Source organism: Ralstonia sp. 25C (assembly GCF_051904805.1).
Lineage (GTDB): Bacteria > Pseudomonadota > Gammaproteobacteria > Burkholderiales > Burkholderiaceae > Ralstonia.
The window spans coordinates 285,554-396,615 of sequence record NZ_CP196737.1 but is presented as its reverse complement, the minus strand read 5'-3'; the positions used below and the strand labels follow the sequence as shown (position 1 = coordinate 396,615).

Genomic DNA, 111,062 nt, shown 5'->3' with positions numbered 1-111,062 from the left:
CACGGCACCGGTGCCGGCGATCTGCTTGCGGCGGGCCAGATCGTCCTTCGCCTTGGCGAGGTCGCTCTCACGCATCGCCAGCGTGGCGGTGTACGCGCTGGTGTTCGAATACAGCGTGCGCACCTGACGCACGGTCTGGGCAAGCGCGGCTTCGGCTTGTTCCAATGCGACACGCGCATCGGCGCGGTCCAGTTCGATCACGGGCTGGCCGGAGGTGACGAGCTGCGTGTCGTCAGCGCGGATAGCCACCACAGTGCCCGCCACTTGCGGCGTCACCTGGACAACGTTGCCTTGCACGTACGCGTCGTCGGTCGACTCGAACCAGCGGCCGTAGAGGCCCCAGTAGAGGCCATAGCCGACGCCGGCGACCACCAGTGCGGCAGCCAGCGTGGTCAGCATGCGCTTGCGCTTTCCGTTGCCATTGCCGTTCGGGGCGGCCGCGGGTGTTGCGGCTGTGGGTCCAGCTCCTGGGGCTGCGGACGGGGCGGCTTGGGGCTTGTTGTCACTCATGATGTTGGCTCGAAAGAATGCGTTGGAACGGTCGGTTCAGTTCAATTCAGGTCGGATCAGCTATGCGATGCCGTGGCTTCAGGCTTGGCGCCGGGCAGATCTTCAGCGGTGTAGCCACCGCCGAGCGCCTTGATCAGCGCCATCTGCACATCCAGGCGGCGTGCCTGCAGATCGGTGGCCAGCTTGCGTTGCTGCAGCACGGTCGTCTCGGCATTCAGCACGACGAGTTGCGTGCCGAGGCCGGCACCGTAGCGCGTGCGCGCCAGGCTGTAGGCGCGCTCGGCTTCGCTCAGCGCGGTGCGTTGGATGGTGATCTGCGAATCGATGCTGCGCAGCGCGGTGATCTGGTCCGCGGTGTCGTGCAGGGCTTCGGTGAGTGTCTGGTTGTAGCTGGCGACGGCGGCGTCATAGTTGGCGTACTTGCCGCGCAGGTTGGCGCGCAGCTTGCCGCCCTGGAAGATCGGCAGCTTGAGCGCCGGGCCGATACCGAGCTGACGCGATGCGCCAAGCAGCAGGTTTTCCGGCGCAATGGAAGCCAGCCCCAGGAATGCCGTCAGGCTGATGTCCGGCAGGAACTCTGCCTTGGCGACGTCGATGTCCTTCGACGCGGCTTCGACACGCCAGCGCGCCGCCACGAGGTCGGGGCGACGGCCGATCAGGTCGATGGTCAAGTTGTCCGGCAGCTTGGGCGTGCCTTGTGCCAGCAGCGTCGGGCGCGTGATGGCGAGGCCGCGATCCGGGCCCTTGCCGAGCAGCGCGGCCAGCTGGTTGCGGGTCAGTGCGATTTGCTCCTCGACTTGTTCCAGCTCGGTCTGTGCAGCGGCCACATTGGCGCGCGCCTGCGTCGTTTCCACTTGCGTATCCAGCCCGGCGCGCACGCGCTGGCCGGCCAGCGAGGTCAGGTCCTTGCGTTGCGCGATGCTGCGTTCGTCCACGTCACGCTGCGCATACAGCGCAGCCAGCTTGGCGTAGGTGCGCGCCACCGTGGTCGACAGCATCAGCCGCGAGGCCTGGCTCTCGGCTTCCATGGCCTTGTCGTCGGACAGTGCAGCTTCCAGCGCCGAGCGATTCTTGCCCCAGAAGTCGAGGTCATAGCTCACGCCCAGCTGGATCTTCGATTCGGTAAACCAGTTGCCGGCCAGCGGCGTGCCTTGAAACATGTCGTACTCAGACAGGCGCTGGCGCGTCATGTCGGCGTTGAGTCCAACGCTCGGATACAGGTTGCCGCGCGCTACGTCAGCCATCGCACGTGAGGCACGCACGCGGGCAAAAGCGACTTGCAGATTCGGGTTGTCCTTGACCGCTTCGTCCACCAGCGCACGCAACTGCGGATCATTGAATTGATCCACCCAGTTCTGCGATGGCCACCGGCCGCCCTGCGAGGGCAGCGTCTTGGCGCTGGCCAGTTGCCCGGGTGAGTTGAGCGTTTGCGTGCTGTGCGAATTGCCGAGGTTGGCGCAACCGGCCAGCGCAGCCAGTGCGATGGCAGACAGGGCCACGCCCAAGCGCGCCGGCCATTGCGTCTGCGCGCGGCCCAGGGTCGGCAATGCCTGAGGGACAGAATTCGAGGCGTTCATGTTCTTTGATAGGTGAAGCAATCGGGAGGAACGTTGGGGCGGTTCGGGCGAAAGTGGGGCAATGAGCGGCGTCAGTGGTCGGCAGTGCGCACGCGTTGGCCTTCCGGCCCGATGCCGTTGTCGAGCACGCGTTGCAGCAGCCCGCGCAACGTTTGCACTTCAGCGGGGGAGAAGCCCGCAAAGAAACGGTTCAGCACATGGGTATAGATGGCGGGCATCCGATCCGCCAGTGCACGGCCAGTTGCTGTGACCTCCAGATGCACCACGCGGCGATCGGATTCGCTGCGCACACGCTCAATCAGGCCACGCTTTTCCATGCGGCTGAGCATGCGGGTGAGCGAGCCGATATCGGTGTTCAGTTCGCGGCCGAGGTCGGTAGCGGTCTGGCAGCGGCCGTTGGCGAGCAGCACCAGGCAACTGGCCTGGGAGTGCGTCACGTCCATTGCAGCGACTTCCTGCTCGATCGCCATGGACAGCGCCGTCTTGGCGCGTCCGACGAGGTAGCCCACGCTTTCACACATGCGGTAGTCCTCCACACGGAAGAGCGTTCCGGGAGTGGCAACTTCTGTGGAAGATCTTGTCTGTTCCGGCATCTTATGTATGCACAATCATTGTCCGGACAAATATACGAATCTGCGCATCAAAGGGCAAGGTGCTGAATATGTGGTTCCAGTTTTGGAAACAATGAGTGAACGATAAAGCGCTCGTGCAACGTTCGTTCATGGATCCGTCAAGGAGTGTCATCTGTTGCGCATCGCAGCATGCTAGAATGTCAGGTTATTCCGCGAGCTGTTTTGGGTGCTGTCCCGAGCTCGTGTCACGTCTTTTCGAGTTCACATCCCATGCGCGCGCTTCGCAACATCGCCATCATTGCCCACGTTGACCACGGCAAAACCACCCTGGTCGACCAGCTCCTCCGCCAAGCCGGTACGTTCCGCGAGAACGAGCAGCTCACCGAGCGCGTGATGGATTCGAACGACATCGAAAAAGAGCGCGGCATCACGATCCTGGCCAAGAACTGCGCGGTCGAGTACAACGGCACGCACATCAACATCGTCAACACGCCGGGACACGCCGACTTCGGCGGTGAAGTGGAGCGTGTGCTGTCGATGGTCGATGGCGTGCTGCTGCTGGTAGATGCCCAGGAAGGCCCGATGCCGCAGACGCGCTTTGTGACGCGCAAGGCGCTTGCCCTGGGCCTGAAGCCGATCGTCGTGGTCAACAAGGTGGACCGCCCGGGCGCACGTCCGGACTGGGTGATCAACGAGACCTTCGAGCTGTTCGATAAGCTGGGCGCCACTGACGAGCAGCTCGACTTCCCGATCGTCTACGCCTCGGGCCTGAACGGCTACGCCGGCCTGACCGACGATGTGCGCAGCGGCGACATGAAGCCGCTGTTCGATACCATTCTCGAGAAGGTGCCGCAGCGTGACGATGACCCGAACGGCCCGCTCCAGCTGCAGATCATCTCGCTGGACTACTCGAGCTACGTCGGCAAGATCGGCGTGGGTCGTATCACGCGTGGCCGTGTGCGTCCGCTGCAGGATGTGGTGGTCAAGTTCGGTCCGGAAGGTAACCCGATCAAGGGCCGTGTCAACCAGGTGCTGAAGTTCCGCGGCCTGGAGCGCGAGATCGTGCCGGAAGCCGAAGCCGGCGACATCGTGCTGATCAACGGTATTGAAGAGCTGGGCATCGGCTGCACGGTGTGCGCGCCGGACGCTCAGGACGCGCTGCCGATGCTGAAGGTGGACGAGCCGACGCTGACGATGAACTTCTGCGTCAACACTTCGCCGCTGGCTGGTCGTGAAGGCAAGTTCGTGACGAGCCGCCAGCTGCGCGACCGTCTGGACCGTGAGCTGAAGTCCAACGTGGCGCTGCGCGTGAAGGACACTGGCGACGACACGATCTTCGAAGTGTCGGGCCGTGGCGAATTGCACCTGACGATTCTGGTGGAAAACATGCGCCGCGAAGGCTACGAGCTGGCCGTGTCGCGTCCGCGCGTGGTGTTCAAGGACATCGACGGCGTGAAGCACGAGCCGTTCGAGCGCCTGACCGTGGACGTGGAAGACGGCCACCAGGGCGGCGTGATGGAAGAACTCGGCCGCCGCAAGGGCGAACTGCTCGACATGGCGTCGGACGGCAAGGGCCGCACGCGTCTGGAATACCGCATCCCGGCCCGTGGCCTGATCGGCTTCCAGGGTGAATTCCTGACGCTGACGCGCGGCACCGGCCTGATCAGCCACATCTTCGACGACTACTCCCCGGTCAAGGAAGGCGACCTGGGCGAGCGCCACAACGGCGTGCTGATCTCGCAGGACGACGGCGCTGCCGTGGCCTACGCACTGTGGAAGCTGCAGGATCGCGGCCGCATGTTCGTGTCGCCGGGCGATGCGCTGTACGAAGGCATGATCATCGGCATCCACAGCCGCGACAACGACCTCGTCGTCAACCCGATCAAGGGTAAGCAACTGACCAACGTGCGCGCGTCGGGTACCGACGAAGCCGTGCGCCTGGTGCCGCCGATCCAGATGTCGCTGGAATACGCGGTGGAATTCATCGCCGACGACGAACTGGTGGAAGTCACGCCGAAGAGCATCCGTCTGCGCAAGCGTCACCTGAAGGAGCACGAGCGCAAGCGCGCTTCGCGTGAAGAAGCGGTCTGATCGCCCGTTGATCTGCCAACAAAAACGCCCCGGATTTCGGGGCGTTTTGTTTTTGCGCTGTGCTCAGGATGGAGAGCCGATGTGGCCCGGTTCTGCCGCCAAGGTCGAGCATGGGCTACGCCATTCGGGCGGTTTCCATAGATAACGGAGATCCCGATCGCGGAGCACATCGGCCCACATGTCGCGCCACTCGTGAAAGGTGAGGGTGATCGGGTTGTGCGTGTGGACCTGCCGCGTGATGCCGAAAACCGGCGCTTCCTCCTCGGGGACGAAACTGCCGAACATGCGATCCCAGATAGTCAGCACGCCGGCGTAGTTGCGGTCGATGTACTGCGGATTCTTGGCGTGGTGCACGCGATGCACAGAGGGCGTGTTGACGTACTGCCCAAGCCAGCGCCAGAAGCCCGCATAGCGTGAATCCAGCGCGCCCAGCCGCGTATGCACGAAGAACTGGAAGGCCAGGTTCAGGCCCACGGCCAGGATCACCCAATCCGCTGTAAAGCCAATCCATGCGAGCGGAATCCAGAACAGCCACATCCCAGAGATCGGATAGGTCAGGCTCTGGCGGAACGCGGTCGAAAAATTCATCCCTTCCGACGAGTGGTGCGTCACGTGCGACGCCCACATCCAACGCACGCGGTGGCTGGCGCGGTGGAAGAAGTAGTACAGGAAATCCTGCAGCAGCAGGAGCAGCACGAACGACCACCACGTCTCGGGCACCGCACGCAGGCCGTGGCTGTACGTCCACGCATACACGGTCTTGATCATCAGCCACAGGAAGAACGCGTCCGATGCCTGGTGCATGAGCGCGAGGCAGGCGTTTGAAACAGTGTCCTTGAGGCTGTAGACGGAGGGATCGCGCTTGCGCCAGTACCACGCCTCCGCGCCGATGGTCAGCAGGAAGACCGGTGCAAACGCCAGCAGGATCAAGCCGGGGTCGAAACTCGACGCGGGCGCGTCATGGGTCGGGGCCATTGAATTGTTGTGATGTGTGTTGTCTCCAGCCGGCAGATATACGCCCAACACGTGCCGGGCGAAAGAGGATGGTCTAGAGCCCGCCCTCGCAAATTGGTCTGCTCGTGTACAGTGCGACCCGTTATTCGTACAACAATCCACAACATTCAAGAGACATGGAATCCACCGCTTCAACTACCTCCGTGGCTTCGCAGGCTGATGCTCAGTCCAACGTGATCGCTGAAGTACGCGGCGGTATCGGTTGGCTGACGCTGAACCGGCCGCAGGCGCTTAATGCGCTGTCGCTGGAGATGATCCGGGCGATGTCGCACGCGCTGCTGGCGTGGCAGCACGATCCGGAGGTGCACGCCGTGATCCTGCGCGGCGAGGGCGGCAAGGCCCTGTGCGCCGGCGGCGATATCCGTTTTTTCCACCGCGCTGCGACGGCCGGTGACCCGCAACTCATCACGTTCTTCACCGAGGAATACCGCCTCAATCACCTGATCTTTAGCTACGCCAAGCCCTACATCGCCCTGATGAACGGCGTGGTAATGGGCGGCGGCATGGGGATCTCGCAAGGCGCATCGCTGCGCGTAGTGACCGAGCGCACGAAGATGGCCATGCCTGAAACCAACATTGGCCTGTTCCCGGACGTAGGCGGCGGCTGGTTCCTGGCGCGTGTGCCCGGCAGCGTGGGCGAATACCTCGGGGTGACCGGCCAGATGATCGAAGCGGCGGATGCGCTGTCGGTGGGGCTGGCCGATTGCCATGTCACTACGGAAGCGCTGGCCGCTGTTGTGCAGCGCCTGCGTGACGGCAATTGGAGCAGCGCTGAGCAGATCGCCGCGTGCTTGACGGATGCGGCATCGGAACCGGATGCATCGAAATCCATTGTCGCCGCGCATCGCGACGCGATCGACGCTTGTTTTAGCCAGGACACCGTGCAGGGCATCCTGGCCAACCTGGCGGGCAGCGCCGACACCGCGTGGGCTGCACAAACCGCCGCTCACATGGCCAAGCGCTCGCCGCTGATGATGGCCGTGACGCTGGAGCTGATCCGCCGCGGCCGACACACCACGCTGGCTGACGAGCTGCGCCGCGAACTGGACATGATGACGCACGTGTTTGCTGAAGGTGACGGCGTCGAAGGCATTCGCGCGCTCGCCATCGACAAAGACCACGCGCCCAAATGGAAGCACGCCAACGTTGACGCCGTGCGTGGTGCCGAAGTGGCCGCGTTCTTCGTCTCGCCGTGGCGCCGCGAGCAGCATCCGCTGCTGGGGCTGTCGGACTAGAACCGGTAAACTGCGCGCCTGAATTGAATCGTTGATCCCGCTGTGACCGCTGAACGCCCCACCATAAACCCGCGCCGTCTGTCCGTTGCCCCGATGATGGACTGGACGGATAGACATTGCCGCTACTTCCACCGCCAGATCTCGCGCCACACCTGGCTGTACACGGAAATGGTGACGACCGGCGCGCTGCTGCACGGCGATGTGCCGCGCCACCTCGATTTCGATGCGGTGGAACACCCCGTGGCGCTGCAGCTTGGCGGCAGCGAGCCCGACGATCTGGCCCAGGCCGCCCGGCTCGGGGAAAAGTGGGGCTACAAAGAGATCAATCTCAACTGCGGTTGCCCATCGGAACGCGTGCAGCGCGGCGCGTTCGGCGCCTGCCTAATGGCGGAGCCCAAGCTCGTCGCCGAGGGCGTCAAGGCGATGCGCGATGCGGTGTCGGTTCCCGTTACGGTCAAGCACCGCATCGGCATCGACGCGATCGAAACCTACGATTTCGTGCGCGATTTCGTGGGCACCATCGCCGAGGCCGGCTGCGAGACCTTCATCGTCCACGCGCGCAACGCTATCCTGAAGGGCCTGAGCCCCAAGGAGAACCGCGAGATTCCGCCGCTGCGCTACGAAGTGGTCTACCAGCTCAAGCGGGATTTTCCACACCTGGAGATCTTGCTCAACGGCGGGGTGCAGACGCTGGAGCAGATCGATACGCATCTCGCACACATTGATGGCGTGATGATCGGCCGCGAGGCGTATCACCATCCGTACCTGATGGCGGCGTTCGATGCGCAGTACTACGGTGCTGACGCGGACACGCCAACGCGCGCCGAAATTGAAAGCGCGATGATCGACTACGTCGGCCGTTGGGTGGAGCGGGGCGGTTATGCCGGCGCGGCGGTGCGCCACATGCTGGGGCTGTATCGCGGCGTGGCGGGGGCGCGTGGTTGGCGGCGCGTGCTGTCGGATTCCAAGGCGCTGGGTCGCGTCAAGACGCTGGCCGATGCGCACGCGTTGTTTGATGAGGCACGGGCCTATCTCCGGCGTGGCGAGGAATCCAATGAAGAGGGGGCTGCCGCATAATTTTTGCTGCCCCCTAGCCATGCCGGAAGAATGTTTGTATAATCTCGTTTTTCGTCGGGCAGCAATCAGTTCAGGCTGTTCGTACAACGGTGGCCGTAGCTCAGTTGGTAGAGTCCCAGATTGTGATTCTGGTTGTCGTGGGTTCGAATCCCATCGGTCACCCCAAAAGGTTTCAGTAAAAAAAAAGCCCGCTTTTTGCGGGCTTTTTTGCGTCTATACGTCCGCGACCACCGTCCCCTGGTGGAACGCCACCCTCCAACCATCAGCCGTCCGCCGCCACAACGACGCCCGACGCGTAGTGCGATTCGATTGCGCCAGCGTGTAAGTCAGCAGGTAATTATCTGGCGCGATTTCCTGGCAGCGAAAGTCACGCGTCTGCCAAAACTCTTCGCCGATGTGGCCGCGCCGCGCTTCCAGCACGCCGAGCACGTAGTTGCGGCTGTAACGCTGGCCAGAGGCGCCGACCTCCCAGAAGTCTTCCGTGATCATCCGCTCGAAATCTTCCCGGCGGGTCGCGCGTTCGGGGCGGTGGAAGAGCGGTTCGAGCCGCTTCAGTTCCTCGAGCACCCCAAGCAGGGCAGGGTCGGTATCCAGACGCGGTTCCATATGGCGGGCCTCCCGGGAAAGCTCCAAGCATAACGTGGGCTGGCGCAGCTGCGCGCTTTTTGCGCCGCACAATGCGCGCATCCGGCATCGCCCCTATGATGGCGCCTTCCCTTTTCTGGAACCGCATCGATGCAACGTTCTGTCCGTATTGGCTTGTCCACCCTGACGCTTGCGCTCTCGCTCGCTCTGAGCGGCGGCGCTTTTGCTGCCACGCTTCAGAAGCCGCAGTTGGATGCGTTGATTGCCGCCGAGCAAACCAAGGCGTCGGACAATCTGAACAGTTTTCTGTCGACTGCCGCCAAGGTCGATCCGCAGGTTGCGCGTAGCGTGGCCGCGTATCGCAAAAAAGCGCCGCTGATGGGGGATGACCTCGTCAACATTGGCCGCTTGCTCGGCGTGTACAACCGTCTGCACAACCAACAGGCGGTGATCGAATCCATCGAGAAAATGGTCGCGCTGCCGACGGTGCGCGATGACAAGATTCCGCAGTACGAGAACCCTGCCATCGTGGCGTTCGGCAAGCTGGTCGAGGGCATGGCGCACGACTTCGGCCTGAAATACCGCAACGTCGACAACCGCGTGTTCGAAGTCACGCTGCCCGGCACGGGTTCGGACGAATTCGGCATCCTGACGCACGCCGACGTCGTGCCTGCAAAGGCTGAAGAGTGGGTGCTCGGCGATGGCACCAAGCTCGATCCGTTCAAGGTCACGCGCGTCGGCAACCTGCTGTATGGCCGTGGCGCGATCGACGACAAGGGCTCGATTGCCGCCGCGATGTACGCCATGAAGACCGTCAAGGACAGCGGTGTGCCGCTCGCCCGCACGATCCGTTTGATGATCGAGACCACCGAAGAAACCGGCGGCGACGGCATGAAGTACTACCGCGAGCACACGCAATTGCCCGCGTACAACATCGTGCTCGACAGCAAATACCCTGCCGTCGTGGCGGAGAAGGGCTCGGGCGCATTGAAGGTGTTCTTCCCCGCGCAGACAGGAGATGCTGCCCGCACGGCCATCGTGTCGATGAGCGGCGCGGCGTCCGCTAACGCCGTTCCGCAAACGGCGACGGCCACGCTCAAGGGCGGCGACCTGGGTGTCGCGGCGGCGGCGCTCGAAGCCAAGCGCGATGCGTTCGTCAGCAGCCTGGCCGCGCAAGGCAAGTTCTCGATCGACATCACGCGCACTGCAGACAGCATTGTCGTGAAGGTCACCGGCACGTCGGCCCACGGCTCGCGTCCGGAAGAGGGCGTCAACCCGCTGCCGCGCCTGGCGCTGTTCCTGCGCGCAGCCGATCTCGGCCTGGCTGACAACGCCTACGCCCACGCCGTGCGCTACCTGACCGACCTCTACGGCACGGACTACCTCGGCACCACCATGGGTCTTGCCTACAAGGACGACTTCATGGGCCCGCTCACGATTTCGCCCACGGTGATCGGCGACAAAAACGGCCGCGTCGAGGTGACCGCGAATGTGCGCATGCCGCGCGGCAAGACGCCCGATGCGTTGCGCGGCGAGGTTGCCGACAAGATCAACGCGTGGGCCAACGCCAATCACGTCGCGCTGGAGATCAGCTACGACCAAGGCAACTGGATGGCGCGTGACCCGAAGGGCGCGTGGCTGTCGACGCTGCTCAACATCTACGGCGATACGACCGGCCTGGACGCGAAGCCGGTGCCGACCGCCGGCAGTACCACTGCCAAGCTGATGCCGAATGCCATCAACTTCGGCCCGGCCATGCCCGGCAAGAAGTACACCGCGCACAACGCCAACGAGTACAAGGAAGTGCCGGACCTCGACCTCGATATGCAGATGTTCACCGAGATGCTGGTGCGTATCGGCAACCTGCAGTCGATGCAGTAATCGCCACGCCTTTGCCATGAAGATCATCCGCGCCAAGTCATTCACCGCCGAGCGTGCCTGGGGCGCGCTCGATATCGCCAACATGGGCGGCATCACCACGCGCCTGCATTGGACTGATCAGCCCTACCGCTGGCACGTGAACGACGGCGAGGAGGTCTTCGTGGTGCTCGATGGCACGGTCGACATGCACTACCGCGAAGCCGAAGACGAGAAAGTCGCGACGCTACAGGCGGGCGACATCTTCTTTGCGGGGGTCGGCTGCGAGCATGTGGCCCATCCGCGCGGGGAGGCGCGGATTCTCGTCGAGAAGGCGGGGAGCGTTTAGCACCGGCCGGCTGTAGAAAAAAAGAGCCCGCGATGTGCGGGCTTCCAATTCAGCGATCTCATTGCCCCTGAGGGCATTGGCAATACTACTGTCACGCGCGGCAAACAACATCCGGGTAAACGTCCGTGTTGTTGGGAAGCATTCGCCAATGTGCCGTCGCATCGACACGAGACTGAAAAAACAGCCCGCTCAAATGGCGGGCCGAAAATCAGTTGAAGAAAGCCCTGTCCTCAGGGCTCGGCCAGTGTATGAAATCAGTTGCGGCGACAGCATTGGGGTATGCCCTGATCGCTGTCGTAGCGTGCTTCAAACAGTTCAAAAAACCTCAACACCTGCTGCGCGCGAGGCTGCGGGAATCGCATCCAGCATGCGGCAGATCGCCTCCATGCTGCCAACCATCGTGCGGCGCTGTTCCCCTTGATAGATGCGCACGCCCTGGGTTTGGCGGAAGGGCACCGGATGGACCGGGCGGCGGCGGGAAGACATCGATCCGAGTCGCATGGCAGACCTCGTAGGTTCGGATGAAAAGGCGGGCAGCAGATGTAGATGGCAAACAGCTGCCCTGGCGAGCCAGCGGCTCACCTCCTGGTGGGGCAAAATAGCGGAAGAGTTGGCGCGAGAGACGCGCCGCAGGCTTATGGAGCAGCAGGCCGAATCAGACCGACGGCCAAGCCCTCCAGGTGAAATTCATCGCGATCCAGATTCACGTGGATCGGCTCGAAGTCGGGGTTCTCGGCAATCAGTTCAACGTGACGCCCCTTGCGCTGGAATCGCTTGACCGTCACGTCGTCACCCAGGCGAGCGACAACGATTTTTCCGTTGGCCGCCTCCGTGGCGCGTTGCACTGCCAGCAGGTCACCATCCAGAATGCCCGCATCACGCATGCTCATGCCGCGGACCTTCAGCAGAAAATCGGGCTGCGCGGAAAAGAGGGATGGGTCCACCTGGTATTGGCGGTCGATGTGCTCAGCCGCCAGGATGGGGCTACCGGCAGCGACGCGCCCCACCAGCGGCAGCGTCAGTTGCATCAGCCCCATGGATGGCAGCGAAAACTGGTGCTGTGCTGCATCGCCCATCGTGCGCAACCGGATGCCGCGCGAGGCTCCCGGGGTCAGCTCGATCACGCCTTTGCGCGCCAGCGCTCGCAAATGCTCCTCAGCGGCATTGGGCGAGGAGAATCCGAACTCCGCGGCGATCTCTGCACGCGTGGGCGGGAAGCCGGTGCGTTGGATCGTCTGATGGATCAGGTCGAAAATCTGCTGCTGGCGGGGGGTGAGGGTGGCCATCGGCGTACTGTATATTTGAACAGGTGCTGTGATTTTATACAGTGACGCGGGAAGCGCAAGTGATTTTGTTGTGACTTGTTGCTGGATGCGCGAATCGGTGGTGCGCATGCGGCTGATCCACGTCAAAACCCATGCGGCTGGTTAGAAGCTTATGCGCAATCCATGCAGGCGCGACCGTGGCGAATCGCATAAAATCAAGGCCTTGACCGTATTCCGCACTGCCACATAGGCTCACAGGCCGGCCCGAACATCACCATGTCCGCTTTCAATCAAGAGACCGTTCTGAGCGTCCACCACTGGAACGACTCCCTCTTCAGCTTCAAGACGACGCGCGACCAAGCGCTGCGCTTTCACAACGGCCATTTCGTCATGATTGGCCTCGAAGTCGAAGGCAAGCCGCTCATGCGCGCCTACAGCATCGCCAGCCCGAACTATGAAGAACACCTGGAGTTCTTCAGCATCAAGGTGCAGAACGGCCCGCTGACGTCGCGCCTGCAGCATCTGAAGGTGGGCGACAAGCTGCTGGTGAGCAAGAAGCCGGTCGGCACGCTGGTGCTGGATGACCTGCTGCCCGGCAAGAACCTCTACCTGTTCGGCACGGGCACCGGCCTGGCGCCGTTCATGAGCATCATTCAAGACCCCGAAACCTACGAGCGTTTCGAAAGGGTCGTGCTGTTGCACGGCGTGCGTCAGGTGAGTGAGCTGGCCTATGCTGACTTCATCACTAGCGAGCTGCCGAACAACGAGTTCTTTGGCGACCAAGTCCGCGAAAAGCTGATCTACTACCCGACCGTCACGCGTGAGCCGTTCCGCAACATGGGTCGCCTGACCGATCTGGCCGATAACGGCAAGCTTTCCGCTGACATCGGCCTGCCGCCGCTCGATCCGGCCGTGGACCGCGCCATGATCTGTGGCAGTCCCGCGATGCTGGAAGACACCTGCAAGCTCCTCGACGCGCGTGGTTTCAAGATCTCGCCGCGCATGGGCGAGGCGGGCGATTACGTGATCGAACGCGCTTTCGTCGAGAAATAAGCGACGCCGCATCCCCTGCAAACGCCGGCCCATGTGTCACCTGGGTCGGCGTTTTGCTTTTGTGGCGGGGCGAGGGCAAATCCGCGTCGGCAAAGGCGTGACACGCGGATACAATGCGCGGCTTCCTCATCACGGATCCCTGCAACGATGTCCTTGCCTACCATCGCCATCCTCGCCACCGGCGGCACGATCGCCGGTTCCGCTGACGACGCTGGCTCCGCCGCACGCTACCGCGCCGGCGCCGTTCCCATCGATCAACTGCTCGCGGCGAGCAAGCTCGGTCTTGAGCGCATTGCCAATGTGCGCGCCGAGCAGGTCGCTCAGATCGACAGCAAGGATCTGACCTTCGATGTCTGGGAAAAGCTGGTCGCCCGCGTTCGCCACTGGATTGACGTGGAGGGCGTGGACGGGGTGGTCATCACGCACGGTACGGACACGCTCGAAGAAACCGCCATGCTGCTGCACCTGACGCAGCAAGGCGATACGCCCATCGTGGTCACTGCCGCGATGCGGCCGTCGACGTCGCTGTCGGCCGATGGCCCGCTGAACCTGCTGAACGCGGTGCGGCTGGCGGCGAGCCCGGCGTCGCGCGGGCGTGGGGTGCTTGTGGCGCTGAATCAGCGGGTCCACGCCGCGCGCGATGTGCAGAAAGCCCATACCTACGCGGTGGAGGCGTTTGTCTCGCCGGACGTTGGCCCGGTTGGCTTCGTGCTCGATACCCAGGTGCAGTTTCAACGGGCGGTCCAGCGTCCCGATTCGGCGGACGTGTTGCCGATGCCGCCCGTTGGGCAATGGCCGTGGGTGGAGGTGCTGGCCAGCTATGCGCAGCCGGATGCGCGGCTCGTCGATACGCTGGTCGCTGCCGGCGTGAAGGGATTGGTGGTCGCCGCGACCGGCGCCGGTTCCATTCACGTGAACCTTGAGGCGGCGCTCAATCGCGCCAGCGAACAAGGCGTTTTTGTGCTGCGTTCAACACGTACAGGCGCGGGCATCGTGCCGCCGCAACCTGATGCGCAGCGTTGGGCCTCGACCGGCACGCTCAACCCGTACAAGGGGCGCGTGCTGCTGATGCTGCTCATTGCTGCCGGGCGCGCCCAGGCAGAAACTGCTTCCCTGCAGCAAGTCATTGATCGGTATTGAAAGAATCGGTTGAGTCTGCGTATAATGGCAGGCTAACCAACCTTGCTGCACCGGAGTGTGACGCCCGGGCGGCTTAATCCACAAGGAGCGTCAATGCGTCATTACGAAATCGTGTTCATCGTCCATCCGGACCAGAGCGAGCAAGTGCCCGCGATGATCGAGCGCTACAAGAGCACGGTCACCACGCAAGGCGGCCAAGTGCACCGCGTCGAGGACTGGGGCCGTCGTCAACTGGCCTACATGATCCAGAAGCTGGCCAAGGCTCACTACGTGTGCCTGAACATCGAGTGCGGCAAGGAAACCCTGGCTGAGCTCGAGCACGCGTTCAAGTTCAACGACGCAGTGCTGCGTCACCTCATCGTTCAGACCAAGAAGGCTGAAACGGCTCCGTCGCCGATGATGAAGGAAGTTGCGCGCGAAGAGGCCAAGAAGGCCGCCGCTCAAACCGAACAGGCCGCCTGATGCCGCGCGGTGCGGCGCAAGTTTAACTACGCACCGCGAGCATGGACGAAGCCCAAAGGGATCACGCCATCAACCGTTTGCAGCTCGTCGCCACATTGGTCGAGCGCGAGGTGATGCGATATACCCCAGCCGGTGTGCCCATCGTCAATTGCCTGTTGACCTACAGCGGGCAGGCGATGGAAGCACAGACAGTGCGGCAGATCGAGTTTTCGATGGAAGCACTGGCAGCCGGCAAGATGGCCTCTGTTCTGGACCGCATCGCTCCGGGTACCGTCCTGGATTGCGTCGGGTTTCTAGCTCGCAAGCACCGCAGCAGCAAAGCACTGGTCTTTCACATCTCCGGATGTAACGTATTCGTAAAGGATTGAATCATGGCATTCATGAACAAGAAGCAGCGCGACGCGAAGAACAAGAAGCGCTTCCAGCAGCAAAACCCGCTGTTCAAGCGCAAGAAGTTCTGCCGCTTCACCGTCGCTGGCGTTGAGCAGATCGACTACAAGGATCTGGACACGCTCAAGGACTTCATCGGCGAGAACGGCAAGATCACGCCGGCCCGCCTGACCGGCACGCGCGCGATCTATCAGCGCCAACTGGACACGGCCATCAAGCGTGCACGTTTCCTCGCGCTGATGCCCTACACCGATCAGCACAAGCACTAATCAAGCGGGATAAGGAGAACTCACAATGCAAATTATTCTGCTCGAGAAGGTCGTCAACCTGGGTAACCTGGGCGACGTGGTGCGTGTGAAGGACGGTTACGCTCGTAACTTCCTGATCCCGAACAAGCAAGCCCGCCGTGCTACCGATTCCGCCATCAAGGAATTCGAAGCCCGTCGCGCTGAGCTGGAAAAGCTGGCCGCTGAAAAGCTGGCGGCAGCACAAGCCGAAGGCGAAAAGCTGAATGGCCTGGCGCTGCAACTGTCGCAAAAGGCTGGTGTGGATGGCCGTCTGTTCGGCTCTGTCACCAACCACGACATCGCTGATGCGCTGAACGCACAAGGCTTCAAGGTCGAGAAGGCGCAAGTGCGTCTGCCGAACGGCCCGCTGAAGACCGTGGGCGAGCACGCGGTTGTTGTGTCGCTGCACACGGATGTGGCAGTCGACGTGACCGTGTCGGTGCAAGGCGAGACCGTCTAAGCACGTACGCTTTAACTCGCGGCAGCCGGAAAGCGGCCAACGCGAGTCAAGAAGGCAGGGACGAAAGTCTCTGCCTTTTTTGTTGTCCTTTGTGTCAGGGGTGCAGATTGAAGACCGAGCAGCGCCGTTATAATCCCGCCATGAACGCGCCCTCCGATCCCCAGCTCGATTCCCTCAAGGTGCCTCCGCATTCCATCGAGGCCGAACAATCGGTGCTCGGCGGGTTGCTGCTGGATAACGCCGCCTGGGATCGCATTGCCGATTTCATCAACGAGCACGATTTTTACCGCTACGACCACCGGCTGATCTTCCACAACATCGGCAAGCTGATCTCGCAGGCCAAGCCGGCTGACGTGATCACGGTGTACGAGCAGTTGCAGGCGGCAGGCAAGGCGGAAGAGGTGGGCGGCCTGGCCTATCTGAACGCGCTGGCACAGAACACGCCGAGCGCCGCCAACATCCGTCGCTATGCGGAAATCGTCCGCGACCGCGGCGTATTGCGCCAGTTGGTGACGATTGCCGACGAAATCTCTGCCGGCGCCTTCAACCCGCAAGGGCGCGACGTGCGGCAACTGCTGGACGAGGCCGAATCCAAGGTGTTCGCGATTGCGGAAGAGGGCGCGCGCGGTCAGAAGGGCTTCCTGGAAATTCAGCCGTTGCTGACGCAGGTGGTCGAGCGGATCGATGAGCTGTACCACCGCGATAACCAGAGCGATATCACCGGCGTGCCGACGGGCTTTGTCGACCTCGACCGCATGACCAGCGGCATGCAGGGCGGCGACCTGATCATCGTGGCAGGCCGTCCTTCGATGGGCAAGACTGCGTTCTCGCTGAATATCGGCGAGCACGTTGCGGTGGAGCAGGGTCTGCCGGTGGCCGTGTTCTCGATGGAAATGGCGGGTACGCAGCTCGCTATGCGTATGTTGGGTTCGGTCGGTCGGCTGGATCAGCACCGCCTGCGGACCGGCCGCCTGCTCGACGAAGATTGGCCACGCCTGACGCACGCCATCCAGAAGATGAACGATGCGCAGCTCTTCATTGATGAAACGCCGGCGCTGAACCCGATGGAGCTGCGTGCGCGTTCACGTCGCTTGGCGCGTCAGTGCGGGCAGCTCGGCCTGATCGTCATCGATTACCTGCAGCTGATGTCGGGCTCGGGCGGCGGCGAAAACCGCGCGACCGAAATCTCGGAAATCTCGCGTTCGCTCAAGGGCTTGGCGAAGGAACTCAACTGCCCGGTGATCGCGCTGTCACAGCTGAACCGAAGCCTGGAACAGCGTCCGAACAAACGCCCGGTGATGTCGGACTTGCGCGAATCCGGCGCTATCGAACAGGATGCCGACGTGATCCTGTTCATCTATCGCGACCAGGTGTACAACCCGGATTCGCCGGACAAGGGCACCGCCGAAATCATTATCGGTAAGCAGCGTAACGGCCCCATCGGTACCGTTCGCCTGACCTTCCTCGGTGAATACACGAAGTTCGATAACTTCACCGGTGGCAATGCTTTCTTCGACAACGACACATAATCGTCTTTTCATGTCGGACCGCCACAACGTGCCACGCATGGCACGGGGCCGGTTCCGGTAAAATATTGCGCTTTAATGACAGCGCCGACGGTGATCCCGTTCGGCGCTGTTTTTACGACTCCTGCTTTTCCCGTTCCCAAGGATCAACATGTTCGGTCGCTTTATGCCTACCGAAGGCAAGTTCTTCGAGTATTTCAACCAGCACGCCGAGTGTGCCGTCAAAGCGGCCCATGCGCTCAAAGAGCTGGTCAATGACTTGCCCAATGCTGAAATGCATGCACGCAATGTGCAGAACTTCGAGAAGAAAGCCGATCGCATCACGCATGACACGGTTGAGCTGCTGCACAAGACCTTCATCACGCCGCTGGATCGCGATGAGATCCACAAGCTGATCACGACGATGGACGACATCCTCGATCTGATGGAAGACGTGTCGCTCACCATCTCGCTGTACGACGTTACCAACGTGACGGACGAGGCGCGCCAGCTTGCCACCATCTGCGTGGCATGCTGCGAAGAGGTCCGTAAGGCCGTGGCGTTGCTCGACGACATGAATAACGGCCGCCAGATTCTGACCATTGCGCAGGAAATCGACCGACTGGAGTCCGAAGCCGATCGCGTCATGCGCGCCGCCATGGCCAAGCTGTTCCGCACTGAAAACGACATCAAGCTGCTGATCAAGCTCAAGGCGATTTACGAGCAACTGGAGAGCGTCACCGATTGTTGCGAGGATGTCGCCAACATCATCGAAGGCATCGTGCTCGAAAACGCCTGACGAGACGACGCCTCATGCATACGCTTCAGATCAGTCTCTGGGTGATCGTCCTGCTGGTGGCGCTGGCCATCGTGTTCGACTTCATGAATGGCTTCCACGATGCGGCCAACTCCATTGCTACGGTGGTGTTGACCGGCGTGCTCAAGCCGCAGCAGGCGGTGGCAATGGCCGCAGCCTGCAATGTGATCGCCATTTTCATCTTCCACCTCAAGGTGGCCACGACGGTGGGGCGGGATACGATCGACCCGTCCATCGTGGATCACTACGTCATCTTCGGCGCCTTGGTGGGTGCCATCGCTTGGAACATCATCACGTGGTACTACGGCATTCCGTCGAGCTCGTCGCATGCGCTGATCGGCGGGCTGGTCGGCTCGGCGGTGGCCAAGTCGGGCACGGGCTCGCTGGTGGCGAGCGGTTTGCTGAAGACGGTGGCGTTCATCCTGATTTCGCCGCTGCTGGGCTTCATCTTGGGCTCGCTGCTGATGGTGGCGGTGTCGTGGCTGTTCTTCCGCACGCCGCCGTCGAAGGTGGACCGGTGGTTCCGGCGCTTGCAGTTGCTCTCGGCTTCGCTGTACAGCCTGGGCCACGGCGGTAACGATGCGCAGAAGACCATCGGCATCATCTGGATGCTGCTGATCGCGGGCGGTTATGCGTCCGCAACGGCCGAAACGCCGCCGATTTGGGTCATCGTGTGCTGCTACGTGGCGATCGGCCTGGGCACGCTCCTCGGTGGCTGGCGGATTGTGCGCACGATGGGCCAGAAGATCACCAAGCTCAAGCCGGTGGGCGGTTTCTGCGCTGAAACCGGTGGCGCATTGACGCTGTTCTTCGCTTCGGCGCTGGGCGTGCCGGTGTTGACGACGCACACCATTACCGGCGCCATCGTCGGTGTGGGCGCGGCGCAGAAGGCATCCGCGGTGCGTTGGGGCGTGGCAGGCAATATCGTCTGGGCGTGGGTCCTGACGATTCCCGCGTCGGCCTTCATGGCGGCGATTGCCTGGTGGATCGGCAAGCACGTGCTGTAAGCGGGCTCGCATCACCTAAAACGAAACGCCCACCATTCCGGTGGGCGTTTGCATTGGCGGGTGCGAAGAAGCGTTACTGCGCGTTACTGCGTGGCGAAGCGTGCGATGGGGTCATCGTCGGCCGGCGTGGCGACGACAGCTGTCGCGCTACGCGCGCGCGCCAAGGTACCGAGTGGATCATCGTCGATCGGGCGCGCAGGGCTAGCCGGCGCGGGGATGGGCTGACTCGATGGCCCGGGGGCGTCCGGCAAGTTGCTGACCGCCACCACGCGGCGTGCGCCCATGTAGCGACTCGCCCAATACGACTTGGTCATGTCTTCCAGCCGTACGGTGCCGCCCGTGGCGGGCGCGTGCACGAAGCGGTTTTGGCCGACATAAATGCCGACATGCGAGTTCGCCTGGCCGGTCGTGTTGAAGAACACCAAGTCACCCGAGGCCACGTCGCGGCGTTCGAGCGCCGTACCGCGTCGGCCCATTTCGGCCGCGGTGCGCGGCAAATTCACAGCGGCGGCGCGCTGTACGACGTAGCGCACGAGCCCGCTGCAATCGAAGCCGCTGTCTGGCGTGTTGCCGCCGTAGCGATACGGCGTGCCCACCAGGGCCATGGCTTCGATGGAGATTTCTTCGAGACCGGCGCTTGGGTCATTGATGGGGGCGCCGCGCGTGCGAAGCGCGCCAGGGTCGCGCGAAGCCGTCGAACGCGTTGGCGTGGACGAGCAAGCAGACAGCAGGCACACCAACGCCAGCAGGGCTGCGCCCGCCAGTCGGGTGTCGCTATGAGGAAAGCCGTGCTGCTTCGGCATGCGCCATCAGAAAGGTCCGGATAGGTCGCATGCTATGCGCGCGGCGCGAGAATGCCAAACCAGGCCGCGCGGTGTGTTGGCGGGGCGCAACGCCAAGCGGGGCGCGGGTCTGCGGATTCCGGCCCGATGGCGTCGCGCTTTGCGGGCAGCGTTACCAGCGAAGCTGGACGTTGCGCGTGCTGCCGGTCTGCACGGTGGCGCGTTTGGTGGCGCCCTCGTAGGTGGCGATCACGTTATAGCTCGCGGGCGGTGCTTTGATGAGGCAGCGCGGGCCGTCGGCGCGGAAATTGGCGACCTCCTTGCCGTGTCGCGTGAGTTGAACGTTCACGTCGGAGAGATATTCGCCGCGTGGCCCCTGCGTAAACAGGAGCGACAGGTTGTAGTTGCGCGCCTCCGCGTTCAGCGCCTGCTGCTCGTCCTCTGCAACGCCGCCGCAGACGTAGCTGATCTGGCCGGAGGTCTGCGGGATGAGGTTGTCGGCAAGCGCCACGGAGGCGCCGGCGGACAACATCATCGCCAGCGCCGCCGACATCAAGGTCATGCGCGATCGGGTCTGCAGGTTTCGTTGCGTGGGCATCATTGGGCCTCCATCAGAAAAAGGGAGAGGTGCCCAATACGCAGCAAGAAAAAGGCCGCGCAAATGCGCGGCCCAGATGGCACAACGGTTGGCGGCGGGCGGATTTGCCGCCGCGTGGTACTTACAGCACGTCCGACGCGTGATCCGCCAGTCGCGAGCGCTCGCCGCGCGCCAGCGTGATGTGGCCGCTGTGGCTCCAGCCCTTGAAGCGATCCACCACGTACGTCAGGCCCGACGACCCCTCAGTCAGGTACGGCGTGTCGATCTGCGCGATGTTCCCCAGGCAGACGATCTTGGTGCCCGGGCCCGCACGCGTGACCAAGGTCTTCATCTGCTTGGGCGTCAGGTTTTGTGCCTCGTCGATGATGAGGAACTTGTTGACGAAGGTGCGGCCGCGCATGAAGTTCATGCTCTTGACCTTGATGCGCGAGCGGATCAGCTCCTGCGTGGCGGCACGGCCCCATTCGCCGGCGTTGTCATCGGACTTTTGCAGCACTTCGAGGTTGTCATCGAAGGCGCCCATCCAGGGCTGCATCTTTTCCTCTTCCGTGCCGGGCAGGAAGCCGATGTCTTCACCCACGGGCACGGTGGCACGCGTGATGATGATCTCGTTGTAGAGCTTCTGGTCCAGCACCTGCTCCAGGCCCGCGGCCAGCGCCAGCAGCGTTTTGCCCGTGCCGGCAGAGCCCAGCAGCGTGACGAAATCGACCTCCGGGTGCATCAGCAGGTTCAGCGCAAAGTTCTGCTCGCGGTTGCGCGCCGTGACGCCCCAGACATTGTTCTTCTGGTGCGTGAAGTCCTTGAGCGTCTGCAGCACCGCCGTCTTGCCGTTCAACTCGCGGACCTGCGCGTACAGCGGCAGGCTGCCGTCATTCGGCTCCAGGAAGACAAACTGATTGACCAAGAACGACGGCACCAGCGGCCCCGACAGGCGGTAGAACGTCGTGCCCGTCTTTGGATCCTGCCAGCTCTCGATGTTCTTGCCGTGCTTCTGCCAGAAATCCGCCGGCAGGGCCATCACACCGCTGTAGAGCAGGTCGGTGTCTTCCAGCACGCGGTCGTTGAAGTAGTCCTCCGCCGGCAGGCCGAGGGCGCGCGCCTTGATCCGCATGTTGATGTCTTTCGACACCAGCACGACATGGCGATCCGGCCGCTGTTGCTGCAGCGCCGACACCACGCCCAGGATCTGGTTGTCCGCCTTACCTTGCGGCAAGCCGTCGGGCAGCTTGATGTCGTTCAGGCGCGTCTGGAAGAACAGGTGCCCCTGTGCATCGCGGTTGCCGAGCTTGGCCAGCGGCAGGCCGTCGTCCATCGTGCCTTCGGTACCAGCCACCAGTTGATCCAGCGTGCGGCTCACCGTGCGGGCATTACGCGCGACTTCGCTCATGCCCTTCTTGTGATTGTCCAGCTCCTCCAACGTCATCATCGGCAGATAGACGTCGTGCTCCTCAAAGCGGAACAACGACGACGGATCGTGCATCAGCACGTTGGTATCGAGCACGAACAGCTTGGTCGGGCCTTCGTCGCGGCGGGCACGGCGGCGGGGCGCGGCTTCGGTTGACTTGCCGGTCGCGGGTGTTTTGTTGACAGCCTTGAGAATGCTGGCGGGGCGCTGGCGAGCCTCTTCCTTGGCCACCGGCGACGATTCGCCCGCGCGTGCCTGGGCTGCGCCGCCCGCGCTACGTTTGGGTTGCGCTCGGCCGGTTTCGGACAGCGCCTCGCGTTCAAGGGCGGGCACCGGTTTTCGAGGTTCCTGACCCGCCTTGGGCTTTCCGGCTTTGCCGAAAGGCTTGAATTCAGCCGGGTCGAGCAATTGGGCTGGCTGGGTGGGCATGGTCGGCAGCGGCATGCTTCGATTACCTCTCTGGAGGGAACAACGACGAAACACCGCACTCGTTGATAGCGAGGCGATGCTGATGGAAAACGCTGAGGGAAGTGGCGGCGCGCCGCACGTATGAACGCGTGAGCGACGGCCACAAAAAAGCCGCCATGACCTGCGAGAGGTGGGGCGGCCTAGATGAACGCCACAACAAGCTGCACGATTCGGACGTTCTGCCCAGCCTTGCCGCTGGGGAAAACGCCGATGCGGTATCAGGCCAACTTGGCCGCCGGTACCGTCGTGGGCAATCGGAATGGCATCCGGATTTCGTACTCATCGGTTCCGACTGTATCGGAAGCTTTTGGTATTTGCAATCTGTGACATGTGACGTCTAGTGCCGCGTTGCAGTCCCGCGAAACTGCCCTGGGGGAAGCGCTGGGGTGCCCTGTGCGGCGCTTTCGTGACCCATCGACGACCCGCTGCGGGTTACAACGCACGCACCGCCGCTAGTACGTCGTCCACATGGTTGGGCACCTTCACGCCACGCCACTCTTTGCGCAACACACCCTTGGCATCGATCAGGAAGGTGCTGCGTTCGATGCCGCGCACGTCCTTGCCGTACATCTTCTTCATCTTGATGGTGTCGAAGAGGTTGCAGACGGCTTCATCCGCGTCGGAAATTAGCTCGAACGGCATCTCCAGCTTGGCCTTGAAGTTCTCGTGCGATTTCAGGCTGTCGCGCGAGATGCCGAACACCACGGCGCCGGCAGCTTCAAAGGCGTCGTACTGGTCGCGGAAGTTCATCGCCTCGGTGGTGCAACCGGGCGTGTTGTCCTTCGGATAGAAATACAGTACGACGATCTTGCCGCGCTGCGACGCCGGCGAAAACGTGATGCCGCTCGTGGCTGGCGCGGAGAACTCGGGAAGAGGCTTGTCGAGGGTGACGGGCATGGTGTGTTCCGGAAAACCGCGGGGAAGGGTTGCAAGCGCGTGGACAGCCAACCGTGAAGCCTGCCGCCGTTGGTGACAGCAAATCAGGCCGGCTGAACGATCAAGCTGCCGCTGCGGCCTGCAATTTCGCCCCACGTGACGGGCTGAACGGGGAGGGTGCTGCGATCGAGCGTCGCGTAATAATCGCCCATCGACGCCAGCCGATGGCCCTGCGCGCGCCAGCCTTGCAGCAACTCGCGGAAGATCGGGGCGAGTTTCTGCCCTTCAAGTTCTGCGTGCAAGGTGAAGACCTGGTCGCGGTCAGATTCGGTCATCTTGAGGATGTGCCGGGCGACGTTGTCGAGGGTGATGTCACCCACGCCGATGAGTTCGTCCAGCGTCGGCAGCGTGGTCGGCAATTGCACGTGGTTGAGCGCCTGTCCATCGACGCTCGGAATGTATGGATGCGTGCCGCGGCCGTCGGAGGCGTAGGCCATGCCCCAGGCGTCGATCTGCCGGAAAGCGTGGTCGTTCATCTGCCAGCCAGCGGCACCGTGCGTAACGGGCGGCTGGCCGAAGACCTGCACGAAGCGCGCATGGGCGGCACCCATCTGGCGGGCGGTCCAGTTGCCGTCACGCTGGCGGACGTTGTCCTGCCAGCGGACGTGGTCCCACGTGTGGATGCCGGTCTCGAAACCTGCCTCGGCAATGGCGCGCATCTCGGCGGCAGCCTTGCGGCCGATGTCGGGCCCGGGCAGCAGCACGCCGTACATCAGCGTGCGTAGGCCGTAGTGCTCGACCACGGACGTGCGGGAAACTTTCTTCAGGAAGCCAGGGCGGAATGCCCGGCGCAGCGCCCAGCCGGTGTGATCCGGGCCGAGGCTGAAGAGGAAGGTCGCGCCCGCCTCGTGTTCGCGCAGCATGCGCGAGAGATTAGGCACGCCTTCGCGGGTGCCGCGCAGGGTGTCGACGTCGATCTTGAGGACGATGAGGGCCATGAACCTGCGCGGGTGGTGCTTTGCTGTTGCTTACTTGTTGCCGTTGCCTTCTTCGACAAGGCTGCGGGCGTCTGCCACGTGCGTGCGATACGCTTCGAAGATGTTCGCCAGCGCGTCCTGCATCGTGGTGGTCGGCTTCCAGCCGAGCTCGTCCATGGTGTTGGCGATTTTCGGCACGCGGTTCTGCACGTCCTGGTAGCCGTTGCCGTAGTAAGCGCCGGAGGTCGTTTCCACTAGTTGGACTTGCTTGGCGGTGTCCTTGTACTCGTCGATCTTGGCGGCTTGCTCCAACATCATGTTGGCCAGCTCGCGCACCGAGTAGTTGTTCGACGGGTTACCGATGTTGTAGATCTTGCCCGAGGCCACGCCATCCTTGTTGGCGATGATGCGCACCAGCGCGTCAATGCCGTCATCAATGTACGTGAAGGCGCGCTTCTGGCTGCCGCCATCGACGAGCTTGATGTTCTCGCCGCGCACGATGTGGCCGAGGAACTGCGTCACAACGCGCGACGAACCTTCCTTCGGGGTGTAGATCGAGTCCAGGCCCGGGCCGATCCAGTTGAACGGGCGGAACAGCGTGAAGTTCAGGCCTTCCATGCCGTAACCCCAGATCACGCGGTCCATCAGCTGCTTGGAGCATGCGTAGATCCAACGCGGCTTGTTGATCGGGCCGTAAATCAGCGGCGAGGCTTCCGGATCGAATTCCGAGTCGCTGCACATGCCGTAGACCTCGGAGGTCGACGGGAAGACCAGGTGCTTGCCGTATTTGGCAGCCGAGCGAACGATCGGCAGGTTGGCTTCAAAGTCCAGCTCGAACACGCGCAGCGGGTCTTTGACGTAAGTCGACGGCGTGGCGATGGCCACCAGCGGCAGGATCACGTCGCACTTCTTCACGTGATACTCGACCCACTCCTTGTTGATGGTGATGTCACCCTCGAAGAAGTGCATGCGCGGGTGGTTGACCAGGTCGCCCAGGCGCTCGGTCTGCATGTCCATGCCGTAGACCTCCCAGTCGGTGGTCTCCAGGATGCGCTTGGACAGGTGGTGGCCGATGAAGCCGTTGACGCCGAGGATCAGTACTTTTTTCATGAGGGCAAACCGAAAATCAGAAGAGGGCGAGCTGGCTGGCGAGCTGCTGCGCGGTTACGACAACCGTACCGCCGGCAGCTTGGGGCTCGACGCGCCAGAGCTCGTGAATGGCGATGGCTCCCCCATCGCCGCACACGCCGAACATCGCATTATCCACGACGTGCAAGCCCGGGGGCAAATTCGTGAAGGTTTGATGCGCCAGACGGGCGCGCGCGACGATGTAGCGCGCGTTGGCATCACCTTTGCCGGCATCCGTAAATGCACCAGGATAGGGCGGCGCCACGGCGCGAATCAGGTTATAGACCTGCTGGGCGGGTTTAGACCAATCGATGCGGCCGTCTTCGGGCTTGCGGCCACCGAAGTAGCTGCCGTCGGCGAGCACATTCGGGTGCTGCGGGATTTGCCCGGCAATCATCGTGGGCAGTGCGCGCCACAGCGTCTGTTCGGCGGCTACGGTGGCCTTTTCGAACACGTCATGTGCGGTGTCGTCCGGCAGGATCGGCACGATTGTTTGGTCGACGATGTAACCGGCATCCGGCTTTTCCACCATTTCATGCAGCGTGGCGCCGGTTTCGGTTTCGCCGTGCAGCACGGCCCAGTTGATCGGCACGCGGCCGCGATACTTGGGCAGTAGCGACCCGTGCATGTTGAATGCGCCGAACTTGGCGAGGCTCAACAGCGACATCGGGATCATGTGCCGGTAGTAGAACGAGAAAATGAAGTCCGGTGCGATGGCCGCGATGCGGGCGTGGAGATCTTCCCCGTTGGCGTTGTCCGGCGTGACGAACGGGATACCGAGTTCCTGGGCCGTGGCGCGCACGCTGCCGAACCAGATGTTCTCGGCGGCGTTGTCCTCATGCGTGACAACGAGTTCGACCTGGATGCCGCGCGCCGCGAGCACGCGCAGGCAGCGCACGCCAACGTTGTGGTACGCAAAGACGACCGCGCGGCGCTTGATGTCACCGCTCATGCGACGCCTCGTTGCGAACCCGGCTTCAGATCCGCCGCGCCGGCTTCGTGCAGGTGGGGCGTGTCTTCCAGCACGCCTTGCACCAGATAGCGCGGACGCTCACGCACTTGCTGGTAGATGCGGCCGATGTATTCGCCCAGCAGGCCAATGCCGAACAGCAGCACGCCCATCAGGAAGAACGTAATGGCGAACAGCGTGAACACGCCCTGGACTTCCGCGCCGAGGATAAAGCGGCGCACCACCAGCAGAATGAACAGAATGGCCGAAGCGAACGACAGCAGCATCCCGATCGCCGAGAACCATTGCAGCGGGATCACCGAGAAGCCCGTCACCAGATCGAAATTCAGGCGCACGAGCTTGTACAGCGAATACTTCGATTCGCCCGCAAAGCGCTCTTCGTGATCGACCTCGATTTCGGTCGGGTTCTTGCAGAACGAGTAAGCCAGTGCCGGGATGAAGGTGTTGACTTCGCGGCAGCGGTTGATGGTGTTGACGATGGTCCGGCTGTAGCCACGCAGCATGCAACCCTGGTCCGTCATCTTGATGTGCGTGATGCGCTCGCGCAGGGAGTTCATGGCGCGCGAGGCGGTGCGGCGGAACCAGCTGTCCTGGCGGTTGCGGCGGATGGTGCCGACATAGTCGTAGCCCTCATCGAGCTTTTCGACCAGGCGGCCGATTTCTTCCGGTGGGTTCTGCAGGTCGGCATCCAGCGTGATGACGCGTTCGCCGCGCGCATGCTCGAAGCCGGCCAGGATGGCCATGTGCTGGCCATAGTTGCCGTTGAACAGCACGACGCGCGTGCTGTCCGGCCGTGCGCGGAATTGCTCGGCCAGCATGGCGGCGGAGCGGTCGCGGCTGCCGTCATTGACGAACACGACTTCGTACGAAATGCCGAGCGCGTCGAGCGCGGGATACAGGCGCGCAAACAGCGCAGCGAGCCCGTCTTCTTCGTTGTAGACAGGAATGACGACCGAGAGAGCGGGTGTCTTCATTATTGGCTTATTGGTACTGGGCGCAAAGTTGGCGGACCGCGTTGACCACGCGATCCACGTCGGAATCTTCCATGGCAGCGAACATCGGCAGCGTGACGATGGCCCGGCCGATGCGTTCAGCGACCGGGAGCATGCCCGGTTTCCAGCCGAGTTCGCGATACAGCTTGAACAGGTGGATGGGCGGATAGTGCACGCCTGCGCCAATGCCCAGCGCCTTCAGCCCGGCCATGACGCCGGCGCGATCCACCTTCAGGCGATCCAGCGGCAGCACGATCTGGAACATATGCCAGTTCGTGTGCGTGAAGTTTTCCACCGGCAGCTCGACGCCGAACGATTCGATGTCGGCGGCGCGCATGGCGGCGAAGTAGCGGCGGGCGAGGGCAGCGCGGCGAGCGGTGATGGTCTCCAGTTGCGCAAACTGGCCCAGGCCGATGGCGGCATTGACGTCCGTGAGGTTAAACTTGCCTCCGACTAGGTCGACTTCCATGCCGTCGAAGCCGGTGCGCACGACGCCTTGCAGGCGGTACTTCTCGGCCAGCACGGCTTCCTCGGGCGTGTTCAGCACGAGCGCGCCGCCCTCGATAGTGGTGATGTTCTTGTTGGCCTGGAAGCTGAAGCTGACCAGATCACCAATCTCGCCGATGCGCTTGTCGCCCCAGCGCGAGCCGATGGCCTGCGCGGCGTCTTCGACCACGCGCAGCTTGTGGCGGCGGGCGATGTCGTACAGGCGGTCCATGTTGACCGGCAGGCCGGACAGATAGACCGGGATGATGGCCTTCGTGCGCGGCGTGATGGCCGCCTCGACCTTGCCCAGATCGATGTTGCGCGTGACCGGATCGACATCAACGAAGACCGGCTTGGCGCCGACGGTCAGCACCACATTGGACGTGGCGACCCACGAGATCGGCGTGGTGATGACTTCATCGCCGGGGCCGATGCCCGCAATGCGCAGCGCGACTTCCATCGTCGCTGTGCCGTTGGCGAAGGTCCGCACGATGCGGCCGCCAAAGTACTCCGACAGAGCGGCCTCAAACGCGGCGACCTTGGGGCCCGAGGTGATCCAGCCCGAGCGCAGCACGTCGGCCACGGCGGCGATGGTCGCCTCGTCAATGGTCGGGCGCACGAAGGGCAGGAACGGTTGTTCGGTTGCGGTGGTTTGCGTCATTGGGCAGATGCGGACTTGAATGAGATTGGATGCACAGGCGGCCGGCTTACGAGCGCGCCAGCACAAAGACGCCGATGAGGATGATCCCGATGCCGATCAGGCGCTGCATGGTCAGCACTTCGCCAAACAGATACCACGCCAGGAAGGCGTTGACCACGTAGCCCAGCGAGAGCATCGGGTACGCGATGGTCACGTCTACCCGAGACAGCCCGAGAATCCACACGACCACGGAAATCACGTAGCACGACAGCCCGCCGATGATGGGCCACTGCGTTGCAAGCTTGATGCCGATCGGCACGATGTTTTCAGCCGAAAACGCAAAGCGGCCGATGTTGTTGACGCCCGCCTTGAGCAGCAATTGGGCGCAGGCATTGAGCATGACGCCCGTCAGGATCAACCCGAAAGTGACCAGATTCATGTGTTGTTTTGGTGTTTTACGACAGCAGCGCTTGCCCCGCGACTGCGCTGCAGGGGCGCATGTTACGACAAATCCGCTTGCGCGCTTCTTTCAATGCCGCGGTGGGTGAAACCTAGTTGCGCCGAACGACCACGCGGCGGGCGTCTCGGGCGATGACGACCATCGGTACGCCTTGGGCGGCCAGCCGGTCATACGTGCCCGACCCCATCATGGCGACTGCCTGGCCGCCTTCCTTCCAGCGGGCCACGAAAGCATCCGTGGTTGGAATCCACTTGGCGGGCTCCTGCTGCACGCCAAATGCCAGTTCATCCGGCTCCTGCACCATGGTGGTGGGTGTGCCGAGGTAAAACGGCATTGTATGGTCCAGGCGCTCCACCGCATAGAACGGCACGCCCGGCTTCAACCAAGGCTTGACGGCTGAAACGAGATCGATACCCGACATCGAGCGCCCGAACGCCTCGTGCCCCAGCGTGGCCGCCGTAAATGTGAGGAACCACGCACAGGCAAACGCGACGAGGCTTTCGAAGCGTCGGCTTGCCATGCGCAGCGCGAGCCATGTGGACACCGCACCGGCCGCGAACGCCATCGCCAGAAACGCCGCAAAGCGCGAAAACACCGTATTCGGGTACATGTCCGAAGACATCGTCGCCACGTAGCCGCTGGCCGCCAGGCCAATCACGGCAAGCGCCAAGAACGCCTTGAGCTGCCAGCGCCATGCGCGCTCGCCGGTGCGCTCCAGCACGAGTGCGGCGAGCATCGCCAGCGCTGGGATGATCGGGAAGATATAGCCCGGCAGCTTCGAATCCGAGATGCTGAAGAACGCGAAGATCAGGATGGCCCACAGCCCAAGCATCAGCGTGGGGCGGAAGCCGTTGGGGGCGGTCTCTGCGCGCGCGAAGGTCAGGCGCGCGGCGCCAGGTAACTGTGCCAGCCAAGGCAGGAAACCTGCGAGCAACAGCGGCACGAAGTACCAGAGCGGCGCGTTGCGGTTGTGCACTGTCGAGGTAAAGCGCTGGAAGTGCTCATGCACAAAGAAGAACCAGGCGAATTCTGGGTTGCGGGCCGAAATCAGTACGAACCAGGGCGCGCTCACGGCGAAGAACACGATCAACCCGGTCACCAGGTGAAGGCGCTTCCATAGCGCCCAGTCGCGCGCTACCAGTGTGTAGACCACCAGTACAAAGCCTGGCAGCACCACGCCGATCAGGCCTTTGCTCAGCACCGCCAGCGCCATGGACGCCCAGCAGGTCCACATCCACCAGCGTTGCTGAGTGCGCGTCGCGCTCGGGTGTTGCGCCAGCAGCAGCGCGCCCAAAGCCATCGTCATGCAGCCGGCCACGCCCATGTCGAGCGAGTTGAAATGCGCACCCACATTCCACATCGGCGCGCTTACCAGCACGAGCCCGCTGATGACCGCGGTGCGCCGCCCCCACCAGCGTGCCGCCGCCAGCATGGTGAATACGATGCCGACAATGCCCGAGAGCGCCGTGAACAGCCGCGCCTGCCAATCGCCGATGCCGAACAGCGTATAGGCCAGCGCCGTGCCCCACATCTGCAGGGGAGGTTTTTCGAAGTACTTGAGCGCGTTATAGCGGATGGTCACCCAGTCGCCCGAGGTGAACATCTCGCGGGCGATTTCGGCGTAGCGGCCTTCGTCGGTGGGAATCAGGTGACGGTAGCCCAGCGTGCCAAGCCAGATGGCCAGAAGCGCGGCGGCGAGCAGCCACAGGGAAGCATTGCGCCAGGGCAGGGCGGGCGCGTTGGCGGAGCGGTCGATCGGCATGCGGTGTCAGGCGCGCTCGATCAGCAGTGCGGCAGCCACCTTGCGGCCTTCCAGCATGAGGATGTTGTAGGTGCGTCCGGCGGCCTGGATGTCCATGGCCTCCACGCCGATACGCTTGCCTGTGAGCGGCGCAGTCAGACGCGGATGCGGGAAACGCAGCTTGTTGCCGGTCCCGAAGATCACCACTTCGGCGCCCATCTCCAGCAGGTGGGCGAAATGCTCGGGCGTGAGGTCTTCAAAGCGCGCTACGTCCCACGGTACGACGGCACCTTCGGGCATGACCAGCACCGAGTGCTCGTAGCGCACCTTGTTGATTTCGATATAGCCGTCGCCATACGCGGTGACGGTATTGAGGACGGTGGACGAATCGGATGAATGGAGCTTCAAGGTGGGAATCCCATCGGGCGCGATGGCTGCGGCACATATGGACTCATACGGCGGCAGGGGCGCTAGGTTTCAGACTTGCGCGGTGATCTCGCTGCGTTGCAAAAATGCCCGCCGAAGTCTGTCATAATGGGCTAAATTATATCTTTTTCTCTCCTTTGCCCGCCGCGCCACAAGCGACGCCCGGCAAGGAAGAGCGCAGCGCTTGCCCGCACAAGCAGTGCCACCCCCGCTGCCTTGCTGCAATACAAAATCATCCGCAATCCCAAGCCCGCTCAATCGCCCGTGAAAACGATCCAGAAATCCGCCAAGCTCAACAACGTCTGCTATGACATTCGCGGCCCCGTGCTCGAAAAGGCCAAGCAGATGGAAGAAGACGGCCACAAGATCATCAAGCTGAACATCGGCAACCTGGCCGTGTTCGGTTTTGATGCCCCGGAAGAAATCCAGCTGGACATGATCCGCAACCTGCCGAATTCGGCCGGCTATTCGGATTCCAAGGGCATCTTCGCGGCGCGCAAGGCGGTGATGCACTACACGCAAGAGCAGGGCATCAAGAACGTCACGCTGGATGACATCTACCTGGGCAATGGCGCATCGGAGCTGATCTCCCTGGCGACCAACGCGTTGCTCGACGAGGGCGATGAACTGCTGCTGCCTGCGCCCGACTACCCGCTGTGGACGGCGGTGACCAGCCTCTCGGGCGGCACGCCGGTGCACTACATCTGCGACGAAGCCAACGGCTGGATGCCGGATCTGGACGACATTCGCGCCAAGATCACGCCCAACACCAAGGGCATCGTCGTCATCAACCCGAACAACCCGACCGGCGCGCTGTATTCCGATGATCTGCTGCGCGGCATCATTGCGATTGCGCGCGAGCATGGCCTAGTGATCTTCGCCGACGAGGTGTACGACAAGGTCCTGTTTGACGACAACAAGCATACGGCTCTCGGTTCGCTGTCGGAGGATGTGCTGACCATCACGTTCAACAGCCTGTCGAAGAGCTATCGCTCGTGCGGCTACCGCGCCGGCTGGATGGTGGTCTCCGGTGACAAGCGCCCGGCTAAGGATTACATCGAAGGCCTGAACATGCTGTCGTCGATGCGCCTGTGCGCCAATGTGCCGGGCCAGTGGGCGATCCAGACCGCGCTGGGCGGCTACCAGAGCATTAAGGACCTGGTCGCGCCGGGCGGCCGCATGCGCCGTCAGCGTGACCTGGCGCACGAGCTGATCACTGCGATTCCGGGCGTGACCTGCGTGAAGCCGAAGGCTGCGCTGTACATGTTCCCGCGCCTTGATCCGGCTGTGTATCCGATCGAAGACGATCAGCAATTCATCCGCCAACTGCTGGAAGAAGAGCGCGTGCTGCTGGTGCAGGGCACGGGCTTCAACTGGCACTCGCCGGACCACTTCCGCATCGTCTTCCTGCCGCACGAAGACGATCTTCGCGAAGCGATTGGCCGAATTTCGCGCTTCCTGGAGCGGTACCGTCAGCGTCACGGTACTGGCATCCGGGCCGCATAGACTCGGTCTTCCGCCAGACATGTTGTGAGCGGGGCAGACCGAAGTGTCTGCCCTGTCTGTTTTTTGCCCTTCTGTTTTTACGATACGTCCCATGAATCCCATCAAGATCGGCCTGCTCGGGCTCGGTACCGTCGGTGGCGGTACGCTCAAGGTTCTGCAACGGAACCAGGAAGAAATCCGTCGTCGCGCGGGGCGCGGCATTGAAGTCGCCATGATTGCGGTGCGCAATCTCGACAAGGCGCGCGCCATCGTGCAGGAATCCGGCGCGACCGTGCCTGTGGTGAGCGACCCGTTTGCCGTGGTGGATTCGCCCGAGATCGATATCGTGGTGGAGCTGATCGGCGGCTATGACCTGACGCGCGAGCTGGTGCTGCGCGCCATCGCCAACGGCAAGCACGTCGTCACCGCCAACAAGGCGCTGCTGGCCGTGCACGGCAACGAGATCTTCAAGGCTGCCCAGGACAAGGGCGTGATGGTGGCGTTCGAGGCCGCAGTGGCCGGTGGCATCCCCATCATCAAGGCGCTGCGCGAGGGCCTGACGGCTAACCGCATCGAGTGGATCGCCGGCATCATCAACGGCACCACCAACTTCATCCTGTCCGAGATGCGCGACAAGGGCCTGGACTTCGACACCGTGTTGAAGGAAGCCCAGCGCCTCGGCTATGCCGAAGCCGATCCGACGTTCGACATCGAGGGCTTCGACGCCGCACACAAACTCACGCTCATGAGCGCCATCGCCTTTGGCGTGCCGGTGCAGTTCGAGCGCGCGTATGTCGAGGGCATCACCAAGCTGGAAGCCGTCGACATCCGCTACGCAGAAGAACTCGGCTACCGCATCAAGCTGCTGGGCATCACGCGCCGCGCTGAAGCGGGCATCGAGCTGCGTGTGCACCCGACGCTGGTGCCGGCCAAGCGCCTGATCGCCAACGTGGAAGGCGCGATGAACGCCGTGGTCGTCAACGGTGATGCCGTGGGCCCGACGCTGTACTACGGCAAGGGTGCCGGCGCCGAGCCGACCGCCTCGGCCGTCGTTGCCGACCTAGTGGACGTGACGCGCCTGCACACGGCTGACCCGGAACACCGCGTGCCGCATCTGGCGTTCCAGCCGGACGCGCTGTCCGACACGCCGGTCCTGCCGATCGACGAAGTGCGCTCGAGCTACTACCTGCGCATCCGCGTGGCCGATCAGACTGGCGTGCTGGCCGATATCACGCAGATTCTGGCCAAGACCGGCATCTCGATCGACGCGATGCTGCAGAAGGAATCGCGCGAGGGCGAGCCGCAGCCGCAGACCGACATCATCATGCTGACGCACACGGCCGTCGAGAAACACGTGAACGGTGCCATCGCCGCCATCGAAGCGCTGCCGACCGTGCTGTCGAAGGTCAAGCGCATCCGCATGGAAGAACTCAACTGAGCAAGCGTACGAGATGAGCATGCAATACCGATCGACCCGCGGCCACAGTGAGCCGCAGAGTTTCTCCCGCATCCTGCTGGGCGGCCTGGCGCCGGACGGCGGCCTGTACCTGCCGGAGCAGTATCCGCAGGTCAGCGCTGAAGAACTGACGCGCTGGCGCGACCTGCCGTATGCCGATCTCGCGTTCGAGATCCTGCGCAAGTTCGCCACCGACATCCCCGAGGATGACCTGCGCGCGCTGACCCGCCGTACCTACACGGCTGAGGTCTACAGCAACGCACGCCAGGGCGACAACACCGCCGACATCACGCCGCTGCACAAGCTGGGCGATGAAGGTGGCACGTCGCTCTCGCTGCTGTGCCTGTCCAACGGCCCGACGCTGGCCTTCAAGGACATGGCGATGCAGCTGCTGGGCAACCTGTTTGAATACGCACTCGACCGCGAGCACGCCGAGCTGAACATCCTGGGCGCCACGTCCGGCGACACCGGCAGCGCGGCCGAATACGCCATGCGCGGCAAGCGCGGCGTGCGCGTGTTCATGCTGAGCCCGCACCGCAAGATGAGCGCGTTCCAGACTGCGCAGATGTTCAGCCTGCAAGACGCGAATATCTTCAACATCGCCATCGAAGGCGTGTTCGACGACGCACAGGACATCGTCAAAGCGGTGTCGAACGATCACGAGTACAAGGCCCGCCAGAAGATCGGCACGGTCAACTCGATCAACTGGGCGCGCGTTGTCGCGCAGGTCGTCTACTACTTCAAGGGCTACCTGTTGGCCGCCCCGAAGATTGGCGACAAGGTGTCGTTCTGCGTGCCGTCGGGCAACTTTGGCAACGTCTGCGCGGGCCACATCGCGCGCATGATGGGGCTGCCGATTGACAAGCTGGTGGTTGCCACCAACGAGAACGACGTGCTCGACGAGTTCTTCCGCACCGGCACATACCGCGTGCGCTCCGCCGCGCAGACGTATCACACATCCAGCCCGAGCATGGACATCAGCAAGGCCTCCAACTTCGAACGCTTTGTGTTCGACCTGTTGGATCGCGACCCGGCGCGCCTCGCGCAGCTCTTCCGCGACGTGGACGAAAAGGGCGGCTTCTCGATGACCGGCAAGCCGGAGTTCGACCGCATCGCCGAGTTCGGTTTCGTCTCGGGCCGTAGCACGCACGAAGACCGCGTCAACACGATCCGCGATGTGTTTGCCCGTTACGGCACGATGATCGACACCCACACCGCCGATGGTGTGAAGGTGGCGCGCGAAAACCTCACGCCGGGTGTGCCGATGGTGGTGCTGGAAACGGCGCTGCCGGCCAAGTTTGGCGACACCATCCGTGAAGCGCTGGACCGCGAGCCGGAGCGCCCGGCTGGTTACGCGGATATCGAATCGCTGCCGCAGCGCTTCGAGGTCATGCCGGCCGATGTGGATCGCGTGAAGACCTACATCGCGCAACACACCGGTCTTTAAAACGATGGAAGCAGTGCCGGATGACGTGGCCGGAGCAGCGTTCGAGCGCTGCCTGCACGACATCCGCGCCTGCCGCGAATGCAAAGGGGCGCTGGCGCACGAGCCGCGCCCCGTTGTTTTGGCCGACCGCCGCGCCCGCGTGCTCATCATCGGGCAGGCGCCTGGGCGCATTGTTCACGAAACCGGTATCCCCTGGAATGACCGCTCGGGGGACCGCCTGCGCCAGTGGCTGCAAATTCCCTACGACGATTTCTACGCCGACAAGCGCATCGCCGTGGTGCCGATGGGGTTCTGCTTTCCCGGCACCGGCTCGAATGGCGATCTTCCGCCGCGGCCTGAATGCGCGCCGAAATGGCATCGCCCCTTGCTGACGGCCATGCCTGAAGTGAAGCTCACGCTACTGGTCGGCACCTATGCGCAGCGTCACTACCTTGATGTACCGCACGACTGGTCGCTCACTGACGTGGTCCGCAATGGGCCTGTGCAGGACGGGGAGGGCCGCGTTCTGTTTCCGCTGCCGCACCCGAGTCCGCGCAATCTTGCTTGGTTCAAACACAACCCGTGGTTCGACGAGACCACCGTGCCGGCGTTGCGCTCGGCACTCGCCAACGCATTCGCTTGATACGCCTGCGCTGATGCATGGCGCTGGCGTGGAACCGATACAATCGAAATCTCTTTCCCGATTTCGTTTTCCTGCTCCCGCATGTCCGCCAACGATGCTCCCGCCGTAAAACCGTCCTTGCTGACGCTCGATGCGGCGCTGTCGCAACTGCTCGCCGCCGTGCGCCCGTTGCACGAAACCGAAACCGTGCCGACGCTGCACGCCAATGGCCGCATCCTCGCGCAAGCCGTGCACAGCAGCCTGAACGTGCCGCCGGCCGACAATACGTCGATGGACGGCTACGCAGTGCGTGCGGCTGACATCACGGCGCCGGGCACGCGGCTGAAGGTGGCGCAACGCATTCCTGCCGGCCACGTGGGCCAGCCGCTTAACGCAGGCGAGGCGGCGCGCATCTTCACCGGCGCGATGATCCCGTCGGGAGCCGATGCGGTGGTCATGCAGGAGCAATGCACGGCTGACGCGGACACAGGTACCGTCATCATCGACCACGTGCCGCAATCGGGCGAATGGATCCGCCGTGCCGGCGAGGACATCGCCACCGGCGCTGAAATCCTGTCCCGCGGCACGCGTCTCGGCGCGCAGCAACTTGGGCTGGCCGCATCCGTCGGTTGCGCCAATCTGCACGTCGTGCGCCGCCCGCGCGTGGCCGTGTTCTTTACCGGCGACGAGCTCGCCATGCCCGGCGAGCCGCTCAAGCCCGGCGCCATCTATAACTCCAACCGATTCACATTGCGCGCGCTGCTCGAAAACCTCGGCTGCGACATCACCGATTTCGGCATCGTGCCCGACGCGCTGCAAGCCACGCGCGAGACGCTGCGCGAAGCCGCGGAGGCGCACGATCTGATCATCACCTCTGGTGGCGTGTCGGTGGGCGAGGAAGACCACATCAAGCCCGCCGTGGAAGCCGAAGGGCGCTTGAACCTGTGGCAGATCGCCATCAAGCCGGGCAAGCCGCTGGCTTTTGGTGAGGTGCGTCGGCCGGAAGGGATGGTTGGTGGGCCGACGGCGTTCTTCATTGGCTTGCCGGGTAACCCGGTGTCGAGCTTCGTCACGTTCCTGCTGTTCGTGCGGCCGTTCATCCTCCGTCTGCAGGGTGTAGAAGATGTCGCGCCGAAGCGCATTCCGATGCGTGCGGACTTTGCATTGCCCAAGGGCGATCGCCGCAACGAATTCCTGCGTGCACGCATCAACGCCAACGGCGGGCTGGACCTGTTCCCGAATCAAAGCTCGGGCGTGCTGACTTCCACCGTGTGGGGCGATGGCTTGATCGACAACCCGCCCAACCAGCCGATCGCGCAGGGTGATGTGGTCAGTTTCCTGCCGTTCGCGGGTCTGGTGTAAGGAGCGATGGCCATGCAGATTGAATTGCGTTTCTTTGCCAGCGTGCGCGAGCAATTGGGTGTCTCTCAGGAGACGACAGTCGTGCCCGACACCGTCCGCACCCTGGGCGACGTGCGCGCCTGGCTGGCGCAACGCGGCCCGGTGTGGAGCGAAACGCTCGCTCAAGGTCGTGCGTTGCGCATGGCGCTGGACCACCAGATCCTGCCTGCGGACACCGCCTTGCATGACGGCTGCGAGGTCGCATTCTTCCCGCCCGTCACTGGCGGCTGAGCGGAGGAAAACGGCCATGCCTGTCCGTGTGCAAGAAGCCGACTTTGACCTCGGCGCCGAGATCGCCGCGCTGCGTGCCGGCCGCCCGAACATCGGCGCGGTGGCGAGCTTCATCGGCATCGTGCGCGACATCAACGAGGGCAGCGGCGTCTCGGAGATGGAGCTGGAGCACTATCCCGGCATGACCGAGAAGGCGCTCGCTAACATCGTCAGCGCGGCCATGCAGCGTTGGGAGCTGATCGACGCACTGGTCATCCACCGCGTCGGCAAGCTCAAGCCCGAAGACCATATCGTGCTGGTGGCGGTAGCCTCCAAGCACCGCGGCGAGTCCTTTGCCGCGTGCGAATTCATCATGGATTACCTCAAGAGCGAGGCGCCGTTCTGGAAGAAGGAGCAGACGCCCGAAGGCGCGCGCTGGGTCGATGCGCGTGTGACGGACGACAAGGCGCTCGCCCGCTGGGGCATCACCACGAACAATGCTGCGGGTAGCCAGGGGGCGCCTGCACAGCCGACCGACTACGAATAACAAGGAGCAACCGCATGAGCGGGATGGGGTTTGTGGCAGTGGGCGTGGGCGCTGCACTGGGAGCATGGCTGCGCTGGCTGTTTGCCGTTCTGTTGAATGCGATCAACCCGGCGCTGCCGTATGGCACGTTGCTGGCCAATTTGCTGGGTGGCTACCTGATTGGCGTGGCCGTGGGCTTTTTCGATACCCACACCGGCCTGCCGCCGGAATGGCGCTTGCTGGCAGTGACAGGCTTCCTTGGCGGGCTGACGACGTTCTCGACCTTCTCCAGCGAGGTGGTCGGCAACATCCTTGCCGGCGACTACGTGGTCGGCGTGCTGCACATCGTGGCGCATCTGGGCGGCTCGCTGTTCCTGACGCTGCTGGGCCTCTGGACGGTGCGTACGCTGAGTTGATGGTGAGCCTCTTGGGTACGCGACGCCTCCGCCGCATCGATGCGGTGACTTGATCACATCGAAGTGATGGGAACGGCGGCACGTCCCGTGGGCGTGCCGCCGTTTGTTCTGGCGCAAATCTGCATCAAAACCCGCGTTCTTGCGCTTGAAATGCCACTGAAGCTCCCTATCTTTCGGAGCAGTGAAACATTTTCCGCAAGGGGTTTTTAATGCGTTTGGACAAATTGACCACCCGCTTCCAGGAAGCGCTGGCCGACGCGCAGAGCCTGGCGCTGGGCAACGACAATCCGTACATCGAACCGATCCACCTGCTGCTGGCGATGCTCCGCCAGCCGGATGGGGCTACCAAGAACCTGCTGGCGCGTGCCGGCGTGAATACGGGTGCGCTGGACACCGCGCTGGACCGCGCCATCAAGCACTTGCCGCAAGTGCAAGGTGGCGAGCAGGTGCAGGTCGGCCGAGACCTGGGCAGCCTGCTGCAACAGACCGAGAAAGAGGGCATCAAGCGTGGCGACCAGTTCATCGCCAGCGAGCTGTTCCTGCTGGCCGTGGCCGATGACAAAGGCGAGGCCGGCCGCATCGCACGCGAGCATGGGCTGGCGCGCAAGGCACTGGAGTCCGCCATCGATGCCGTGCGCGGCGGCCAGACCGTCGGCAGCGCCGAGGCCGAAAGCCAGCGTGAAGCGCTCAAGAAGTACACCATCGACCTCACCGAGATGGCCCGCATCGGCAAGCTCGACCCGGTGATTGGCCGCGACGACGAAATCCGCCGTGCCATCCAGATCCTGCAGCGCCGCACCAAGAACAACCCGGTGCTGATCGGCGAGCCTGGTGTGGGCAAGACGGCCATCGTCGAAGGCCTGGCGCAGCGCATCGTCAACGGCGAAGTGCCCGAGAGCCTGAAGAACAAGCGCGTGCTGGTGCTCGACATGGCAGGCCTGCTGGCCGGTGCCAAGTACCGTGGCGAGTTCGAAGAGCGCCTGAAGGCCGTGCTCAACGACATCGCCAAGGAAGAGGGCCAGACCATCCTCTTCATCGACGAGATCCACACCATGGTGGGCGCCGGCAAGGCCGAAGGCGCGATGGACGCCGGCAACATGCTCAAGCCCGCACTGGCACGTGGCGAGCTGCATTGCATCGGCGCGACCACGCTGGACGAATACCGCAAGTACATCGAGAAGGATGCCGCGCTGGAGCGCCGCTTCCAGAAGGTGCTCGTCGACGAGCCGAGCGTGGAGGCGACCATCGCCATCCTGCGCGGCCTGCAAGAGAAATACGAACTGCACCACGGCGTGGAGATCACCGACCCGGCGATCGTGGCCGCGGCTGAACTCAGCCACCGCTATATCACCGACCGCTTCCTGCCGGACAAGGCCATCGACCTGATCGATGAAGCGGCCGCGCGCATCAAGATGGAAATCGACTCGAAGCCCGAGGCGATGGACAAGCTCGACCGCCGCCTGATCCAGCTCAAGATCGAGCGCGAAGCGGTGAAGAAGGAAACCGACGAAGCCTCGCAGAAACGCCTGGAGCTGATCGAGCAGGAAATCGAACGCCTGCAGAAGGAATACGCCGATCTGGATGAAATCTGGAAGGCTGAGAAGGGCGCCGCACAAGGCGCTGCTGCGCTCAAGGAAGAGATCGAGAAGATCAAGCTCGAGATCGCCAAGCTGCAGCGCGAAGGCAAGCTGGACAAGGTGGCGGAGCTGCAATACGGCAAGCTGCCCGAGTTGGAAGGCAAGCTGAAGGCCGCCACCGCTGCCGAAGCGACTGGCCAGAAGCAGCCGAACAAGCTGCTGCGCACGCAAGTGGGCGCCGAAGAGATTGCCGAAGTCGTCAGCCGCGCCACGGGCATCCCCGTGTCGAAGATGATGACCGGCGAGCGCGAAAAGCTGCTCAAGATGGAAGACCGCCTGCACGAGCGCGTGGTCGGCCAGGATGAAGCTGTGCGGCTGGTGTCGGACGCCATCCGCCGCTCGCGCGCGGGCATTGCGGACGAGAACAAGCCCTACGGCTCGTTCCTGTTCCTGGGCCCCACGGGTGTCGGCAAGACCGAGCTGTGCAAGGCGCTGGCTGGCTTCCTGTTCGATTCGGAAGAGCACCTCATCCGCATCGACATGAGCGAGTTCATGGAGAGGCATTCCGTGAGCCGCTTGATCGGCGCGCCGCCGGGCTATGTCGGCTATGAGGAAGGCGGTTACCTGACCGAAGCCGTGCGCCGCAAGCCGTACAGCGTGGTGCTGCTCGATGAAGTCGAGAAGGCGCACCCGGACGTCTTCAACGTGCTGTTGCAGGTGTTGGACGATGGCCGCCTGACCGATGGCCAGGGCCGCACGGTGGACTTCAAGAACACGGTGATCGTGATGACGTCCAACCTGGGCTCACAGCTCATCCAGCAGATGGCGACCGAACCGGCGGATGTGATCAAGGGTGCGGTGTGGCAGGAAGTGAAGACGCATTTCCGGCCCGAGTTCCTGAACCGGATCGATGAGGTGGTGGTGTTCCACGCGCTGGACCAACGCAACATCGAATCGATCGCGCGGATTCAGCTCAAGCGGCTGGCGGCGCGTCTGGCGCATATGGATCTGGCGCTGGAGATCAGCGACGAGGCGGTGGCCAAGCTGGCCTCCGCGGGCTACGACCCGGTGTTTGGGGCGCGACCGTTGAAGCGGGCGATCCAGCAGCAGCTTGAGAATCCGGTGGCACGGATGATTCTGGAGGGCAAGTTTGCGCCCAAGGATGTGGTGCCGGTGGACTATCGGGATGGGCAGTTTACGTTTGAGCGCGTGGTGCACTGAGAGCTGCGCTAAAGGCTGAAATGCCGCTCTGGAGGGATCCAGAGCGGCATTTTTTTTGTGCGTTTGTCGTTGGTGTCTCCTGGCCTTATCCCTTGCTTAAGGGCCGGATAACCGCTCCGGCGGCGCGAGCTTGTCCTCGTCCAGCGTTTGAATTCATGCGTCGCCGAGGGCGTGGTTCGCTTTCATGTTGGCACGACTGGCTTCCCTCAAGGCCTGATTCACCTGTCGGATGAATCGCCAGTGAATGATCCAGAGCGGTAATGCCAGAACTCCCGATATCGCCCCCACGTCATTTGGGAGCAAAGAGAAGATCTGTGCGGTGCACCAGCCCAGGCCGGACACCATGCCGAAACGCTGGAACGGATCCAGCGCACGATTGTGTTGCGCCTCTCTCCGCAAGGAATTTGCCACGTTAGCGATGATGAAAAAGTCCTCAACGAAGTTGTAGGGCAGCAGAAACATGAGCCAAACACTTCGCGGGGTTGCCGTTCGCGCACTTGGACGTACCAAGGAAAGGGATCGAAAAAGATCGCGGCAATACAGAAAAATCAATGTGAGGAAAGCGATCACAAGGACGGCGCCCCAGAACACGCCAAGCAACTCAACTTCCTTGAAAACGCCGCCAGCTGCGGACGCGTTCAAGAATGGGTAGGCCAACGCGTAGGTCACCGGAACGGTGAGGGCGATCTTGATGAGGACGAGGAGGGCGTTTCGGCTCATAGGCTCCAGGGCTGTCGATGCGGGTGAAAGTGCAATGCTATCAACTTGGCGGTGCCTATAGGACGGTCTTCGCCAAGACGCACCCGATCGGCCTGATGGCGCAGGGCGGCCAAGAGGCGGTCACGTTGGGGCTGCACGGCCGCAAGCGGGACGCTGAGGGGCCTGCAGATCGGCGACATGACGGGTGTGCCTCTATATGCAAAAACCGATGAACATTCCCTGAATTCATTCGTTCCCCGTACAAGGCCCGCTCGGTAGTCTTGCTCGTATTCCAGAACCATCAAAGATAAGAAACGGAGTCAGCAAGATGATTCGCAAGTTTGTGTTCAACACCATTGCGGCTGCCATTGTGGCGGGGGGAACCGTCGGTGCGTATGCGGCAACGACGCTGCTGAACGTGTCGTACGACCCGACGCGCGAGCTGTACAAAGAGATCAACACCGAATTCGCCAAGCAGTGGAAGGCCCAGACGGGTGAAGACATCACCCTGCGCGCGTCGCACGGCGGTTCGGGCAAGCAGGCCCGCTCCGTCATCGACGGGCTGGACGCCGATGTGGTGACGCTCGCCCTCGGCTACGACATCGACGCCATTGCTGAGAAGGGCCTGACGGGCAAGGACTGGCAGAAGCGCCTGCCGCACAACGCGTCGCCGTACACGTCGACCATCGTCTTCCTGGTGCGCAAGGGCAACCCGAAGGGCATCAAGGATTGGAACGACCTCGTCAAGCCGGGCATTGCTGTCATCACGCCCAACCCGAAGACCTCGGGCGGCGCGCGCTGGAACTACCTGGCCGCATGGGCGTATGCGCTCAAGCAACCGGGCGGTTCGGACGCCACGGCCAAGGATTTCGTGCAGAAGCTCTACAAGAACGTGCCGGTGCTCGATTCGGGCGCACGCGGTGCGACCACCACCTTTACTGAGCGCGGTATCGGCGATGTGCTGATCGCGTGGGAAGACGAGGCGCTGCTGGCCGCGCGCGTGGAGGGCAAGGACAAGTTTGACGTGGTGGTGCCGTCGATCTCCATCCTGGCCGAGCCGCCGGTGGCGGTGGTCGACAAGGTGGCCGACAAGAAGGGCACCCGCAAGGCGGCAGAGGCGTATCTCAAGTTCCTGTACACGCCGCAAGGGCAGGAGATCGGCGCGAAGAATTTCTATCGCCCGACCGACCCGGCGGTGGCCAAGAAGCACGAAGCCGAGTTCCCGAAGGTGAAGCTCGTGACCATCGACGACACGTTCGGCGGCTGGCAGAAGGCGCAGAAGACGCACTTTGCTGACGGCGGCCAATTTGATCAGCTCTATCAACCGGGCAAGTAAGCCCAAGCAACCCACAGGTGTGTCCGCATCATGAGCATCCTCACCATCTCCGGCAGCCCCTCGGCGCAATCAAGGTCTGCGCGCTTGCTGGGCCACGTGCGTGCGCAGCTCGAGCGCGCCGGTGAGACCGCGGATCACCTGGACTTGCGCAGCCTGCCGGCCGATGCGCTGCTGGGCGCGCAGGTGTCCGACCCGGCCATCGCCGATGCGGTGGCGCGGGTGGAAGCGGCAGGCGTGGTGATTCTCGCCACGCCGGTCTACAAGGCGGCCTACAGCGGCCTGCTCAAAACGTTTCTCGATCTGCTGCCGCAGACGGGGCTGCGCGATAAGGTTGTGTTGCCGATCGCCACCGGCGGCAGCCTCGCCCATACGCTGGCGATCGACTACGCGCTGCGCCCGGTGCTGACGGCGCTGGCGGCCAAGTCGATCCTGCCCGGCATCTTTGCGGTCGATTCGCAGATCGTCGTGGCCGACGATGGCGTGGTGGTCGACCCGTCGCTGCAACAACGCTTGGATGATGGCGTGGAGCGCGTGCACCAGGCCCTGGCGTTGGCACGGCACCCGGCCGTGGCGCAGGTGATCGTCTCCAGCCGCAGCGCGGTGCGCGCCACGTTCCAGGCTCCCGACGCGGACCGAATGCGATGTTTGGCCTGATGCGCTGAGCGCATCCCGGTTCTCCACGTTTCCTGTTGTTGTCATGCCGCGCAGCGTCTGCGCGCGGATCGTGCCGCCCCTATCTCCCGCATCGACTGAATCATGAAAACCCACTCGCCTCTGCGTAGGACCTTCACCCGCGTTTCCGTGACCCTCGCGACGGTGCTCGCCACGGTCGGCGCACCCGCCGTGTTTGCCAACAGCGACGCACCGCCCCCGACCGCCGCCAAACAACTTCGCATCGGCTACCAGAAGTACGGCACGCTGACCGTGCTCAAGGCACGCGGTACGCTGGAAAAGCGTCTCGCCGCGCAAGGCATCGAGGTGAAGTGGACGGAGTTTCCGGCCGGCCCGCAGTTGCTCGAAGGCCTGAACGTGGGCGCCGTCGATTTCGGTACCACGGGTGAAGCGCCGACGATCTTCGCGCTGGCTGCGGGGGCGCATCTCGTCTACGTCGGCAACCAGCCGCCCGCACCGGCTGGTGAGGCGATCATCGTGCCGAAGGGTTCGCCGCTCAAAAGCGTGGCGGACCTGAAGGGCAAGCGCGTTGCCTTCAACAAGGGCTCGAACGTGCACTACCTGCTGGTCAAGCTGCTGGAAAAGGCCAACGTGCCGTACAGCGACATCCAGCCCGTCTACCTGACCCCCGCCGATGCGCGTGCCGCTTTCGAGCGCGGCGCCGTCGATGCATGGGTGATCTGGGATCCGTTCTTCGCCGCAGCAGAGCACCAACTCGGCGCACGCGTGCTGGCCGATGGCACGGGCGTGGTCAACAACTCGCAGTACTTCCTGGCTTCGAAGGGCTATGCAACGGCGCGGCCCGACGTGCTCAACATCGTGCTGGATGAGCTGAAGAAGACCGACACCTGGGCCGCCGCCAACCCGAAGGATGTGACGACGATCCTTGGCCCGCAACTTGGCTTGGAGCCGGCGGTGGTGGCTCGCTCCGTCTCGCGCATCGCTTACGGCATCCAGCCCGTGAGTGCGGAAGCTCTGGCGGATCAGCAGCGCATTGCCGATACGTTCCACGCGCTCAAGCTGATTCCGCGCCCGGTGAAGGTGGCGGATTCGGCGTGGAACCCGAGCGCGCAACCGACCACGCAACAAGCGGCTCGCTGATCGCCATGACCATTGATATTCAACGCCGCCGTTTGCTGACAGCTTCGGCTGCAGGTGCATCGCTGGCGGCGCTTGGCTCCGTCGCCCATGCTGCGAACGCTGCTGGCACCCCGGCCAATCTGCCGAAGATCACGCCGCCCGCGCAATTGCGCATTGGTTTTCAGAAGAGCGCCGTCAACCTCGTCATCGTCAAAGAGAACCGCGCGCTGGAGCAGCGCTTTCCGGGTACGAAGGTGAGCTGGCTGGAGTTTCCGGCCGGGCCGCAGCAACTGGAGGCGCTGTCTGCAGGCAGCCTGGATCTGGCAATTACCGGCGACACGCCGCCCGTGTTTGCGCAGGCTGCGGGCAAGGACTTGCGCTACGTGGGCGTGGAGCCGCCCAAGCCGGACAGCTCGGCCATCCTCGTGCAGCAGGATTCGTCGCTCAAGACGCTGGCCGACTTGAAGGGCAAGCGCGTGGCGCTGCAAAAGGGCTCGAGCGCGCATTTCCTGATCGTGCGCGGCCTGCAGAAGGGCGGCCTGACCTTTGCCGACATCCAGCCCGTGTACCTGACACCCGCCGACGCGCGTGCCGCCTTCGAGCGCGGCGCCGTGGACGCCTGGGGTATCTGGGACCCGTACTACGCCGCCACCGAGTTGGCCATCAAGCCGCGCGTGCTGGCGACGGGCCGCACGCTGTCGTCCAACAACTCGTTCTACTTCGCGCCGACAGCCTTTACCGAGAAGCACGGCGACACCATCGCCGCGATCTTTGCGGAGCTGTCGCGCGCGGATCGGCTCGTGCAGGAGAACCGCAAGGAAGCCGCGCAGCGTATTGCGGAGTTCTCTGGGCTGTCGCTGGCGACGGTGCATCTGTTCCTGTCGCGGCGGCCGCCGTCGCCTGTGCGGCCCGTCACGCCTGAGGCGATTGCCGAGCAGCAGCGCGTGGCGGATGCCTTCCACGGCCTGGGGCTGATTCCGCGCGCGGTCAAGCCGCTGGACATCGTGTGGCATCCGACGCCGGCGCAATTGGCCATCGCCCGCGCTTGAGTTGACCTGAGAACAACACAATCCAAGGAAACCATCATGCAAGTCTTCTGGTTCATCCCCACCCACGGCGACAGTCGCTATCTCGGTACTGCCGAAGGCGCGCGCCAGGTCGATCACGCCTATCTGCAGCAGGTGGCTGTGGCCGCCGACACGCTGGGCTACGAGGGTGTGCTCATTCCCACCGGTCGCTCATGCGAAGACCCGTGGATCGTGGCTGCCAGCCTGATCCCCGCGACGAAGCGCCTGCGCTTTCTGGTGGCAGTGCGTCCGGGCCTGATGGCGCCGACGCTGGCCGCGCGCATGGCCGCCACGTACGACCGCCTGTCGAATGGCCGTCTGCTGGTGAACCTCGTTACCGGTGGCGACCCGGGCGAACTGGCGGGCGATGGCCTGTTCCTCGACCACGCGCAGCGCTATGAACAATCGGAAGAGTTCATCCGCATCTGGCGCGAAACGCTGGCTGCGAGCCATGAAGGCGCGGCGCTGGATTACACCGGCAAGCACCTTAGCGTGAAGGGCGCCAAGGTGCTGTATCCGCCGGTGCAGAAGCCGCATCCGCCGGTGTACTTCGGTGGCTCGTCGGAGGCAGCGCATGAGCTGGCCGCCGAGCAGGTCGAGACGTACCTGACGTGGGGCGAACCGCCTGCCGCTGTGGCCGAGAAGATTGCCGACGTGCGCAAGCGCGCCGCCAAGCATGGGCGCAAGGTGAACTTCGGCATCCGCCTGCATGTGATCGTGCGTGAGACGGAAGAGGAAGCGTGGGCCGCTGCTGACCAGCTCATCAGCAAGCTGGACGATGACACCGTGGCCCGCGCGCAGGAGGCCTTCCGCAAGATGGATTCGGCTGGCCAGCAGCGCATGGCAGCGTTGCATGCGGGCGGCGCCAAGCGTAGCCGTGCCGATCTGGAGATCAGCCCGAACCTGTGGGCAGGCGTGGGCCTCGTGCGCGGTGGTGCCGGCACGGCGCTGGTGGGCGATCCGGAAACCGTGGCCGCGCGCATGAAGGAATACGCCGATCTGGGCATCGATACGTTCATCTTTTCCGGCTATCCGCACCTGGAAGAGGCATACCGCTTTGCCGAACTGGTGTTCCCGCTGCTGCCGCGCTCGGTGCGCGACAAATTGCCGGGCAACGTGCTGAATGGTCCGTTTGGCGAGGTGATTGCCACGGGCATCGTGCCCAAAGTGGCAGCCAGCTAAAGGAGCGCACCATGGCCTCCGAATCGAAATCCGCAGCCAACACCTTTCTGCGCAGCGCACGTCAGCGGTTGACGCCGTGGATTGTGCCGCTGCTGTTGCTGGTGCTCTGGCAGGCATCGGCCCAGTGGGGCTGGCTGTCGAATCGCATCTTGCCGGCGCCGCTGGACGTGGCGAAATCCGCCATCGCCCTGGCGCGCTCGGGCGAGCTGTGGACGCACGTGGCGGTCAGCACATGGCGTGCACTGGTGGGCTTTGCGATTGGCGGCTCGCTGGGGCTGGCGCTGGGGCTGCTGACCGGCACCTTCCGCACGGCAGAAACGCTGCTCGACACGACCTTGCAGATGGTCCGCAACATCCCCGTGCTGGCGCTGATTCCGTTGGTCATCCTGTGGTTTGGGATCGATGAATCGGCCAAGCTGTTTCTGGTATCGCTGGGCGTGTTTTTCCCGATCTACCTGAATACGTATCACGGCATCCGCTCGGTCGATCCGGCGCTGGTGGAGATGGCGCGTAGCTATGGGCTGTCGCGTACGCAGCTGTACCGCGAGGTGATCCTGCCCGGCGCGCTGCCGCAGATTCTCGTAGGCGTGCGGTTCTCGCTGGGGCTGATGTGGGTGACGTTGATCGTCGCTGAGACGGTCTCCGCACAAGCGGGTATCGGCTACATGACGATGAACGCGCGCGAGTTCCTGCAGACCGATGTGGTGCTGCTCGGCATCCTGCTGTACGCGCTGCTGGGCAAGCTGGCCGACTTGCTGTCGCGTACCCTGGAGCGCTTCTGGCTGCGCTGGCACCCCGGCTATCAAGCCGCTGCCTGAGGAGAACATGATGCAAAGCAACGCTACCGAACACGCCGCGCTGGCCGGCACGGCCTTGCACATCGAACGGGTCGTCAAACGCTATGGCGACCGTGAGGTGCTGCACGGCATCGACCTCGACATTACGCCGGGCGAGTTCGTGGTCATCGTCGGGCGCAGCGGCTGCGGCAAGAGCACGCTGCTGCGGCTGATTGCCGGGCTGGAAGGTGTTGACGATGGTCATCTGCGTCGTGATGGTGATACCGAAGACGGCCTGCATGATGACGCCCGCGTGATGTTCCAGGACGCACGCCTGCTGCCGTGGAAGAAGGTGCTCGACAACGTCGCGCTCGGCCTGCCAAAAACGCAGCGTGCACAGGCCGCCGAGGTGCTTGCACAAGTCGGTTTGGCCGAGCGGGCAGGGGAGTGGCCGGCGCGCCTGTCGGGCGGACAGCGCCAGCGTGTTGCACTCGCCCGTGCGCTGGTGCATCGCCCACGCTTGCTGCTGCTCGACGAGCCGCTGGGCGCGCTCGATGCGCTCACCCGCATCGACATGCAGAACCTGATCGAAGGCCTCTGGCAGCGCCTGGGCTTTACCGCCGTGCTGGTCACGCACGACGTGGCCGAGGCGGTGGCGCTGGCCGACCGCGTGGTGCTGATCGAAGACGGCCGCATCGCGCTGGATGAACGCATCGATCTGCCGCGCCCGCGCCACCGGGGTTCGCCTGCGTTTGCGCGACTGGAAGAGGCCATCCTCAACCGGGTGATGCAGCGCAAGGTCGATCCAAACGAAGTGACCGATGTGCGCTCGCACACGGCGTGGGCATCACCCTTGGACGTGCCGGCCACAGCCGTGCGCTGGGCGGTGTAAGACGCAGCAAACCTTTCTCCTGAAAACATTCATTGGCACGTTGTGTTGTTGTCATCTAAGAAGGAACATCATGAGCATCCAAGCGATTAACGTACGCAACCAATTTCGCGGGCAGATCAAAGAGATCATCCGGGGCGATGTGCTCTCGGAGATCGACGTGGAGACCCCGGCCGGCATCGTGACCTCGGTCATCACCACGCGCTCGGTCGATAGCCTGGGCCTGAAGATCGGCAGCGAAGTAGTGGCGCTGGTGAAGGCGACAGAAGTGTCGATCGCCAAACTGTGAGGACGGGGAGGAGACGGCGACCTCGTAGGAACACCCAGGAGCCTCACCCATGAGCCTGATGCATACCACCGCACTCGCACAATTTCTCGGCACGCTGCCGAGCGCACCCACGCCCGATCGTCAACTGTGGCGTGACGCCCGTGGCCGCGTGCAGGGCCAGTTCTTCCATAGCTCGCTCACCAGCCTGTTTGAACCGGTGTGGCAGCTTGCCGCTGACGGCACGCTCGCACCCGCCGGCCACGAAGCGCTAATGCGCACCTGGACGCGCGACGGCGATCTGGGCCTGAACCCGTGGAAGGTGTTTTCGCTGGCGTCAGACGACAGCACGCTGGTGGAACTCGATCGCTTGTGCCGGTTGATGCATACGCTTAACTACTTTGTCCGCACGGACGCCAAGCGGCTGGTCTTGAATGTGCACGGTCGCCTGCTGGCGGCGGTGGCGGCTGACCACGGCAAGGCATTCCAGCGCGCCGTCACGGCGCTGGGGTTGTCGCCTGAGCAGTTCGTCATCCAGGTGCCGTCCACGGCCAATGATGACCTGGGGCTGTTGCTGTTCGTGGTGGACAACTATCGGCGCAATGGGTTTGCCGTGGCAGTGCAGGCATCCGACCCCGCCGAAGCCGGCGCGTTGCTCGTGCATGCCAAGCCGGCGTATCTGAAACTCGATGCGCGGCGTGATTGGGTGACGCGGCACGTGGTGTCGCTGGCCGAATCGGCGCGTGAGCTGGGTGTGACGCTCGCGCTGCGCCGCTGCGAACGGCCGAGCGATCTCGAACTGGCCCGTGCCGCGGGGATTGCCTACGTGCAAGGCAGCATCCTGCCCGGTGCCGAAGCCGAGGCCGATGCGGAAGCCGCGCCCACGCCGCTGGTGGTACCGATGGCGCAGGCACCGGTGGTGCAACAGCAGCAGTGCGCCAGCCTGTTTCTGACGGAGTGAGCACGACGCCATGGCACGCAGCGCACTCGCAACTTCATCGGCGCCGACCGATTGGCACTGGCCGACCGACGTAGCCATCGTCACCGTTCCCGGTTTGTACGGAAGCGGCCCCGGGCACTGGCAGACACGCTGGGAAGCGCGGTTCCCGGACTGGCGCCGCGTTGAACAGAGCGATTGGTCCACGCCCGACCTGCCACGCTGGTCTGCCCGGGTGGGCGAAACCGTGCGCGATGCGCTGGCCGCGCGCCCTCAGGGGCGTCAAAAGCGTCGTGTGATTCTGGTGGCACATAGCTTTGGCTGCCTGGCGTCGTTGCACTGGGCGGCCCAGGCGCGGGAAGCTGTGGCCGGCGTGTTGCTGATTGCTCCAGCAGACCCGGACAAATTCGGCGTGCGCGATGCGCTGCCACAGCGTGCCTTGCCATTCCCCGCCGTGCTGGCCGCCAGCCGCAACGACCCGTGGATGCCCCAGCCCAACGCAATCGAATGGGCCGCCCGCTGGGGCGTGGAATTTGTCGATGCGGGTGAGGCCGGTCACATCAACGCCGATTCCAACCTGGGCGACTGGGACGCCGGCCTAGCACTGCTCGACCGCGTGGTGACCCGCGCAAGTGCACAAGACACCACGCGCGACGGCGCCGACTGGCAAGCCCAGTGGGATGTCTTACCGAGCACCCCTTATATCTAAAACGATGATGCACATGCGCAAATATTCGTTTTCGTCATAAGAACGGTTCGCCACAATAGGTTCATCTGCATATCGGCCGCAGTGCGCAGTTGCTCTGGGGCCTTTTCTTTTCGGTTGCGCTGATGAGCCTGTCCTCTGCGTTGTCCCCCTCCAAGCGGCGTAAGCCCGCCAACGTGCTCCCGGGTTTCGGGCTGGCATTGGGCTTCTCGCTGCTGTACCTCGCGCTGATCGTTCTGATCCCGCTGTCGGCGACCGTGCTCAAGACATTCACCATGACGTGGGATGCGTTCTGGACGACCGTCACTGCGCCCCGCGTGGTCGCGTCGTACAAGCTGACCTTTGGCGCCTCGCTGATTGCGGCAGTGATCAACCTCGTCTTCGGGTTGATCGTCGCTTGGGTGCTGGTGCGCTATCGCTTTCCGGGCAAGCGCCTGATTGATGCGCTGGTGGATCTGCCGTTTGCGCTGCCGACTGCGGTGGCCGGCATCGCGCTCACCGCGCTGTATGCGCCGAATGGCTGGATTGGTTCGCGCCTGGAGCCACTCGGGCTGAAGGTGGCATTCACGCCGCTGGGCATTGTGGTGGCGCTGACGTTTATTGGCTTGCCGTTTGTGGTGCGCACCGTGCAGCCGGTCCTTGAGGATCTGGAAACGGAACTTGAAGAAGCGGCCGCCAGCCTTGGCGCCACGCGCTGGCAGACGTTTATCCGCGTGATCCTGCCGACGTTGCTGCCGGCGCTGCTGACCGGTTTTGCGCTGGCCTTCGCACGCGCCACGGGCGAATACGGCTCGGTCATCTTCATCGCCGGCAACATGCCGATGGTCTCCGAGATCACGCCGCTGATGATCTATTCCAAGCTCGAGCAGTTCGATTATGCAGGCGCCACGGCCATCGCTGTCGTCATGCTGGGCATCTCGTTCACGCTGCTGCTGGTGATCAACCTGCTGCAAGCCTGGACGCGCCGACGTGGCAATCGCAATGACACCATCGAGCGCGCCCCCGAACCTTTGACCGCCAATGCGGCCGCAGGAGCCTGACATGGCCGGTACCGTTTCTCGTCAACTTGGCCAGGCGCCCGCTGCGGGGCCGTCCGCACGAAAGGGTGCGACTGCCGAATCCGCCTGGGTGCGCGCAACGCTGATCCTGATCTCGTTCGTCTTCCTCGCGCTGTTCCTGTTCGTGCCACTGGCGAGCGTGTTCTACGAGGCGTTCAAGAAGGGCGTGGACGTGTATCTCGAAGCGCTGATCGAGCCAGATGCACTCTCCGCGATTTACCTCACGCTGACCGTCGCGGCGATTGCCGTGCCGCTCAACGTGGTGTTTGGCGTGGCAGCGGCGTGGGCGATTGCCAAGTTCGAATTTCGCGGCAAGAACCTGCTGCTTACGTTGATCGATTTGCCGTTCTCGGTGTCGCCGGTGATTGCGGGCCTGATCTACGTGCTGCTGTTTGGTGCGCAGGGGTGGTTCGGGCCCTATCTGTCGGACCACGATTTCAAAGTCATCTTTGCGGTGCCGGGCATCGTGCTGGCCACCGTCTTCGTCACATTCCCGTTCGTCGCGCGCGAATTGATTCCGTTGATGCAGGCGCAGGGCAGCGAAGAGGAAGAGGCCGCCATCGTGCTGGGCGCGTCGGGCTGGCAGACGTTCTTCCGCGTGACGCTGCCCAACATCAAGTGGGGTTTGCTCTACGGCGTGATCCTGTGCAATGCGCGTGCGATGGGCGAGTTTGGCGCGGTGTCGGTGGTGTCGGGCCATATTCGCGGGCTGACCAATACGATGCCGCTACACGTCGAGATCCTCTACAACGAATACAACTTCGCGGCCGCGTTTGCCGTGGCTTCACTGCTGACGCTGCTGGCACTCGTGACACTTGCCCTCAAGACGCTGGTCGAATGGCGCAGCCGCCGCGAGCTGGCCGATGCAGATGCCGGCGTGGGCGAAGGCCCAGGCGCACGCGTTGCACAGCAACCCACATCGATTTCGAACTCGCACATCTCCGTGCAATCTCCGCTCGAAGGGAGCGCAGCATGAGCATCCAGGTTCAACACATCACCAAGCGCTTCGGTAATTTCGTTGCTCTCAACGATGTCTCGCTCGACTTCAAGCAAGGCGAACTGACCGCGCTACTGGGTCCCTCCGGCTGCGGCAAAACCACGCTGCTGCGCATCATCGCGGGGCTGGAGCATGCGGATTCGGGCAGCATCCACCTGAATGGCGAGGATGCATCGGACCAGCACGTGCGCGAGCGCCAGGTCGGCTTCGTGTTCCAGCACTACGCGCTGTTCAAGCACATGACGGTGTTCGAGAACGTGGCCTTCGGCCTGCGCGTGAAGCCGCGTGGGCAGCGGCCGAGCGAAGCGCAGATCCGCGCCAAGGTGAAAGAGCTGCTGGAACTCGTGCAGCTCGACTGGCTGGCCGATCGCTACCCGCCGCAACTGTCGGGTGGTCAGCGCCAGCGTATTGCCTTGGCGCGTGCACTGGCAGTGGAGCCGCGCGTGCTGCTGCTCGACGAGCCGTTCGGCGCGCTCGACGCCAAGGTGCGCAAGGAGCTGCGCCGCTGGCTGCGCCGCCTGCACGACGATCTGCACGTCACCAGTTTGTTCGTCACGCATGATCAGGAAGAGGCACTGGAAGTGGCCGACAACGTGGTGCTGATGAACCGTGGCCAAGTGGAGCAGGTGGGCAGCCCGGATGCGGTCTACAACACGCCGGCCACGCCGTTCGTCTACGGCTTCCTCGGCAACGTGAATCTGTTCCACGGCCGCCTGGAAGAGGGCGAGGGCGGCAGTGTGCTGCATGTGGGTGATTCGTCCATCGCGGTGCCGTCGGGCGGCGTGGATTCGTCGCGTGCCGATCAGGCTGTCGCGTTTGTCCGCCCGCACGAGATTGATCTGGAGCGCTATGCGCCCGGCGCCGAGGGCATTCCCGTGACGCTGCGCCGCGCGCTCACGCTGGGTGCCATCGCGCAGCTTGAGCTGGAGCGCGAAGACACCGACGACATCATCGAAGTCTCCCTGCCCATCGAGCGCTTCCGCGCCGAGGGCTTCCGTGAGGGTGAAACGCTGGTGGTGCGCCCGCGCGCGATCCGTGTGTTTGCCCAGAACGCGCGGCCCGCCGCTGTGCAGGCCACCGCTTAATCTCACCCATCCCGCTGCTCGGACGACAACCAATACGAGAGGACACGAGCCATGAACTTCCAACAACTGCGTTCCATCCGCGAGGCGGTGCGCCGCCAGTTCAACCTGACCGAAGTCGCCAATGCGCTGTACACGTCGCAGCCCGGTGTGTCGCGGCAGATCCGCGAGTTGGAAGATGAACTGGGCGTGGAGATTTTCGAGCGCTACGGCAAGCGCCTGACCGGCTTGACGGAGCCGGGCCGCGAGATCGTCCGCATTGTCGAGCGCCTGCTGCTCGAAGCCGAGAACCTGCGTCAGGCGGGAGAGGAGTTCTCCGGCCGCCAGTCCGGCCGCCTGACCGTGGCGACCACGCACACGCAGGCGCGCTACGCGCTGCCCAAGGTGGTGCAATCGTTCCGCAAGGAATATCCGCACGTCACGCTGGCGCTGCAGGAGGCATCGCCGTCGCACATCGTTGAACTGCTGCTGACGGGGCAGGCCGATATCGGCATCGCCACCGAGGCCGTGGCGAATGAGCCGGGGCTGACGTCGTTCGAGGCCTACCGTTGGCGCCATGTGCTGGTGGTCAGTCCCGATCATCCGCTGACCAAGAACCCGCTGCCCACGCTGGAAGACGTGGCGCAGTATCCGCTCATTACCTACGACGCCGGTTTCACGGGCCGCCGCAATATCGACGCGGCGTTTGCCAGCGCTGGCCTGCACCCCGAGATCGTGCTGACCGCCATGGACGCCGACGTGATCAAGACCTATGTGGCGCTGGATGTGGGCGTGGGCATCATCGCGTCGATGGCGTATGACGGACGCAAGGACGACAACCTCGTGTGCATTGGCGCAGACCACCTGTTCGAGCCGAACACCACGCGCGTGGCGGTGCGCCGCGGTGCGTATCTGCGCGGGTATGCGCACGACTTCATCGGCATGTTTGCGCCGCATCTGTCGCGCGAGACGGTGGCGGAGGCGGTGGCGTCTACGGTGGTGACGCAATCGGTGCGGGAGGCGCTGGCGGCGTAAGCACCACACCTGCCGGGGCGGAATGACGGCTGTTCATCCCGCCAATCCCACCATTCGTCGCACCCCCATGGCGCCCGCCCAGGCGCCATTTCTATACTGCGGACATCCTCGGCTCCACCTGAGCGCACCATGTCCGCCATCCCCTACGCCCCCTCCACCGAATCCGACGATGCGCTCCTGCGCCGCGCACGCCATCGCGCCGGCGCACGCATGGGGTTCCGCATCCATCTGCTGTCCTTCCTGGCCGTGAACGCGGTACTGGCGGCGATTGCGTTGTCGCGCGGGCAATTCTGGTTTGTCTGGCCGCTGCTTGGCTGGGGGATGGGGCTGGCCGCTCATGGTCTGAGCCTGGCGTGGAGCATGGGCAATGGCTATCAACGCTTGGTCGAGCAGGAATTGGCCCGTCTGCGGCAGCAGGCTGGTCGCCAGTAATGCGGGAAACCCCAAGCTTCAACGCCGCAAAGCCCTCCGGTAAGATCGCCCGCATGTTCGCCAATGTGTCGTTCCCTTCGCTTGCCGCTTGCCTGCGCATTGCCGCGCGGGCAGGGAAGACGTTTGCTGTCGTCGTCATCGTCAATACGCTGATCGCGGCGGTGCTGGCCTTCGGTATCCGGCCGGAAGAATCCTTCTGGAAAGATTTCGCCTTCAGCCAAGCGATTGGCCTGTCGATGATCGCGCTGATCGATATCCCTCGACACGTGCTGTGGGGCGACGGGCCGCCCAACAAGAAAGTTTTTCCGTGGATTGTGCTGGGTGCCGTGCTGATCGGCGTGCCGTTCGGGCAATGGGTGGCGCGCACCATCCTGTGCCTGAACAACGTCAACCCTGAACCGTGGCGAGCGGACAGCCTCCGCATGAGCTTCATCATCGCCATGCTGGCGGCGCTGGGCGCGACGTATTACTACTGGTCGCGCGGCAAATTGGCGGCGTTGCAGCGCCAGGCCGCGCTCGACGCGCTTGACCGCGAAGAGGCCGAAAAGCAGGTGGTGCGTGCGCAGTTGATGGCGCTGCAGGCCCAGATCGAGCCGCACTTTCTGTTCAACGTGCTCGCCCACGTTGACGTGCTCATCGCGAAAGACCCGAACGGCGCGCGGCGCTTGCTGCAACATCTGATCGGCTTTCTTCGCACGTCGCTTTCGCATGCCCGGGCAGAGCAATGCACGCTGGCGCAGGAGTTTGCGCTACTGCACGCGTATCTCGATATCCAGGCGCTGCGCTTCGGCAGCCGGCTGCGGTTTTCGCTGGCGCTGGATGACGCCATTGCCAACCTCGTTATCCCGCCGATGTTGATCCAGCCGCTGGTGGAAAACGCCGTCGTGCACGGCATTGAACCCGCGCGTGAAGGTGGAGAGATCGCGCTCTCGGCCCGGCTGAGTTCCCCCAATGAAGGCGAGCGCCTCATCTTGGAAGTGCGCGATACGGGCGTGGGTTTCGGCAATGACGGCGGCAAGGGTTCGGGGCTGGGCCTCACCCATGTGCGCGAACGGCTCTCACGCCTGTTTGACGGCGAGGCGCGGCTGACCATTGGCGAAACCCTGCCGCACGGCGTGACGGTCACCGTAGAGCTGCCGCTGGCGCACGAGGTGGCCGACTCCGCTCACGCTGCCGCCGGTGCGCCCGAGTGGCGCTGCCGCTTTTCTCGCCCTGTTGCCAACCCCGCGCTATCGTCCTGCGCGCCTGCCGGAACCTGATCGATGCCGTCATCCCCCCGCCTGCTGATTGCCGACGACGAGCCAGCGTTGGCCGAGAACCTCGTTGCGGAACTGTCTGCGCTCTGGCCCGAAGCCGCGTTGCTGCCGCCGGTGCATGACGGGCAATCCGCGCTCGATGTGATCGACGACGCAGCGACCGGGCAGGGGCCCGATGTGGTGTTTCTCGACATTCGCATGCCGGGGCTATCGGGCATCGACGTGGCGCGTGAACTGGCGGATCGGGAAGATCGTCCGCTCGTGGTGTTCGTGACCGCCTATGACCAGTTTGCGCTGGATGCCTTCGAGCAGGCCGCGGTGGACTACGTGCTCAAGCCCGTGCAGACGGAGCGCCTGGCCGAGACCGTCAAGCGCCTGAGGGATCGGCTTGGCATCCGCCTGAACGGTCATGGCGCCGACCCCGCCCAGACACTGGCCGAACTCGTCGAGCGTCTTGCTGGTTTGCAGGGCGCCGCGCAAACGCGTGTGACGCCGCAGGGCGGCTATCTACGCTTCATCAAGGCGCTGGTCGGGCAGGAGGTGCGCTTCATCCCCGTGGATGACGTGCTGTATCTGGAAGCCACCGACAAGTACGTCAACGTGGTGGCCAGCGGCGGCGAATCGCTGATCCGCACCAGCTTGCGTGATCTGTTGACGCAACTCGACCCGGAGCATTTCTGGCAGGTGCATCGCGGTACGGTCGTCAACGTGGCGCACGTGTCGAGCGCCGTGCATCTGTCGCTGGGCCGCCTAGGCTTGAAGATGCGCGGGCGTACGGAGACGCTGCCCGTGGCGCGGCAGTACGCGCATCTGTTTCGGCAGATGTAGTTCCAACGGGGGCGTGTGCGCCCGGCGCGCCTTCCGCTATGATCCGTTGTGTCGTCAACGAATCAAGAGCGAGACCAAGCCGCCATGGAGACCGTAGTCGCACGCAACACATCCGCTGAAATGGCGCCGCGCCATGGTGGACAAATCCTCGTCGATGCACTCGTTGCCCATGGCGCGGACATCGCCTTTGGCGTACCGGGCGAGAGCTACCTGTCGGTGCTCGAAGGCTTCTACCAGCGCCGTGACCGCGCGCGCTTCATCGTCTGCCGGCAAGAGGGGGGCGCCGCCACGATGGCCGATGCCTACGGCAAGCTGACCGGCCGCCCCGGCATCGTCTTCTGCACGCGCGGGCCGGGTGCCACCAACGCCAGCATTGGCGTGCATACCGCCTTCCAGGATTCCACGCCGATGATCCTGTTCATCGGCCAGGTCGGCCGCGATTTTGTGGACCGTGAAGCATTCCAGGAAATCGACTACCGCCGGATGTTCGGCCAGATGGCCAAGTGGGTCGCGCAGATCGACAGCGTGGAGCGCATCCCCGAATACATCGCGCGTGCGTTCCAGACTGCCACGGCCGGCCGCCCTGGCCCCGTGGTGCTGGCGCTGCCCGAAGACATGCTGACCGAAGTGGCCACCGTAGCCGATGTGCCGCCCATGCCCCGCGCGATGGCGTGGCCCGGCCCGCATGATTTGGCGCAACTGAAGACGCTGCTGCAGAGCGCCGAACGCCCGATGCTGCTGTTGGGCGGCTCCGGCTGGACGCCGCAGGCTGCCGCCCGCATGCAGGCATTTGCCGAGCGCTGGAACCTGCCGGCCGGTTGCGTGTTCCGCCGGCAGGATCTGTTCGACAACCGCCACCCGAACTACGCCGGCGATGTCGGCATCGCCATCAACCCGAAGCTGGCCGCGCGCGTGAAAGAGGCCGATGTGGTGCTCGCCATCGGCCCGCGCCTGGGTGAGATGACGACTTCCGGCTACACGCTCTTCGACGTGCCACGCCCGAAGCAGACGCTCATCCACGTGCATGCGGGCGCAGAAGAGCTGGGCCGTGTCTACCAAGCCGATCTGATGATTCAGGCGTCGATGCCTGCGATTGCCGAGGCATTGGACAGTGTCTCGCCCGATGCCGCGCCGCGCTGGTCCGCGTGGACGGAAGCCGCGCATGCGGACTACCTCGCCAACATCACGCCGCCGCCGTTCAGTGGCCAGGGCATCGACATGGCCCGCGCGATGCAGTGGCTGCGCGAGCGCCTGCCGCACAACAGCATTCTGACCAACGGCGCGGGCAACTACGCCACGTGGCTGCATCGGTTCTACCAATACGGTGCGTTGGCGTCTGGCTCGCGCACGCAACTGGCGCCGACCAGCGGGGCGATGGGCTATGGCGCGCCGGCTGCGGTGGCTGCCAAGATCGTCTGCCCCGACACGCCCGTCATCTGCATGGCTGGCGATGGCTGCTTTCTGATGAACGGCCAGGAGCTGGCAACGGCCATGCAGTACAACGCGCCGGTGATCTTCATCGTGGTCAACAACGGCATGTACGGCACCATTCGCATGCATCAGGAACGCGAATACCCGGCCCACGTGAGCGGCACCGAGCTGCGCAACCCGGACTTTGCCGCGCTGGCGCGTGCGTATGGCGCCGAGGGGCATACGGTGCGTTCGCTCGAGGGTTTCCAGTCCGCCGTGGAGGCGGCACTGGTGGCGCCGGTGGCCAGCATCATCGAAGTGCAGACCGATCCCAATGTCATCAGCCCGCGCGCGACGATCGATTCGCTGCGCGCCGGCCGCTGACCCCGCTTTCGCCAACGCTAATCTGACCCATTGCCATGACGATGATCCCCGTAACCGACTTGTGCGACATGCACGAAGACAAGCTCGTCTACGGAACCCTGCGTGTGCTCGCGCCGGTGTTCCGCAGCTTTGGCAAGCGCGCCGCGTTTGCCGGCCCGGCGGCGACGATCAAGGTGTTTGAAGACAACGGCCTGGTGCGCGCCGCGCTGGAAGAGCAGGGCGCTGGCCGTGTGCTGGTGATCGATGGGGGAGGCTCACTGCGTTGCGCGCTGGTGGGCGGCAATCTCGGCAAGCTCGCAGAAGAGAACGGCTGGGAAGGCATTCTGCTCAATGGCTGTGTGCGTGACACGCGCGAGCTGGCGGAATGCAACGTCGGCATCCACGCCCTGGCGGTACACCCGCGCAAGAGCATCAAGAAGAATGCCGGCCAACGCGATGTGGGCGTGCAGATGCCTGGCGCCTACATTCAGTCGGGTGAGTGGATCTATGCCGATGAGGACGGTGTGCTGGTTTCACAGGATGCACTCGAATGAACCACGCCAACGCCATCCATGTATTCGTTTACGGCACCCTACGCGCCGGGGAGGCGAACGATTTGCGCGTCGCGGCGGCCAAGCGCGGCATTCCTGAGCCGGAACTGGTCGGTACCGCGATGTTGCACGGCCGCCTGTACGACTTTGGCGCCTACCCCGGCCTCGTGCTGGACCCGACCGGCACCGCCGTACGGGGGGACGTGTACCGCATTGATGCCGCGCTCGTTCCCATCCTGGACGAAATCGAAGAGGTCTACCCCGGCGGCGATGCGCTGTTTCTGCGCGAGAACCATGCCGTGATGCTGGGCAGCGAGCCGGTGGAATGCATCGTCTATCCGGTCAGCGCGCAGCACATCGCCGGGCGGACAGTCATTACGGGCGGGGACTGGGTGGCGCACCGGTTGGCGCGTGGCCCGCGCTGATCAACGTCTTGAGTGGCAGGGTGCCGGGGCTGTGCTCTAGCCGCCAGTCGCCTCGGCTTGCGGCACGCCATACGCCGCCATGAATACCGCCACCGCGCGTTCGATGACTTCGGAGATCCGCGCGGGGCTGATCTCCACAGGCACGCCGAACAGGCATAGCTCGACGCATTCCGCCTCGTACAAGGCGTGCAGATGCGCGGCGGCGATCTCCGGGTTGCTGCGTTTGAGTTTGCCCGCTTCCATGGCGATGCCAAGAAACTCAGTCAACATGCCCCAGCCGATCTTGGGGCCGCGCTCGTAGAAGGTGCGTCCGAGATCGGAGCGTTCCCCCTCGCCAATGGCGAGGCGACGGATCGCCAGCACCGACGGCCGCAGGATGGCATTCAGGTAGTGCTCGCCAAACGCGGTCAGCGTCTCGACCATGGGGGCGGAGCGCTTCAACTGTGCGAAGGCGTCGCGGATCTCATTGGCGGCGGTGCCACTCATGATCTCCGCGAACATCTCTTCCTTTGAGCTGAAGTAGTTGTACAGCGTGGCTTTGGACGCGCCTGAGCGGGCGGCAATGTCCGACATCGAGGCCTGGTCGAACCCGACCTCCACGAACACGCGGAAAGCGGCGTCAATAATGGCTTGCCGCTTTTCTTCTGTCTTCTTGCGCATGCAGGACTTCCTGATCCGGCGCCGCACCAGCGCGGCGAAACGAGAGTGTATGCCATCGAAATACACCGCAATGGCGCAAGCGCCGTTCAATTGATGTGCCAACTGGCAGCAGCGCCGGTTTGCCGGAGACGTGGTTTTACGCAGCGCGCACGTGTGGCCACGTCCTGTTGCGCGGTGTCGTGAACACCGCGTTCGGAAAATACGCGGATGGCGGCCTCACCAATCAGGCGCCAGCGTCTACCGGCGTGTTGGCCGCACCGGTGTTTTCCACCCAGCCGCCACCGAGTGTCTTATAGAAGGTCGCCAGGTTGGTGAAGCGCGACAGGCGCGTACTGATCAGATTCTGCTGCGCCGTGTACAGCGAGCGCTGCGCGTCGAGCACGTTCAGGTAACTGTCCACACCGCGCTTGAAGCGTGCGGTGGCTAGCGTATAGCTGTCGGCCGTGGCATCGACGAGCGATTGCTGCGCTTCGAGCTGACGGCCCAGCGTGTTGCGTTGGGCCAGCGCGTCGGAGACTTCACGGAACGCCGTCTGGATGGCTTTCTCGTACTGCGCCACGGCAATGTCGCGGCTGGTTTTGGCGATGTCCAGATTGGCGCGGTTGGCGCCTCCGTCAAAGATCGGCAAGGAGATCTGCGGCCCGAAGCTCCATACGCCCGAGCCGCCCTTGAACAAGCCGGCCAGGCTGGCGCTCGATGTGCCGGCCGAGGCGGTGAGGCTGATGCTCGGGAAGAACGCTGCCCGTGCCGCGCCGATGTTGGCGTTGGCGGCCTTCAGGTCATGCTCGGCCTGGAGGATGTCGGGCCGCCGCTGGAGCAAGTCCGATGGCAGGCCGGGCGGAATGTTCGCCAGCACGTTGCTGTTTGCCACTGATGTGTCAGGCAGCGATTGGGGCAGCAACTCGGCAGGCAGATCGGCGCCCACCAGCAGCACCAGTGCATTGCGGTCTTGCGCGACCTGCGCGGTATAGCGCTCGACATCCACGCGCGCGCTGTCCACGCTGGTCTGCGACTGGCGCAGCGTCAGCTTCGATGCCGTGCCGAGTTCGTAGCTGCGCTGGTTCAGCCGATAGGTATCGCTCTGGCTGGCGAGTGTGTCCTGCGCGAGCCTGAGCAGGTCCTGGTCTGCGGCGAGGGTGAGGTACGCCGTGGCCACTTCGGCAATCAGGCTGATCTGGCTGCTGCGGCGCGCCTCGGCGGTGGAGAGGTACTGCTCCAGTGCCTGCGCGCTGAGGCTGCGCACCCGGCCGAACAGGTCGAGCTCATAGGCGCTGAAGCCGAGCGTGGCGCTGTAGCTGTGTGCCACCAGCGGTTGCCCGGTGCCGGAGAGGCCTGCGGGCGTGCGGCTGGCGTTTTCATTGCCGCTGGCCTTGATGGACGGGAACAGCGCGGCGTCTTGCACGCGATACTGCGCACGGGCCTTCTCGATGTTCAGCACGGCCACGCGCAAGTCGCGGTTGTTCTCCAGGGCCATGTCGATCACGCGTTGCAATGGCGGATCGGTAAAGACCTCATGCCAGCCGATGTCGGCAACGGGTGTGGCGGGAACCGGTGTGGCCGGCTCAGCGCTGGGTCGAGGCGCTGCGGTGGAGACTTCGGCAAAGGCCGCCGGCACCGGCGCGGCGGGCCGTTCGTAGGCGGGCATCAGCGTGCAGCCGGTCAACATGGCTGTCAGCGGGATCAGAGTCGAAGAAAACGGGAAGCGGATCATCTCGAAAATCCTCACGAAGCGGCGGCGTCTGCCGGTTGCGCGGTGGTTGCCTGCGTGCGCGGCGAGCGCTCGAACAGCCCACGCACCAACACGAAGAACAGCGGCACGAAGAAGATGGCGAGCACCGTGCCGGACACCATGCCGCCAATGACGGCTACGCCCAGCGCGTGCTGCGCGCCGGCACCCGCGCCCGTGCCCGTCACCATCGGCACGACGCCGAGGATGAACGCCAGCGAGGTCATCAGAATGGGGCGCAGGCGCATGCGCACGGCTGCCATGGCGGCCTCGACGAGGCTCTTGCCGTGTTCGTTGAGTTCCTTGGCAAACTCGACGATCAGGATGGCGTTCTTGCACGCCAGGCCAATGGTGGTGAGCAGGCCGACCTGGAAATACACGTCGTTCATCTTCCAGGTCAGGATGGCGCCCAGCAGCGCGCCGAACACGCCCAGCGGCACGACCATGATGACGGAGAAGGGGATCGCCCAACTCTCGTACAGCGCGGCAAGACACAGGAAGACGATGAGGATCGACAGCGTATAGAGCAGGGTGGTCTGACCGCTGGACGCCTTCTCCTGTAGCGACAGGCCCGTCCATGAATAGCCGATGCCGGCCGGCAGCTTGGCGACAGCGTCTTCCACAATGGCCAGCGCTTCGCCGCTGGATGCGCTGCCCGGCTTGGCCATCCCCAGGATTTCCATCGACGGCACGCCGTTGTAGCGCTCAAGGCGTGGCGAGCCGGAACTCCAGTCCACCTTGGCGAACGCGGTGAACGGCACCATGCTGCCGGCGGCATTGCGTACGTACCACGTGTCGATGTCGCCGGGGTTCATGCGGTACGGCGTGTCGGCCTGCAGCATGACTTTCTTGACGCGGCCCCGGTCAATGAAGTCGTTGACATAGCTGCTGCCCCAGGCAGTGGCGAGCGTGTTGTTGATGTCGGAAATGGACACGCCCAGCGTTTCGGCCTTGTGTGCGTCGATCTTCAACTGAAACTCGGGCGTGTCTTCCTGCCCGTTGGGCCGCACGGCCACCAGGCGTGGGTCTTTGGCGAGCATGCCGAGCAACTGGTTACGTGCCTGCATGAGCGCGTCATGGCCGAGGTTGGCGCGGTCCTGCAGCATCAGGTCAAAGCCCGTGGCGTTGCCAAGCTCCGCCACGGCTGGCGGCGCGAAGGCAAACACCCGCGCATCGCGAAGGGTGCCGAAAAAGCCGAAGGCCTTGGCCACCACGCCGGTCACGCTGAGCGCCTCGCCCTTGCGTTCATCCCACGGGCGCAGCTTGACGAAGGCGAAGCCCATGTTCTGGCCGCTGCCTGCAAAGCTGAAGCCCGCCACCGAGAACACGCCCGATACGGCCGCTTTCTGGTCGACCAGGAAGTGATGCTCGACCTGGCGCAACACCGCTTCCGTGCGCGCGTTGGTGGCGCCTGGCGGCAACTGGGCCAGCACGAACAGCGTGCCCTGATCCTCATCGGGCAGAAAACCCACGGGCAGCTTCATGAAGCCCACCACCACCAGCGCAAACAGCAGGCCATAGATGGCCATGTAGCGGCGCCCCTTGCCCAGCATGTGGCGCACGATGCCTTGGTACCGGTGGTTGCCCCGGTCGAAGGTCCGGTTGAACCAGCCGAAGAAGCCGGTAGTGGCCTGCGCATGGCCCTTGTGCACGGGCTTGAGCAAGGTCGCGCACAGCGCGGGTGTGAGCACGAGCGCCACCAGCACCGACAGCGTCATCGCCGAGACAATCGTGATCGAGAACTGCCGGTAGATCACGCCGGTCGAGCCCTTGAAGAACGCCATCGGCACAAACACCGCGGCCAGCACCAGCGCAACGCCCACCAGCGCACCGGTGATCTGCCCCATGGATTTGCGCGTGGCCTCCTTGGGCGAGAGGCCTTCTTCGCTCATCACGCGCTCGACGTTTTCCACCACTACGATGGCGTCATCCACCAGCAGGCCGATCGCCAGCACCATGGCAAACATGGTGAGCGTGTTGATGGTGAAGCCGCACGCGGCCAGCACGCCGAAGGTGCCGAGCAACACCACCGGCACCGCGATGGTGGGAATGAGCGTGGCCCGGAAATTTTGCAAGAACAGATACATCACTAGGAACACCAGCACGATGGCCTCCACCAGGGTGCGCACCACCTCTTCAATGGAGATGCGCACGAACGGCGTGGTGTCGTATGGCTTCTGTACCTTCATGCCGGGCGGGAAGAAGCGTTCCAGCTCGGCCACGCGGGCGTCGATGGCCTTGACGGTGTCGAGCGCATTGGCGCCGGTGGCCAGCTTGATGGCCAGGCCGGCCGCTGGCTTGCCGTTGTAGCGGCCTACGGTGTTGTAGTTCTCGCTGCCGAGCTCGATGCGGGCCACGTCGCGCAGACGCACCTGCGAGCCATCGGTCTGCGTGCGCAGCAGGATGTTGCCGAACTCCTCGGCGGTTTTCAGGCGCGTTTGCGAGGTGATGGTCGCGTTGATCTGCTGCCCAGCGGCGGCCGGCATCGCGCCCAGCTGGCCGGCCGATACCTGTGCGTTCTGCGCCTGGATGGCGGTCTTCACATCCAGTGGCGTCAGGCTGAAGTTGGAGAGCTTGTTCGGGTCCAGCCAGATGCGCATGGCGTACTGCGAGCCGAACAGCGTGGTATCGCCAACACCCTCTACGCGGCTGATGGCATCCTGCACATTGGCCGCCACGTAGTCGGACAGGTCGGAGCCGTTCATGCTGCCGTCTTCCGAGGTGAACGCGAGCACGTTCAAGAAGTTGGTGGCGGACTTGGCAACCTGAACGCCTTGTTGCTGCACCTCTTGTGGCAGCAAAGGCGTGGCCAGCGCGAGCTTGTTCTGCACCTGCACTTGCGCGGTGTCCGGGTCCGTGCCGTTTTCAAACGTCAGCGTAATGGTGACGCTGCCAGAAGACTCGCTGGTGGACGCCATGTAGCTCAGGTGGTCCAGCCCCTTCATCTTCTGTTCGATGATCTGGGTGACGGTGTCTTCCAGCGTCTTGGCCGATGCGCCGGGGTACGTGGCCGTGATGGCGACGGCCGGCGGCGCGATGCTCGGATACTGCGCGATCGGCAGCGTGGCAATGGACAGCGCGCCGGCCAGCATCACGATGATGGCCAGGACCCACGCAAAGATGGGACGGTCGATAAAGAAGCGTGCCATGGTCGGATCCCGGTCAGTTGGCGGCCACGGTCGCCGGTTTGGTGGGCGACGGCGCGGGCGTCTTTGTCGTCCACGGCGTGGTTTTGACCTCGGCGCCCGGCACAGCGCGCGGCAAGCCATCAACGACGAGCTGATCGCCCACGCGCAGGCCGGTGCGCACGAGCCATTGGTCGCCAATAGTGCGATCCGTTTCGAGCGTGCGGCGCTGCAGCTTGTGGTCTGCGCCCACCACGTAGGCGAATGGCTTGCCGGTGCTGTCGCGCGCCACGGCCTGCTGCGGCACGAGCACGGCTTCGTCCTTCACGCCTTCCGCCAGCACGGCACGCACATACATGCCGGGCAGCAGCACGGCATTCGGATTGGGAAACACCGCGCGCAGCGTGACGGAGCCGGTGTTCTGATCCACCGTCACATCCGAGAACTCCAGCTTGCCTTCCAGCGGATAGGCGGTGCCATCTTCCAATTGCAGCCGCACGATGGCGGCATTCGCCCCAGCTTTCTGCAGGTCGCCGCGCGCCATGGCTTGCTTGAGACGGAGCAATGCAGCACTGGGCTGGGTGACGTCCACATAGATCGGATCGAGCTGCTGGATCGTCGCCAGGGCGGTGCTCTGGTTGGCGGTGACCAAGGCGCCCGGCGTCACGCTCGATTTGCCGATGCGGCCAGAGATCGGGGCATCGACGCGGGCATAGGCGAGGTTGATGCGGCTCGTTTCCACGTTGGCGCGGGCGGAGGCCACATCGGCTTCTCCCTGGCCCAGGGCGGCGGCGGCATCGTCATAATCCTGCTGGCTGACTGCCTGGATGGCGACCAGCTCCTTGTAGCGCTCAGCTTTCAGGCGGGTTGTCTTGAGGTTGGCCTGTGCCTTGGCCAAGGCGGCGACGTTGCTGTCGTAGGTGGCCTGGTAGGTGGCGGGGTCAATCTGATAGAGCGGCTCGCCTGCTTTGACGTCACTGCCTTCGCGAAACTTGCGTGCCTTGATGATGCCGTTGACCTGCGGCCGCACATCGGCAATCAGGAACGGAACCGTACGACCGGGCAACTCGGTATCGAGGGCCACGCGCTGCGATTGCACCGTCATGACACCCATCACTGGCGTACCTTCGGCCGGCGGCGGGCCACCTGGCGGCTTGCCGCAGGCAGCAAGCAGGACGGCCGCAGCCAGCGCGGCAAGAAGGGGCGGCACAGCAGGCGAGAGGGAGCGCATGGTAGTTTCCTTGGCAGGGGCGAATTGCAGCAATAAACTGAACTGAACGGTTCAGTATCGTATTTTCACAAATTCGCCGCGTCAAGAAAACTGAACTTGCTGGTTTTGAAATGATGTGTTGTGCCGCCTGGAATGCGGCTTCGGCATGGTCGAGAGGCAGCACTCGATTTTTCATAATGCGGAAGGCCGTCTTGGTCCGCAAAAATTGCCCGCCGCACAGCACCATCACACTCTTTCATGATGGGGAAATAGTTTCCATATTATGGAAAATTGCATGCAAGTATTTGAAAAATAAGAAATAAAAATTTCCGACTTGGGCGAGGTTCCCCCTGTTGCGCCGCATCTGCCATTTCTAAACTCTTATATAAGACATATGACTTGCGTCGCTTGCCGGTCCAAAGCGACGACGGAGTTACCCGGTTTCTATTGAGTGATGCGATCGAGCAGGAGATTGAAATGACACGCGAACAGCAAGTGGCGGCACTGCAGAAGGATTGGGACACGAACCCGCGTTGGAAGGGCATCAAGCGTGGCTACACCGCAGAAGACGTGGTGCGCCTGCGCGGCTCGCTGCAGATCGAGCACACGTTGGCCAAACGTGGTGCCGAGAAGCTGTGGGACCTCATCAACAATGAGCCCTTCGTCAACGCACTCGGCGCGCTGACGGGCAATCAGGCCATGCAGCAGGTCAAGGCGGGTCTGAAGGCGATCTACCTGTCGGGTTGGCAAGTCGCTGGCGATGCCAACAGCAATGGCGAGATGTACCCGGACCAGTCGCTGTACTCGGTGGACTCGGTGCCCAAGGTCGTCAAGAAGATCAACAACACGTTCGCCCGCGCTGACCAGATCCAATGGTCGGAAGGCAAGGACGACATCGACTTCTTCGCCCCGATTGTGGCGGATGCGGAAGCCGGTTTCGGCGGCGTGCTGAATGCGTTTGAACTGATGAAGGCCATGATCGAAGCGGGCGCTGCGGGCGTGCACTTCGAAGACCAGCTGGCGGCCGTGAAGAAGTGCGGGCACATGGGCGGCAAGGTGCTGGTGCCGACGCGCGAAGCCGTGAGCAAGCTGGTGGCCGCACGTCTTGCTGCCGACGTGCTGGGTGTGCCGACCGTGCTGATAGCCCGTACCGACGCGGAAGCCGCTGACCTGTTGACCGCTGATGTGGACGCGAACGACCAGCCGTTCTGCACCGGTGAGCGCACCGTGGAAGGCTTCTACCGCACGAAGCCGGGCCTGGAGCAAGCCATTTCGCGCGGCCTGGCCTACGCCGAGTACGCGGACCTTGTGTGGTGCGAAACCGGCAAGCCGGATCTCGAATACGCCAAGAAGTTTGCCCAAGCCATCCACGCCAAGTTCCCGGGCAAGATGCTCGCGTACAACTGCTCGCCATCGTTCAACTGGAAGAAGAATCTGGACGATGTGACGATCGCCCGGTTCCAGAAGGAACTCGGTGCGATGGGCTACAAGTTCCAGTTCATCACGCTGGCGGGGTTCCATGCGCTGAACTACTCGATGTTCAACCTGGCTTACGGTTATGCCCGCAACCAGATGAGCGCGTTCGTCGAGTTGCAGGAGGCGGAGTTCAAGGCGGCCGAGCGTGGTTTCACGGCGGTGAAGCACCAGCGCGAAGTCGGCACGGGCTACTTCGATGCCGTCACGCAAACCATCGAGCGCGAGGCGTCCACCACCGCGCTCAAGGGCTCGACGGAAGACGAACAGTTCTTCGAAGAAAAGGCGCAAGCCCAAAAGGCGGCTTGAGGTTACCGACGCATCGGGTATCCAAGACCACCTGAGCCGGCGTACTGACCACACGCCGGCCCCTCGAACCGCGTCCCGTGAGTGGCGCGGTTTTTTTATGAACGCGTGATTACTGGATGTTCTGCAAGACCAGTTTGGCCGCGCGGAAGTCGTCGGTCAGTGCGCGGTCCTGGTCGATGAACGGGGCGCGGGCGCGCAACGCGTCGTACAGTGTTTGCGTCGCGGGCGAGAGCGCGAAGCCCGGCGTTTTGCGACGGCGCAAGTCGATGGCTTGCGCAGCCTGCACGGTTTCAATGGCAAGCAACGCGTACGTGTTGTCGATCTGCTTGCGCACGCGTTGCACGGCGGCCGGCGCATTGGTGGCGACGTCTTCGATATTGCCGGCCATGGGCAGATAGTCGAGCGACACGGGCTGCGCGAGTGCCCTGATTTCCATGGCGAGCGCCGTCGCGGGCTTCTCGATTTCGGCGAGGGCTTGCACGGCGGTTTCGGTGCCGAGGAAGCGCGGCAGGCCGGTGAACTTCGTGTCGTTGAGCTTCACCACACGTTGCGCAACCATCAGCCCGTGCTGTGCAAGCGCGATGCCCATCCCTTCAAACGCCAGCACCCAGGGCAGGGGTTCAAAGTTGGCCGACGGCAAAACCGCGCCGCCGTCCAGATACCCCTGCGATTCCTGCGCGCGATTGGATTTCGGCCGCACGCCCAATGCCACACCGGGGTTGTCGTCCGAGCTGTTGAGCTGCACGTCGATCAACGCGCGCGATGTGGCTGCGGCACGGTCAAGCTCGCCGAGCAGGTAGACGGTAGTGCGATAGCTGAGCGGATCCTGCAGCGGCCGCGCTGCGTCATGCGCCCACAAGCTGGAGCCGTCGAGCAGGCGACGCAAGTCCGCGCCGGCACGCACGGTCTGCGGGAAAGGACGCAGCGCCAGCGTATCTTCCAGGAACGGCGACACATTGCCGTTGAGCGCCTGCAAGCTCAGCGCGTAGACCTGCTTGGCCACGCGATTGAGGTGGTCCATCTCGTGCAACGCCAATGCAGCCATGCCGGCGCTGTAGGCGTTCGAACTCAGGATCGACAGGCCGTCCTTGCCGAACGGTTGGATGGGCCGGATGCCGGCGGCTTTGAGCGCCTGCGCAGCCGGCTGCTTGCGACCGCCATAGTAGACATCGCCTTCGCCCATCAGGCCGATGCCGATATGGGCGAGCAGGGTGATATCGGCCTCGCCCACGGAGCCCGCTGCTGGCATGGCGGGGGTAACACCCGCATTGAGCGCGGCAGCGTAGGCCTCGACCACGCTGGGCTGCACGCCCGAGCCGCCCGCCAGCATGCCGTTCAGGCGTGCCGCCATGGCGGCGCGTGTGTCTTCTACCGAGGCATCCAGCCCGGTGCCCATGCCGTGCGAGCGCAACAGGCCAATGTTGAAGCGCCGCGAGGCGTCGATCACGGCGGGCGTGAGTTGGCCGCTGGCGTCAACCATCTCGCGGTCTTTGTTTTCGCCCACGCCGACGGTCAGGCCGTAGATTTGTTGCCCTTGGCGGGCGGCATCCAGCAGCAGCTTGTGCGACTGAGCAACGCGTTCACGTGCAGCCGAGGTGATACGGACCGGCTCGCCGTGCGCGATGCGTGCGATGGCTTCCGGCGTGACGTTGCGGCCGTCGAGTTCCACATCGGCGTTGGCGCTCAGCGGGCAGGATGCGGCAATCGACAGCGCCAGGGCTGTGATCGTGCGGGCTTGCATGGTGTCTCCTCCAGGGTGTGTTGGGGGACACATTGTTGGCAAAGCCGCTTAGGAAATGGGTGCCGTTTTGTGGCACTAGCAGGTGCGCGATTCAGGCGCGCTTGAAGATCGATTCGAGATCCAGCGCCGAGGGTGGCGTTGCACTCAGGTCGAGCGAATGCTCGATGTGCTCCAGGTGTTCGCGCATCAGGCTGTGTGCGCGTGCGGCATCGCCCGTGGCAATGGCTTCGGTGAGCGTGTCGTGCTCGTGCTCCGGGCAGGCCGGCAAACCGGGGCGGTCATAGAGCGTGATGATCAGGCACGTGCGCGAGACGGCCTCGCGCGTGAGACGCTCCAGCATGTGGTTGCCGGCCATCTCGGCGATCAGCACGTGGTATTCGCCGGAGAGGCGGATGGTGGCAGCGCGATCGCCGTGTTCGCGTGCGGCGTGCTCGGCAGCGATGTGTTCGCGCAGGCGTTTTGCCTGGGCGGGCGTACACGCGCGCGCCAGCATGGCGGCCAGTTCGGGTTCGATGATGCGGCGGGTCTGGAAGACGTCGCGCGCCTCTTTCACAGAGGGCTGCGCGACGAAGGCGCCTTTGTTTGGCACCAGCGTCACAAGTTGCTCATGTGCCAATCGCGCCAGCACCTGGCGGATGCGCGGCCGGCCGGCGCCAGTGGCTTCGCACAAACGCTCTTCGACCAGCTTGGTGCCGGCGGGCAAGCGGTGTTCCATGATGGCCGTCAGCAGGCCTTGGTAGATCGGCTCGGCAGCGGGTTGGCTGTCGGCGGGTTCCCGTACGGATGCGGGCATGGCGAATGAGCGTGCAGAAGAAAAGCGGGATGGTGCATGGTAGCAAATGCCGAATGTACGCACCCCGCCTGGCTGCACTACGCCAGCGCAAACGGCGCCAGCATCCCCGTGTAGGGTTTGGGCAGCGGCTTGGCCCAATCGCCGCGCTTGCTGGTCGACAGGCGCATGCCGACCAGCGCCTCGACGAGCTTCACCGCCGCGACCACGCCGTCGATGACGGGCACGCCAAGCTCGGCGCTCAGGTCTTCGCACAGGTCGGCCATGCCGGCGCAGCCGAGCACGATGCAGTCGCTGCGGTCTTGTGCCAGTGCATCGCGGCAGGCTCGCAGGATGATGTTGCGCGCGTCCGAGCCGGGTTTCTCCAGGTCCAGCACGGGCAGGTCGCTGGCGTGCACGTTGCGGCAGGCATGGCGCATGCCGTAGCGCTCGGCCAGGTGCCACGCCATGCCGCAGGTGCGCTCCAGCGTGGTGACGACGCTGAAGCTGTTGCCGATCAGGCTGGCCATATGCATGGCGGCCTCCGCAATGCCGATGACGGGGCCGTGCGCCAGTTCACGTGCGGCGTAGAGGCCTGGGTCGCCAAAGCACGCGATGACGTAGGCGTCGGCACCATCGCGCTCGCCATGGCGGATTTCTTCCAGGATGCCGGGCACAGAGAGCGCCTCGTCATAGTGGCTCTCGATGGAGGCGGGGCCCATGCTCGGGCTGACTGCACGGATGCGTGTGCCCGGTGCGGCCGCAGCCTGGGCGCAGCGGCCGATGAGCGCTGTCATGCTGGCCGTCGTGTTGGGGTTGATGATGCGAATGTCCATGGGTGGATGCGTGGCGTTGGTGCGTGAATTAACGAGGGAAGTCACCCTGCTTACGGCTCAGTACGGTGTAGAGCACCAGCGCGATGCCCACGCCGATGAACCAGCTGTAGTTGGCCAGCACGTGCAGCCGTTCAAAGACCACGCACGCCATTGGGATCAGCGCGGACGGGATCATCGTCCAGACGGCCGCCGGGTTGTAGCCGTTGCGGAACCAGTAGCGGCCCGTGGGGCGCATCGAATAGAGGTCGTCCACATCCACGTGTTTGCGGCGCACGAAGTAGTAGTCCGCAATCAGGATGCCGAACAGCGGGCCGATGAAGGCGCCCAGCACGTCGATCGTGTAATGGATCACCTCCGGGTTGTTGTAGAGGTTCCAGGGCGTGATGAAGATCGACGCCACCGCAGCGATCATGCCGCCCGTGCGCCAGCTGATGTGCTGCGGCGCGACGTTGGAGAAGTCGAACGCCGGCGACACAAAGTTGGCGACGATGTTGATGCCGATGGTGGCGATCATGAACGTCAGCGCGCCGATCACGACGGCCGTGACGTGGTCGATGCGCGCCACGATGGCCACCGGGTCGGAGATCAATTCACCAAACACCGGCAGCGTCGCCGACGTGGTGATGACGGTCAGCAGCGCAAAGCCGAGGAAGTTGACGGGCAAGCCCCAGAAGTTGCCGCGCTTGACTGAGGTGAAATCCTTGCCGTAGCGGGAGAAATCCCCAAAGTTGAGCATCGGGCCGGAGAAGTACGACACCACCAGCGCGATCCCGCCGAGGATCACCGGCACCGCATCCCAGCCTTCGTACTTGAGAAAGGAGAGGGTCAGGTTGATGTTCTGCCAACCCGCCTTGTGCACCAGCCATGCGGCCAGGGCGATCATCACCACATACACCGCCGGGCCGGCCCAGTCGATGAACTTGCGGATCGATTCCATGCCGTGCCAGAACACAAATGCTTGCAGCACCCACAGCAGCATGAACGCCGCCCACCCGAGCGTGGACAGGCCGACAAAGCCGTGTTGCGTGACATCCGCATACGGCGCGAGCTGCGGCATGAACTTCAGCGCCAGCACCAGAAAGGCGCTCGACGCCAGGTACGTCTGGATGCCATACCACGCCACCGCAATCAGCCCGCGGATGATGGCCGGAATATTGGCGCCCAACACCCCGAACGACGCCCGGCAGATCACCGGATATGGGGTGCCGGTAGCCTTACTCGGCCGGGCAACGAGGTTGCAGAAGAACTGCACGATCACGATGCCGACCAGCAGCGCAAACAACACCTGCAGGCTCGAGAGCCCCAGCGAAAACAGGCTCGCGGCGGTCAGATAGCCACCCACGCTGTGCACATCCGACATCCAGAACGCGAAGATGTTGTAGCTGCCCCAGGTTTGCTTGCGTAGCGGGGCGAGGTCTTCATTGGTGAGCCGCGGGTCGTACTGCGGCTTGAGGATGACGTTGGGGTGCGAATCAGGCGGATGTCCCGCCGATGCCGCTGTCGCGGTGGTCGTGGTCATGCTGTCTCCTTTGGTCTTGTGCCGGTTTCAAACCGTGCGGTCATTGTGCGCAAATATGTACACATGAATATTTTGTTTTGTGTACAAAGTTGTATGCATCGACTAGCCAAGAGTCAAGGACAAAAAGAAAGCCGCCTCGAAAGGGCGGCTGTGTAGGTGACGCGGGCGTGGCCAGAGGCGGCCAGAGGGGGACGTGGAGTTAGCGATACACGATTACCGGAATCTCGGTGTGGGTCAGCACCTTCTGCGTTTCGCTGCCGAGCAGCAATCCGGCGAGCCCCCGCCGGCCGTGCGACGCCATGAAGATCACGTCGCAGCCATGGCGCTCGGCCGCGTCGATGATGCCCATGTACGGCACGGCAAAGCAACTCATGTCGGTGTCGCAATCGATGCCGGCGCTGCGGGCGGCCTCTTCAACGTCCTTGAGCACCACGCGCGCCTGCGCCTCCACGCGTTCCTTAAAGGCCTGCGGCGTCTCCACGACGATCTCGGAGAAGGGCGTGTACGGGTACTCCTCCAGACACGTATAGGCCGTCAGGCGGGCGCCGAGCGTCTTGGCAAAGTCGAGCGCGCCTGCCACCGCCTTGCGCGACAGTTCAGAACCATCGGTCGGGATGAGGATGTGCTGGAACATACGGCCTCCAAGGGGTGCGTTGTCTTGATTGTAGGCCGCACGCCATGCCTCACCCACCCGGGGTGATGGCTAATCCATTCCGATGAGGGCATCGGCGCGGCGCCAGTACGCCGGATTGCCGTACGTGTTCTTCAGGAAATCAATGAACAGCCGCACGCGCAACGGCAAGTGCTTGCGCTGTGGAAACACGGCGTGGATGCCGATCGGCGGTGCCTCAAAGGCATCGAGCACCGTCACCAGCTTGCCGGTGGCGATGTCGTGCCCGACCTCCCACCACGAGCGCCATGCCAGGCCATGGCCTTGCAGGCACCACTCGCGCAGCACTGCGCCGTCCGTGCATTCCATCGTGCCCGATACCTTTACGGTGACGGCCTTGCCGCCTTGCTGGAATGCCCAGCCGCGCTGCACGTTGGCGCTGGCGCCGAAGGCCAGGCAGTTGTGGCTGGCGAGATGCTCCACCTGCGTGGGAATGCCGTGGCGTTCCAGATAGCCGGGTGCCGCCACCACTACGCGGCGGTTCTCCCACAGGCGGATCGACACCAGGCTGGAGTCGGGCAGATCCCCCAGGCGGATCGCACAGTCGAACCCTTCGTTGACGAGGTCGACCACGCGATCCCCCAGGTCCAGCGTCATGGACACATCCGGGTGCGTTTCGATAAAGTCCGGCACCATCGGCGCGACATGGCGGCGGCCAAAACCGGCTGGGGCCGTTACGCGCAGGTGGCCGCTGGCCTTCACACCGCCAGCCGAAACGCTGGCCTCAGCGTTGTGCAGGTCATTGAGAATGCGCTGGCAATCTTCCAGGAACGCCGAGCCCTCGAACGTGAGGGTGATGCGCCGCGTGGTGCGAACCAGGAGCTTCACACCCAGGCGCTCTTCCAGCGCATCAATGCGGCGACCGATGATGGCCGGCGCCACGCCTTCTGCGGTGGCGGCGGCAGACAGACTTCCGCGCGTGGCCACGGAGACAAAGGTTTCGAGTTGCTTGAATTGAGCCATGCTGGTGTCAGTGCGACTGGGCGGGAAGCTCCCGCGATATCGGTGTCTTGCGCGATGTCTTGCGCCAGCGCCACCGCGCGAAGCCGATCTCCACCGCAGCCAGGGCGAGCCAGAAGAGGCAATGCAGCCCGACGCCACGATAGAGCGACACAAAAAACACGTGCATCCGCTGGGCTAGCACACGCACGACAAATTCACCGTCTGCCAATGTTGCGAGCGACTGGCTCAGCGCAATACGCGTGGTCTGCGCATCGATGTGGGCCAGTTTTTGTAGCTGGTGCGCCAGCACGTCCTTGACGGTTTCGCGGAAAGCGTGCGCACCCAGCACAACAGCGCCAGCGGCAGCCAGTTCGCGCAACGAGCCGTTGGTCAGCGCGCCCGGCGTTTGCGCTGCGCCGTCGATGGCGGCGTCCACCACACGTTCGATGGAAACGGTCAACAACTGCGGGTGCTGCTCAAACAGTGTCTGCAGTTGAGGCTGCGCGGTGCCCAGTGCTTGCTGCGTAAAAGACCGGATGGCCGGGCGCGCCGCTTGCAGATGGCCCGTTAGCGTGTTTTCCACGCACAGCACCAGCGCGGCCTGCATCGCAAAAAGCGCGAGCACCGCGGGCAGGTAGGCGAAATACAGCCGCGCCGCCCAACGTCCGACGCGCGTTTGACGACGCAGCAGCCCGGCGCGGTGCAACAACCATGCTGCCAAGACGCCGAACGCCAGCCCGGCGACCAAGGCGAGCACGCCATACAGCGCAAGGCGTGCAACCGGGATGAACTGCACGATTGACCAAAATTGTGTCCACAACGACATGGGAGGGAATGTATCGGAAAGCGCGGATAGTGACGAATATAAAGGTTATCACTCGTCATTCATTGGGTAAAAGTTAAAGATCAAGTGACCATTGCCGTCTTTGTGCAGCGCGTCAGCTTTTCTAGAATGAGCCTCGTTGCGAAGGTCGGAGAGGCGTTCTGCTGGGTGGAACACACCGGGCGAGTCGGGCGCACGATCTTCGGGTCCGTGGAGCTGGCTCAATGTCTTCGATTCGCGCGGTGGTCTTCGATGCCTATGGCACGTTGTTCGACGTGTACTCCGTGGCTGCGCGCGCCGAGCAATTGTTTGCGGGCAAGGGTGAGGCACTGTCGGTGCTCTGGCGCGACAAGCAGATCGACTACACGCGCATCCGCTCGCTGGCCGGGCCCTCGGGCGAGCATTACAAGCCGTTCTGGGACATCACCGTTGATGCGCTGCGCTATGCGGCGGCCCGCCTGGGCGTTGAGCTGTCCGCCCACGACGAGGCCACGCTGATGCGCGAATATGCGTGCCTGTCGGCGTTTCCCGAAAACGTGCCGGTGCTGCGTCGCCTGCGCGAGATGGGGTTGCCCCTGGCCATCCTCTCCAACGGCAACCCGCAGATGCTCGACATTGCCGTGAAGAGCGCGGGCATGTCGGGGCTGTTCGACCACGTGCTCTCTGTCGATGCGGTCAAGCTGTACAAGACCGCGCCGCAAGCCTATGCGCTAGCGCCACACGCCTTTGGCGTGCCGGCGGAACAGATTCTGTTTGTGTCGTCCAACGGCTGGGATGCCTGCGGCGCGACGTGGTACGGCTTCACAACGTTCTGGATCAATCGCCTGGGGCATCCGCCCGAGGCGCTCGACGTGGCGCCCACGGCGGTCGGCCACGACATGCGGGACCTGCTTCAGTTTGTACAGGCAAGGCAATTGACTTAATCGGCCCAACCATAGGACCGAAGTCAGAAAAAAACGCGTTCAACCCTCACACATCCTCTGGAGAACACCATGGCGCTCACGCTGCCCCAAGGCATGGAGATCAAGGCCGAGATCCTGCCGGCCTACGAAGACATTCTGACCCCCGAAGCACTGGCACTGGTCGCCAAGCTGCACCGTGCCTTCCAGCCGCGTCGCAAGGAGCTGCTGGCTGCCCGCGTTGAGCGTGCCAAGCGCCTGGACGCCGGCGAGCGCCCGGACTTCCTGGCCGAGACGAAGGCCATCCGCGAAGGTGACTGGAAGGTCGCGCCGATCCCGCCCGCGCTGCACTGCCGCCGCGTGGAAATCACCGGCCCGGTCGATGCCAAGATGGTCATCAACGCGTTCAACTCGGGCGCGGACAGCTACATGACGGACTTCGAAGATTCGAATTCGCCGAGCTGGCACAACCAGATCCAGGGGCAGGTCAACCTGAAGGCCGCCATCCGCCGCACGCTCACGCTCGAGCAGAACGGCAAGACCTACAAGCTGAACGAAAAGATCGCCACGCTGCAGGTGCGTCCGCGCGGTTGGCATCTGGATGAGAAGCACGTGCTGATCGACGGCGAACGTGTGTCGGGCGGCATCTTCGACTTCGCGCTCTTCCTGTTCCACAACGCTAAGGAACAAATCGCGCGCGGCGCCGGCCCGTTCTTCTACCTGCCGAAGATGGAAAGCCATCTGGAAGCGCGCCTGTGGAACGACATCTTCGTGATGGCCCAGAACGAGATTGGCCTGCCGCAAGGCACGATCAAGGCCACCGTGCTGATCGAAACCATCCTCGCCGCGTTCGAGATGGAAGAAATCCTGTACGAACTGCGTGAGCACAGCGCTGGCCTGAACGCCGGCCGCTGGGACTACATCTTCTCGTGCATCAAGAAGTTCAAGGTCGACAAGAACTTCTGCCTGGCCGACCGCGCCAAGGTGACGATGACCTCGCCGTTCATGCGCGCCTATGCGCTGCTGCTGCTCAAGACCTGCCACAAGCGCGGCGCGCCCGCCATCGGCGGCATGAGCGCACTGATTCCGATCAAGAACGATCCGGAGAAGAACGCCATCGCCATGGCCGGCATCATCGGCGACAAGAAGCGCGACGCGACCGACGGCTACGACGGCGGCTGGGTGGCGCACCCGGGTCTGGTCGAACCGGCGATGAAGGAATTCGTGGCCGTGCTGGGCGACAAGCTGAACCAGTTCGAAAAGCAACGCCCGGACGTGGAAGTGACGGCCGCCCAACTGCTGGACTTCCAGCCGGAAACGCCGATCACGGAACACGGCCTGCGCATGAACATCAACGTCGGTATCCACTACCTGGGTGCCTGGCTGGCCGGCAACGGTTGCGTGCCGATCCACAACCTGATGGAAGATGCCGCTACGGCCGAGATTTCGCGCTCGCAAGTGTGGCAGTGGATCCGCTCGCCCAAGGGCAAGCTGGAAGACGGCACGAAGGTCACGGCCGACCTGGTGCGCAAGCTGATCCCGGAAGAATTGGCCAAGGTGAAGGAGACGGGCGCGGTGGGCCACTTTGACCGCGCAGCAGTGATCTTCGAACAGATGTCGACGTCGGAAGACTTTGCGGAATTCCTCACGTTGCCGCTCTACGAAGAGATCTGAAGCTAAGCGACGCCTGAGTCGCAGAGAGAACGCCGGCTGGGGCAACCCGCCGGCGTTTTTCATTTGGCGCAAGGTCGCCCGTGCCGCGCGATAATGGCGGGAAATCTTTGGAGGCCGCTTTGCGCTTTGAACACCTGGTGGAAGTCAATGATCCACTGAACCCCCTGATCGACACGCTGACCCTCAACCAGATCTGGCAAGGTCTGGTGCTGCGCGTGCGTGAACAGACCGAATTTGTCGAAAGCCTGGACGAATGCAATATCACCGCGGAAGGCGACGGCTGGGTCGAACGCGAACTGGTCTTCGGCAAGGCCCGCATCCAAGACCGCGTGACGCTGGAGCCGCACAAGCGCGTCACCTACACCACGGCCGCCACGGGCGAACACGCCGGCGGCTCGCTCACCATGACGATCGAGACGAACGACGCCAACAGCACGTTCATCCGCTTCGTCTACGACACTACGCTGCCCGCTGCCGATGAAACCGGCGACACGCGGTATTCCGAGATCGTGAAATCCGCTTACCGCGAATCCGACATCGACACCGTGCGCCGTATCCGCGAGATTGCCGCCACCGGCCGCCTCGGCTGACGTATTTCGCCCGGTGCTGGAGGAGGCGCCGGCCGGGTTTGTTGTGCCTGCCTTTGGTCGTCTCAAACATCACTACAACGAGACCATGACGACATTCACGCCCACCCTGGAGGCCCTGCGCGCCCGTTACGGCGAGCGCTTCAAGTGGCTCGTGCTGTTCACGCTGATGGTGGGCGCGGTGTCGTCCGTCATCTCGGCCACCATCGTCAATGTGGCGATTCCCGATCTGAGCCGGCATTTCGTGCTCGGGCAGGAGCGGGCGCAGTGGGTGTCGGCCAGCTTCATGGTGGCGATGACGCTGTCGATGTTGCTGACGCCGTGGCTGCTGTTGCGCTTCGGGCTGCGGCGCACGTTCATCGGCGCGTTGCTGCTGCTTGGTGCGGGTGGGTTGGCGGGTGGGCTGTCGCCCAACTACGAGGTGATGATCGCCATGCGGGTGGTGGAGGGCATCGCTGCCGGCATCATGCAGCCGCTGCCGAATATCCTGATCCTGCGCGTGTTTCCTGAAAAGGAGCAGGGCAAGGCCTTCGGCCTGTTCGGCTTTGGCGTCGTGCTGGCGCCGGCCGTGGGCCCGAGCGTGGGCGGCTTCCTGGTGGAGCTGTTCGGCTGGCGCTCAATCTTCTTCGTGGTGATGCCGTTTACGCTGATCGGCTGGGCGATGGCGCGACGCTTCATGGCGATCAATTCGTCGATGGCCGGCGAGCCCAAGCCGCTCGATTGGCGCGGCCTGCTGTTGATCGGTGGGGCGACGGTCACGCTGCTCAACGGGTTGGTCGCGCTGCATAGCGATGCTGCGCATGGCATCGTGCTGATGCTGATCTCGGCCGTGTGTCTGGCGGGCTTCGTGTTCTGGCAGCGGCGCGTGGAATCGCCCTTGCTGAATCTGCGACTCTTCAGCTACCGGCAATTTGCGATGGGGGCGGTGGTCGCCTTCATCTACGGGGCAGGGCTGTACGGCTCGACGTATCTGGTGCCGGTGTATATGCAGGTGGCGCTGGCCTATGCGCCGTCGCGTGCGGGGCTGGTGCTGTTGCCGGCAGGGCTGGTGCTGGCCGTGACGATCGTGCTGGCCGGGCGGCTCACCAATCGTATCGAGCCATTCCGGCTGGTGTCGTTCGGGCTGGCGGCGCTGGCGCTGTCGTTTTTCCTGATGGCAACCAATACGCGTGCGACGAGCTATCTGCTGTTGATCGCCATTGCGATCATCGGCCGGATTGGTCTGGGTTTCGTGCTGCCATCGCTCAGCCTGGGCGCCATGCGCGGTGTCGATTTCACGTTGATTGCGCAGGGCTCCAGCGCCGTCAACTTCCTGCGCCAGCTGGGTGGGGCGATCGGCGTGTCGGCCACGGGGATTTTCCTGCAATGGCGACTGGCGACACGCGGCATCGAGACGGTGCATGGCGCGGCGGTGGACCCCGAGGCACGCATCCTGGCATTCGACGAGACGTTCATCTTTCTCGGCACGTTGTGCGCGCTCGCGGTGGTGGCAGCGTGGCGCATGCGTCGGCGCGAGGTGCCGTCCGCCATTCCAGCCGCGCAGTAAAAAACCGGGCGCGGGGCCCGGTTCTTTCACTGGCGATTCGACGATCAGGTCGTCGCGCCGCTCTTCAGTTCTTCGACGAGGTCGATGTATTTCTGCTTGGCCTCGTCTTGCGAAGTGCCTTTCAGGCCTTCCCACGCTTCAAACTTGTAGCGGCCGACGATGTCGGTAAAGCCCGGTTTTTCGCCGTGCGCATCGCCTTCGGCGCCTTGCTTGTACAGCGCGTACAGACGCAGCAGCGTCATATTGGCAGGGCGTTCGGAGAGGCCCTTGACGTCGATTTGGGCTTGGTCGAAACGGGCTTGCAGGTCGCTCATGATGGTTCCCGGCTGAAAACAAAGGTCCGGCGATGATAGCGCCGGGGTCGCGCGGCCGTGCCGTTTGAATTCGAGGATGGCTTCGGTTTTCCGCTTGGTTTCGGGGTGAGCGGGTGCCGGTTGGGGCGTTCAGCCGCCACACCAGCCGGTACAATGCCGCCATGCCTTGGATTCTCGCTTTCGATACCTCCACCGAGTTCTGTTCCGTCGCCCTTGGTGACGGCACGCGCACGCTCTTCCGCCATGAACATACCGGCCCGCGCTCAAGCAGCCGCGTGCTCCCCACAGCCGCTGAGTTGCTGGCCGAGGCGGGCATTGCCCTGGCCGATTGTGCCGCGATTGCCTTTGGTGCCGGCCCCGGCTCGTTCACCGGCCTACGCACTGCGTGCGGAGTGGCGCAGGGTTTGGCGTTTGGCGCCGACCTGCCGATCGTGCAGGTCAATTCGCTGGTCGCCTGCGCCGAGCAGACGCGTGCAATGCTCCCCATCGGTACAGCGGTGACCGTCGCGCTCGATGCCCGCATGGACGAGTGCTACTGGGCCAGCTTTATCCCCGTCGATGCCGCGCAGGATGCTTCTGGCTGGCACGCGTTGTCCGCCATTCAGGTGAGTGGGCCGCAGAGCGTGGCAGCGCCGCCGCAGCCGTATTGGCTGGCCGGCAACGCTGCTGCGGTGTTCGGTGACCAACTGAGCATTGCGACCGGCGCGGCCGCCGTGCTGCCTGAAATTGCGCCGCACGCCCGCGAGATCGTGACCATCGGTCTACGCCTGCTGGCTGCGGGGCACACGGTGCGCCCGGAAGACGCAGCGCCGCTGTATGTGCGCGACAAGGTGGCGCTCACCATTGAAGAGCGCCAGGCCGTGCAGCAAGCCAAGGCCGCTGCAGGTGCGCAGCCATGAGCCTGATCGACAGCGCGCTCGCCAGCGTCATCATGCAGACACCGCTGCCGGCCGGCTGGCGCGCGGAGCGTATGACCGCACTGGACGTGGCTGGTGTCGCCGCTGTGGAGCAGACGGCCTTTACGTTTCCGTGGTCGCGCGGCAACTTTGAGGATTCGCTCAAGTCGGGCCACCTCGGCATCGTGTTGCGCGATGGCGGGAACGAGGTCGCGGGCTACCTGATCCTGATGCCCGTGGTCGATGAGATGCACCTGCTGAACGTGACCGTCGCGCCCACGTGGCAACGGCAAGGTCTGGGCCGTTGGCTGCTGCGTCTGGCGGTGGCGCTCACGCTGGTGCACGGCTTCGGAAGCTTGCTGCTCGAGGTGCGGCCGTCCAATACCGGCGCGATTGCGCTGTATCGCCGTGTCGGGTTTGCCGAGATCGGCCGGCGCAAACGCTATTACCCGGCCGAGAACAACACACGGGAGGATGCTGTCGTCATGCGCATCGCCTGTGAAGCCAGTGGGGTGGAAGCCGCATGAACCGACGATCCCGCATGCTGGAAGCGCTGGGCGTTTCCACCGAATGGACATTGCGAGGCGCCGAGCCGGCTGCGCTGGAAACCGTTGAGGTTGCCGTGGCCGAACCACCGGTTGCGGTGGAGGTTGAGGCGGCCGCTGCCGTCGTTGCAGCGGAGCCTGTCATTGCGCAAGTCGAAGCGCTCGTGGCAGAGGCTCCGTCTGATACGGCTATCCCCCGTGCCCAGCGCATCGCTGCGTTCGACTGGGCGGAACTCGAAGCTGCCGTTTCCAACTGCACGTCCTGCAAGCTGTGCGAGCGCCGCACGAACACCGTCTTTGGCGTGGGCGATCGGCAGGCGGAGTGGATGCTGATTGGCGAAGCTCCTGGCGAGAACGAGGACAAGCAAGGCGAACCCTTTGTCGGTCAGGCTGGCAAGCTGCTCGACAGCATGCTGCGTGCCGTCGGCCTGTCGCGCGAGAAAGGCGTGTTCATCGCCAACGTGCTCAAGTGCCGGCCACCGGGTAACCGTGACCCAGAGCCGGACGAGGCGGCGATGTGCGACCCATATCTCAAGCGTCAGATTGCGCTGGTCAAGCCGCGCATCATCGTCGTGCTGGGCCGTATTGCTGCGCAAAACCTGCTGCAGACGCAGACGCCCGTGAGCAAATTGCGCGGCAAGGTGCACGAGGTGGAAGGCGTGCCGGTGGTGGTGACGTATCACCCGGCGTATCTGCTGCGGACGCTTACCGACAAGGCCCGCGCGTGGGAAGACCTCTGCCTGGCGCGCAAGGTGTACGCGGAGCGCGGCGGCCAGTAAGCTGCATTCGCCTGAAGGGGCGGCTGCCGCTGCCGCAGTGGATCAGTGGTGCTTGTCTTCGCCGATGAGTGCGGCGGTGTGGAACACGCGTTCGTTCCGGCGATGGCGTTGCATGACCAGCGCCATCGTGATGCACACGAAGATGCCGAACGAGACGATCACCACACCCACCGACACATTCAGCTTGATGAGCAGTGCGTACAGGCACAGCATCAGCAGCACCGAAACGTTCTCATTGAAGTTCTGCACGGCGATGGAGTGACCGGCCGAGAGCAGCACGTGCCCGCGGTGCTGCAGCAGCGCATTCATTGGCACGACGAAGAAGCCCGACATGGCGCCCACCACCATCAGGAACAGGTAGGCGATCAGCATGTACAGCGGCAGTTTCATCTCGCCGATGTGGAAGGTGACTTCAGGAATCGTGTGCTTGGTGTAGAACGCCATCAGCATGACCACCACGCCCATCGCCACGCCCACGGGCAGCACGTCGAGCGAGCGGCGCAGCGGAATCTTCACGGCGGCGGCCATGGCGCCGGCAGCCACGCCGACGGCCACCACGGCCTGCAGGATGGCGCCTTGTGACAGGTTCAGCTCCAGCGATTGCTCGGCCCACTTCAGCACGATGAATTGCAGCGTGGCGCCTGCACCCCAGAACAGCGTCGTCACGGCCAGGGAAATCTGGCCCAGCTTGTCGCGCCACAGGGCGTTGAAGCAGTCGGCAAATTCTGCAATGAGACGTACCGGGTTTTTTTCCTGCTGCGGATACCGCGCACCGGTATCGGGAATGCGCATGTTGAACAGCGACGCGATCAGGTAGATCGCCATGATCACCAGCATGGCTGCTTCGGCTGGCGTGTCGATGCGCTCCAGCCCGGGAATGTCGAATGACAGCAGCCACGTCAACACATGCTTGGAGATCAGTGCACCGCCCAGCACGGTGCCGAGGATGATGGAGCCGACGGTGAGCCCTTCGATCCAGCCATTGGCGGCAACGAGTTTTTCTGGGGGGAGGAGTTCAGTCAGGATGCCGTACTTGGCCGGCGAATACGCCGCGGCGCCAAAGCCGACCACGCCGTACGCCAGCAGCGGGTGCAGGCCAGTCAGCATGACGCCGCAGCCCAGCAGCTTGATGGCATTGGTGATGAGCATCACCTTGCCCTTGGGGCGGGAATCGGCAAACGCACCCACGAAGGCAGCAAGCAAAACATAAGACAGCACGAAGAACAGCTTGAGCAGCGGCGTCATCCACTGCGGGGCGTGCATCTCTGTGAGAAGGGCGATGGCGGCGATCAGCAGCGCATTGTCGGCGAGCGACGAGAAAAACTGCGCCGCCATGATGGTGTAAAAGCCCTTCTTCATACCTTCGAATTCGTCCCCGTAGACCGCGGTGCCATTTCTGTCTTCGCGACGTGTCGGCAGCGAGCCGGCATTCGGAAGCTTCCCCCTGGGGTAGCCGGCCATGCAGCGCATCGGCTGACCGACCGAGCAGCGCACACGTGCGCGGGTGCGGCATCCATGCCGGCGCCCGCGCGGGCTCCCCTTGCTGTGGTTCCCTGGCGCGAGGCCCGATTCATGCTGCAACGCAGGCATTGCCGGACAACCGCGGGAATCTTCACTGACAGGCGTCCGGGACATGCGTTCCGCCCGGTGCAGGTTTTGTTTTCGCCTGGTTGCATGTTCAAACCGGATGTGACGCCGCTTGTAACGTTGTCGCGCAAAGAGAAGTGGTCATTGCCCAACTTTCCTTATGCAGCCAGCGCATCACGTCGGTGTTCCCATGCCTAAATTGAACGGCTTTATATCATGAAACTTGTGCCCTCCCAGTGACGCCGAAACACTTTCTTTTGGGCGACCCCGTCGGGAAAGCGCGAACCACTCGGCGCGCTGTGGTCAAATACAGCGTTCATCGCGAGGGGCCGGGCGCAGCGGTTTGGCCCAATCGCAGGCTTATGCATCGCAACATCGACGTCGCGCCACAAGCGCACTTGTCGCCCCCACGTTCTGCAGGTTTGTCGTCATGCCAAGACCTATCCAAGCCGTCATCCACGGCTCCGCACTTGCCAATAACCTCCAGGTTGCCCGCCGCTACGCACCCAATTCGCGCGTGTGGGCGGTCGTCAAAGCCAATGCCTATGGGCACGGTATCGAACGCGCGTATGAAGGGCTGCGCCAGACCGATGGCTTTGGCCTGCTAGACCTGGACGAGGCCGTTCGCCTGCGTCAACTCGGCTGGCAGGGGCCGGTTCTACTGCTCGAAGGCTTCTTCAAGCCGGAAGATCTGGCGATCGTTGAGCAGTACCGCCTGACCACGACCGTCCACAACGAAGAGCAACTGCGCATGCTGGAACTGGCGCGCCTGAAAGGGCCCATCAGCGTGCAACTCAAGATCAACACGGGCATGAGCCGCCTCGGTTTTGCGCCCGCTGCCTACCGCGCCGCCTGGGAGCGCGCACGCGCCATTTCGGGCATCGGCACCATCGTCCATATGACGCACTTTTCCGATGCGGATGGCCCGCGCGGGATCGACCACCAGATCGCCGCGTTTGAGCAGGCCACGCAAGGGCTGCCCGGTGAAGCGTCGCTTTCCAACTCCGCCGCCACGCTGTGGCATCCCAAGGCGCATCGGGACTGGGTGCGGCCGGGCGTGATCATGTATGGCGCCTCGCCAACGGGTGTGGCCGCCGATATTGAAGGCACCGGCCTGATGCCCGCCATGTCGCTCAAGAGCGAGCTGATCGCCATCCAGGACCTGCAGCCGGGCGCAACGGTGGGCTATGGGTCGCGCTTCAAGGTGGAGCAGCCGATGCGCATCGGCATCGTGGCGTGCGGTTATGCCGACGGCTACCCGCGTCATGCGCCGGGCTGGGACGGCAACCATACGCCGGTGCTGGTCGACGGCGTGCGTACGCACATTGTCGGCCGCGTGTCGATGGACATGATCACCGTAGACCTGACCAGCGTGCCCGAAGCCCGCGTCGGTACGGCTGTCACGCTGTGGGGCGAAGGCTTGCCCATCGACGACGTGGCTCACGCCGCCGGTACCGTGGGTTATGAGTTGATGTGCGCCTTGGCGCCGCGCGTGCCGGTGGTGGTCGAGCCTGTTAGCGCGGCAGACGCGGGCGAGTTGGGCAAGGCCGCTTAAGCGCTACATCGTCAATACAAGATAGAAAATCAAACGGCTGCCGCCTCGCGCGGCGCCGCAAGCAGGGGGTTGTTTGGCCAAGAGCAAGACGGTCTATACGTGCACCGAGTGCGGTGGCACGGCACCGAAATGGGCAGGGCAGTGCCCGAATTGCCAGCAATGGAACACGTTGGTGGAAACCGTGGCCCAGCCGACATCCGGCGCGGGTGCGCGTTTCCAATCGCTGGCATCGAGCGCCACGGTGCGCAAACTGTCGGACATCGACGCGGTGGACGTGCCGCGCTTCTCCAGCGGCATCGACGAGTTTGATCGCGTGCTGGGCGGCGGCCTGGTGGGCGGCGGCGTGGTGCTGATCGGCGGCGATCCGGGCATCGGCAAATCAACGCTGCTGCTGCAGGCGCTGTCCAACCTGTCGGCCACGCGCCGCGTGCTGTATGTGAGCGGCGAAGAATCCGGTGCGCAGATTGCGCTGCGTGCGCATCGACTCGGCATTGAAAGCGACAGCTTGGCGCTGCTGGCCGAGATCCAGCTCGAACGCATCCAGGCGACCATCGAGACGGAAAAGCCCGAAGTGGTCGTCATCGATTCGATCCAGACGCTGTATTCCGAGGCGCTGACCTCGGCGCCGGGCTCGGTGGCCCAGGTGCGCGAATGCGCGGCGCAGCTCACGCGGATTGCCAAGCGGCTCGACGTGACGACCATCCTCGTTGGCCACGTGACCAAGGAAGGCGCGCTGGCGGGCCCGCGCGTGCTCGAGCACATCGTCGATACGGTGCTGTATTTCGAGGGGGATACGCATTCCGCCTATCGGCTGGTGCGTGCGTTCAAGAACCGCTTCGGTGCCGTGAACGAGCTGGGCGTGTTCGCGATGACGGAGCGCGGCTTGCGCGGCGTGGCCAATCCGTCGGCGCTGTTCCTGTCGCAGCACGAGCAGGTGGTGCCGGGCTCGTGCGTGCTGGTGACGCAGGAGGGCACGCGGCCGCTGCTGGTGGAGATTCAGGCCCTGGTGGACACGGCCAACGTGCCGAACCCGCGCCGCCTCGCCGTGGGCCTGGAGCAGAACCGGCTGGCGATGTTGTTGGCGGTGCTGCACCGTCACGCAGGCATTGCGTGCTTTGACCAGGACGTGTTCCTCAACGCCGTGGGCGGGGTGAAGATCACCGAGCCGGCAGCAGACTTGGCGGTGTTGCTGGCAATCCATTCGTCGATGCGCAATAAGCCACTGCCGCGCGGGCTGGTGGTGTTTGGCGAGATCGGCCTGGCCGGAGAGATTCGCCCGACGCCGCGTGGCCAGGAGCGGCTCAAGGAAGCCGCCAAGCTGGGTTTCTCGATCGCCGTCATCCCCAAAGCCAATGCGCCGAAGCAGTCGATTGATGGGCTGGAGGTGATTGCGGTTGAGCGCATTGAGCAGGCGATTGACCGCGTGCGGGCGTTGGAAGCCTGATCGTTCAATCTTTTGCAATGGGTTCGCAAGCGCCATTTGAAAGTGCGTCCGCCGTTGCAATGCGATAATCCGCCAACTTTTCTCCACGACTCATCGGACCTGACGCCGCCATGCAAGCCAACTCGCGCGCCTTTTTTCTGCTGATTGCCGTGATCGCCTTCGGGGTGGTCGGCTATGCGCTGTATCTGCAGCACGTGGAGGGGCTGCAGCCGTGTCCGCTGTGCGTCCTGCAGCGGTTTGCTTTCCTCGGGATTGGCGTGTTCTCGCTGCTGGCGGCGTTGTCGTCGGCCACGCGGCTGCTGTGGCATGGGCTGGGCATGCTGTCCGCGCTGGCGGGCATTTGCGTGGCGGGGTATCACGTGTCGCTGCTGCTGAACCCCAAGGCGACGTGCGGCATCGACCCGATTGAAAACTGGGTCAACGCGCTGCCCACGGCGAAGTGGTTGCCGCAGGTGTTTGAATCCGACGGCCTGTGCACCGCGCCGACGCCGCCGATCTTCGGTTTGTCGATTCCGGCGTGGTCGCTGGTGTGGATGGTGATCCTGGCGCTGACGCTGGTGGTGGCGATGATCCGCCGCGAGCGTCGCTAAGCCGGAGCCGTTGACCGTGCAACGCGTACTGGTGAGCGCCTGCCTGCTGGGCCAGCCGGTACGTTACGACGGCGGCACGGTGGTCACCGAAGGCGGCATTCTGGCGCGCTGGCAGATGGAAGGGCGCATCGTGCCGATGTGCCCCGAGATGGCCGGCGGCCTGCCCGTGCCGCGTCTGCCTGCAGAAATCCATGGCGCAGGTGGCGGTGCGGCCGTATTGCAAGGGATCGCTCGCGTGGTCGAGCATCACGGCCATGATGTGACCGAAGCCTTTCTACAGGGCGCGCAACGTGCCCTGGAGGCTGCGCAAGAAGCCGGCGTGCAAGTCGCCGTATTCACCGAGCGCAGCCCGTCGTGTGGTTCCGCAATTCTCTACGACGGAACGTTTTCCAGCCAGCTGCAACCGGGCGAGGGCGTGACTGCCGCGCTGCTCCGTCAGCACGGCATTCGCGTGTTCAGTCAGCATCAATTGGAAGACGCCGCACGCCTGCTGGACGCGTTGGATCGCGCCGGATCAGTCGTTAAACCGTAGCGGCAGGGCGAGCTGCACCGGCTCGCCGTTCTCCTGAACCACGCTGTTGCGCCCGGTAAAGAGTGGGTGTTGCATCGCCTCTTCCATGCGCAGGACGGGCGTGACACAGCAATCCGCATCGGCAAAACGCGCAACCCATTCGGCCTGGGTGGCGGTGCGGAATAGCGCGGCGAGCTCGTCGCGCATGGCGTGTGTTTCATCGCCGCCGATGCGCTGGCCGAGTGACCAATGCTTGTCTTTCCACTCTGGCCTGCCGATGACGTCACACATCGTCTGCCAGAACTTCAACTCCAACGCGCCGACGGCCATGAAGCGATCGTCCGCCGTGCGGTAGACGCCGTAGCACGGCACCCCGCCGTTGAGTAGGTCGGTGCCCGCGGAGCTTGCCTTGCCACGTGCGCCGACCGCAAAGAACGCCATCAGGTTGTGCGCGAAGACCGAATCCGTCATCGACACGTCGATGTAGCGGCCGCGGCCTGTGGCACGTGCATCGACCAGCGCAGCGAGGATGCCGACCACCGCCGTTAACGCGCCGCCCAGCAGGTCGCCGATCTGCACGTTGGGGACGATGGGCGTGCCGTCTGCGCTGGCCAGTTGGTCCAGCATGCCCGCGTAGCCGACGTAGTTGATGTCGTGGCCGGCGGCCTGTGCGAGCGGGCCGTCCTGGCCGTAGCCGCTGATGGCGCACATCACCAGCGCGGGGTTGGCCGCACGCAGCGTGTCCCAGCCGACGCCAAGGCGCGCCATCACGCCGGGGCGGAAGCTTTCGATCAGCACATCCGCATGGCGGACGAGTTCGATGAGCGCTTCGCGGTCTTCAGCAGCTTTCAGATCGAGCCGCATTTCGGTTTTGCCACTATTGAGCGCGCGGAAGAACAGGCTTGGGCGTTCGGCAGCACGATCGCCGGGCGAGCGCAGCATATCGCGGGCGTAGTCGCCGGGGCTTGGGTCTTCGATCTTGATGACTTCGGCGCCGAGGTCGGCCAGGTGGCGTGTGGCGGCGGGGCCGGGCAGCAGGCGCGTGAGGTCGAGCACGCGCACGCCGGCCAGTGGTTGGTGCGTGGCGCGGGTTGTGTCCGGCGGCGAGGGGGATGTCATTCAAGCGTCTCCTTCTTGGCCGGACACGCCAGCCTTAGCTGATCTGTTCGAGTTGCTCGTGCAGTTCGAGCCAGCGTTCTTCCAGCGCGTCGAGTTCGGTGTTGATCTCGGCCTGGCGGCGCAGGCTGTCTATCATGCGTGTCTTGTTGGCTTCCTCGTACGCGGCGCCATCGGCCAGGAAGGCTTCGAGTTCCGCCTTTTCCTTCTGCAGCGGCGCCATGCGTTTTTCGATGGCGTCGACGTCCTTTTGCAGCGGGCGGCGCAGCGCATTCAGGCGCTGGCGTTCGGCGGCTTCTTCGCGTTTCTGGTCACGGCGATTGACGGCCGGTGCGCCATCCGCATCGGCTGCGGCGGTGGGCGCGCTGGCGGCTGCACGCTTGGCGGCGGCCTGCTTGAGCAGCCAGTCGCGGTAGTCGTCCAGGTCGCCGTCGAACGGGGCGACGGTGCCTTGGCCGACCAGCAGGAACTGGTCGGTCGTGGCGCGCAGCAGGTGCCGGTCGTGCGAGACGAGGATCAGCGTGCCGTCGAACTGGGCGAGCGCCATCGTCAGCGCTTCGCGCGTGTCGAGATCCAGGTGGTTCGTCGGCTCGTCGAGCAGCAGCAGGTTGGGGCGTTGCCAGACGATGAGCGCAAGCGCCAGGCGGGCCTTCTCGCCGCCGGAGAACGGTTCGATCGGCGAGGTCGCCATGTCGCCACGGAAGTTGAAGCTGCCGAGGAAGTCGCGCAGCTCCTGCTCGCGTGCGTCGGGCGCCAGACGCGCCAGATGCAGCAGCGGGGAGGCGTGGTCATCCAGCGTTTCCAACTGGTGCTGCGCGAAGTAGCCGATCTGCAGACCCTTGCCGCGGCGGATCGTGCCCGAGAGCGACGCCAGCGTATCGGCCAGTGTCTTCACCAGCGTCGATTTACCTTGGCCGTTGGCACCCAGCAGACCGATGCGCTGGCCGGTCTGGATGGAGAGCGTCAGGTGCTTCAGGATGGTGATGGGCGCGTCTTCGCTCGGGCCCGGATAGCCGCAATCGACGCCCTCAAACGTGAGCATCGGGTTGGGCGCCGCATCGGCCTCGCGGAATTCAAACGAGAAGCCGGCCGCCGCATGCACGGGCGCAAGGCGCTCCATGCGCTCCAGTGCCTTGACGCGGCTCTGCGCCTGCTTGGCCTTGCTGGCCTTGGCCTTGAAGCGCGTGATGAACGATTCGAGGTGCGCGATCTGCTTCTGCTGGCGCGCGTACGACGCTTCCTGGAGGGCCATCTGCTGCAGGCGCTGCGTTTCGAATTGCGTGTAGTTGCCGCCGTAGCGCTTGAGCTTCTGATGCTCGATGTGCAGCGTGACGTTGCACACGCCGTCGAGGAATTCGCGGTCGTGCGAAATCATCACCAGCGTGCCGGGGTAGCGGGACAGCCAATCTTCCAGCCAGACCACGGCGTCCAAATCCAGGTGGTTGGTCGGCTCATCGAGCAGCAGCAGGTCGGACGGGCACATCAGTGCCTGGGCCAGATTCAGCCGCATGCGCCAGCCACCGGAGAAGCTCGCTACCGGCTGCGTGGTCTGCGCCATGGTGAAACCGAGGCCGAGCAACAGCGCCTGGGCGCGCGCCGGGGCGGTGTAGCCGTCGGCATCGGCAAAGGCGGTGTGGGCTTCGGCTTGGGCGTGGCCGTCGTGGGCGGCCTCAGCGGCGGCGAGGCGGCGTTCGATGGCGCGCAGGCGGGTGTCGCCGTCGAGCGTGTAGTCCAGCGCGCTGCGGTCAACCGCCGGGGTTTCCTGCGCCACGTGGGCGACCTGCCAGGTGGGCGGGATGGCGACTTCGCCGCCGTCGGCATGCAGCTCGCCGCGCAGCATCGAGAACAGCGTGGATTTGCCGCTGCCGTTCACGCCGACAAGGCCGACGCGCTCACCAGGGTTGAGGGTGGCGGTGGCGTGGTCGAACAGCACCTTGGTGCCGCGCTGGAGGACGAGGTCGTCGAATCGGATCACGAAAAACTGCGCTTAGGACAAATCGGAGAAGACCGCGATTGTAGCCTGCTGCACCGCACGGTTCTGGCGCGGTGGCTGGGGTTGGCTTGGTGCATGGCACCACAACGATGCGGCTGGCGCTCGCTGCCTGTGCATGGGCTTTCGACCTAGGGAAAACCATAGGTCGCCATGAAAGTTTTCTTCTTTACATGGGCGGTTCATGAAAATACATTTACATAAAATTTTTATGGTTCGGAAACATGGCGAAGCCCACCAGCAAGCGTACGGATGTGTCGAAGGGCGCATTTGCTGCCGATGCGACCGTCTCGGAGCGCATTGGGGCGGCAGTGGCCACGCTCACGCCGGCGCACCAACGCATGGCCGAATACGTGCTGGCGAACCCGTTTCGCGCTGCCACCATGCGCATCGACGAATTCGCCAGCGCGGTGGACGCGTCCATCGCCACGGCCAACCGGTTTGCGCTGGCGTTGGGTTTCGATGGCTACCCGCAATTTCGCGCCGAACTGCTGCGCGGCTTTGAGGCAACCCTCGCGCCCGTCGAAAAACTCCGCCACGAGCTGGCCCGCCCGGCCACCAGCGCAGAAATCTTTGCCGCCTCGCTCAACGAAGACATTGCCAACCTCGACGCCACGCGCCGCATGCTCGACGCCGCAGCCTGCGAGCGCGCCGTGGACGCCATCCTGGGCGCGCAGCGCATCTACGTGATGGGCTTTGGCGCCAGCGGCTATCTGGCGGGCCTGCTGCGTCATGGGCTGGACCTGTATTGCGGCACGGTGATTTCCGTCTCGCAGGCGGGCGGGGCATCCGACGCGGCGCGCCAGTTGCGCAAGATCGGCGCGAAGGACTTGCTGATCGCCATCGCCTTCCCGCGCTATGCCTCCGACACGATCACCCTGGCCAAGCAAGCCGGCGATCAAGGCTGCCAGGTGCTCGCGCTGACGGATAGCCCGACGTCGCCGCTCGCGCCGCTGGCCGACATTGCGTTGTATGCGCGCCCGGAGCGGCAGTTCTCGGCCACCTCCGACACGGCCGCCGTGGCGCTGTTCGAGGCGCTGTGCGGCGCAGTGGCGCATCGCTCGGCGCATTCGCTGGAATCGGCTGAGCGCCTGACCGCGTTCGTGCTGCCGTGGCTGCATACCAGTCAACAGCCGCGTACGGCGCCTGGCAACGATGCGGCCAATGCCTCCACGACCACCCGACGCGGCCGCAAGCGCACCGCTGAAAACTGATTTTCATTGAGCTACGCATGACCACGCCCATTCTTGCCATCCACGGCGGTGCCGGCACCATTACCCGATCGGCCATGAGCGCCGACGCGGAAGTCGCGTATCAGCAGGCGCTGAACGACATTCTTGCTGCGGGCCAACGCATCCTCGTCGATGGCGGTAGCGCGCTCGATGCAGTGACTGAAGCGGTGCGCCTGCTCGAAGAATGCCCGCTGTTCAACGCCGGCAAGGGTGCGGTGCTCACCAGTGCCGGCACATATGAGCTCGATGCGTCGATCATGGACGGCACCACGCTGGCAGCAGGCGCTGTGACGTGCGTGAAGCGCCTGCGCAATCCCATCCTCGCCGCCCGCGCGGTAATGGAGCGCAGCGAACACGTGCTGTTCACCTCCGAGGGCGCGGAGGCCTTCGCGCAGGCGCAGGGCCTGGAGTTCGTCGAACCCGACTACTACTACACCGAAGCGCGCTACGCCCAATGGCAGCGTGCCCGCCAGCAAGGCGGCATGGCGGGGTTTCTTGATCACGACGCCGCATCGCTGATGGCCAAGGAAGCCGCGCCCATCGACCCGGACAGCAAGTTCGGCACCGTGGGCGCCGTGGCGTGCGATGCGCAAGGCCGGCTGGCAGCGGCCACCTCCACGGGCGGCGTCACCAACAAGAAAGTCGGCCGCGTGGGCGATACGCCCATCGTTGGCGCAGGATGCTTCGCCAACAACGTCGCCGCCGTGTCGTGCACCGGCACGGGCGAGATGTTCATCCGCGCCGTGGCCGCCTACGACGTGGCCGTGCAAATGGAATACGCCGGCAAGTCGCTGGCCGACGCTGCCGACGATGTGGTCATGCGCAAGCTCGTCGCCATCGAAGGCCGCGGCGGGATGATCGCCGTCGATGCCCAAGGCAACGTCGCCTTGCCGTTCAACACCGAAGGGATGTACCGCGGGTTCGCACGTGGCGCCGAGGCGCCTGTCGTGTCGATCTATCGCTGAGCAGGAAAGTAGGAGAGCTACCGTGACAGCAACCAAGCAGCCCACCACGATTGCGATGCCCGATCAGCGCATCGTGCAGGTCCAAGACCTGAGCGTGCGCTTTGCCACGTCCGAGCGCGTGGTCGACGCGGTGCGCAACCTGTCGTTCCATGTGGACCGCGGCGAGACGCTGGCCGTCGTGGGCGAATCGGGCTCGGGCAAGTCCGTCACGTCGCTGGCGCTGATGCGGCTGGTGGAGCACGGCGGCGGCAAGATCATCGGCGGGCACATGCATCTGCGCCGCCGCAATGGCGAAGTGCTGGATCTGGCAAACGCCAGCCAGGCAGCCATGCGCGGCGTGCGCGGTGCCGACATCGCGATGATCTTTCAGGAGCCGATGACCTCGCTCAACCCGGTCTTCACCGTGGGCGAGCAGATTGCCGAGTCGATCCGCCTGCATCAGGGCAAGTCGCCCAGCGAGGCCAAGGCCGAGGCGTTGCGCATGCTGGAACTGGTGCGCATTCCTGAGGCGCGCAACGTGCTGGGGCGCTATCCGCATCAACTGTCAGGCGGTATGCGCCAGCGCGTGATGATTGCGATGGCACTGTCGTGCAAGCCGTCGCTGCTGATTGCGGATGAGCCGACCACCGCGCTGGACGTGACCATCCAGGCCGAAATCCTGCAACTGATCCGCGCGCTGCAGCAGGAGCTGCACATGGCGGTGGTGTTCATCACGCACGACATGGGCGTGGTGGCAGAGGTGGCCGACCGCGTGCTCGTCATGTACAAGGGCGACCGCGTGGAAGAGGGCCCCTCGGCCACGGTGTTTGCGCAGCCGGCGCATCCGTACACGCGTGCGCTGCTCTCGGCCGTGCCGCGTCTGGGTTCGATGCAGGGCACCGATGGCCCGGCGCGTTTCCCGTTGTTGCGCGTGGATGGCACTTCTGCTGCGGTCGATACGACGCCGCAACCGGCAGCCTCGCACGACGTCCAACCCATTCTGCGCGTGCGTGATCTCGTCACGCGCTTTGACGTGCCCACGGGCATCTTCGGCCGCGTCACGCGCCGGGTGCATGCGGTGGAGCAGGTCAGTTTTGATCTCTACCCTGGTGAGACGCTGGCGCTGGTCGGCGAATCGGGCTGCGGCAAGTCGACGACGGGACGGTCGCTCTTGCGTCTGGTGGATAGCCAGAGCGGCAGCATCGAATTTGCCGGCCAGAACATCGGCGAGTTGAAGGGGCCCGCGCTCCAGACGCTTCGCCGAAACATCCAGTTCATCTTCCAGGACCCATTCGCCTCGCTGGACCCACGCGTGCCGGTCGGCTACTCCATCATGGAGCCGCTGCTGGTGCACAAGGTGGCGAGCAGTAAGGAGGCGCAGCAACGTGTGGAATGGCTGCTCGACAAGGTGGGCCTGCAGCCCGCGCATGCGTCGCGCTATCCGCACGAGTTCTCCGGCGGCCAACGCCAGCGCATCTGTATTGCACGCGCGCTGGCGCTGAACCCGAAGGTGGTGATTGCCGATGAGTCGGTCTCCGCGCTCGACGTGTCGATCCAGGCGCAGATCGTCAACCTGATGCTCGATCTGCAGAAGGAATTTGGCGTCGCGTTCCTGTTCATCTCGCACGACATGGCGGTGGTGGAGCGCATCAGCCACCGCGTGGCGGTGATGTACCTCGGCCAGATCGTCGAGATCGGCCCGCGCCGCGCGATCTTCGAGAACCCGCAGCACCCGTACACGAAGAAGCTGATGTCGGCGGTGCCGATTGCGGACCCGGCGCGCCGTCATCTCAAGCGCGAGCTTTCCACGCACGAAATTCCAAGCCCGATCCGCGCCATTGGCGATTTGCCGGTGGTGCAACCCTTGGTGCAAGTGGCGCCAGACCACTTTGTTGCCCGCCATTCGATTGGCGGCGCGTATTAATCGCAAGACAGAACGCAGTAAGACGTCATCTTTGTTGAGGAGGTAGGAAATGTTCAATCGCTTTGCCCATCGTGTCGCATTCAGCCCGCGCGCAGCCATGGTTGCCAGCGGCCTGGCCCTGGCGGCACTCACGATGCCGGCCTTTGCCGCCAAGGACGCCGTGATGGCGGTCTACTCGACCTTCACCACGATGGACCCGTACGACGCCAACGACACGCTGTCGTTCAGCGCCGCCAAGTCGTTCTATCAAGGCCTGTTCGGCTTCGACAAGGACATGAAGCTGGTCAACGTGCTGTGCGACAGCTACGAAGTCAGCAAGGATGGCCTCGTCTACACGTTCAAGCTGAAGAAGGGCGTGAAGTTCCACGACGGCACCACGTTTGACGCCACCGCCGTCAAGGCTAATCTGGACCGCGTGACCGACCCGGCCAACAAGCTCAAGCGCTTCGTGCTGTTCAACCGCGTGGCCAAGACGGAAGTGGTGGACGCCAACACCGCACGCGTGACGCTCAAGGAGCCGTTCTCACCGTTCATCAACGTGCTGGCCCACCCGTCGGCGGCCATGATCTCGCCGACCGCGCTGAAGAAGTACGGCAAGGACATCGCCTTCCACCCGGTCGGCACCGGCCCGTTCGAGTTTGTCGAGTGGAAGCAGACCGACTACCTGAAGGGAAAGAAGTTTGACGGCTACTGGAAGCACGGCCTGCCCAAGATCGACACCATCACCTGGAAGCCGGTGGTGGACAACAACACGCGCGCGACCATCATGCAGACGGGCGAAGCCGACTTCGCGTTCACCATCCCGTTCGAGCAGGCTGCTGTGCTCAAGGGCAGCAACAAGGTGGACCTGATTGCCGCACCGTCGATCATCCAGCGCTATGTCAGCTTCAACACGCGCGTGAAGCCGTTCGACAACCCGAAGGTGCGCCAGGCCATCAACTACGCCATCAACAAGGATGCGCTGACCAAGGTGGCGTTTGCCGGTTACGCCGTGCCGTCCGAAGGCGTGGTGCCCCCGGGCGTGGACTATTCCGTCAAGCTGGGCCCGTGGCCGTACGACCCGGCCAAGGCGAAAGAGCTGCTGAAGGAAGCCGGTTACCCGAACGGTTTCGAGACGCAACTGTGGTCGGCCTATAACCACACGACGGCGCAGAAGATCATCCAGTTCGTGCAGCAGCAGCTGGCGCAGGTCGGCATCAAGGCATCGGTACAGGCACTGGAAGCCGGCCAGCGCGTTGAGCGTGTGGAAAGTGTGCCGAAGCCGGAAGACGCCGGCGTGCGCATGTACTACACGGGCTGGTCGTCGTCGACGGGTGAATCGGACTGGGCGCTGCGTCCGCTGCTGGCTTCCGAAGCCATGCCGCCCAGGTCGTTCAACACCGCGTACTACAAGAACGAGCAGGTTGACGCCGACATCGCCGGCGCGCTGCATACGACCGATCGCGCCATCAAGGCCAAGATGTACACCGATGCGCAGAAGCGCATCTGGGAAGACGCGCCGTGGGCCTTCCTGGTGACGGAGAAGATCGTCTACGCACGTTCGAAGCGTCTGTCGGGTGCCTATGTGGCACCGGATGGTTCGTTCAGCTTTGACGATATCGACATCAAGCAATAAGTCTCATTGCTGTACCGGCCCGTGCGCACTCTGCGCGGGCCATTGCATTTGAATTGCCGCCTGCGGTGGATTTGCCATGCTGAACTACTTCATTAAACGTGTGCTGGGCGTGATTCCGACACTGCTGATCGTGGCAGTGCTGGTGTTCCTGTTCGTGCACCTGTTGCCGGGCGACCCGGCGCGACTGGCTGCCGGCCCCGAAGCCGACCCGGCCACCGTCGAGCTGGTCCGCGCCGACCTGGGCCTGGACAAGCCGATGCACGAGCAGTTCGTGCGGTTCTTCACCCATGCCGTGCGCGGCGAGTTCGGCAACTCGATCCGCACCAAGCGCCCGGTCAGCGAAGAGATTGGCGAGCGCTTCTGGCCCACGCTCAACCTGACGATTGCCAGCATGGTGTGGGCGGTGATCTTCGGCATGGTGATCGGCATTACGTCTGCCGTGTGGCGCAACAAATGGCCGGATCGCCTGGGCATGACGCTCGCGGTCTCGGGCATCTCGTTTCCGGCTTTTGCGCTGGGCATGCTGCTGATGGAAGTGTTCTCGGTGCAGCTCGGCTGGCTGCCGTCCATCGGCGCGGATACCTGGAAGCACTACGTCCTGCCGTCGCTCACGCTGGGCGCTGCGGTGGCCGCCGTGATGGCGCGCTTCACGCGTGCATCGTTTGTGGAAGTGCTGCAGGAAGATTTCGTGCGCACCGCCCGCGCCAAGGGCGTGCGCGAGACGGTGGTGGTCATCAAGCATTGCCTGCGCAACGCGATGATCCCGGTGGTGACCATGATGGGCCTGCAGTTCGGCTTCCTGCTGGGCGGCTCGATCGTGGTGGAGAAGGTGTTCAACTGGCCGGGCCTCGGGCGCCTGCTGGTGGATGCGGTGGAAATGCGCGACTACCCGGTCATCCAGGCCGAGGTGCTGCTGTTCTCGCTGGAGTTCATCCTGATCAACCTAGTGGTGGACATGCTGTACACCGTGATCAACCCGACCATCCGCTACAAGAAGTAAGGAGACGGCCATGACACAAGCAACCAGTCCGGCTGTTGCGCCGCAAGCCACAGCCGAGCCCGTCCGCACCCCGTGGACGGAGTTCTGGCGCAAGTTCCGCAAGCAGCATCTGGCGATGGGCGCCGGTGTGTTCGTGATCGCGCTGGCGGTGATCGCCATCCTCGCGCCGCACATCGTGCCGTTCGATCCAGAAAACTATTTCGACTACGACGCGCTCAACGCAGGCCCGTCGGCGCAGCACTGGTTTGGCGTTGACTCGCTCGGCCGCGACATCTTCAGCCGCATCCTGATGGGCACGCGCATCTCGCTGGAAGCGGGCTTCGTGTCGGTCATCATCGGCGCGATCATCGGCACCGTACTCGGCCTGCTGGCCGGCTACTACGAAGGCTGGTGGGACCGCATCGTCATGCGCATCTCCGACGTGCTGTTCGCGTTTCCCGGCATTTTGCTGGCGATCGGCATCGTGGCCATCCTGGGCAACGGCATGATCAACGTGATCTTTGCCGTGGCGGTGTTCAGCATTCCGGCGTTTGCGCGTCTCGTGCGCGGCAACACGCTCATGCTCAAGCACCTGACGTATGTGGAAGCCGCACGCAGCATCGGCGCATCGGACTGGACGATCATCATGCGGCACATCCTGCCGGGCACGATCTCGTCCATCGTGGTGTATTTCTCGATGCGGATCGGCACGTCGATCATCACGGCGGCCAGCCTCTCGTTCCTGGGCCTCGGCGCGCAACCGCCCACGCCGGAGTGGGGCGCGATGCTCAACGAAGCGCGTGCGGACATGGTGACGGCGCCGCACGTGGCGATCTTCCCGAGCCTGGCCATCTTCCTGACCGTGCTGGCGTTCAACCTGCTCGGCGACGGCCTGCGCGACGCGCTGGACCCGAAGATCGACCGCCGTTGAGATGTTGCGGATGTCCATCAGTCTTCCCACCATCGGCGTACTGCCGGCCGGGCCACGCAACAGCATCACGGATGTGGCGGGCGTAACCGTCGGCCACGCCACGATTGCCGGCGGCGACATCCAGACCGGCGTGACGGTGGTGCGCCCGCATGCCGGCGATCCGTTCCTCGACAAGGTGCCGGCCGCAAGCGTTGTGCTCAACGGCTTTGGCAAGAGCATCGGCCTAGTGCAAGTGGAAGAGCTGGGCGTGCTGGAAACGCCCATCGCGCTGACCAACACGTTTGCCGTGGGCGCCGTGGCGCAGGCGCAGATCCGCCAGGCCGTTGCGGTCAACCCGCAGATCGGCCGCGCGTGGTCCACCGTCAATCCGCTCGTCTTCGAATGCAATGACGGCTTCCTGAACGACCTGCAGGCGTTTGCCGTGCAGGACGTGCATTACGACGCGGCCTGCGCTGCAGCGGCCGAGACTTTCGAGCAGGGCGCAATCGGCGCGGGCAGGGGGATGTCGTCGTTCGGCGTGAAGGGCGGCATCGGTTCTGCCTCGCGCGTGGTGACGCTGGCCGATGGCACGCAACGTACAGTCGGCGCGCTGGTGCTGTCTAACTTCGGCGTGACGGAAAACTTGACGCTGGCCGGGCGCCACGTTGGCGCAGCGCTGGCAAAGGCAATCGCCGCCGGCGCACCCGAGCCTGAGAAGGGCTCAATCATCATGCTGCTCGCCACCGACGCACCGCTCGACGCCCGCCAGTTGCACCGCCTTGCGTTGCGTGCGGGCGCGGGCCTCGCGCGCACCGGTTCCGTCTTCGGCCACGGCAGCGGCGACATTGCGCTGGCGTTCTCCACGGCCTACACCGTGCCGCACGAAGGCACACGCGCCATGCCCGCCGTCGCCATGACACACGAATCGCACCTCGACCCGCTGTTCCAGGCCGCCGCCGACAGCGTCGAACAAGCCATCGTCTACGCGCTGTTTCATGCCGAAGCCGTCACCGGCCGCGACGGCAACACGCGCCGCGCACTGACCGAACTGATCTGACCTACCCCATGCGAATCCTGATCTCCGCCGACATCGAAGGCGTGGCCAATGTGTTCCACCCCGAGCAGACGCGCGCCGGCAACGGCGAATACGAACGCGCCCGCCGCTGGATGACCGCCGAGGCTGATGCCGCTGTGCGCGGCGCCTTCGACGGCGGCGCCACGGACGTGCTCGTCAACGATTCGCACGGCGGCTTCCGCAACCTCATCCCCGATTCGATCGACCGCCGCGCGCGCTTCGTCCTCGGCAAACCACGCTACCTGAGCATGATGGCCGGCGTCGACGGCTGCGATGCCGTCTGCATGATCGGCTACCACGCGCGCGCCGGCAGCCGCGGCGTGCTCGCGCACACCATCAACAGCTTTGCGTTCACGCGCGTCTGGTTCAACGAACAGGAGCTGGGCGAGGCCGGCCTCTACGGTGCGCTTGCCGGCGAACGCGGCGTGCCCGTGGCCGTCGCCAGCGGCGACGACGTCTTCATCAAAGAGACCAAGCCGCTGCTGCCGCACACCACCTTTGTCGAGACCAAGCAGGCAGAAGGGCAAAACGCAGGCACATCGCTCTCGCCCGAGCAGTCATGCGAAGCGATTTATGAGACCGTCAAGGCCACCGTGCAGCGCGGCCACTTCAGCATGCCGCTGCGCATCCAGGCGCCCATCGTGTGCCGTCTGCAAACGCAAACGCCCGCACTGGCTGACCTGTTTTGCCAATGGCCCGCACTGGAACGCGTCGATGGGACGATGCTGCGCTTCGCCGCCGACTCCGTCGAACACGCCGTGCGCATGCTCAACAGCCTCTCCGCCATGTCGGCGATGCTGCGCTGAGAAAGACGCGGCGCAAGCTTTAGCGCCAACCCACGCACCCAGACGGTTTGGCCGTTTATGCCCTTGATGGCGCCTTGAATTTTCGTAAGCGGGCGGAAAAAAGACGGGAAACTGTCTGAGCGCAGCGAGTTTTTCCCGTCTCCGACCGGTTACGGAAATTCAAGGGGAAGTCGCCATCTCGGGCGCGCCTTTCTTTGCTTACTTTCTTTGGCAAGACAAAGAAAGTAAGTCGGCCCCGGCAGGGGACGATACCGGGGATGTACCACCAGCGCCTACCCACGCAGGGGACGAAACAAGGGATGGACCCAAAACCGCGCCCCCAGCGTAAACTTCAGGTTATCGAACCCCGAAGGAGCCCCCCATGACCCGCGCACTCACACTCCCCTCACTGCTGTGTGCGCTAGCAGTCGTAACGGTAACGGCTTGCGACCGCCGCCCATCCAGCCCACCGACACCGCACACCAGCAAAGCCGAACAGGCCGCTGCAGCACTAGCCAAAGCCAGCGCCGACTTCAAATGCCCCGCGCCGTCGGCACGTTTCATGATCGACGACGGCACCAACCGCGGCCCCAAGCAGCCCGTGCGCACCAACTGCACCACGGCGTACGCCACGTGCGATGCCCAGCTGCAAGCCGTCTTCGACCACTGCCCGAGCGGCCAGGTGTTCGACAAGCGTTTTTCGATTTGCGTCGTGAAAGACGCATGCGACGAAGTGCGATCCTGACGCCAGCGCGGCAGCCCCGGCTTCCTCCGCGTGTCGCACTCGGCGCACCGAGTTCCGAACCTCAAACGCCGAGTCCCGAACTCGGAACGTGAGGTTCGGAACAGCAATCACTGCGTCTGGAACGCGAAATGCGAGGTTTCGAACGCAGGCTCCCGAGGTTCAGAACCCTACGCACCAAGTCCGGAACCTCAACCACGCCCTCTAGAACGCAAAACGCCGAGCTTAGCGCCCGGCGTCTGGTGTCCCTGAACCTCAAATGCCGCGTTCCGAACCTAAGGTGTCTAGTCCGGAACGCCGTGCGCTTACAGCGCTTCGCGCGTGACCAGGAAGACTTGGTCTTCCCCCGCGCTGGTCGGCAGCCAGACCAGATCCAGATCCGGGAAGGCCGCCTCGACGTTCTCACGCTCATTACCGATTTCCACCACCAGCACGCCATGCGGCTTCAGATGGCGGGGTGCATCAGCCAGGATGCGACGCACGATGTCCATGCCGTCGTTGCCGCCAGCCAGGGCCATGCGCGGCTCGGCGAGGTACTCCGGCGGCAGCGCCTGCATCGAGGTTTCGTTCACATACGGCGGGTTCGTCAGGATCACGTCGTAGTGCACGCCCGCGGGCAGTGGCGCATACAGATCGCCTTCGTGCAGGCGGATGCGGTCTTCCAACTTGTACTCGTTGACATTGCGATTGGCCACCACCAGCGCATCCGGCGACAGATCCACCGCATCGATCGTCGCATTCGGCCATTGCAGCGCGGCCAGGATCGACAGACAGCCGGAGCCGGTGCACAGCTCCAGCACATCGGTTGGGCCGTCCTCTTGGTCAAGCCACGGCTCCAGGCCTTCTTCCAGCAATTCGCCGATGAAGCTGCGCGGCACGATCACGCGTTCGTCCACGTAGAAACGCATGCCGTGCATGAACGCCTCGTGCGTGATGTAGGCGGCGGGCACGCGGTCGACGGCGCGGCGCTCGATGACCTTCAGCACGGCGGCCACTTCCTCGGGCAGCAGGCGCGCGTCCATGAACGGCTCCAGCGTGTCGATCGGCAGGTGCAGCGTGTGCAGGAGCAGGTAGGCAGCTTCGTCGTAGGCGTTCTCGCTGCCATGGCCGAAGACGAGGCCAGCAGCAGTGAAGCGCGACACGGCGTAGCGCAGCAGATCGCGCACCGTGGTGAACGGGTGGGAGGCGGGGAGAGTGTGGGAGGTCATGTTTGGCTCAGTGTTGTTTGGCAGCCAGCAGGTTGACGTAGGCAACGTCGAGCAAATCGGTTTCGGCAATGCCGAGGGCGTGCATCAGTTGATGGGCGATGGCTACGCCGTCGTCTTCGGATTGGTCATCGCGCAGCACGACTTCGAGTTCGACGAAATCACCGAGGTCTTTGACGGTATCCACATGAATGCGCGTCTGGCCGGCGAGATACAGCTGTCGCACCTTGATGACGCGGCCGGCGGTACCGATGGCAGCGGCCAGCGTGTCACGCAGCGCATCGGGCGCGTTGGTCGGCACGATGTTGTAGCTGGACACGCGCGGGCCGGCGCTATCGGCGCGGAAGTAGTGGATCAGATCACCGCGCTCGGGCGAGAACTGCCGCAGCTTCAGGCGCCCATTCGCGCAGGCGAAGAAGGTGTCGTCTTGATCGATGCGCTCAGGGCCTGAATCGGCGATGGCCGCGGCGCGTTCCAACAGCGCTGCCACGTCGCGTACACGCGCCTTGATCTCGACGTTGCGGGCCATCAGGCGATCAACGTTTCCAACACGCGGCGATACACGTTCTTCAGCGGCTCGATAAAGGCCACTTCGACGTGCTCGTCGATCTTGTGGATGCTCGCATTCGGCGGGCCGAATTCGATTACTTGCGGGCAGATCTTGGCGATGAAGCGGCCGTCCGACGTGCCGCCGGTGGTCGACAGCTCGGTGGTCACGCCGCATTCGGCCTGGATGGCGGAGGCGAGCGCTTCGGACAGGTCGCCGCGCTCGGTGAGGAAGGGCTCGCCGCCCAGCGTCCAGTCGAGCGTGTAGTCGAGGCCGTGCGCATCGAGGATGCCTTGCACGCGCGCCTTCAGGCCGTCCGGCGTGCTCGCAGTCGAGAAGCGGAAGTTGAAGTCGATGGTGACGTGGCCGGGAATGATGTTCGTCGCGCCCGTGCCGCCGTGGATGTTCGACATCTGCCACGTGGTCGGCGGGAAGTACTCGTTGCCGTCGTCCCACTTGGCGGCAGCGAGTTCGGCGAGTGCCGGGGCAGCCAGGTGGATCGGATTCTTGGCCAGATGCGGATAGGCGATGTGGCCTTGCACACCGTTGACCGTGAGCTTGCCCGACAGCGAGCCGCGTCGCCCGTTCTTGACCATGTCACCGAGCGTGGTCACCGAGGTCGGCTCGCCGACCACGCAATAGTCCAGACGCTCGCCGCGCGTGCGTAGCAGGTCGCACACCTTGACAGTGCCGTCGTGTGCCGGGCCTTCTTCGTCGCTGGTGATCAGGAAGCCAATCGAGCCGGCGTGGTCCGGATGCTTGGCGACGAATTCTTCCGATGCCACCACGAAACCGGCGATGGACGTCTTCATGTCCGCCGCGCCGCGCGCGTAGAGCTTGCCGTCGCGGTGCGTGGGTTCGAATGGGTCGGAGTGCCATTGCTCGACGGGGCCGGTGGGCACCACATCGGTGTGACCCGCGAACACAAGCAGCTTGCCTGCGGTGCCTGCGGTACCGCGCTTGACAGCCCACAGGTTGGTCACGCGAAAGTGGTCCGGGCCGCTGACCACGGTTTCGCATTCGAAGCCGGCAGCGGTCAGGCGTTCGATCAGCACGTCCTGGCAGCCCTTGTCGTCGGGCGTGACGGAGCGGCGGCGGATCAGGTCTTCAGTGAGGGCAAGCGTGGGCTGCATGACAGTGACGATGATGTTGTTGTTATCGCGTTAGAACAGGCTGGCGTACTGGTCCGCCGCGAAGCCGACGCTGACGGTCTTGCCATGCACCAGCACCGGCCGCTTGATCAGCGACGGGTTGGCTTGCATCAGCTCGATGGCACCAGCTTCGTCTTCAGCACGGGCCTTGTCGGCATCCGACAGTGCGCGCCACGTGGTGCCCTTGCGGTTGAGGAGCGTGGTGAGCGGCACGTGCTTGAGCCAGCCGGCAAGCATGTCTGCGCTCACGCCCTGTTTCTTGAAATCGTGAAAGGTGTACGCAACGCCGTTCGATTCGAGCCACGTGCGGGCTTTCTTCACGGTGTCGCAGTTGGGGATGCCGTGCAGGGTCGTCATGGTGATATCGATGATCAGTGTCGAGAGGCTTGCAGCGCAAAGACGAGTGCCGCGACAGCCAGCGCAAAACCGATGGACGCCAGCCACGTCATGCGTTTCAGACGGCGTTCGAGCCGCGCGGCTTCATCGCGCAGGGCGTCGATGGTGATGGCGTGCTGCTCGGCCAGCAGCTTGACCGATTCGGCCTGCTGCAGGATCGCCGCTTCCAGCTCGGCGATGCGGGTATTCGGGTCGGGCGCGGCACCGTCTGCGCGCGCAGGTTCGGTGCCAGCCTTCTTGCGGTTCTTGAACTTGTCGATGGTCTTGTTCGCCTGCTCCAGGATGGTGGGCAGCAAAGACAAGACGGTACCGATGGTGTTCGGATCAAGACCCATGATGCGTTGGCGCAGTTTGTCGAATTTTCCGGACATGCTGCGTTCAGGTTGGTTGGCGTGCCGGTGAGACTACACGACACGCCAGCCGTTCCTACTTAGTCACCACGGAGCAGCTCGTTCAGGCCAACCTTGGCGCGCGTCTTGGCGTCGACCTTCTTGACGATCACTGCGCAGTACAGGCTGTGCGTGCCGTCCTTGCTCGGCAGGTTGCCCGCCACCACCACCGAGCCCGCCGGGATGCGGCCGTAGCTGACTTCGCCGGTTTCGCGGTCGTAGATCTTGGTCGACTGGCCCAGGTACACGCCCATCGAGATCACCGAGTTTTCTTCAACGATCACGCCTTCCACCACTTCCGAACGTGCGCCGATGAAGCAGTTGTCTTCGATGATGACCGGGTTGGCCTGCAGCGGCTCCAGCACGCCGCCGATGCCCACGCCGCCCGACAGGTGAACGTTCTTGCCGATCTGCGCGCAGGAACCGACGGTGGCCCACGTGTTGACCATCGTGCCTTCATCCACATAGGCGCCGATGTTCACGTACGACGGCATCAGCACGGCATTCTTGGCGATGAACGAGCCACGGCGCGCCACGGCCGGCGGCACCACGCGGAAGCCGCCATTGGCGAAGTCTTCAGCCGTGTAGTTGGCGAACTTGCTCGGCACCTTGTCGTAGAACTGCGTGAAGCCGCCGGCGGCCATCGGCGCGTTGTCTTCCAGGCGGAACGACAGCAGCACGGCCTTCTTGATCCACTGGTTGACGATCCACTCGCCGTCCTTCTTCTCGGCCACGCGCAGTGCGCCCTTATCGAGCTGGCCGATCACGTTGGCAACAGCTTCGCGGACATCGGCCGGAGCGGCCTTGGGCGACAGGTTGGCGCGGTCTTCCCACGCTTGATCGATCAGGGATTGCAGTTGTTGCGTCATGGCTTGTTGGCTCTAGGAGAGATTCGAAAAAGGGGTAGGGGATCAGCGTTGCTGGCAAAACTCGACAATGCGGCGCGCGCCTTCCAGGCATTCGTCCACGCCGGCCACCAGCGCGATGCGCACGTAGTCCTGGCCGGGGTTCGTGCCGTGCGCCTCGCGGGCGAGGTAGCTGCCCGGCAGCACGGCGACGTTCTTGGCGGCCAGCAACTGGCGCGCGAATTCGGTATCCGACAGGCCCGTGCGTTTGACGTTGGCCCACAGATAGAAGGCCGCGTCGGGCAGGGCCACATCCAGCACTTCAGCCAGCATCGGCGTGACCTGCTGGAACTTCTTGACGTACTGCGCGCGGTTGTCGCGCACATGGGTCTCGTCGTTCCACGCAGCGATGCTAGCGGATTGCACCGACGGGCTCATCGCGCTGCCGTGATACGTGCGATACAGCAGGTAGGCCTTGAGCAGCTTGGCGTCGCCCGCCACGAAGCCCGAACGCATGCCCGGCACGTTGGAACGCTTGGACAAGCTGGAGAACATCACCAGCCGCTCAAAGCCGCGACCGAGTTGATGTGCGGCCTGCAGCGCGCCCAGCGGCGGGTTGGCCTCGTCGAAATAGATTTCGGAATAGCACTCGTCCGACGCGATGATGAAGCCGTATTCGTCCGACAGCGCGAAGAGCTGCTTCCAGTCTTCCAGCGTCAGTACGGCACCGGTCGGGTTGCCCGGGCTGCACACGAAGACGAGCTGGACGTTGCGCCATTCTTCTGGCGTGATCGAATCGAAATCGGGTGCGTAGTTGCGTGCCGGGTCGCTGTTGGCGAACAGTGGTGTTGCGCCGGCCAGCAGCGCCGAGCCTTCGTAGATCTGATAGAACGGGTTCGGACACAGCACGCGTGCGCCGGGCTTGCTGCCGTCGATCACGGTCTGGGCGAACGAGAACAGCGCCTCGCGCGAGCCGTTGACGGGGATGATCTCGGTGGCCGGATCAACCTTCGGCAAGCCGTAACGGCGCTCCAGCCATGCCGCGATGCACTGTCGCAGTGCATCCGAACCGATCGTCGTGGGATAATTCGCCAGCCCGCCGAGCGCGGCGACGAGAGCGTCTTTGATGAGCGCAGGCGTCGGGTGCTTGGGCTCGCCGATGCCGAAGCTGATCGGCGTATGGGCGGCGCTGGGCGTCACGTCCTTGACGAGCGCTTTCAGTTTTTCGAACGGATACGGCTGCAGGGCAGACAGGCGCGGATTCACGGTGCGGGGCGGGTTGGGTGAGCCAGCGTGGCGCTTGGCGGGAAGCCCGAAATTATACGGCCAACGTGTATTGACCGCCCCAAGAAAACCCGCACAACCCCGGACATTGCAGGAAGCGGCGGTTTTCCGCCGTTTTTTATTGAATTCATGACAACGATGACGTCTTCGGCGCCTGTATCGGGCACCCCGGCGAACGCCGCCACCCACCACGAGCCGCAATGGAGCGCCGCGCTGTTCATCCTGCTGGGCGCATCGGTGTGGGGCATTTCCTGGTATCCGTATCGCCTGCTGGCGAGCTGGGGCTTGGGCAGCATGCTGGCCTCGTCGACGACGGGCGCGGTGGCGGCCGTGCTGGCCGCCGTGTTGCTGCGACGCCATTTCCGCACCTTCCAGTGGTCGTGGGTGATTCTGGCATTGGCGCTGGCAGCGGGCGTGACCAACGCTGGCTTTGTTTGGGGCACGGTGCATGGCACGGTGATGCGTGTGCTGCTCCTGTTCTATCTGACCCCAGTCTGGACGGCGCTGCTGGCGCGCCTGTGGCTGCATGAGCGGCTGGGCTGGCGCGGTGGTGCGCTGCTCGTGCTGGCACTGTCGGGCGCTGGGATGATGCTGTGGTCTGGCGAGGCCGGCACGCCGTGGCCGGGCTCGGCGGCGGAGTGGGCTGGACTGATCGCGGGGCTCGCGTTTGCGTGTAACAACGTGCTGTCGCGCCTGGCAGGGCAGCGCCATCCGACCATGCGGCCGGAGATGCGCACTGTGGTGGTGTTTACCGGCTGCGCGGCGGTCGGGTTGCCGGCGGCGATGTTGGTGGATGGCGTGCAGGCGGTGCCCACGACGGCCCTCGCGCAGGCGAATACCTGGGGGCTGCTGCTGGGCATGGCATGCGTGCTCGTCGGCGGCAATGCACTGGTGCAGCGTGGCCTACAACGCCTGCCCGCCAACCGCGCTGCGCTGCTGATGCTGTTTGAGATTGTCGTGGCGGCGGTGTCGTCGGCGCTGCTGACGTCGGAGCGCTTGTCCGCCCAGGAAATGGTGGGTGGCGCGCTGATCATCCTGGCCGGGGCGTTGTCGGGGCTGTCGCGGCGCAAGTAATGCCGTGCAAACCAAGGCCGTGCAAACCAAGTGAGGTGTGCTGATGATGCTGCATTCGTTGCGACGTTCGATTTCCGCTGCGCTGGCGATTGCCCTGTCGATGGCCGCTGTTTCCGCGCATGCCGCGCCGGCAGATGACGGCCCCGTGTATGACCCGCGCCTAGAGGGCTTCGCGTACCCCGCGCCGGTCAAGTTGTTCAAGTTCGAGTCGCAAGGCAATGCCTTGGAAATGGCGTACCTGGATGTCGCCCCGAAACAGCCGAACGGCGAGGTGGCGGTGCTGCTGCATGGCAAGAACTTCTGCGCGGCGACCTGGGAAGGTACGATTGCCGCGCTGACGGGTGCTGGCTACCGCGTGATCGCGCCAGACCAGATTGGCTTTTGCAAATCCAGCAAGCCGCGTTCGTATCAGTACTCGTTCCAGCAATTGGCCAACAACACGCACGCGTTGCTTGCCTCACTGGGTGTCGAGCGCGCGATCGTGATCGGCCATTCGACGGGCGGCATGCTGGCCACGCGCTATGCGCTCATGTATCCGCACGCGGTCTCCAGGCTGGTGATGATCAACCCGATCGGCCTGGAAGACTGGAAGGCCAAGGGCGTGCCGCCGATGACGGTCGACCAGTGGTTTGCGCGCGAAAAGCAGACCACCGCCGAGCGCATCCGCGCCTATGAGCAATCCACGTATTACGCCGGCCAATGGCGCGCGGAATACGAACCCTGGGTGCAGATGCTGGCCGGCATGTATCGCGGCCCGGGGCGGGATCTGGTGGCGTGGAACTCGGCGCTGCTGTACGACATGATCTACACCCAGCCAGTGGTGTATGAGTTCGGTCAAGTGCGCCCGGAAACGCTTCTGTTGATCGGCCAGAAGGACACGACGGCCATTGCCAAAGACACGGCGCCCCCCGAAGTTCGTGCTCGCCTGGGTAACTATCCGGAACTGGGCCGTGCCACCGCCCAGGCCATCCCGCACGCAACGCTGGTGGAGTTTCCCAATGCGGGCCATGCGCCACAGATCCAGGACCCTGATGCGCTGCACAAAGCGCTGCTCGATTGGCTGGCCAGCCCGGAGCGTTCACGCACACGCCGTCCGGACTGACGCAACTTGTCATAAAGGTGAAACTGCTGACAAATTCGCAGTAATTCACCCTCCAGTGCGGCAAATTTCGTCCATTTTTGTAGCGATTTGATTGGCGGGTGCCCAGGGTGCGAATGGTATGATGGCGCCATCCGCGCCCCTGGAGCGTGCCTTGCCAGTTCGCGCCGCCCGGCGTGAATGTGGCGACCAAGGCGCGTTCCTCGGGCGCCCGCTTTATCCCCTTTGCTGAACCCTTCGAGACGAACTCAACGTGCGCCTCTCTTCGATCAAGCTCGCAGGCTTCAAGTCTTTCGTCGATCCGACCAATTTCCACGTTCCGGGCCAGCTCGTCGGCATCGTCGGCCCGAACGGTTGCGGTAAATCCAACATCATCGACGCCGTGCGCTGGGTGCTCGGCGAATCACGCGCCGCCGAACTGCGCGGCGAATCGATGCAGGACGTCATCTTCAACGGCTCCACC

The 111,062-nt window shown here is 63.9% G+C and carries 109 protein-coding genes and 1 tRNA gene (2 of these 110 running past the window's edge); 68 read left to right on the top strand and 42 right to left on the bottom strand.

Annotation, left to right across the window (positions count from 1 at the left end; genetic code table 11):
* From ACS7SF_RS01785 to ACS7SF_RS01775, 3 genes are all read right to left on the bottom strand, one after another.
* On the bottom strand, positions 1-510 hold the 5' portion of the coding sequence (locus ACS7SF_RS01785) for an HlyD family secretion protein (protein ID WP_439891422.1). It extends 777 nt beyond the left edge of the window; 510 of the gene's 1,287 nt are visible here — the first part of the coding sequence; the start codon lies at positions 508-510; its stop codon lies beyond the left edge, outside the window.
* A gap of 56 nt (positions 511-566) precedes the next feature.
* The gene (locus ACS7SF_RS01780) at positions 567-2,087 is read right to left on the bottom strand and encodes an AdeC/AdeK/OprM family multidrug efflux complex outer membrane factor (protein WP_439891421.1); all 1,521 of its coding nucleotides are present in this window, start codon (positions 2,085-2,087) and stop codon (positions 567-569) included.
* Between the two features lie 71 nt (positions 2,088-2,158).
* A complete protein-coding gene (locus tag ACS7SF_RS01775; RefSeq protein WP_439891420.1) occupies positions 2,159-2,680 on the bottom strand; it encodes a MarR family winged helix-turn-helix transcriptional regulator in 522 nt (173 codons plus the stop codon).
* A gap of 249 nt (positions 2,681-2,929) precedes the next feature.
* Here ACS7SF_RS01775 and typA point away from each other — a divergent pair, with 249 nt between their 5' ends.
* Positions 2,930-4,750 (top strand): translational GTPase TypA, encoded by a 1,821-nt coding sequence (typA, locus tag ACS7SF_RS01770; protein WP_439891419.1) that lies wholly within the window; start codon positions 2,930-2,932, stop codon positions 4,748-4,750.
* Between the two features lie 63 nt (positions 4,751-4,813).
* Here the strand turns inward: typA and ACS7SF_RS01765 are convergent, their stop codons facing one another.
* A complete protein-coding gene (locus tag ACS7SF_RS01765; RefSeq protein ID WP_439891418.1) occupies positions 4,814-5,725 on the bottom strand; it encodes a sterol desaturase family protein in 912 nt (303 codons plus the stop codon).
* Between the two features lie 155 nt (positions 5,726-5,880).
* On the opposite strand from ACS7SF_RS01765, the gene ACS7SF_RS01760 reads away from it, so the two are divergent.
* From ACS7SF_RS01760 to ACS7SF_RS01750, 3 genes are all read left to right on the top strand, one after another.
* Complete coding sequence (locus ACS7SF_RS01760; protein ID WP_439891417.1) at positions 5,881-6,999, top strand: enoyl-CoA hydratase/isomerase family protein; 1,119 nt, start codon at positions 5,881-5,883, stop codon at positions 6,997-6,999.
* A 93-nt stretch (positions 7,000-7,092) separates the two neighbouring features.
* Complete coding sequence (gene dusA / locus ACS7SF_RS01755; RefSeq protein ID WP_439892671.1) at positions 7,093-8,076, top strand: tRNA dihydrouridine(20/20a) synthase DusA; 984 nt, start codon at positions 7,093-7,095, stop codon at positions 8,074-8,076.
* A gap of 89 nt (positions 8,077-8,165) precedes the next feature.
* A tRNA-His gene (locus ACS7SF_RS01750) sits at positions 8,166-8,241 on the top strand.
* A gap of 48 nt (positions 8,242-8,289) precedes the next feature.
* On the opposite strand, the gene ACS7SF_RS01745 is transcribed toward ACS7SF_RS01750, so the two are convergent.
* The gene (locus ACS7SF_RS01745; RefSeq protein WP_439891416.1) at positions 8,290-8,682 is read right to left on the bottom strand and encodes a DUF4440 domain-containing protein; all 393 of its coding nucleotides are present in this window, start codon (positions 8,680-8,682) and stop codon (positions 8,290-8,292) included.
* A gap of 129 nt (positions 8,683-8,811) precedes the next feature.
* Between ACS7SF_RS01745 and ACS7SF_RS01740 the strand changes: the two genes are divergently transcribed.
* Together ACS7SF_RS01740 and ACS7SF_RS01735 are read left to right on the top strand one after the other, a co-directional pair.
* Positions 8,812-10,542 (top strand): dipeptidase, encoded by a 1,731-nt coding sequence (locus tag ACS7SF_RS01740; protein WP_439891415.1) that lies wholly within the window; start codon positions 8,812-8,814, stop codon positions 10,540-10,542.
* A 16-nt stretch (positions 10,543-10,558) separates the two neighbouring features.
* A complete protein-coding gene (locus ACS7SF_RS01735) occupies positions 10,559-10,867 on the top strand; it encodes a cupin domain-containing protein (protein ID WP_439891414.1) in 309 nt (102 codons plus the stop codon).
* Between the two features lie 315 nt (positions 10,868-11,182).
* Here ACS7SF_RS01735 and ACS7SF_RS01730 read toward each other — a convergent pair whose 3' ends face one another.
* Positions 11,183-11,368 carry a hypothetical protein gene (locus ACS7SF_RS01730; protein ID WP_426393630.1) on the bottom strand — a complete coding sequence of 62 codons (186 nt, stop codon included), beginning with the start codon at positions 11,366-11,368 and terminating at the stop codon, positions 11,183-11,185.
* A gap of 134 nt (positions 11,369-11,502) precedes the next feature.
* A complete protein-coding gene (gene lexA / locus ACS7SF_RS01725; protein WP_439892670.1) occupies positions 11,503-12,153 on the bottom strand; it encodes a transcriptional repressor LexA in 651 nt (216 codons plus the stop codon).
* A 255-nt stretch (positions 12,154-12,408) separates the two neighbouring features.
* Between lexA and ACS7SF_RS01720 the strand changes: the two genes are divergently transcribed.
* The 9 genes from ACS7SF_RS01720 to ACS7SF_RS01680 all read left to right on the top strand — a co-directional run bounded on the left by ACS7SF_RS01720 (position 12,409) and on the right by ACS7SF_RS01680 (position 19,253).
* Positions 12,409-13,185 carry a ferredoxin--NADP reductase gene (locus ACS7SF_RS01720; protein WP_439891413.1) on the top strand — a complete coding sequence of 259 codons (777 nt, stop codon included), beginning with the start codon at positions 12,409-12,411 and terminating at the stop codon, positions 13,183-13,185.
* 147 nt (positions 13,186-13,332) lie between these two features.
* Positions 13,333-14,325 (top strand): asparaginase, encoded by a 993-nt coding sequence (locus ACS7SF_RS01715; protein WP_439891412.1) that lies wholly within the window; start codon positions 13,333-13,335, stop codon positions 14,323-14,325.
* A 93-nt stretch (positions 14,326-14,418) separates the two neighbouring features.
* Positions 14,419-14,787: a 30S ribosomal protein S6 gene (rpsF, locus tag ACS7SF_RS01710; protein WP_027677553.1), complete on the top strand. Its 369-nt coding sequence runs from the start codon at positions 14,419-14,421 to the stop codon at positions 14,785-14,787.
* Between the two features lie 41 nt (positions 14,788-14,828).
* Entirely contained in the window at positions 14,829-15,155 is a 327-nt protein-coding gene (gene priB, locus ACS7SF_RS01705; RefSeq protein ID WP_439891411.1) for a primosomal replication protein N, read from the top strand.
* Between the two features lie 12 nt (positions 15,156-15,167).
* A complete protein-coding gene (gene rpsR, locus ACS7SF_RS01700) occupies positions 15,168-15,446 on the top strand; it encodes a 30S ribosomal protein S18 (protein ID WP_037022304.1) in 279 nt (92 codons plus the stop codon).
* Positions 15,447-15,471: 25 nt separating this feature from the next.
* The gene (gene rplI, locus ACS7SF_RS01695; RefSeq protein WP_439891410.1) at positions 15,472-15,924 is read left to right on the top strand and encodes a 50S ribosomal protein L9; all 453 of its coding nucleotides are present in this window, start codon (positions 15,472-15,474) and stop codon (positions 15,922-15,924) included.
* Between the two features lie 140 nt (positions 15,925-16,064).
* The gene (locus ACS7SF_RS01690; RefSeq protein WP_439891409.1) at positions 16,065-17,453 is read left to right on the top strand and encodes a replicative DNA helicase; all 1,389 of its coding nucleotides are present in this window, start codon (positions 16,065-16,067) and stop codon (positions 17,451-17,453) included.
* 148 nt (positions 17,454-17,601) lie between these two features.
* Complete coding sequence (locus tag ACS7SF_RS01685) at positions 17,602-18,228, top strand: DUF47 domain-containing protein (protein ID WP_426393622.1); 627 nt, start codon at positions 17,602-17,604, stop codon at positions 18,226-18,228.
* A gap of 14 nt (positions 18,229-18,242) precedes the next feature.
* The gene (locus ACS7SF_RS01680) at positions 18,243-19,253 is read left to right on the top strand and encodes an inorganic phosphate transporter (RefSeq protein ID WP_439891408.1); all 1,011 of its coding nucleotides are present in this window, start codon (positions 18,243-18,245) and stop codon (positions 19,251-19,253) included.
* Positions 19,254-19,336: 83 nt separating this feature from the next.
* Here ACS7SF_RS01680 and ACS7SF_RS01675 read toward each other — a convergent pair whose 3' ends face one another.
* From ACS7SF_RS01675 to ACS7SF_RS01620, 12 genes are all read right to left on the bottom strand, one after another.
* Positions 19,337-20,056, bottom strand: a complete 720-nt coding sequence (locus ACS7SF_RS01675; RefSeq protein ID WP_439891407.1) for a C40 family peptidase — start codon at positions 20,054-20,056, stop codon at positions 19,337-19,339.
* A 151-nt stretch (positions 20,057-20,207) separates the two neighbouring features.
* On the bottom strand, positions 20,208-20,633 hold the full coding sequence (locus ACS7SF_RS01670) for a hypothetical protein (RefSeq protein ID WP_439891406.1): 426 nt from the start codon (positions 20,631-20,633) through the stop codon (positions 20,208-20,210).
* A gap of 121 nt (positions 20,634-20,754) precedes the next feature.
* Complete coding sequence (locus tag ACS7SF_RS01665; protein WP_439891405.1) at positions 20,755-22,482, bottom strand: PhoH family protein; 1,728 nt, start codon at positions 22,480-22,482, stop codon at positions 20,755-20,757.
* Between the two features lie 456 nt (positions 22,483-22,938).
* On the bottom strand, positions 22,939-23,403 hold the full coding sequence (locus tag ACS7SF_RS01660; RefSeq protein WP_439891404.1) for a peroxiredoxin: 465 nt from the start codon (positions 23,401-23,403) through the stop codon (positions 22,939-22,941).
* 83 nt (positions 23,404-23,486) lie between these two features.
* Positions 23,487-24,380, bottom strand: coding sequence for a 4-deoxy-4-formamido-L-arabinose-phosphoundecaprenol deformylase (locus ACS7SF_RS01655; protein WP_439891403.1), 894 nt, complete (start codon positions 24,378-24,380; stop codon positions 23,487-23,489).
* A gap of 30 nt (positions 24,381-24,410) precedes the next feature.
* The gene (locus ACS7SF_RS01650; RefSeq protein WP_426393612.1) at positions 24,411-25,469 is read right to left on the bottom strand and encodes a bifunctional UDP-4-keto-pentose/UDP-xylose synthase; all 1,059 of its coding nucleotides are present in this window, start codon (positions 25,467-25,469) and stop codon (positions 24,411-24,413) included.
* Between the two features lie 16 nt (positions 25,470-25,485).
* A complete protein-coding gene (locus ACS7SF_RS01645; protein WP_439892669.1) occupies positions 25,486-26,427 on the bottom strand; it encodes a formyltransferase in 942 nt (313 codons plus the stop codon).
* Positions 26,428-26,435: 8 nt separating this feature from the next.
* Entirely contained in the window at positions 26,436-27,431 is a 996-nt protein-coding gene (locus ACS7SF_RS01640; protein ID WP_439891402.1) for a glycosyltransferase, read from the bottom strand.
* Between the two features lie 7 nt (positions 27,432-27,438).
* A complete protein-coding gene (locus ACS7SF_RS01635; RefSeq protein WP_439891401.1) occupies positions 27,439-28,596 on the bottom strand; it encodes a DegT/DnrJ/EryC1/StrS family aminotransferase in 1,158 nt (385 codons plus the stop codon).
* 46 nt (positions 28,597-28,642) lie between these two features.
* Positions 28,643-29,014, bottom strand: coding sequence for an SMR family transporter (locus ACS7SF_RS01630; protein ID WP_439891400.1), 372 nt, complete (start codon positions 29,012-29,014; stop codon positions 28,643-28,645).
* A gap of 112 nt (positions 29,015-29,126) precedes the next feature.
* The gene (locus ACS7SF_RS01625; protein WP_439891399.1) at positions 29,127-30,797 is read right to left on the bottom strand and encodes a glycosyltransferase family 39 protein; all 1,671 of its coding nucleotides are present in this window, start codon (positions 30,795-30,797) and stop codon (positions 29,127-29,129) included.
* 6 nt (positions 30,798-30,803) lie between these two features.
* Positions 30,804-31,184, bottom strand: a complete 381-nt coding sequence (locus ACS7SF_RS01620) for an Mth938-like domain-containing protein (RefSeq protein ID WP_439891398.1) — start codon at positions 31,182-31,184, stop codon at positions 30,804-30,806.
* A gap of 282 nt (positions 31,185-31,466) precedes the next feature.
* On the opposite strand from ACS7SF_RS01620, the gene ACS7SF_RS01615 reads away from it, so the two are divergent.
* The 9 genes from ACS7SF_RS01615 to clpB all read left to right on the top strand — a co-directional run bounded on the left by ACS7SF_RS01615 (position 31,467) and on the right by clpB (position 41,542).
* The gene (locus ACS7SF_RS01615; RefSeq protein WP_426393602.1) at positions 31,467-32,708 is read left to right on the top strand and encodes a pyridoxal phosphate-dependent aminotransferase; all 1,242 of its coding nucleotides are present in this window, start codon (positions 31,467-31,469) and stop codon (positions 32,706-32,708) included.
* A 91-nt stretch (positions 32,709-32,799) separates the two neighbouring features.
* Positions 32,800-34,125: a homoserine dehydrogenase gene (locus ACS7SF_RS01610; RefSeq protein ID WP_439891397.1), complete on the top strand. Its 1,326-nt coding sequence runs from the start codon at positions 32,800-32,802 to the stop codon at positions 34,123-34,125.
* A 19-nt stretch (positions 34,126-34,144) separates the two neighbouring features.
* Positions 34,145-35,590, top strand: a complete 1,446-nt coding sequence (thrC, locus tag ACS7SF_RS01605; protein ID WP_439891396.1) for a threonine synthase — start codon at positions 34,145-34,147, stop codon at positions 35,588-35,590.
* A gap of 4 nt (positions 35,591-35,594) precedes the next feature.
* Entirely contained in the window at positions 35,595-36,212 is a 618-nt protein-coding gene (locus ACS7SF_RS01600) for a uracil-DNA glycosylase family protein (RefSeq protein WP_439891395.1), read from the top strand.
* A gap of 81 nt (positions 36,213-36,293) precedes the next feature.
* A complete protein-coding gene (locus ACS7SF_RS01595; RefSeq protein ID WP_439891394.1) occupies positions 36,294-37,553 on the top strand; it encodes a molybdopterin molybdotransferase MoeA in 1,260 nt (419 codons plus the stop codon).
* Between the two features lie 12 nt (positions 37,554-37,565).
* Positions 37,566-37,823, top strand: a complete 258-nt coding sequence (gene moaD / locus ACS7SF_RS01590; RefSeq protein ID WP_439891393.1) for a molybdopterin converting factor subunit 1 — start codon at positions 37,566-37,568, stop codon at positions 37,821-37,823.
* Between the two features lie 16 nt (positions 37,824-37,839).
* Positions 37,840-38,349 (top strand): molybdenum cofactor biosynthesis protein MoaE, encoded by a 510-nt coding sequence (locus ACS7SF_RS01585; RefSeq protein ID WP_439891392.1) that lies wholly within the window; start codon positions 37,840-37,842, stop codon positions 38,347-38,349.
* 14 nt (positions 38,350-38,363) lie between these two features.
* Complete coding sequence (gene crcB / locus ACS7SF_RS01580) at positions 38,364-38,744, top strand: fluoride efflux transporter CrcB (RefSeq protein WP_439891391.1); 381 nt, start codon at positions 38,364-38,366, stop codon at positions 38,742-38,744.
* A gap of 209 nt (positions 38,745-38,953) precedes the next feature.
* Positions 38,954-41,542 (top strand): ATP-dependent chaperone ClpB, encoded by a 2,589-nt coding sequence (gene clpB / locus ACS7SF_RS01575; protein WP_439891390.1) that lies wholly within the window; start codon positions 38,954-38,956, stop codon positions 41,540-41,542.
* Positions 41,543-41,695: 153 nt separating this feature from the next.
* On the opposite strand, the gene ACS7SF_RS01570 is transcribed toward clpB, so the two are convergent.
* Complete coding sequence (locus tag ACS7SF_RS01570) at positions 41,696-42,262, bottom strand: hypothetical protein (RefSeq protein WP_439891389.1); 567 nt, start codon at positions 42,260-42,262, stop codon at positions 41,696-41,698.
* 307 nt (positions 42,263-42,569) lie between these two features.
* Here ACS7SF_RS01570 and ACS7SF_RS01565 point away from each other — a divergent pair, with 307 nt between their 5' ends.
* The 20 genes from ACS7SF_RS01565 (at position 42,570) to ACS7SF_RS01470 (ending at position 60,567) form a co-directional block, all read left to right on the top strand.
* Positions 42,570-43,577, top strand: a complete 1,008-nt coding sequence (locus ACS7SF_RS01565; RefSeq protein WP_439891388.1) for a sulfate ABC transporter substrate-binding protein — start codon at positions 42,570-42,572, stop codon at positions 43,575-43,577.
* A 30-nt stretch (positions 43,578-43,607) separates the two neighbouring features.
* Positions 43,608-44,231 carry an NADPH-dependent FMN reductase gene (gene ssuE / locus ACS7SF_RS01560; protein ID WP_439891387.1) on the top strand — a complete coding sequence of 208 codons (624 nt, stop codon included), beginning with the start codon at positions 43,608-43,610 and terminating at the stop codon, positions 44,229-44,231.
* 102 nt (positions 44,232-44,333) lie between these two features.
* Complete coding sequence (locus ACS7SF_RS01555) at positions 44,334-45,350, top strand: sulfonate ABC transporter substrate-binding protein (protein WP_439891386.1); 1,017 nt, start codon at positions 44,334-44,336, stop codon at positions 45,348-45,350.
* Positions 45,351-45,355: 5 nt separating this feature from the next.
* A complete protein-coding gene (locus tag ACS7SF_RS01550; RefSeq protein ID WP_439891385.1) occupies positions 45,356-46,378 on the top strand; it encodes a sulfonate ABC transporter substrate-binding protein in 1,023 nt (340 codons plus the stop codon).
* A 36-nt stretch (positions 46,379-46,414) separates the two neighbouring features.
* Positions 46,415-47,578 carry an FMNH2-dependent alkanesulfonate monooxygenase gene (gene ssuD, locus ACS7SF_RS01545; protein WP_439891384.1) on the top strand — a complete coding sequence of 388 codons (1,164 nt, stop codon included), beginning with the start codon at positions 46,415-46,417 and terminating at the stop codon, positions 47,576-47,578.
* An 11-nt stretch (positions 47,579-47,589) separates the two neighbouring features.
* On the top strand, positions 47,590-48,396 hold the full coding sequence (ssuC, locus tag ACS7SF_RS01540; protein ID WP_439891383.1) for an aliphatic sulfonate ABC transporter permease SsuC: 807 nt from the start codon (positions 47,590-47,592) through the stop codon (positions 48,394-48,396).
* A gap of 10 nt (positions 48,397-48,406) precedes the next feature.
* Positions 48,407-49,246: an ATP-binding cassette domain-containing protein gene (locus tag ACS7SF_RS01535; RefSeq protein WP_439892668.1), complete on the top strand. Its 840-nt coding sequence runs from the start codon at positions 48,407-48,409 to the stop codon at positions 49,244-49,246.
* Between the two features lie 70 nt (positions 49,247-49,316).
* Positions 49,317-49,532, top strand: coding sequence for a TOBE domain-containing protein (locus tag ACS7SF_RS01530; protein WP_004626558.1), 216 nt, complete (start codon positions 49,317-49,319; stop codon positions 49,530-49,532).
* Between the two features lie 49 nt (positions 49,533-49,581).
* Complete coding sequence (locus ACS7SF_RS01525; protein WP_439891382.1) at positions 49,582-50,469, top strand: EAL domain-containing protein; 888 nt, start codon at positions 49,582-49,584, stop codon at positions 50,467-50,469.
* 10 nt (positions 50,470-50,479) lie between these two features.
* Positions 50,480-51,154, top strand: a complete 675-nt coding sequence (locus ACS7SF_RS01520; protein WP_439891381.1) for an RBBP9/YdeN family alpha/beta hydrolase — start codon at positions 50,480-50,482, stop codon at positions 51,152-51,154.
* Positions 51,155-51,276: 122 nt separating this feature from the next.
* The gene (gene cysT, locus ACS7SF_RS01515; protein WP_439891380.1) at positions 51,277-52,191 is read left to right on the top strand and encodes a sulfate ABC transporter permease subunit CysT; all 915 of its coding nucleotides are present in this window, start codon (positions 51,277-51,279) and stop codon (positions 52,189-52,191) included.
* Position 52,192: 1 nt separating this feature from the next.
* The gene (cysW, locus tag ACS7SF_RS01510) at positions 52,193-53,185 is read left to right on the top strand and encodes a sulfate ABC transporter permease subunit CysW (protein WP_439891379.1); all 993 of its coding nucleotides are present in this window, start codon (positions 52,193-52,195) and stop codon (positions 53,183-53,185) included.
* Positions 53,182-54,291: a sulfate/molybdate ABC transporter ATP-binding protein gene (locus tag ACS7SF_RS01505; protein WP_439891378.1), complete on the top strand. Its 1,110-nt coding sequence runs from the start codon at positions 53,182-53,184 to the stop codon at positions 54,289-54,291. The genes cysW and ACS7SF_RS01505 overlap by 4 nt, the downstream gene beginning before the upstream one ends.
* A 51-nt stretch (positions 54,292-54,342) precedes the next feature.
* Entirely contained in the window at positions 54,343-55,302 is a 960-nt protein-coding gene (locus tag ACS7SF_RS01500) for a CysB family HTH-type transcriptional regulator (RefSeq protein ID WP_426398767.1), read from the top strand.
* A gap of 129 nt (positions 55,303-55,431) precedes the next feature.
* Positions 55,432-55,734 carry a 2TM domain-containing protein gene (locus ACS7SF_RS01495; RefSeq protein WP_439891377.1) on the top strand — a complete coding sequence of 101 codons (303 nt, stop codon included), beginning with the start codon at positions 55,432-55,434 and terminating at the stop codon, positions 55,732-55,734.
* Positions 55,734-56,993 (top strand): sensor histidine kinase, encoded by a 1,260-nt coding sequence (locus tag ACS7SF_RS01490; protein ID WP_439891376.1) that lies wholly within the window; start codon positions 55,734-55,736, stop codon positions 56,991-56,993. The genes ACS7SF_RS01495 and ACS7SF_RS01490 overlap by 1 nt, the downstream gene beginning before the upstream one ends.
* A gap of 3 nt (positions 56,994-56,996) precedes the next feature.
* Positions 56,997-57,818 carry a LytR/AlgR family response regulator transcription factor gene (locus ACS7SF_RS01485; protein ID WP_439891375.1) on the top strand — a complete coding sequence of 274 codons (822 nt, stop codon included), beginning with the start codon at positions 56,997-56,999 and terminating at the stop codon, positions 57,816-57,818.
* 84 nt (positions 57,819-57,902) lie between these two features.
* Positions 57,903-59,612: a thiamine pyrophosphate-binding protein gene (locus ACS7SF_RS01480; protein WP_439891374.1), complete on the top strand. Its 1,710-nt coding sequence runs from the start codon at positions 57,903-57,905 to the stop codon at positions 59,610-59,612.
* Between the two features lie 35 nt (positions 59,613-59,647).
* Positions 59,648-60,145: a ribonuclease E activity regulator RraA gene (gene rraA, locus ACS7SF_RS01475; RefSeq protein WP_439891373.1), complete on the top strand. Its 498-nt coding sequence runs from the start codon at positions 59,648-59,650 to the stop codon at positions 60,143-60,145.
* A complete protein-coding gene (locus ACS7SF_RS01470; protein ID WP_439891372.1) occupies positions 60,142-60,567 on the top strand; it encodes a gamma-glutamylcyclotransferase family protein in 426 nt (141 codons plus the stop codon). The genes rraA and ACS7SF_RS01470 overlap by 4 nt, the downstream gene beginning before the upstream one ends.
* A gap of 36 nt (positions 60,568-60,603) precedes the next feature.
* On the opposite strand, the gene ACS7SF_RS01465 is transcribed toward ACS7SF_RS01470, so the two are convergent.
* From ACS7SF_RS01465 to ACS7SF_RS01450, 4 genes are all read right to left on the bottom strand, one after another.
* The gene (locus ACS7SF_RS01465) at positions 60,604-61,227 is read right to left on the bottom strand and encodes a TetR/AcrR family transcriptional regulator (protein WP_439891371.1); all 624 of its coding nucleotides are present in this window, start codon (positions 61,225-61,227) and stop codon (positions 60,604-60,606) included.
* 223 nt (positions 61,228-61,450) lie between these two features.
* The gene (gene adeC, locus ACS7SF_RS01460) at positions 61,451-62,938 is read right to left on the bottom strand and encodes an AdeC/AdeK/OprM family multidrug efflux complex outer membrane factor (RefSeq protein ID WP_439891370.1); all 1,488 of its coding nucleotides are present in this window, start codon (positions 62,936-62,938) and stop codon (positions 61,451-61,453) included.
* Positions 62,939-62,949: 11 nt separating this feature from the next.
* Positions 62,950-66,102: an efflux RND transporter permease subunit gene (locus tag ACS7SF_RS01455; RefSeq protein WP_439891369.1), complete on the bottom strand. Its 3,153-nt coding sequence runs from the start codon at positions 66,100-66,102 to the stop codon at positions 62,950-62,952.
* Between the two features lie 13 nt (positions 66,103-66,115).
* Complete coding sequence (locus tag ACS7SF_RS01450) at positions 66,116-67,309, bottom strand: efflux RND transporter periplasmic adaptor subunit (protein WP_439891368.1); 1,194 nt, start codon at positions 67,307-67,309, stop codon at positions 66,116-66,118.
* A 456-nt stretch (positions 67,310-67,765) separates the two neighbouring features.
* Here ACS7SF_RS01450 and aceA point away from each other — a divergent pair, with 456 nt between their 5' ends.
* Complete coding sequence (aceA, locus tag ACS7SF_RS01445) at positions 67,766-69,070, top strand: isocitrate lyase (RefSeq protein ID WP_439891367.1); 1,305 nt, start codon at positions 67,766-67,768, stop codon at positions 69,068-69,070.
* 109 nt (positions 69,071-69,179) lie between these two features.
* On the opposite strand, the gene ACS7SF_RS01440 is transcribed toward aceA, so the two are convergent.
* The 7 genes from ACS7SF_RS01440 to ACS7SF_RS01410 all read right to left on the bottom strand — a co-directional run bounded on the left by ACS7SF_RS01440 (position 69,180) and on the right by ACS7SF_RS01410 (position 76,343).
* Complete coding sequence (locus ACS7SF_RS01440; protein ID WP_439891366.1) at positions 69,180-70,811, bottom strand: HAL/PAL/TAL family ammonia-lyase; 1,632 nt, start codon at positions 70,809-70,811, stop codon at positions 69,180-69,182.
* A 91-nt stretch (positions 70,812-70,902) separates the two neighbouring features.
* Positions 70,903-71,604, bottom strand: a complete 702-nt coding sequence (locus ACS7SF_RS01435; protein ID WP_439891365.1) for a GntR family transcriptional regulator — start codon at positions 71,602-71,604, stop codon at positions 70,903-70,905.
* Between the two features lie 77 nt (positions 71,605-71,681).
* Complete coding sequence (locus ACS7SF_RS01430) at positions 71,682-72,416, bottom strand: aspartate/glutamate racemase family protein (protein WP_439891364.1); 735 nt, start codon at positions 72,414-72,416, stop codon at positions 71,682-71,684.
* A gap of 28 nt (positions 72,417-72,444) precedes the next feature.
* Complete coding sequence (locus ACS7SF_RS01425; RefSeq protein WP_439891363.1) at positions 72,445-73,935, bottom strand: NCS1 family nucleobase:cation symporter-1; 1,491 nt, start codon at positions 73,933-73,935, stop codon at positions 72,445-72,447.
* A gap of 199 nt (positions 73,936-74,134) precedes the next feature.
* The gene (locus tag ACS7SF_RS01420; RefSeq protein WP_439891362.1) at positions 74,135-74,569 is read right to left on the bottom strand and encodes a universal stress protein; all 435 of its coding nucleotides are present in this window, start codon (positions 74,567-74,569) and stop codon (positions 74,135-74,137) included.
* Between the two features lie 69 nt (positions 74,570-74,638).
* Positions 74,639-75,568: a LysR family transcriptional regulator gene (locus ACS7SF_RS01415; RefSeq protein WP_439891361.1), complete on the bottom strand. Its 930-nt coding sequence runs from the start codon at positions 75,566-75,568 to the stop codon at positions 74,639-74,641.
* Positions 75,569-75,575: 7 nt separating this feature from the next.
* On the bottom strand, positions 75,576-76,343 hold the full coding sequence (locus tag ACS7SF_RS01410) for a hypothetical protein (RefSeq protein ID WP_439891360.1): 768 nt from the start codon (positions 76,341-76,343) through the stop codon (positions 75,576-75,578).
* Positions 76,344-76,594: 251 nt separating this feature from the next.
* Here ACS7SF_RS01410 and ACS7SF_RS01405 point away from each other — a divergent pair, with 251 nt between their 5' ends.
* From ACS7SF_RS01405 to ACS7SF_RS01390, 4 genes are all read left to right on the top strand, one after another.
* Positions 76,595-77,293, top strand: coding sequence for a haloacid dehalogenase type II (locus ACS7SF_RS01405; RefSeq protein ID WP_439891359.1), 699 nt, complete (start codon positions 76,595-76,597; stop codon positions 77,291-77,293).
* A gap of 69 nt (positions 77,294-77,362) precedes the next feature.
* A complete protein-coding gene (gene aceB / locus ACS7SF_RS01400) occupies positions 77,363-78,943 on the top strand; it encodes a malate synthase A (RefSeq protein ID WP_439891358.1) in 1,581 nt (526 codons plus the stop codon).
* 119 nt (positions 78,944-79,062) lie between these two features.
* The gene (locus ACS7SF_RS01395; RefSeq protein ID WP_439891357.1) at positions 79,063-79,533 is read left to right on the top strand and encodes an SRPBCC family protein; all 471 of its coding nucleotides are present in this window, start codon (positions 79,063-79,065) and stop codon (positions 79,531-79,533) included.
* A gap of 85 nt (positions 79,534-79,618) precedes the next feature.
* Complete coding sequence (locus ACS7SF_RS01390) at positions 79,619-81,076, top strand: DHA2 family efflux MFS transporter permease subunit (protein ID WP_439891356.1); 1,458 nt, start codon at positions 79,619-79,621, stop codon at positions 81,074-81,076.
* A 44-nt stretch (positions 81,077-81,120) separates the two neighbouring features.
* On the opposite strand, the gene ACS7SF_RS01385 is transcribed toward ACS7SF_RS01390, so the two are convergent.
* On the bottom strand, positions 81,121-81,390 hold the full coding sequence (locus ACS7SF_RS01385; protein ID WP_439891355.1) for an acyl-CoA-binding protein: 270 nt from the start codon (positions 81,388-81,390) through the stop codon (positions 81,121-81,123).
* 161 nt (positions 81,391-81,551) lie between these two features.
* Between ACS7SF_RS01385 and tsaB the strand changes: the two genes are divergently transcribed.
* From tsaB to ACS7SF_RS01370, 3 genes are read left to right on the top strand one after another with little or no spacing between them, the layout of a single operon-like run.
* Positions 81,552-82,289, top strand: a complete 738-nt coding sequence (tsaB, locus tag ACS7SF_RS01380; RefSeq protein ID WP_439891354.1) for a tRNA (adenosine(37)-N6)-threonylcarbamoyltransferase complex dimerization subunit type 1 TsaB — start codon at positions 81,552-81,554, stop codon at positions 82,287-82,289.
* Complete coding sequence (rimI, locus tag ACS7SF_RS01375; RefSeq protein WP_439891353.1) at positions 82,286-82,813, top strand: ribosomal protein S18-alanine N-acetyltransferase; 528 nt, start codon at positions 82,286-82,288, stop codon at positions 82,811-82,813. Before tsaB ends, rimI begins: the two co-directional genes overlap by 4 nt.
* Positions 82,810-83,610 carry a uracil-DNA glycosylase gene (locus ACS7SF_RS01370; RefSeq protein WP_439891352.1) on the top strand — a complete coding sequence of 267 codons (801 nt, stop codon included), beginning with the start codon at positions 82,810-82,812 and terminating at the stop codon, positions 83,608-83,610. Before rimI ends, ACS7SF_RS01370 begins: the two co-directional genes overlap by 4 nt.
* A gap of 42 nt (positions 83,611-83,652) precedes the next feature.
* Here ACS7SF_RS01370 and lplT read toward each other — a convergent pair whose 3' ends face one another.
* Positions 83,653-84,969, bottom strand: coding sequence for a lysophospholipid transporter LplT (gene lplT, locus ACS7SF_RS01365; protein ID WP_439891351.1), 1,317 nt, complete (start codon positions 84,967-84,969; stop codon positions 83,653-83,655).
* Between the two features lie 658 nt (positions 84,970-85,627).
* Between lplT and alr the strand changes: the two genes are divergently transcribed.
* The 4 genes from alr to ACS7SF_RS01345 all read left to right on the top strand — a co-directional run bounded on the left by alr (position 85,628) and on the right by ACS7SF_RS01345 (position 89,318).
* Positions 85,628-86,752: an alanine racemase gene (gene alr / locus ACS7SF_RS01360; protein WP_439891350.1), complete on the top strand. Its 1,125-nt coding sequence runs from the start codon at positions 85,628-85,630 to the stop codon at positions 86,750-86,752.
* A gap of 73 nt (positions 86,753-86,825) precedes the next feature.
* A complete protein-coding gene (gene radA, locus ACS7SF_RS01355; protein WP_439891349.1) occupies positions 86,826-88,196 on the top strand; it encodes a DNA repair protein RadA in 1,371 nt (456 codons plus the stop codon).
* 110 nt (positions 88,197-88,306) lie between these two features.
* On the top strand, positions 88,307-88,786 hold the full coding sequence (locus ACS7SF_RS01350) for a disulfide bond formation protein B (RefSeq protein ID WP_439891348.1): 480 nt from the start codon (positions 88,307-88,309) through the stop codon (positions 88,784-88,786).
* 16 nt (positions 88,787-88,802) lie between these two features.
* Positions 88,803-89,318, top strand: a complete 516-nt coding sequence (locus ACS7SF_RS01345; protein ID WP_439891347.1) for a DUF523 domain-containing protein — start codon at positions 88,803-88,805, stop codon at positions 89,316-89,318.
* Here the strand turns inward: ACS7SF_RS01345 and ACS7SF_RS01340 are convergent.
* Both ACS7SF_RS01340 and ACS7SF_RS01335 read right to left on the bottom strand, forming a co-directional pair.
* Entirely contained in the window at positions 89,301-90,416 is a 1,116-nt protein-coding gene (locus ACS7SF_RS01340) for a CaiB/BaiF CoA transferase family protein (protein WP_439891346.1), read from the bottom strand. The genes ACS7SF_RS01345 and ACS7SF_RS01340 overlap by 18 nt on opposite strands.
* 34 nt (positions 90,417-90,450) lie before the next feature.
* Positions 90,451-92,388 (bottom strand): ATP-binding cassette domain-containing protein, encoded by a 1,938-nt coding sequence (locus ACS7SF_RS01335; protein ID WP_439891345.1) that lies wholly within the window; start codon positions 92,386-92,388, stop codon positions 90,451-90,453.
* A 239-nt stretch (positions 92,389-92,627) separates the two neighbouring features.
* Here ACS7SF_RS01335 and ACS7SF_RS01330 point away from each other — a divergent pair, with 239 nt between their 5' ends.
* From ACS7SF_RS01330 to ACS7SF_RS01290, 9 genes are all read left to right on the top strand, one after another.
* Positions 92,628-93,617 (top strand): MurR/RpiR family transcriptional regulator, encoded by a 990-nt coding sequence (locus ACS7SF_RS01330; protein WP_439891344.1) that lies wholly within the window; start codon positions 92,628-92,630, stop codon positions 93,615-93,617.
* A 17-nt stretch (positions 93,618-93,634) separates the two neighbouring features.
* Positions 93,635-94,600: an isoaspartyl peptidase/L-asparaginase family protein gene (locus ACS7SF_RS01325; RefSeq protein ID WP_439891343.1), complete on the top strand. Its 966-nt coding sequence runs from the start codon at positions 93,635-93,637 to the stop codon at positions 94,598-94,600.
* Positions 94,601-94,622: 22 nt separating this feature from the next.
* On the top strand, positions 94,623-96,503 hold the full coding sequence (locus tag ACS7SF_RS01320; RefSeq protein ID WP_439891342.1) for a dipeptide ABC transporter ATP-binding protein: 1,881 nt from the start codon (positions 94,623-94,625) through the stop codon (positions 96,501-96,503).
* Positions 96,504-96,552: 49 nt separating this feature from the next.
* Positions 96,553-98,118 carry a glutathione ABC transporter substrate-binding protein GsiB gene (gsiB, locus tag ACS7SF_RS01315; protein ID WP_439891341.1) on the top strand — a complete coding sequence of 522 codons (1,566 nt, stop codon included), beginning with the start codon at positions 96,553-96,555 and terminating at the stop codon, positions 98,116-98,118.
* A gap of 76 nt (positions 98,119-98,194) precedes the next feature.
* Positions 98,195-99,118 (top strand): glutathione ABC transporter permease GsiC, encoded by a 924-nt coding sequence (gene gsiC / locus ACS7SF_RS01310; RefSeq protein ID WP_439891340.1) that lies wholly within the window; start codon positions 98,195-98,197, stop codon positions 99,116-99,118.
* 10 nt (positions 99,119-99,128) lie between these two features.
* A complete protein-coding gene (gsiD, locus tag ACS7SF_RS01305) occupies positions 99,129-100,028 on the top strand; it encodes a glutathione ABC transporter permease GsiD (protein ID WP_439891339.1) in 900 nt (299 codons plus the stop codon).
* A 10-nt stretch (positions 100,029-100,038) separates the two neighbouring features.
* Positions 100,039-101,064, top strand: a complete 1,026-nt coding sequence (locus ACS7SF_RS01300; protein WP_439891338.1) for a DmpA family aminopeptidase — start codon at positions 100,039-100,041, stop codon at positions 101,062-101,064.
* A gap of 8 nt (positions 101,065-101,072) precedes the next feature.
* Entirely contained in the window at positions 101,073-101,888 is an 816-nt protein-coding gene (locus ACS7SF_RS01295) for a M55 family metallopeptidase (protein WP_439891337.1), read from the top strand.
* A gap of 361 nt (positions 101,889-102,249) precedes the next feature.
* Positions 102,250-102,612, top strand: a complete 363-nt coding sequence (locus ACS7SF_RS01290) for a chitin-binding domain-containing protein (protein WP_439891336.1) — start codon at positions 102,250-102,252, stop codon at positions 102,610-102,612.
* Positions 102,613-102,914: 302 nt separating this feature from the next.
* Here the strand turns inward: ACS7SF_RS01290 and prmB are convergent, their stop codons facing one another.
* From prmB to dapC, 7 genes are read right to left on the bottom strand one after another with little or no spacing between them, the layout of a single operon-like run.
* On the bottom strand, positions 102,915-103,817 hold the full coding sequence (prmB, locus tag ACS7SF_RS01285; protein WP_439891335.1) for a 50S ribosomal protein L3 N(5)-glutamine methyltransferase: 903 nt from the start codon (positions 103,815-103,817) through the stop codon (positions 102,915-102,917).
* Between the two features lie 7 nt (positions 103,818-103,824).
* Positions 103,825-104,343, bottom strand: coding sequence for a class IV adenylate cyclase (locus tag ACS7SF_RS01280; RefSeq protein WP_439891334.1), 519 nt, complete (start codon positions 104,341-104,343; stop codon positions 103,825-103,827).
* On the bottom strand, positions 104,343-105,494 hold the full coding sequence (dapE, locus tag ACS7SF_RS01275; protein ID WP_439891333.1) for a succinyl-diaminopimelate desuccinylase: 1,152 nt from the start codon (positions 105,492-105,494) through the stop codon (positions 104,343-104,345). The genes ACS7SF_RS01280 and dapE overlap by 1 nt, the downstream gene beginning before the upstream one ends.
* Positions 105,495-105,524: 30 nt before the next feature.
* Positions 105,525-105,869, bottom strand: coding sequence for an arsenate reductase (locus tag ACS7SF_RS01270; protein WP_439891332.1), 345 nt, complete (start codon positions 105,867-105,869; stop codon positions 105,525-105,527).
* 14 nt (positions 105,870-105,883) lie between these two features.
* Positions 105,884-106,279 (bottom strand): hypothetical protein, encoded by a 396-nt coding sequence (locus tag ACS7SF_RS01265; RefSeq protein ID WP_439891331.1) that lies wholly within the window; start codon positions 106,277-106,279, stop codon positions 105,884-105,886.
* A gap of 59 nt (positions 106,280-106,338) precedes the next feature.
* Entirely contained in the window at positions 106,339-107,166 is an 828-nt protein-coding gene (gene dapD, locus ACS7SF_RS01260; protein WP_439891330.1) for a 2,3,4,5-tetrahydropyridine-2,6-dicarboxylate N-succinyltransferase, read from the bottom strand.
* 42 nt (positions 107,167-107,208) lie between these two features.
* A complete protein-coding gene (gene dapC / locus ACS7SF_RS01255) occupies positions 107,209-108,408 on the bottom strand; it encodes a succinyldiaminopimelate transaminase (protein WP_439891329.1) in 1,200 nt (399 codons plus the stop codon).
* A gap of 156 nt (positions 108,409-108,564) precedes the next feature.
* Between dapC and ACS7SF_RS01250 the strand changes: the two genes are divergently transcribed.
* From ACS7SF_RS01250 to smc, 3 genes are all read left to right on the top strand, one after another.
* Complete coding sequence (locus ACS7SF_RS01250) at positions 108,565-109,500, top strand: DMT family transporter (protein WP_439892667.1); 936 nt, start codon at positions 108,565-108,567, stop codon at positions 109,498-109,500.
* Positions 109,501-109,600: 100 nt separating this feature from the next.
* Positions 109,601-110,602, top strand: a complete 1,002-nt coding sequence (locus tag ACS7SF_RS01245) for an alpha/beta fold hydrolase (RefSeq protein ID WP_439892666.1) — start codon at positions 109,601-109,603, stop codon at positions 110,600-110,602.
* 250 nt (positions 110,603-110,852) lie between these two features.
* On the top strand, positions 110,853-111,062 hold the 5' portion of the coding sequence (smc, locus tag ACS7SF_RS01240; RefSeq protein ID WP_439891328.1) for a chromosome segregation protein SMC. It continues 3,306 nt past the right edge of the window; only the first 210 of its 3,516 coding nucleotides appear in the window; the start codon lies at positions 110,853-110,855; its stop codon lies beyond the right edge, outside the window.

What these genes read in the sequence shown, in the direction of transcription:
- ACS7SF_RS01780 (WP_439891421.1), bottom strand. Translation starts at nt 2,087, where the DNA reads ATGAACGCCTCGAATTCTGTCCCTCAGGCATTGCCGACCCTGGGCCGC.
- ACS7SF_RS01775 (WP_439891420.1), bottom strand. Translation starts at nt 2,680, where the DNA reads ATGCCGGAACAGACAAGATCTTCCACAGAAGTTGCCACTCCCGGAACG.
- typA (WP_439891419.1), top strand. Translation starts at nt 2,930, where the DNA reads ATGCGCGCGCTTCGCAACATCGCCATCATTGCCCACGTTGACCACGGC.
- ACS7SF_RS01765 (WP_439891418.1), bottom strand. Translation starts at nt 5,725, where the DNA reads ATGGCCCCGACCCATGACGCGCCCGCGTCGAGTTTCGACCCCGGCTTG.
- ACS7SF_RS01760 (WP_439891417.1), top strand. Translation starts at nt 5,881, where the DNA reads ATGGAATCCACCGCTTCAACTACCTCCGTGGCTTCGCAGGCTGATGCT.
- dusA (WP_439892671.1), top strand. Translation starts at nt 7,093, where the DNA reads ATGATGGACTGGACGGATAGACATTGCCGCTACTTCCACCGCCAGATC.
- ACS7SF_RS01745 (WP_439891416.1), bottom strand. Translation starts at nt 8,682, where the DNA reads ATGGAACCGCGTCTGGATACCGACCCTGCCCTGCTTGGGGTGCTCGAG.
- ACS7SF_RS01740 (WP_439891415.1), top strand. Translation starts at nt 8,812, where the DNA reads ATGCAACGTTCTGTCCGTATTGGCTTGTCCACCCTGACGCTTGCGCTC.
- ACS7SF_RS01735 (WP_439891414.1), top strand. Translation starts at nt 10,559, where the DNA reads ATGAAGATCATCCGCGCCAAGTCATTCACCGCCGAGCGTGCCTGGGGC.
- ACS7SF_RS01730 (WP_426393630.1), bottom strand. Translation starts at nt 11,368, where the DNA reads ATGCGACTCGGATCGATGTCTTCCCGCCGCCGCCCGGTCCATCCGGTG.
- lexA (WP_439892670.1), bottom strand. Translation starts at nt 12,153, where the DNA reads ATGGCCACCCTCACCCCCCGCCAGCAGCAGATTTTCGACCTGATCCAT.
- ACS7SF_RS01720 (WP_439891413.1), top strand. Translation starts at nt 12,409, where the DNA reads ATGTCCGCTTTCAATCAAGAGACCGTTCTGAGCGTCCACCACTGGAAC.
- ACS7SF_RS01715 (WP_439891412.1), top strand. Translation starts at nt 13,333, where the DNA reads ATGTCCTTGCCTACCATCGCCATCCTCGCCACCGGCGGCACGATCGCC.
- rpsF (WP_027677553.1), top strand. Translation starts at nt 14,419, where the DNA reads ATGCGTCATTACGAAATCGTGTTCATCGTCCATCCGGACCAGAGCGAG.
- priB (WP_439891411.1), top strand. Translation starts at nt 14,829, where the DNA reads ATGGACGAAGCCCAAAGGGATCACGCCATCAACCGTTTGCAGCTCGTC.
- rpsR (WP_037022304.1), top strand. Translation starts at nt 15,168, where the DNA reads ATGAACAAGAAGCAGCGCGACGCGAAGAACAAGAAGCGCTTCCAGCAG.
- rplI (WP_439891410.1), top strand. Translation starts at nt 15,472, where the DNA reads ATGCAAATTATTCTGCTCGAGAAGGTCGTCAACCTGGGTAACCTGGGC.
- ACS7SF_RS01690 (WP_439891409.1), top strand. Translation starts at nt 16,065, where the DNA reads ATGAACGCGCCCTCCGATCCCCAGCTCGATTCCCTCAAGGTGCCTCCG.
- ACS7SF_RS01685 (WP_426393622.1), top strand. Translation starts at nt 17,602, where the DNA reads ATGTTCGGTCGCTTTATGCCTACCGAAGGCAAGTTCTTCGAGTATTTC.
- ACS7SF_RS01680 (WP_439891408.1), top strand. Translation starts at nt 18,243, where the DNA reads ATGCATACGCTTCAGATCAGTCTCTGGGTGATCGTCCTGCTGGTGGCG.
- ACS7SF_RS01675 (WP_439891407.1), bottom strand. Translation starts at nt 20,056, where the DNA reads ATGCCGAAGCAGCACGGCTTTCCTCATAGCGACACCCGACTGGCGGGC.
- ACS7SF_RS01670 (WP_439891406.1), bottom strand. Translation starts at nt 20,633, where the DNA reads ATGCCCACGCAACGAAACCTGCAGACCCGATCGCGCATGACCTTGATG.
- ACS7SF_RS01665 (WP_439891405.1), bottom strand. Translation starts at nt 22,482, where the DNA reads ATGCCGCTGCCGACCATGCCCACCCAGCCAGCCCAATTGCTCGACCCG.
- ACS7SF_RS01660 (WP_439891404.1), bottom strand. Translation starts at nt 23,403, where the DNA reads ATGCCCGTCACCCTCGACAAGCCTCTTCCCGAGTTCTCCGCGCCAGCC.
- ACS7SF_RS01655 (WP_439891403.1), bottom strand. Translation starts at nt 24,380, where the DNA reads ATGGCCCTCATCGTCCTCAAGATCGACGTCGACACCCTGCGCGGCACC.
- ACS7SF_RS01650 (WP_426393612.1), bottom strand. Translation starts at nt 25,469, where the DNA reads ATGAAAAAAGTACTGATCCTCGGCGTCAACGGCTTCATCGGCCACCAC.
- ACS7SF_RS01640 (WP_439891402.1), bottom strand. Translation starts at nt 27,431, where the DNA reads ATGAAGACACCCGCTCTCTCGGTCGTCATTCCTGTCTACAACGAAGAA.
- ACS7SF_RS01635 (WP_439891401.1), bottom strand. Translation starts at nt 28,596, where the DNA reads ATGACGCAAACCACCGCAACCGAACAACCGTTCCTGCCCTTCGTGCGC.
- ACS7SF_RS01630 (WP_439891400.1), bottom strand. Translation starts at nt 29,014, where the DNA reads ATGAATCTGGTCACTTTCGGGTTGATCCTGACGGGCGTCATGCTCAAT.
- ACS7SF_RS01625 (WP_439891399.1), bottom strand. Translation starts at nt 30,797, where the DNA reads ATGCCGATCGACCGCTCCGCCAACGCGCCCGCCCTGCCCTGGCGCAAT.
- ACS7SF_RS01610 (WP_439891397.1), top strand. Translation starts at nt 32,800, where the DNA reads ATGAATCCCATCAAGATCGGCCTGCTCGGGCTCGGTACCGTCGGTGGC.
- thrC (WP_439891396.1), top strand. Translation starts at nt 34,145, where the DNA reads ATGCAATACCGATCGACCCGCGGCCACAGTGAGCCGCAGAGTTTCTCC.
- ACS7SF_RS01600 (WP_439891395.1), top strand. Translation starts at nt 35,595, where the DNA reads ATGGAAGCAGTGCCGGATGACGTGGCCGGAGCAGCGTTCGAGCGCTGC.
- ACS7SF_RS01595 (WP_439891394.1), top strand. Translation starts at nt 36,294, where the DNA reads ATGTCCGCCAACGATGCTCCCGCCGTAAAACCGTCCTTGCTGACGCTC.
- moaD (WP_439891393.1), top strand. Translation starts at nt 37,566, where the DNA reads ATGCAGATTGAATTGCGTTTCTTTGCCAGCGTGCGCGAGCAATTGGGT.
- ACS7SF_RS01585 (WP_439891392.1), top strand. Translation starts at nt 37,840, where the DNA reads ATGCCTGTCCGTGTGCAAGAAGCCGACTTTGACCTCGGCGCCGAGATC.
- crcB (WP_439891391.1), top strand. Translation starts at nt 38,364, where the DNA reads ATGAGCGGGATGGGGTTTGTGGCAGTGGGCGTGGGCGCTGCACTGGGA.
- clpB (WP_439891390.1), top strand. Translation starts at nt 38,954, where the DNA reads ATGCGTTTGGACAAATTGACCACCCGCTTCCAGGAAGCGCTGGCCGAC.
- ACS7SF_RS01570 (WP_439891389.1), bottom strand. Translation starts at nt 42,262, where the DNA reads ATGAGCCGAAACGCCCTCCTCGTCCTCATCAAGATCGCCCTCACCGTT.
- ACS7SF_RS01565 (WP_439891388.1), top strand. Translation starts at nt 42,570, where the DNA reads ATGATTCGCAAGTTTGTGTTCAACACCATTGCGGCTGCCATTGTGGCG.
- ssuE (WP_439891387.1), top strand. Translation starts at nt 43,608, where the DNA reads ATGAGCATCCTCACCATCTCCGGCAGCCCCTCGGCGCAATCAAGGTCT.
- ACS7SF_RS01555 (WP_439891386.1), top strand. Translation starts at nt 44,334, where the DNA reads ATGAAAACCCACTCGCCTCTGCGTAGGACCTTCACCCGCGTTTCCGTG.
- ACS7SF_RS01550 (WP_439891385.1), top strand. Translation starts at nt 45,356, where the DNA reads ATGACCATTGATATTCAACGCCGCCGTTTGCTGACAGCTTCGGCTGCA.
- ssuD (WP_439891384.1), top strand. Translation starts at nt 46,415, where the DNA reads ATGCAAGTCTTCTGGTTCATCCCCACCCACGGCGACAGTCGCTATCTC.
- ssuC (WP_439891383.1), top strand. Translation starts at nt 47,590, where the DNA reads ATGGCCTCCGAATCGAAATCCGCAGCCAACACCTTTCTGCGCAGCGCA.
- ACS7SF_RS01535 (WP_439892668.1), top strand. Translation starts at nt 48,407, where the DNA reads ATGCAAAGCAACGCTACCGAACACGCCGCGCTGGCCGGCACGGCCTTG.
- ACS7SF_RS01530 (WP_004626558.1), top strand. Translation starts at nt 49,317, where the DNA reads ATGAGCATCCAAGCGATTAACGTACGCAACCAATTTCGCGGGCAGATC.
- ACS7SF_RS01525 (WP_439891382.1), top strand. Translation starts at nt 49,582, where the DNA reads ATGAGCCTGATGCATACCACCGCACTCGCACAATTTCTCGGCACGCTG.
- ACS7SF_RS01520 (WP_439891381.1), top strand. Translation starts at nt 50,480, where the DNA reads ATGGCACGCAGCGCACTCGCAACTTCATCGGCGCCGACCGATTGGCAC.
- cysT (WP_439891380.1), top strand. Translation starts at nt 51,277, where the DNA reads ATGAGCCTGTCCTCTGCGTTGTCCCCCTCCAAGCGGCGTAAGCCCGCC.
- cysW (WP_439891379.1), top strand. Translation starts at nt 52,193, where the DNA reads ATGGCCGGTACCGTTTCTCGTCAACTTGGCCAGGCGCCCGCTGCGGGG.
- ACS7SF_RS01505 (WP_439891378.1), top strand. Translation starts at nt 53,182, where the DNA reads ATGAGCATCCAGGTTCAACACATCACCAAGCGCTTCGGTAATTTCGTT.
- ACS7SF_RS01500 (WP_426398767.1), top strand. Translation starts at nt 54,343, where the DNA reads ATGAACTTCCAACAACTGCGTTCCATCCGCGAGGCGGTGCGCCGCCAG.
- ACS7SF_RS01495 (WP_439891377.1), top strand. Translation starts at nt 55,432, where the DNA reads ATGTCCGCCATCCCCTACGCCCCCTCCACCGAATCCGACGATGCGCTC.
- ACS7SF_RS01490 (WP_439891376.1), top strand. Translation starts at nt 55,734, where the DNA reads ATGCGGGAAACCCCAAGCTTCAACGCCGCAAAGCCCTCCGGTAAGATC.
- ACS7SF_RS01485 (WP_439891375.1), top strand. Translation starts at nt 56,997, where the DNA reads ATGCCGTCATCCCCCCGCCTGCTGATTGCCGACGACGAGCCAGCGTTG.
- ACS7SF_RS01480 (WP_439891374.1), top strand. Translation starts at nt 57,903, where the DNA reads ATGGAGACCGTAGTCGCACGCAACACATCCGCTGAAATGGCGCCGCGC.
- rraA (WP_439891373.1), top strand. Translation starts at nt 59,648, where the DNA reads ATGACGATGATCCCCGTAACCGACTTGTGCGACATGCACGAAGACAAG.
- ACS7SF_RS01470 (WP_439891372.1), top strand. Translation starts at nt 60,142, where the DNA reads ATGAACCACGCCAACGCCATCCATGTATTCGTTTACGGCACCCTACGC.
- ACS7SF_RS01465 (WP_439891371.1), bottom strand. Translation starts at nt 61,227, where the DNA reads ATGCGCAAGAAGACAGAAGAAAAGCGGCAAGCCATTATTGACGCCGCT.
- adeC (WP_439891370.1), bottom strand. Translation starts at nt 62,938, where the DNA reads ATGATCCGCTTCCCGTTTTCTTCGACTCTGATCCCGCTGACAGCCATG.
- ACS7SF_RS01455 (WP_439891369.1), bottom strand. Translation starts at nt 66,102, where the DNA reads ATGGCACGCTTCTTTATCGACCGTCCCATCTTTGCGTGGGTCCTGGCC.
- ACS7SF_RS01450 (WP_439891368.1), bottom strand. Translation starts at nt 67,309, where the DNA reads ATGCGCTCCCTCTCGCCTGCTGTGCCGCCCCTTCTTGCCGCGCTGGCT.
- aceA (WP_439891367.1), top strand. Translation starts at nt 67,766, where the DNA reads ATGACACGCGAACAGCAAGTGGCGGCACTGCAGAAGGATTGGGACACG.
- ACS7SF_RS01440 (WP_439891366.1), bottom strand. Translation starts at nt 70,811, where the DNA reads ATGCAAGCCCGCACGATCACAGCCCTGGCGCTGTCGATTGCCGCATCC.
- ACS7SF_RS01435 (WP_439891365.1), bottom strand. Translation starts at nt 71,604, where the DNA reads ATGCCCGCATCCGTACGGGAACCCGCCGACAGCCAACCCGCTGCCGAG.
- ACS7SF_RS01430 (WP_439891364.1), bottom strand. Translation starts at nt 72,416, where the DNA reads ATGGACATTCGCATCATCAACCCCAACACGACGGCCAGCATGACAGCG.
- ACS7SF_RS01425 (WP_439891363.1), bottom strand. Translation starts at nt 73,935, where the DNA reads ATGACCACGACCACCGCGACAGCGGCATCGGCGGGACATCCGCCTGAT.
- ACS7SF_RS01420 (WP_439891362.1), bottom strand. Translation starts at nt 74,569, where the DNA reads ATGTTCCAGCACATCCTCATCCCGACCGATGGTTCTGAACTGTCGCGC.
- ACS7SF_RS01415 (WP_439891361.1), bottom strand. Translation starts at nt 75,568, where the DNA reads ATGGCTCAATTCAAGCAACTCGAAACCTTTGTCTCCGTGGCCACGCGC.
- ACS7SF_RS01405 (WP_439891359.1), top strand. Translation starts at nt 76,595, where the DNA reads ATGTCTTCGATTCGCGCGGTGGTCTTCGATGCCTATGGCACGTTGTTC.
- aceB (WP_439891358.1), top strand. Translation starts at nt 77,363, where the DNA reads ATGGCGCTCACGCTGCCCCAAGGCATGGAGATCAAGGCCGAGATCCTG.
- ACS7SF_RS01390 (WP_439891356.1), top strand. Translation starts at nt 79,619, where the DNA reads ATGACGACATTCACGCCCACCCTGGAGGCCCTGCGCGCCCGTTACGGC.
- ACS7SF_RS01385 (WP_439891355.1), bottom strand. Translation starts at nt 81,390, where the DNA reads ATGAGCGACCTGCAAGCCCGTTTCGACCAAGCCCAAATCGACGTCAAG.
- tsaB (WP_439891354.1), top strand. Translation starts at nt 81,552, where the DNA reads ATGCCTTGGATTCTCGCTTTCGATACCTCCACCGAGTTCTGTTCCGTC.
- rimI (WP_439891353.1), top strand. Translation starts at nt 82,286, where the DNA reads ATGAGCCTGATCGACAGCGCGCTCGCCAGCGTCATCATGCAGACACCG.
- ACS7SF_RS01370 (WP_439891352.1), top strand. Translation starts at nt 82,810, where the DNA reads ATGAACCGACGATCCCGCATGCTGGAAGCGCTGGGCGTTTCCACCGAA.
- lplT (WP_439891351.1), bottom strand. Translation starts at nt 84,969, where the DNA reads ATGAAGAAGGGCTTTTACACCATCATGGCGGCGCAGTTTTTCTCGTCG.
- alr (WP_439891350.1), top strand. Translation starts at nt 85,628, where the DNA reads ATGCCAAGACCTATCCAAGCCGTCATCCACGGCTCCGCACTTGCCAAT.
- ACS7SF_RS01350 (WP_439891348.1), top strand. Translation starts at nt 88,307, where the DNA reads ATGCAAGCCAACTCGCGCGCCTTTTTTCTGCTGATTGCCGTGATCGCC.
- ACS7SF_RS01340 (WP_439891346.1), bottom strand. Translation starts at nt 90,416, where the DNA reads ATGACATCCCCCTCGCCGCCGGACACAACCCGCGCCACGCACCAACCA.
- ACS7SF_RS01330 (WP_439891344.1), top strand. Translation starts at nt 92,628, where the DNA reads ATGGCGAAGCCCACCAGCAAGCGTACGGATGTGTCGAAGGGCGCATTT.
- ACS7SF_RS01325 (WP_439891343.1), top strand. Translation starts at nt 93,635, where the DNA reads ATGACCACGCCCATTCTTGCCATCCACGGCGGTGCCGGCACCATTACC.
- gsiB (WP_439891341.1), top strand. Translation starts at nt 96,553, where the DNA reads ATGTTCAATCGCTTTGCCCATCGTGTCGCATTCAGCCCGCGCGCAGCC.
- gsiC (WP_439891340.1), top strand. Translation starts at nt 98,195, where the DNA reads ATGCTGAACTACTTCATTAAACGTGTGCTGGGCGTGATTCCGACACTG.
- gsiD (WP_439891339.1), top strand. Translation starts at nt 99,129, where the DNA reads ATGACACAAGCAACCAGTCCGGCTGTTGCGCCGCAAGCCACAGCCGAG.
- ACS7SF_RS01300 (WP_439891338.1), top strand. Translation starts at nt 100,039, where the DNA reads ATGTCCATCAGTCTTCCCACCATCGGCGTACTGCCGGCCGGGCCACGC.
- ACS7SF_RS01295 (WP_439891337.1), top strand. Translation starts at nt 101,073, where the DNA reads ATGCGAATCCTGATCTCCGCCGACATCGAAGGCGTGGCCAATGTGTTC.
- ACS7SF_RS01290 (WP_439891336.1), top strand. Translation starts at nt 102,250, where the DNA reads ATGACCCGCGCACTCACACTCCCCTCACTGCTGTGTGCGCTAGCAGTC.
- prmB (WP_439891335.1), bottom strand. Translation starts at nt 103,817, where the DNA reads ATGACCTCCCACACTCTCCCCGCCTCCCACCCGTTCACCACGGTGCGC.
- ACS7SF_RS01280 (WP_439891334.1), bottom strand. Translation starts at nt 104,343, where the DNA reads ATGGCCCGCAACGTCGAGATCAAGGCGCGTGTACGCGACGTGGCAGCG.
- dapE (WP_439891333.1), bottom strand. Translation starts at nt 105,494, where the DNA reads ATGCAGCCCACGCTTGCCCTCACTGAAGACCTGATCCGCCGCCGCTCC.
- ACS7SF_RS01270 (WP_439891332.1), bottom strand. Translation starts at nt 105,869, where the DNA reads ATGACGACCCTGCACGGCATCCCCAACTGCGACACCGTGAAGAAAGCC.
- ACS7SF_RS01265 (WP_439891331.1), bottom strand. Translation starts at nt 106,279, where the DNA reads ATGTCCGGAAAATTCGACAAACTGCGCCAACGCATCATGGGTCTTGAT.
- dapD (WP_439891330.1), bottom strand. Translation starts at nt 107,166, where the DNA reads ATGACGCAACAACTGCAATCCCTGATCGATCAAGCGTGGGAAGACCGC.
- ACS7SF_RS01250 (WP_439892667.1), top strand. Translation starts at nt 108,565, where the DNA reads ATGACGTCTTCGGCGCCTGTATCGGGCACCCCGGCGAACGCCGCCACC.
- ACS7SF_RS01245 (WP_439892666.1), top strand. Translation starts at nt 109,601, where the DNA reads ATGGCCGCTGTTTCCGCGCATGCCGCGCCGGCAGATGACGGCCCCGTG.